Origin of the sequence: Shewanella sp. S23-S33 (assembly GCF_043359565.1) — a bacterium.
GTDB lineage: Bacteria > Pseudomonadota > Gammaproteobacteria > Enterobacterales > Shewanellaceae > Shewanella > Shewanella oncorhynchi.
In genome coordinates, this window is record NZ_JBHFFD010000019.1 from 57672 (window position 1) to 173014 (window position 115343).

Below are 115343 nucleotides of genomic sequence, written 5' to 3' on the forward strand. Positions count from 1 at the left end.
TAATTCAACATTGGCACCTACTATTTCTGCTGATTCAGCATTGGCACCTACTGTTTCTGATAATTCAACATTGGCACCTACTATTTCTGCTGATTTAGCATTGGCATCTACTGTTTCTACTGTTTCTACTGTTTCTACTGTTTTTGCTGAGATTGAACTGGCATCAGATATAGATGAAGCTGGTTTTTCTGCTGAATTACAAAAGTTAGTTTCTACTAGCCCAGATATGGCAGCAATTTCATTCGCAGATGACGTGAAACCATCTTCTTTGACTGATAAGTCACTCGTACATATTCTTCCCATAGACCCAAATATACTTGAAGCGTCAGCGGATAGTGATGCTGTGATTGATCCAAATTTGACCGATGACGCTTCAGAATTACCTTTAGAAGACACTGAGCTTGTCTCTGCCACTGAAGTCGGGGTGAGTATAGATGAGTCTTTAGTTGAGAATGAGGTCACACTTAATGCTGTGATTAATCAAGCGGGCTTAGCGAACAGTGCAACGATAAAGTCGGCAACCAACACTGCGGCAAAAGCAACGACTAGCAGCTCGACAGTGAATAGTCCCAATACGGGTAATATCGCTACCTCGGGAAATACTTTCGACCTGAATACCTTAGGCTCTTCAATTTCATCTGAACCATTAGGTACAACATCTGTAACAGAAAGTGATCTTGATGGGAGTCCCAATTCCGATTTGGCTGCTAACCTATTACTGAAAGATGCTAAATTAACGGTTGCGATGGATATTCCCAGAGACGAAAGTTTTATGGATGATAGTAATACTTTCTCAGAACTTAAGTCGACATCATCCATACAGACACTCTCGATGTCACAATTAAATCGCCAAGAAACCATGCAAGTTCAGCTGTCATTGCGTCAAGGAGTAGAACAGCAAAACCAAATGCAGGAGATGATCCAACGATTTTCACCTGTGATGAAGCAGCAATTGATTACTATGGTGAGTCAAGGCATCCAACATGCGGAAATCCGGCTCGATCCACCTGAACTTGGGCATATGTTGGTAAAGATCCAAGTGCATGGCGACCAAACCCAAGTACAGTTTCATGTTACTCAGCCGCAAACGCGCGATCTGGTTGAACAAGCTATGCCAAGATTACGTGAGTTATTGCAAGAGCAAGGGATGCAGTTGGCTGACAGCCATGTTTCTCAAGGCGATCAAGGTGAGCGTCGGGAAGGTAGTTTCGGTGATGGCGGCAGTTCAAATGCGGCTGATATGGATGAAATCTCGGCAGAAGAGTTACATTTAGGTTTAAATCAAGCGATTAGTGTAACTTCAGGTATAGATTATTACGCTTAAGCAGGTAACCTATAGCGATGACTGACATAATTACGTTTCAAATAAAACTGTAATGAGTTTCCGCCTAAATTAAAGAGAATAGTGATGGCTAAGGAAGAATCGTTAGAACTTGAAAGTACTGAAGAGCCTAAGAGTAAGAAGAAACTATTTATTTTTGCTGGTCTAGGCGTTTTAGTCGCGCTGTTAATCGGTGGCGGCGTCTGGTTCTTTATAGGAAGCGGTACCGAAGAGGTTCCCGCCGTAGCTGCCGATGGTGCAGTTCAGGCTGAAGTTCCAGCATCAGGAGCAGTGGCTACCGCATCATACGTGCCTATGCCGCGTCCTTTCTTATTCAACTTACCTGGGCCTGATAGGGCTCGTTTAGTTGAGATTAAAGTGCAGCTTATGGTGCGTGGTACCGATGATGATGTGCTAACACAAAAACATATTCCGCTGATTGAAGATGCGCTTTTAACGACCTTTAGTGGTGCAGATGTGCAAAAGCTCAGCACGCAAGCGGGGAAGGATGAGTTACGGCAGTTAGCACTTCTGAGTGTGCAAAATACTCTACAGTCAGTAACTGGGCGTAAAGTTGTCGAGAAAGTACTATTTACCGGTTTTGTAATGCAATAATCCTTTAACTTCAGCACCAAAAGAGGCGAAGGCAATATAGTGAGTGATTTATTAAGCCAAGACGAAATTGATGCGCTATTGCACGGGGTTGATGACGTCGATGATGACGAAATTGACGCTGTTGGAGAAGATGCCCGTTCCTACGATTTCTCTTCCCAAGATCGAATAGTTCGTGGGCGTATGCCGACGCTGGAAATCGTGAATGAGCGTTTTGCGCGCCATTTACGCATTAGTATGTTTAATATGATGCGCCGAGCGGCCGAAGTGTCGATCAACGGTGTACAGATGCTCAAGTTTGGTGAGTACGTACATACGCTTTTTGTGCCAACTAGCTTGAATATGGTGCGTTTTAGCCCACTCAAAGGCACAGCATTGATCACCATGGAAGCGCGACTGGTATTTATCCTAGTGGATAACTTCTTTGGTGGCGATGGGCGTTTCCATGCCAAGATTGAAGGGCGAGAATTTACGCCGACAGAAAGACGAATCGTACAGTTACTGCTTAAGATTATATTTGAAGATTATAAAGATGCTTGGGCGCCCGTAATGGATGTTGAGTTTGATTATTTGGACTCTGAAGTCAACCCCGCCATGGCGAACATTGTTAGTCCTACCGAAGTTGTGGTGATTAATTCCTTCCATATTGAAGTCGATGGAGGCGGTGGTGATTTTCACATCACTATGCCTTACTCCATGATTGAACCTATCCGAGAGTTACTCGATGCGGGTGTGCAAAGTGACAAGCAAGATACTGATATGCGTTGGTCACAGGCATTGCACGATGAAATCATGGATGTGAAGGTTGGGTTCGATGCCAATATTGTTGAACATGAATTAACGCTCAAAGAGGTCATGAATTTTAAAGCGGGCGATATTATTCCGATTGAGTTACCCGAGTTTATCATGATGAAAATCGAGGATTTACCGACATATCGTTGTAAAATGGGCCGTTCTAGAGATAACCTAGCACTTAAAATATGTGAGAAAATCCCTCGGCCAGAGACAGTTAAATCTGAGCTGCAATTGGTGACGCGTAAGGGTAAATCTCGTGATATATCAGAATTATAAGGTGAAGTAAGATGAGCACAGACGATACGGATGATTGGGCTGCAGCAATGGCAGAACAAGCGTTAGAAGAAGCCAACGCAATTGAACTCGATGAGCTGGTTGATGATTCAAGACCTATTTCTAAGGCTGAAGCGGCTAAGTTAGATACAATTTTAGATATTCCTGTCACCATTTCGATGGAAGTGGGCCGTAGCTATATTAGTATTCGAAACTTATTACAACTTAACCAAGGTTCTGTGGTTGAGTTAGATAGAGTCGCAGGTGAACCGTTAGATGTGATGGTCAATGGCACGCTTATAGCTCACGGTGAAGTGGTGGTGGTAAACGATAAATTCGGTATTCGCTTAACGGATGTGATCAGTCAAACTGAGCGAATTAAAAAGCTTAAATAATACGAGATGTAAAAGTCGTTGGAACTTTAAATGAGCACATCGGTAATACAGAGTTTAGTGGTAGCGGTTCAAGCGAGCGCAGATAGCCTCGGTGGGGAAGGCGCAGCGAATATTGCTTCAATAGCGCCTGCTGCTACAAAAATGGCAGAACCTTCTCAAGTTGCGACCTTAGCAAGTATGTTAGGTGGCTTGATTCTGGTTTTATTATTAATTTTCGCGTTAGCTTATTTACTGAGAAGGTTTAATTTGGTCCCCACGACCAATGGCGTACTAAAGACCATTGCTGTGACTTCCCTCGGTCAAAAAGAGCGTTTAGTCTTGGTTCAGGTGGGCGAACAGCAATATTTGCTTGGGGTTAGCTCGCAGCAGGTGAGTTTGATTGATAAGTTAGCGGAACCTATCCATCTAGAAGCTGATTCGTTTGCGAGTCGATTACGTCAGGCGAAATTAAAACAATGACAACACGTATCCTCGCGTTAGTTGGGTTAGTTATGCTGTTATTGATGCCGTCAGCATGGGCCGCAGATGGTGTCTTACCTGCTGTAACAGTAACAACGGCGCCAGACGGCTCAACGGAATATTCGGTCACAATGCAGATTTTACTGCTGATGACATCGCTGAGTTTTTTACCTGCGATGCTCATCATGTTGACCTCTTTCACGCGGATTATCATTGTCCTGTCGATATTACGCCAAGCCATTGGATTACAACAGACTCCATCTAATCAAGTCTTAATTGGCATGAGTTTGTTCATGACTTTTTTTATCATGGCACCGGTATTCGACCGGATTTATGATGAAGGGGTGAAGCCTTATATCGATGAGCAATTAACCTTGCAGCAAGCGTTTGATAAAGGGAAAGAGCCGCTGAGAGGCTTTATGTTGGGCCAAGTAAGAACGACGGATTTAAAGACCTTTATTGAGATTTCTGGCTATAAGGATATTAAGTCTCCCGAAGAAGCACCTATGAGTGTGTTAGTGCCCGCTTTCATTACCAGTGAGTTAAAAACCGCATTTCAGATTGGCTTTATGCTATTTGTGCCTTTTTTAGTACTCGATTTAGTGGTGGCGAGTATCTTGATGGCTATGGGTATGATGATGTTATCTCCCATGATAGTGTCGCTGCCGTTTAAGATCATGTTGTTTGTGCTCGTAGATGGTTGGAGCTTAGTCCTCGGGACATTAGCGAATAGTTTCGGATAGCCAAGGGAGAGTAAACACATGAGTCCTGAGGCGCTAATTGATATTTTTCGTGAAGCTCTCGCTGTTATCGTCATGATGGTGTCTGCTATTGTGTTGCCAGGGCTGGGAATTGGGCTAATCGTTGCTGTGTTTCAAGCGGCGACTTCTATTAACGAGCAGACCTTAAGTTTCCTTCCGCGTTTGTTAGTGACACTTTTTGGCCTAATGTTTATGGGGCACTGGTTAGTTGAAACCCTGATGGACTTTTTCATCGAGATGGTGAATCGCATTCCTCAAGTGATAGGCTAACGCGATGGAGCTGCTGCTCGATACCTTAATGCAAACCATTGCCGCTTATATTTGGCCATTGTTCCGCGTCGCGAGCATGTTGATGGTCATGGTGGTATTTGGGGCGGCAACGACACCAACTCGAGTGCGTTTATTATTGGCGATGGCAATTACCTTTGCGATAGCACCCGTTCTTCCTCCAACTCAAAATGTGGATTTATTTTCGTTAAGCGCAGTATTCATCACGGCGCAGCAAATTATTATCGGTGTTGCCATGGGGTTTGTGACTCAAATGGTGATGCAAGTCTTTGTGCTCACTGGACAGATCATTGGTATGCAGACCAGTTTAGGCTTTGCCTCTATGGTTGATCCCGGTTCTGGCCAACAAACACCCGTTATTGGTAACTTTTTCCTTTTATTGGCGACATTGATTTTCTTAGCTGTGGATGGCCATCTTTTGATGATCCGTATGCTAGTGGCAAGCTTTGAAACTTTGCCGATTTCTAATCAAGGCTTAACACTGACAAGTTATCGATCGCTGGCTGATTGGGGGTCGTATATGTTTGGTGCGGCACTCACTATGTCGATATCTGCGATTATCGCCTTGTTATTAGTCAACTTGTCCTTCGGGGTCATGACCCGCGCCGCGCCACAATTGAATATTTTCTCTATTGGTTTTCCGATCACTATGATTGGTGGACTGTTTATTCTGTGGTTAACCCTAACACCGGTAATGGCACACTTCGATGAAGTATGGTCGACGGCTCAAGTGCTGCTTTGCGATATGTTAGCGCTCCAATGTAACGCTGATGGCTTGATATGATGGGATTAGGAGAAGCCCATGGCTGAAGAATCAAGTGATGAACGTACAGAGGAACCCACGGGGAGGCGTCTAGAACAGGCGCGAACAAAAGGACAGATTGCACGTTCGAAAGAACTTGGAACTGCAGCGGTATTAATTTCGGCAGCATGTGGGTTTTATATGCTAGGCCCAAGTTTGGCCATTAGCCTAACTCGGGTGTTTGAAATTGTATTTACCATGGATAGGGCGCAAATTTTTGATACGAATGAAATGTTCAAAGTGTGGGGCGTTGTTGCGAGTGAAATAGCCTGGCCCATGGCTAAAATTATGCTACTGATTGTGGTTGTTGCGTTTATCGGTAACGTCTCTCTTGGAGGGATCAATTTTTCGACCCAAGCTATGATGCCAAAAGCCAGTAAAATGAGTCCCCTTGCTGGTTTTAAACGCATGTTTGGTGTACAGGCTCTGGTTGAACTCACCAAAGGCATTGCAAAATTTTCGGTAGTAGCGTTTTCTGCTTATTTTTTATTAAGCTTCTATTTCAATGACATCATGTTGCTGTCTAGCGACCATCTTCCAGGTAATGTTTACCATGCATTAGATTTGTTGGTTTGGATGTTTATCCTGTTATGTTCCTCGATTTTGTTTATTGTCGTCATCGATGTGCCGTTCCAAATTTGGAATCACAACAAGCAACTTAAGATGACCAAACAAGAAGTAAAAGATGAATATAAAGATACTGAGGGTAAACCTGAGGTGAAAGGGCATATACGGCAGATGCAACGTGAACTAGCACAAAGGCGTATGATGGCTGAAGTGCCAAATGCCGATGTGATTGTCGTTAACCCTGAGCATTTTGCCGTTGCGATTAAATACGATGTGCAGCGCTCTGCGGCTCCCTTTGTGATAGCGAAAGGTGTTGATGATGTGGCCTTTAAAATACGTGAGATTGCCCGCGCGCACAATATTGCGATTGTCTCGGCCCCACCACTTGCAAGGGCGATTTACCATACGACTAAGTTAGACCAGCAGATCCCTGAAGGTTTGTTTACTGCTGTCGCACAGATTTTGGCTTATGTATTCCAGCTGCGCCAATATCAAAAAGGACGCGGTCGTAAACCTATTCCTATCCCACTTAATCAACCTATACCAGATGAATTGAAATATTGAACCACTAGTCTCAGATGGTAGTCATTGGTAAAGCTGATGATGTCGAGTTCATTTGTTTTTTATGGCTAATTTTATGTATATCAATCAGTCACAGTACATATCTTTCCTTCATTAATGGCTTTAATCTTGTTGGCGCGTTTTTTGCTTTATGCTATTACACGTCAAAGTTTAGGTTATAGCGAATGGATGTTAAAGCGACTCTTGGTCAAGTAAAACAAATTAGGCTCAGCACTTTTAAAGGCATTGGCACGCCGGTGGTTGTGCTTGCTGCATTGGCCATGATTGTTTTACCTATCCCTCCATTTCTATTAGACATACTCTTTTCATTCAACATTGCGTTAGCTCTCATTGTATTGCTGGTGGCTATTTATACCGATAGACCCTTAGATTTTGCTGCCTTCCCAACTGTGTTACTGGTGGCGACATTATTACGTCTTGCGCTCAACGTTGCCTCTACTCGTGTGGTTTTACTTGAGGGTCATAATGGCGGTGATGCCGCGGGTAAGGTGATTGAAGCCTTCGGTTCTGTGGTGATCGGTGGTAACTATGCCGTTGGTCTAGTGGTATTTATCATTTTGATTATCATCAACTTTGCGGTGGTGACTAAAGGTGCAGGTCGTATCGCAGAAGTCAGTGCCCGCTTTACCTTGGATGCTATGCCTGGTAAGCAAATGGCAATCGATGCTGACTTAAATGCTGGAACCTTAAATCAAGACCAAGCGAGAATACGCCGTGCCGAAGTGACCCGGGAAGCCGATTTCTATGGTGCGATGGACGGTGCGTCCAAATTCGTTAAAGGGGATGCGATTGCCGGTATCATGATCTTAGTGATCAACATCGTAGGTGGTTTCATCATAGGGATTGTGCAGCATGGCTTAAGTTTCTCTGAAGCGGTTGAAATTTATACCTTACTGACTATCGGTGATGGTTTAGTGGCGCAGATCCCTGGTCTATTATTGTCAATCGCCGCAGCCTTGATGGTGACTCGTCAAAACGAGTCAGGTGATATGGGCCAAATGATGATGAGTCAGATGTTTGACAGTCATAAGTCATTGGGTATCGCCGCCGGAGTCCTGTTTGTAATGGGTATTGTTCCTGGTATGCCGCACATGGCGTTTTTAAGCTTTGCCTTTATGACTGCTGGTGCAGCTTATTTTGTTTATAAACGAAATGAAAACAAACGTCTTAAAGCGCTAGAACAAGTGAAATCGGGTCCAATAGAAAGACAAGATAAAGAGCCTAAAGAGCTAGGTTGGGACGATGTACATCATGTTGATACTATTGGTCTTGAGGTTGGATATCGTTTGATCCCTCTGGTTGACAAGGGCCAAGGTGGCGAGTTACTAAGCCGCATTAAAGGCGTGCGTAAAAAGTTGTCTCAGGAACTAGGCTTCTTAGTGCCCGCGGTGCATATTCGCGATAACTTAGATTTATCGCCTAATGCGTATCGCATTTCATTAATGGGCGTCGTCGTCGGAGAGGCAGATATTCGTCATGATTGCGAATTGGCGATCAACCCTGGTCAAGTCTATGGCAAACTCGATGGTATCGAAACGCGCGATCCCGCTTTTGGCCTAGAAGCGGTATGGATCGCTCCTGAGTTACGTGAGCACGCACAAACATTAGGTTATACCGTCGTCGATGCCGCCACTGTTGTTGCAACTCATATTAGTCAATTACTCACAAATAATGCCGCTAAGTTGTTAGGCTACGAAGAAGTGCAACAACTGATGGATATGCTTGCGAAACACTCACCTAAGCTGGTTGATGGCTTTATTCCAGATATCATGCCACTAGGACATGTCGTAAAAGTGATGCAGAACCTATTAAATGAAGGGGTTTCAGTTAGAGACTTGCGTACTATAGTGCAAACTTTGTTAGAATATGGCACTAAGAGCAATGACACTGAAGTCTTGACTGCCGCTGTACGTATCGCTTTGAAACGTATGATAGTTCAGGAAATCTCAGGCCCAGAGCTCGAAATCCCCGTCATTACTTTGGCGCCAGAGTTGGAACAGATGTTGCATCAGTCAATGCAAGCAACCGGTGGTGATGGTCCTAATATTGAACCCGGTCTTGCAGAACGCATGCAGCAGTCCCTTGCCGATGCGGCTCAGAAGCAAGAAATGGTCGGACAACCCGCCATATTGTTGACGTCAGGTATGTTACGCGCGACGCTGTCACGCTTTGTTAAACATACTATTCCTAATCTCAGAGTCATTTCATATCAAGAAATACCTGATGAGAAGCAAATACGTATCGTATCTGCAGTCGGCCAGTAGAGGACGCATAAGTGAAGATTAAACGATTTTTTGCCAAAGACATGCGCGCCGCACTGGCCCAAGTGAAAGAAACACTCGGCTCAGATGCCGTCATTATGTCAAATAAAAAAGTGAACGGTGGCATCGAAATTGTCGCTGCCGTTGACTATGACGAACCTAAAGCGAAAACTGCAGCCACTGCGCCAGCACCGACCTTTATGGACGTGAGCGACGATCTCGTGTCCTTAGGTGCTAAGCAGCCAGTTCGTGTAGAAACTCGCGCTAAGCCAGCCGCACCAGCAGACTCATTACAAGCCTTACTTGAGAAGCAGCAAAGCCGTTTGAATCAACAAATGTCACATCAGCAAGTTGATGCCGAGTTACCAGCATGGGCTAAGAGCTTACAAGCCCCTACTGCTGTGAAACCAGAACGTCGTGAAGCGCCTTCCTCGTTTGATAAAAAGCCACAAACATCACAGAAACAAAGTGCTGATATTGAGGCTATGCGTGATGAATTAGCATCACTGCGTAATTTACTGACACATCAAGTATCCTCCTTGATGACGGAACATAAAAAACGCATCGATCCCGTCGGTGCTATGCTCGAAGCCAAATTGCTTGAGGCTGAATTCTCCCCTGCGGTTGCGAATAAATTAGCCGCGCTGAGCCAGCATTATACGCCGGCTGAATTAGTCAGAGCATTACCACAAAGTCTCGCTAATATGCTTGACAATCAGGGTGATGACATTGTGAAACAGGGCGGGGTGGTTGCATTAGTTGGTCCTACTGGCGTTGGTAAAACAACGTCATTAGCTAAACTTGCTGCCCGTTTTGCGGCACATCATGGTGCTGAACATGTTGCTTTAATTACCACAGATCATTATCGCATCGGAGCCTATGAGCAATTAGCAACTTATGGCAAAATAATGGGCTGCCCAGTAAAGCAAGCTCATGATCTAAATGAATTAGAGCAAATTCTCTATCAGTTTAGGAATCGCAAGCTAGTATTGATAGATACGGCTGGCATGGGACAGCGAGATATGCGCCTTTACCAGCAACTTGATAATTTAACTGCAAATAGCAGGATACCTATCCGCAGTTATCTGGTACTGTCTGCGACAGGGCAGCGCCGTGTGCTGCAAGATGCAGTCAATCATTTTAAACGCATTCCCCTATCTGGTGTCGTTCTCACAAAACTCGATGAATCTGTGTCGTTAGCAGGGGCATTAAGTGTGTTGATCCAAAACGGATTACCATTAAGTTATATTACTGATGGACAAAGAGTTCCTGAAGATATGAAAGTTGCGGATACCCTAGATTTAGCCCAGCAGGCACTCGCAGCGTTAGATAGTACAGAACAACAATCATTACAAGACACAGCGTGGTCAGATAATATGGCCTGTGCATTTGAGTAGATTTATGACCCTGGATCAAGCAAGTGGTTTACGTATGATGAATCAACCCTATAACGAAAAAGTGAAAGTAATCGCGGTCACTGGTGGTAAAGGAGGCGTGGGTAAAACCAGCGTTTCTATTAATACTGCTGTGGCATTAGCCGAAAAAGGCAAGCGTGTCTTGGTACTTGACGCTGACCTTGGCTTAGCAAACGTCGACGTCATGCTGGGTATTCGTGCCGAGCGTAACCTCTCTCATGTTCTCTCTGGTGATGCAGAGCTTGACGATATTATCGTGCGTGGTCCTAAGGGGATAGGCATAGTACCTGCCACCTCAGGAACACAGGGGATGGTGGAATTAAGCCCTGCGCAACATGCTGGATTAATCCGTGCATTTAGTGAGATGCGGACTCAGTTTGATATTCTAGTCGTAGATACTGCGGCTGGGATCTCAGATATGGTGCTCAGTTTCTCACGTGCTTCGCAGGATGTGTTAGTCGTTGTTTGTGATGAACCCACTTCGATTACCGATGCCTACGCCCTGATTAAAATTCTCAGCCGTGAGCATGGTGTGTTCCGTTTTAAAATAGTTGCCAATATGGTGCGTAGTTTACGCGAAGGTATGGAATTATTTGCTAAACTCAGTAAAGTGACCGACAGATTTTTAGATGTTGCACTTGAATTAGTCGCCACGATTCCATTTGACGAAAATTTACGTAAATCTGTTCGTAAACAAAAATTGGTGGTTGAAGCTTATCCTAAATCACCAGCGGCGATTGCGTATCAAGGATTGGCAAATAAAATTTTGAGCTGGCCTGTGCCGCAGCAACCTGGTGGGCATTTGGAGTTTTTCGTTGAGCGTTTAGTACAACGACCAGATTTTCAAGAGGAAAAAACGAGTGAATAAAGCCGCTGCGTATACTTGTTTAGACAATAAATCGTCGATCGTTGAACAGTATGCTCCGTTGGTTAAAAGAATTGCGCATCATTTACTCGCCAGACTACCTGCATCTGTGCAGTTAGATGATTTACTCCAAGCTGGGATGATGGGGTTACTAGAAGCATCATCCAAGTTTGATGGTGGCAAGGGTGCGAAATTTGAAACCTTCGCCGGCATACGCATACGTGGAGCCATGTTAGATGAAATTCGTCGTGGCGACTGGGTCCCTCGTTCCGTTCATCGTAACAATCGTAAGGTTGCACACGCTATTGATGAGTTAGAGCAAGAACTGGGCCGTGATGCACGCGACACAGAAATTGCAGAAAAACTTGATATGACGCTCGATGAGTACCATCATATTCTTAACGATGTTTCTGTCGGAAAAATCATAGGGATAGAAGATTTAGGCGTATCTCAGGATATACTTACAGTGAGTGATCGGTCCGATGATGATTCATTTGAAGCATTAGCTGAGAACCAATTTCATTCTGCTCTGGTTGAGGCAATTAAATTATTGCCTGAAAGAGATGCATTAGTGTTATCCCTGTACTACGATGAAGCATTGAATTTAAAAGAGATTGGCGCCATTCTTGAAGTCAGTGAATCGCGGGTTAGCCAGATATTAAGTCAGGCAATGTTGCGATTGAAAGCTAAACTCAAGCACTGGACATAAGTATAATTATTAATCGAGCACAGAATGTCAGCTCACCGGAGGAAACCTTGGACAAGAATATGAAGATTCTCATTGTTGACGATTTTTCGACAATGAGGCGTATCATCAAGAACTTGTTGCGAGACTTGGGGTTTAATAACACCCAAGAAGCAGACGATGGCTCAACAGCCCTGCCGATGTTGCAAAAGGGGGATTTTGATTTTGTTGTTACAGATTGGAATATGCCTGGTATGCAAGGAATCGATCTGTTAAAAGCAATTCGCGCTGATGATTCGCTGAAGCATTTACCCGTATTAATGGTGACTGCTGAAGCAAAACGTGAACAGATTATTGCTGCCGCTCAAGCGGGAGTGAATGGTTATGTGGTTAAGCCTTTTACCGCTGCAACGCTGAAAGAGAAGTTAGATAAAATATTCGAACGACTCGCTTGAGCAAGGATGAGCTATGAAGTCACAAACATCAGGGCTCATCACGCTCGAGCAAGCTCAGCACTTAGTTGAATTATTAAGTGCAGGTGAGCAAAGTCAGGCAGATGATTTATTTCGGGAGCTTGCTGCTCCACTGCAACGAGAATTATTCGAAGAAGTAGGTAAATTAACTCGGCAACTTCATAGTGCGCTGATGGATTTTCAAGTTGATAATCGTCTTGCTGAATTAGCCAATACAGAGATCCCCGATGCCAAGCAACGTTTAAATTACGTTATTGACATGACCGAACAAGCTGCAAATAAAACCATGGATGCGGTTGAAGAATGTTTACCTTTGGCTAATGCCGTGACCGTAAATATTCAAAATGTCATGCCATCTTGGGACAGATTAATGCGACGCGAGATAGCGCTGACTGAATTTAAGGGCCTTTGTCACGATGTACAAGACCTTATGTCTCGTAGTGCAAATGACTCGACTCGATTACGTGAATTGCTTAATCAAATTTTGATGGCGCAAGATTTTCAAGACTTAACAGGACAAATAATACGTCGTGTTATTGATCTAGTAATGGAAGTAGAAAGTAATCTGGTTTCTATGCTGACGGTATTTGGTGAGCAACCTATGATTGAAAGTCAGATTGCTCAGAAAAATAATATTGAAGCAGAAGGCCCGATAATGAATGCCGAGCTTCGTCAAGATGTGGTAACGGGTCAAGACGAAGTGGATGATCTTCTATCGAGTCTGGGTTTCTAACTGGGAGTCAATTTGATGGCCTTTGATGTAGATGAAGAGATACTCCAGGACTTTTTAATCGAAGCCGGTGAAATTTTAGAGCTTCTGCAAGAGCAACTCGTTGCGCTTGAAAATAATCCTGATGATACTAACTTGCTGAACGCCATTTTCCGAGGTTTTCATACCGTTAAAGGTGGTGCTGGCTTTCTTAGCTTAACTCCCATGGTTGATGTTTGTCATGAGGCTGAGAATACCTTCGATTTATTGCGGACAGGTAAGCGTAGCGTTAACGCAGAGTTGATGGATATTATTTTGCAGGCTGTTGATGCAATTAATACCATGTTTGCGCAAACCCAGCAGGGCGAACAACAAGATCCCGCCGATTCAGGTTTGTTAGCGAGACTTAAAATGCTCAGTTCAGGTGCGCCTTTGCCATCTGAAGTCGCTTCCGCCAAGGTTGCAGAGCCAGAATCTGTTGTTGAAGTCATTATTGATACTCCTACCCTTCAAGAAATCCCTGCAGATATAAGTGATAACTCATCTTCCATTGAAAATACATCTTCAAGTATCGATGATATCAATGATGCTGAATTTGAAGCTTTATTGGATGCGCTTCATGGTTCAGGAAAGGGACCTGCGGTCGCTGCTACCACATTTGTATCTGAGCCTGTTGCTGTCAAGCCTGCTGCACCAATTAAAACACCTTCAACATCAGGTGATGACATCACTGATGATGAGTTCGAAGCGTTACTGGATGAACTTCATGGCTCAGGTAAATTTAAAGCTGAGGCTGAAGTGCCTGTTAAGCCTAAGGTTGTGGCAACACCTGCGCCTCAACCGATTGTAGATGCTGATGAAATTACCGATGATGAGTTTGAGCGATTACTCGATGAACTCCATGGGAAAGGCGGAGCACCGGCTAAAGCTGAAGTAAAATCGCCTACGCCCCCTGTTTCGTCTGTAGCACCTACTGCTGCACCACATGTTCCTGCGCCAGTTAAAGCCGCAGTACCAGCTCCTGCTCCAGTCGTTGCTGCAAAACCTAAGGTGGAAATTGCGGTTGTCGATAAAGCACCTGCTAAGGCTAGCTCTGCGAATGTACCTCAGGGTGAAACAACAGTACGTGTAGATACCGCACGACTCGACCAGATCATGAATATGGTGGGTGAGTTAGTGTTAGTGCGAAATCGATTGGTGAGCTTAGGCATCAGCCGTGATGATGAGGAGATGTCGAAAGCTCTCGCGAACTTAGATCTCGTTACTGCCGATTTGCAAGGCGCTGTGATGAAAACCCGTATGCAACCGATCAAGAAAGTGTTTGGTCGTTTCCCTCGGGTGGTACGTGATCTTGCTCGTACACTAAACAAAGAAATTGATTTGATCATGGTCGGTGAAGAAACTGACTTAGATAAAAACCTCGTTGAAGCGCTTGCCGATCCACTCGTCCACTTAGTGCGTAACTCTGTTGACCATGGTATCGAGATGCCAAATGAGCGTGAAGCTAGTGGTAAGCCAAGAACGGGAACTATTACCTTATCAGCAAGTCAGGAAGGCGACCATATACTGCTGAAAATCGAAGACGATGGCGCAGGCATGGATCCTGAAAAACTCAAAAAAATCGCCATAAATCGTGGTGTGCTCGATGAAGATTCTGCTTCGCGGATGACAGACAGCGAAGCCTATAATTTGATTTTTGCACCAGGTTTTTCAACTAAAGTTGAGATTTCAGATATTTCAGGCCGTGGTGTTGGGATGGACGTGGTAAAAACTCGTATCACCCAGCTGAATGGCACTGTACATATTGATTCCATGAAAGGTAAGGGAACGATACTTGAGATTAAAGTACCGTTAACACTGGCGATTATGCCTACCTTAATGGTTGATGTCGCTAAACAAGTGTTTGCATTACCTCTATCTAGCGTGAATGAGATTTTCCATCTCGATCTCACAAAAACCAATATTGTTGATGGGCAACTGACTGTCATAGTGCGTAATAAGGCAGTACCTTTGTTCTATTTGGAACACTGGCTACATAGAAACAAAACGACCTTTAAACATGGCGATAAAAAGCATGGTCATGTAGTTATCGTGCAATTAGGCATGATGCAAATTGGTTTTGTAGTGGATGCCTTAATAGGACAAGAAGAGGTCGTTATTAAACCTCTTGGCGCTATGTTACATGGCACACCTGGGATGGCTGGTGCGACAATTACATCGGATGGTGGTATTGCACTGATCTTAGATGTTCCTGGATTGCTAAAGCATTATGCGAAAAGTAAGAATTAGTTTCCAAGCTAAGGAATGGAATGGCCATTAAAGTATTAGTCGTTGATGACTCAAGTTTTTTCAGACGACGTGTTAGTGAAATAGTCAATCAAGATCCTGAACTGGAAGTTATCGCGACGGCCTCAAATGGGGCCGAAGCGGTGAAGTTGGCTGCTGAGCTTAATCCCCAAGTTATCACTATGGATATTGAGATGCCTGTCATGGATGGTATTACTGCTGTTCGTGAGATCATGGCTAAGTGTCCGACTCCGATCTTGATGTTTTCTTCTTTAACCCATGATGGCGCTAAAGCAACGTTAGACGCTTTAGATGCTGGTGCATTAGATTTTCTGCCTAAACGTTTTGAAGATATTGCGACCAACAAAGATGATGCCATTTTATTGTTGCAACAAAGAGTTAAGGCATTGGGACGACGCAGAATGTTTCGTCCGATTGCACGTCCTGTGGTCGCGTCAACACCTAGTGTGCGTCCAACAGGTAGCGTTTTAGGTACAACAAGTATATCGGCTCATACGCCTGTCGCAGCTCCTGTTAGAACGTCAACGGCAACGACGATTCGTGCAAGTGGTAAGCAGTATAAATTATTGCTGATCGGTACATCTACTGGTGGTCCGGTTGCGCTGCAAAAAATACTCACGCAGTTTCCAGCAAACTATCCGCACCCAATTCTATTAATTCAGCATATGCCAGCAGCTTTTACCCCTGCATTTGCGAGTCGTTTAAATGGCTTATGTAAGATTGAAGTAAAAGAGGCCGCTAATGGCGATCTTCTTAAACCGGGTTGTGCATATTTAGCGCCGGGGGGGATGCAAATGATGGTTGAACGTACTGGAGCAAGTGGCCGATTAAAAGTTATCGCAGGCAGTGTTGATATGAATTATAAGCCCTGTGTGGATATCACTTTTGCTTCTGCTTCTAAAGCCTTTAGTGGTGATGTGCTTGCTGTTGTATTAACTGGCATGGGGGCGGATGGCAGAGAAGGCGCACGTATGTTGAAAGCTGTAGGCGCAACCATTTGGGCGCAAGATGAAGCCAGTTGTGTGGTTTATGGTATGCCACAAGCCGTTGCGAGTGCAGGGATTGCCACCCAGTCGATAGCCTTAGACAACATGGCCGAATGTATTTTAAAAGAGTCTGTTCGTGTCTAAAAATCAATATCCGATGAGCACAAATAGTGTGCTCATCATCTTGTTGATGGGCATAGCCATTTTGGTTCTTGGTGCCTTAAGCCTAGATTACAAGCGTAAGAATAGTTTACTGCAGGCGGATGTAAAACGTTTGGAATCGACTCAGGTGCTGTTAATGGTACCTGACGAACAGGCTGAAGCCATTGCAACTTGGTTAGCGTCTCATCCCGATCAGACTAAAGCAATGTTGCAATTAGCGGCTCCTGGTGAGCAGAAGGCTGTAGCGATTGGTCCTGAGCCGGTACAAAATAGCATTCCGCCTTTGCTGGGCGAACCAGATACTGAAATAGATACGGCGAAGGAAAAAACTAATCTGGAATCCTCTATTCCTAAACAGCTTCAAGCGCCAGAAAAAGAGGTTAAAGCTGTTTCTCAGACAATTGCCCCCCAAAATGCAGAGATGCTGCCCGTGGTGATATCTGAGAATGCCGATGGTGTCAAAGTGATTAGTTTGCCCAATGGCGGCATTCGAGTCACGACCAGAAAAGATCAGTAATTTTTAGAATTTGTGAACTCACAATTTTCTAGTTCATTAGCATATTAACCAGTATAGGTAGGGTCACTTCTTGAAAGTCTGGACCATAGCGAATCAAAAAGGTGGCGTAGGTAAAACCACGACGGTAGCGAGTTTAGCGGGAACATTAGCTAAGCGTGGCAAGCGTGTTCTTATGATAGATACCGATCCACATGCTTCGTTAGGTTATTACTTAGGTATTGATTCTGAAGAGGTTCCAGGCTCGTTGTTTGATGTTTTTCTTGCCCATAAAAACCTTTCTAAGGAACTCGTTTTATCCCATGTTGTGCCAACCTTAGTCGATGGTTTGGATTTATTGCCTGCAACTATGGCATTGGCTACCTTAGACAGAGCCTTAGGTCATCAAGAGGGAATGGGATTAGTACTACGTAATTTATTAGCACTGGTTGCTGATGATTATGATGTTGCTATCGTTGATTGCCCACCCGTACTAGGGGTATTAATGGTCAATGCGCTTGCGGCAAGTCAGCATATCATTATTCCTGTGCAGACGGAGTTTCTTGCCATTAAAGGGCTAGAGCGGATGATTAAAACAATGGAGTTAATGGGGCGATCTAAGAAGACGCGCTACAGTTACACTGTTGTGCCAACCATGTACGATAAACGCACCAAAGCATCACCTGCGGCTTTGCAAGTTCTTGGTGCCGAATACAGTGATACTTTGTGGAAAGACGTTATTCCAGTAGACACTAAGTTTAGAGATGCCAGTTTGGCACATTTACCAGCATCGCATTATGCGAGTGGTTGCCGCGGCGTTAAAGCCTATGAAAGATTATTAGATTTCTTATTAGTTGGGGAGTTTGGCCATGTCAAAATCGGTTGATGAAACTGTTTTTGATTTTTTCGCATTATTGCTACAGGAAGACGACAGTCCAAACCAGATTGTTTCCCCTCAAAGCATTGTAAAAGCAGACTCAAATCAAAATGTTGCCGTTAATCAAACGGAGGCAGCATTGCTCGATGCGGCTATTTTGGCTGAAAATGGTCGCACTGCCGCACCGCAGAATGTAGAGAAGGCCATAACGCCTACTGCGCAGTTGCAGCCAAAAGCGGCGCCAAGACAACATGAGTTTGTTGCTCCGGTAAGCCAGGTTGTAGCTCAAGTGAATAAGCAAGCGTTAGAGAAATTACTCGCGCCAGTACTAAAGACTGCAAGGTTAGAACCTATACCACCTTCAGTAGAGATAGCGCCACCTATTGATGTTCAACCTGTTGTGGTAGAAGTACCACAAGCTCAGCCTGTTGTTAATGAAACCGTTGTTGATGAAATCGTTGAGCCAGTGGTTGTGCCAGAAACACAAGTCGGCATTACGCCTCCTAGTGTGACAAAAGATTTGCAAGAAGTGCTCGATGATGAGTTTCAGGTACTATTCTTTAAAGTAGCAGGGCTGACATTGGCCGTGCCTTTGGTGAGTTTAGGCGGAATAGTAAAAGTTGAGCGGATAAACCACATCTTTGGTCGACCCGCATGGTTTCTTGGTGTACAAACGCATAGGGAGGAGCAATTGAACATTGTTGATACTTGTGCGTGGGTTATGCCAGAAAAATACACAGATAAACTGGCGCAATCGGTAAATTATCAATATCTTGTATTATTAGAAGGCAGTAACTGGGGATTGACTTGTGAGTCCTTGGTCAATGCGGTAAAAATTAATAAATCGCAAGTCAACTGGCGTAGTCAAGCGGGTAAACGTCCTTGGTTAGCAGGTGTAGTGAAAGAACAGATGTGTGGCATTTTGCACGTACAAGCCTTAGTTGAAATGCTTAATGCGGGTTTAGGTTGTCAGGACTCAATTGGTTGAGGTAAACATGAAAGATACAAGAAATGTAGCAGCAGTCGCTGCAAGTAAAGATGATGCAGTATTACAATGGGTTACCTTTAAGTTGGATCATGAAACTTACGGTATCAACGTAATGCAAGTGCAGGAAGTGCTGCGTTATACTGAAATAGCTCCTGTACCCGGTGCCCCCTATTATGTACTAGGCATCATTAACTTGCGTGGTAATGTTGTCACTGTAATTGATACCCGCTCACGTTTTGGATTGCAGTCTGCTGAAGTTGATGATTCAACCCGAATCGTTATCATCGAAGCTGAAAAGCAGGTCATTGGTATCTTAGTTGATAGTGTTGCAGAAGTGGTTTATTTACGCCGCTCTGAAATTGACAATGCGCCTAATGTTGGAACGGAAGAGAGTGCTAAGTTTATTCAAGGCGTGAGCAATCGCGACAATGAATTACTTATCTTAGTTGATCTCGACAAATTATTGTCCGACGAAGAATGGGCCGAGTTGACTCAGATCTAATCAATGGTGTGATAAGGCTGAATGATTAGAATTCATTCAGCCATTTTGTTTATTTGCGAATAAATCGATGATGTTGAGTATTTACGATTTATGGGTAGACGAAGTCTTTTTATCATAGCTTGAACAATGGCCAATTATATTGGTGACGTTAAGTGAGCACTTTGGAATAGATAACTCAATTGTAAGCCAGCTCCAAATCTATGGCTTTGAGTGAGTATAAGGATTTTTGATGGGCGATGAATTTTTGATCGCAGCGTTAGTCTATGTCATCGCATGCTTAGGGTTAGTACTCTTTTTACAAAAGCAATTGAGTAAATTAAGAAGCAAAGTTGAGGCATTGACTGTGTTAGTTAAAGAGGGCGATCGGCAGCGAGAGTCTTTTAAACGCGAATTGCAAGAATTACGCAGTGGCACAATCGGTGTAGGCCGTCGTGTTATTGAATTAGAGAAACGCATATTGCAACAGTCTGAACGGATTGAAGAGACGACTCAACAGGATCCACAGGCAAAACTTTATACTCGAGCCATGAAGATGGTCGCGCTTGGTGCTGGCGTCGACGAATTGATTAAGGAATGCGAATTACCTAAAGCTGAAGCCGAGCTGTTGATCCGTCTGCATCGTAAGTAATCAGTAGCCAATTGAACACTAAAAGCTAATTTTTCTGAATTAGCTTTTTTTATTTTATGCTTTCTCGACAATTTTTTTATGCATATTATTCCATTGCTCAGGAAATTTACCGTCGAGCATATACACAAATGCAATCAGTTCGGCGATAAGCAGGTAAAGCTCCTTGGGAATTTCCTCTCCTAACTCTAGCAATTGCAAAAAATGGCTCAGATGGGGATCTTGATGGATATAAACGCCGTTAGCCTTAGCTAAGGCAATAATTTCTTCTGCGATAAGCCCTTCACCAGTCGCGACTATTTTAGGAGCGTTACGGCCATCGTAGCTCAGTGCGACAGCTTGTTTCGGTTCACTCTCTTCATTCATATCGTTATTTCCAATGTTTTGTATAATGAACTCAATATTAGTGTTGGAACATTGTCACTCATTAAGCTTTTGTCTTTACGAGGAAATGATCTCCAGGTAATAAGGTTGCTGGTACTTGCGCTATTTGAGTTGATAGTTCTCCAGGCGTAAAACCCAGTTGTGATAGTTTTTGGCTTAAGGGCGTTAAAAAGTTATTAACCTTATTAAGTAGTATCTGACTATTGCCTTTAAACTGGATATCTAATTGTTGATTGTGGTTTTGGGCTGAAATCAGCAGAGGTCCTTGTGCTAGATTAAACTTCAGTTGTAAACGCCATCCCATTTTTTTATCTGGGTCATCAGGATCGGCTTCTTGCTCAAATTTCCCTTCCAGTTGCTCCTGTCGTTGGTTAATGCCATAGGGAAGGGCAAAGAACCACACCAAATTGCCAGCGCTCTCATTACTTGCCTGTTGGTATAAATGCAGGTTAGAGGCTAATAGTCCCATGCTATCAAGGCCTCCTGCTTTGCTCAGTTGCCCAAGTAGTTTAGTGGAGAAGCCCACTTTAGCTTGTAACTGCTCAAGGTAGTCGGCAAGCTTTTTGCTCATGGAATTCGAATTGTTATTGGCTTTAAAGCCAAGTAGCAGCTGAAAAAGTGAGGTAATTGCACTCCCATTCATGAGCATAGAGGCTTGATTTGATTGAGGCGTAGCAAGATTTAGACTCGCTAGACCGAGAATATTGGCTTTGAGCTCATCGATATCATTCAATTGGCTCAGTGGTGGTAGCCCTAAATGCGGTAGGTGTTTCAATAACTCAGATGCTAAATTCGAGCTGCTATTAGAACGAGATAACTCAATAGGAAGTGCCCCCGCTTTATTGAACGCTTTTTGTAAGACATCAGCCACTTTTACCGAAGTGTCAGTCTTAGCATCATTGTCTTGTTGTTCACTCTTTTGGCTGCTGGATCCTAAAATATTATTAAGTTTGTTTATGTCTGTAGGACTAACACTTAGGATTTCTTGTGACGTTTTTGAGCCTTGAGATAATCCGTTTTTGCTATTTACGTTTTCACCCATTTGTGATGTTGGTGATTGACCCACAAGCCGATTTTCAAGGGCTGAGTTTTGGGTGCTGATCTGACCTAGGTCCTTAGTTGTTGACGTTATGACTTGCGCGTTAGAGATATTCTGTGAGCCAGTCGCAGTAGGCGCTGATGGAACATCTACTTTACTTTGAAGCTGCATTATATCGACTTTGGCCGTGACAATTTGTTTTGTGGGCTCAGGTAGAAAGTTGATATTTTCGAGTTTTTTTAGAAAGGACGCAATGATCTGGGCTGGTTCAATTTTCGCGATCACAAGATCAGAAGATGGTTTATTTGTGGGAACCTGAGTTTCATTTACTGGCGTCCCAATTATGATTTCGAGTTTGCTCTGTATTGGGGTGAGTAATAAAATAGGGCGCCCTTGTTGAAAGGCTATTTTCGCGATGAATTCACCTTGATTCAGCTGGGGTCCAGGATCTTGTGCTACAACGGTACCATTAGCAAATTGAAACTCCTTGTTAACTATAGTGACGTTGGGTAATGGATAGCCCTGTGTGCGAGCCGCGAGCGTTGAAAGCTGCGTCTGAGAGATGCCATTTTGTTGCGCCAGATTGCTCACTGCCTCAGGAATTTTCAGTACGAGAGGTGTAGCTAATGCAAGCAGTTGGCTAGTTGAGTTTTGCACTATCGTAGTTGGAGTTGAGCTGTTCTGCGCATTGGGCGTGACTAAAAAGCTATTAGCAGTCAACAATATTTGCCGCTGTTGAGCATTAACTAGCTTTAAATTATATTCTGTACCGTTTAGAATAATACTATCTCCCTCAGGTGATGTTTGCACCTGAGCCGGAATAGGGCGTGGAGTAGCATTGAGGGCATCAGTGTGGGCCATCGCAGTGTGTAACTGCGAATTTTGACTGCTGACAAGTGGAATCGACTCCATTTAATGACCTTATATAGTTTATCCTGCGATACATTCGTTTAGTAAAATTAACAATTGACCAATTTTTTTTGCCAAGTATGCTTATGCGCCTTGTGACAAAGGAACTGTCATACTGGATAGTATGCCACTAAGACGAATTATCTTTATATCGTCATTTTTGTATTGTCACTTTAGCGAAAATTTGATGTCTAAACTGTACATTTATATTAAGAGAGCGATATGAAGTTAAAATGGATGGGATTATCTTTGGGGTTAATGCTGTTGCCTAAAGTGCAATCGGCTGAAGTATCCCTACCAGATACCATTCAGCAGGAAACACCTGCTAAGGTACAAATTACCTATGATGATCCCCGCGATCCGTTCGAAGGCTTTAACCGAGCTATGTGGGACTTCAACTATCTCTACCTAGATAGATATTTATATCGTCCTGTAGCCCATGGTTATAACGATTATATTCCTACGCCTGCTAAAACAGGTATCAATAACTTTGTGCAGAATTTAGAGGAACCTAGCAGCTTAGTAAACAACGTGCTGCAGGGTAAGTGGGGCTGGGCAGCTAATGCCGGTGGACGCTTTACAATCAATTCTACTGTCGGCTTATTAGGTGTCATTGATGTTGCTGACATGATGGGTATGAGCCGCAAGCAAGATGAGTTTAATGAAGTGCTGGGTTATTATGGGGTGCCTAATGGACCTTACTTCATGGCGCCATTTGCGGGGCCTTATGTTGTGCGAGAACTCGCGTCTGATTGGGTTGATGGTCTATACTTCCCATTGTCTGAGTTAACAATGTGGCAATCCATTGTTAAATGGGGACTTAAAAACCTTCATTCTAGAGCATCAGCAATCGATCAAGAGCGACTTGTTGATAATGCACTCGATCCTTATGCCTTTGTCAAAGATGCATATTTACAGCACATGGACTATAAAGTCTATGATGGTAATGTCCCTCAAAAGCAAGATGATGATGAGTTGCTCGATCAGTATATGCAGGAGCTTGAGTAACCCTATTGGCCGTACTTGACAGCATTTGTCTTTAGTCATCAAATGCTAGCCTTGTTAAATTTTGTTATTGGCATATTCACTTGAGTAATGGCTATGCGATGAACTTTATTCGGGAACCTTTATGGCGTTAAATGGTGTTGCGGTTCTTTTAGTTGAAGATGACCCCGTGTTTAGGCAGATTGTTGCAAGCTTTCTCGATAGCAGAGGTGCGCAAGTTACACAAGCCTGTGATGGTGAACAAGGATTGTCAGTTTTTAAATCGCAGCGCTTCGATATTGTTCTTGCAGACTTGAGTATGCCTAAGCTCGGAGGGCTCGATATGCTTAAGGAAATGACAAGGTTAGCGCCTTTAGTGCCTTCTATCGTGATCTCGGGGAATAATGTCATGGCTGACGTCGTAGAAGCATTACGCATTGGCGCAAGTGATTATCTCGTTAAGCCAGTATCTGATTTATTTATTATTGAACAAGCCATTAAACAAAGCCTTCATAGTTCCTACATTGATGATACTCAAGCCGCAGATTTTGACGCGCTATCCCACCAAGAATTAAGTGATAATCTAGCATTGCTTGAGCAAAGTGTTGCTGCGGCAAAACAAGTTCAGCAACAACTCTTTCCCGCTTCAAATATTAGTTATCCGGCAGCCAAGGTTGACTATAGCCTTTATAAAAATAGCGATATAAGCAGTTATTTCATTGATTCAACTATGGTTGGCAGTGATCACCTGATTATGTACATGGCCCATTTGTATCCTGAGGATAATCGAGCCGCGTTTGCCTGCGTTCTGCTGAGAAGTTTTGTTAATCAGAAGCTCAAAGATTTTAGAAATGGTCAGAGTCAGAGCATTATTGAGCCCTTTAACATGATGAGCTATTTGAACGAGCGTTTAGTGAAATCTGGTCTCGATATTAAAGCCGATATGATTTACGTTGCTATTGAGCTAACTAAGTACCGTGCTGCTATTGCACAGGCGGGTAAGGGGCTGCGTTGTTATCTGCGTAATGACGAGGGATTAAGCCCGTTAGCACTGTCTGAGAGCCTGCAGCTTGGCGTGTTAGATTGGGGTAAACCGAGCATTCAGTTCCGCAGTATTTTACCGCAAGAACAGTTATGTATTGCGACAAGTGAGCCTGAGCATAAACAAGCTTTACTTGATAACAAGTTTAAGGGCTTAGTCTATGATGCAACGCTACCCGCAGGTGGTTTTCTACAGTTAAGCCTTTAGTTTTTTTGACGCTTTGGCGAAATTGAGTATATAACCGAATAGCTGACTTAACAAAAACGCCTTACTCTTGCGAGTAAGGCGTTTTGTTTTAACAGTCAAAAACAGTTGAACAGGATAATTAACGTTTTATCGCTTCATGTTCAGCCGTCACTGCAATTTCGCTTTCTAAGGCTTCAGCTTCAGTATGATGCTTGGTTTCTGCGCCATGCATCCAATCGACTAATTTGTCAGCCATAAAATACAGGATCACGCCAGACAGAGCCGCTGTAATCGCGATACCAGCAAAAATTGACATAGCATTAGCAAGTTGTTCCTCTTTGCCACCACCGTGACCAATCAAAGAGCCTACGACCCCTGCAACCTTGTTCGCCATCGCAATAAACAGGAACCAAGCGCCCATCATCAAAGAGGCAATACGCAGTGGAGCAAGCTTAGTCACCATAGACAAGCCAATAGGTGACAAACATAATTCACCCATAGTATGGAAGAAATAAGCACCCACTAACCACCACATGCTTGATTTAGCTGTAGGATCGCTACCCATCTCAACCACAGCGCCAATCATGAACAAGAAGCCAATCGCCAATAAGAACAAACCTAAGGCAAATTTCACTGGCGAGTTAGGTTCATTTTTACCTAAACGGATCCAGATAGAAGCAATTACAGGGGCAAATAACACAATAAAAATAGCGTTTAGCGATTGGAAATAAGTCGTGGGCACTTCCCAAGTACCTATGTAACGGTCAGTAAACTCATTGGTAAATAAGTTCATTAACCCGCCCGCTTGTTCAAAGCCCGCCCAGAAAATAATCGTGAACAAACCCAGCACCATAATCACCTTGAGACGATCACGCTCAATTTTAGTAAGTGGTTCTTTACGGGTATTGCCTAGCTTAGCCTGGCGTTCACGTTCCAGCTTGGCCGCTGGCACGGTACCAATGTTACCTAACAGTTTTTGAGCAAATAAAAATTGAATCACCAGCGATAGCAGCATACCAATACCAGCACAGAAGAAACCTGCCTGCCAGTTATTAACAAAAACCTCTTGGCCATTAACCATTTCAGTGTGGCCAAAGCTAGTATAAGCCCAAGCAACAATAAAGCCGGATAATGCCGCACCTAAATTGATTCCCATATAGAAAATAGTAAATGCACCATCGCGACGGTGATCACCTTCCTCGTAGAGATCGCCCACCATAGTGGAAATGTTCGGCTTAAACAAACCATTACCCAGAATGAGGGTACCTAAACCGATATAAAAAATTGTCGTTTCAATACCTGAAAACCAAGCATGAGGCGCAGCTAGCATAAATTGGCCAGCCGCCATTAACGCACCACCAAAATAAATGGCTTTGCGCTGTCCCAGAAAATTATCAGCTAACCAACCACCAATCAGCGGCGTTAAATACACTAACGCAGTAAAAGTACCATATAAGGATAAAGCGTCAGCTTGGCTAAATCCTAAGCCGCCACCGCCTTGTTTACCCACCTGATCAACTAAATACAGCACCAAAATGGCACGCATTGCATAATAACTAAATCGTTCCCAAAGTTCTGTTGTAAACAGCAGGAACAATCCCTTGGGATGCCCAAGCATCGTTCCTTGTGGTTTTGCTACGCTCATGAAGTCTTCCACCTTAAGCTCGTGATTGCCTGTGGGCCCCTGAAACAGGATGATGTCACCACAGAAAAATGGTTGTTGCTCGTCCCAATATCGCCTGCAGGTTTAATCAACCATTAATTCGCGCTATAGCATTCATTAATTGTTGAATAACCGCTAGTTACGTATGGGTTATTGTTACGTTCTTATAATAAAAGTAATGTATTTAGCAGTAAAATGAGTATTTTCGCTAAAATCCCACCTTATATACCCCTTAAAAGCAACCAAAGTCAATTTTGGTAAGCTAAGTGGTGACATTATCAGCAGTATAGTGTTGTGATTTTAATTATGAATTAGTTAATGTGAGCGTCATTGTATGCATACCGAGCGAGAGACTGGAATAGTCGAAAAATTACTTCCACCGACTTGAGCATCTTTGCTATGATTGCGACCCGTGAATGGACATCACTTATTTATAGGGTAGTGAGATTAGCTTATGAAGGCATGGTACCTTTTGTATTGTAAACCTCGTAGTGAAGCGAGAGCACAACAAAACTTAGCACTTCAAAATTTAGAGACGTATTTGCCTATGGTCTCTGAAGAGAAATCTCAGCGCGGGCGCAAACAAGTTTGTCGTGTACCACTATTTCCAAATTATTTATTCATCAATTTTGACCCAAGCCAGACAAGTGTCAGGCAGGTCCATTCTACTCGTGGTGTGAATCGAATCGTTAATTGTCAAGAGAAAATGACGCCCATTTACGACAGAATTATCCATGCCATTCGCATGAAAGAACTAACGCCTTCCCAAACAGTATTAGCCGAAGAATTAGAGCTAAAAACGGGGGAAAAAATTCGTTTTACAGATGGACCCTTTGTTGATCTCGAAGGCATTTTTCAAGAAAAATGCCCAAATAAACGTTGCCATGTTCTTTTTAACATTATGGGGCAGATAAAGACGGTTACTGTACCTGAGCAAACGGTTGAAAGAGTTTGTAGTTAACTAATTGACACAAGTTTCATTGTAAGAATTAAGATGAAATATTTGTAGGAAATTGACTATTCTTATTATTAAGGTTTTTTGCCAGAGATGGATAGCGTTTTGTTAAGTTATTAAATAATAAGGTTTTTATGGATTTTTACAAAATTCAAATCATTAAGATTTTAATTTATCTCTAAAATTTGAAACATAGACTTGCAATTGCTTGTTAATTAACAAGTCAAGCTTTCGGGTTTGAAGTAAACTTATGTAACCAGACTTTAAGATTGTCGTTTATTCTTCTTAACGTCATTGGTATGTTGTTAAAAATGAATCTTTAGTTGATGCGCAAACTTAGCTGCTTAAGGCCTGCATTAACGTTTAGGTGACTATTGGGTTTAGGCTGCGATAGTCTTGTTCTAATTAATAATTTGGCGTGTTTTTCCCACAAGAGTGGTGATATCACTCGCTAGAAATTCAAATGGATTGGAGCCTTGTAATTCTTTTTATAAAGAATGATGAGGTTTTATTACATGAAAAATATGAGTTTTCGCGTCGCGAAGGGCAATATAGAAGCCGCAATCTATGGGCGGTAGCGTGTCTGAAAGGCATCGAATGAAAAGTTCCATTCGTTAAGCGGACGCCGAAGGCCTCGGGCCGCCACGCGGATCGGTAGCGTGTCTGAAAGGTGAGAAACCGCAGGTTGATCTCTCGAACGAGAGGTACGGATACCGAACTGGCAGGTATATATGGGTATATTTATCGAAAAACAGTTTCTTCATTAACTTCATTAAATGGTCATGCAGGGAGCCTCAATAGCCATTAATATGTCCAATTTTACCTTTATTCAGCCATGATACGATTAGCCGTAGCTGCTTGATAATGTAAACAATCCAACATTTACCCCAAAGAATCGTTAGTTTTTTGTACACTCTAAATGGCGTTTGATTGCCGAGTGTTTGAATGTAAAACTCAGGTTTTACCTCTAAAAATCCAATAATAAGCTTTGACTCATTTTTATAAACGGAGATATCTGGTGCTACGACAAGTCAAAAAATTCATCATACTAGGCATAAGTGCCGCGATTTTGATGGGCGCGCAGGCTAATGCCATTACGCCATCTCCACAGATGATCGAGCAGTTCAAAGCTTTACCTAAGTCAGAACAAGAAAGGCTAGCACGTCAATATGGCGTTGACCCTTCGATGATCACTGGTGGTTCAGCTGCTCAAACAGTAGTTGAAAATCCAACTGTGGTGACTCCACGTGCTGCCAATAATGATGTAGTTGACCAGTCTGATAATGACCAGCTAAATCAGGCCACTAAATCGGTGGACAAGATTGAAGCTATTGAAGACAAAAAAGAAAATCAATTAAAGCGTTTTGGTTACGATCTCTTTGCGGGTTCGCCAAGCACTTTTGCACCAGTTAGCGATGTGCCAGTGCCTGCTGAGTATATGATTGGTCCCGGTGATAGCTTAAATGTTCAGTTGTTTGGTAAAGAGAATAACCAGTACACGCTAACCGTTGGTCGTGATGGAGCAATTCAATTTCCGGGTTTAGGGCCAATATCGCTTGTTGGTTTGAGTTTTTCAGAAGTACGCGAATTGTTACAGCAAAAAATTAGCCAAAGTATGATTGGCATCGAGTCAAATATCACAATGGGCGAATTACGGTCAATTCGTATCTTTGTTGCTGGTGATGCTTTTCAACCAGGTTCCTACACTGTTTCTAGTTTATCGACGATCACTCAAGCATTATTTATTTCTGGTGGTGTGAATCAAATTGGTAGCTTGCGTGACATACAAATTAAACGAGCAGGTAAAACCGTAGGTCGCCTAGATCTCTATGATTTACTTCTGCGTGGTGATGCATCAGGTGATATTCGCTTACAATCAGGTGATGTGGTTTTTATTCCATCATCAGGTGGTTCAGTTAGCGTGATTGGTGAAGTTCGTCGTCCTGCTATATATGAACTTAAAAATAATGAAACCATGGCTGATGTTATTCGCATGGCTAGTGGTCTAAATCCGGGCGCATATCCAAAAGCAAGTACAGTTGAACGTTACAGTAATGAATCAGTTAAAACTGTAGTGAGTGTTGATTTAACAGAAAATTTAGGACTAAATACTTTAGTCAAAAATGGCGACCTCTTAAATGTAAGATCTGCCTCTAGCCGTATTGATAATGCGATTACTCTGGCTGGTGCTGTTGTTCGTCCTGGCAAATATCAATGGACTAAAGGTTTAACTGTTGCCGATTTACTCCCTTCAGTTTGGGGGGATCTAACCATATCCGCTGATTTGGATTATTCTTTACTTGTCCGTGAAATAAATCAACGCGGTGATATTCAAGTGGAGCGTATTGCGCTTGGACGAGCGATAGCAGAACCTAAATCACATTATAATCCTAAGCTAAATCCGCGTGATTCAATCATTGTTTTTGATTACGCAGACCGTGAAGAGTTATTAAAACCTATAGTTAAAAAACTGAGAGAGCAGAGTCGTTTCGGCGATGCCGCTAAGTTAGTCAGCATCAATGGAAATGTGCGTTTTCCTGGGCAATACCCCATTACTATTAATGGCGATGTTAAAGAATTACTCATCGCGGCTGGTGGTTTAGAAGAAGGTGCCTACACACTTTCGGCTGAATTGACTCGTCAAAATGTTTCTGAGCAAAACGGTGTATCGGTTGAACATATGCAGTTGAGCTTAGATCAGGTCATGCAAAATGTACCAACTGCAAACGTTATACTTCAAAGCCGTGACATCTTAACCGTTCGCACGCTTCCTGATTGGCAGGAGACTCGCTGGGTGACTATCAAGGGTGAAGTTAAGTTTCCCGGTACTTACAGTATTCAGCGTAGCGAAAGCTTGAAAGATGTAATATCTCGCGCAGGTGGTTTGACGAGCGATGCAGCTCCTCGCAGTGCTGTATTTTTACGAAAGTCAGTAAAAGATAAAGAGCAGCTTGAGTTATCAAAACTTGCTGATGAATTACGCCGTGAAATTGCTGCTAAAGCGTTGACAAAAGATACACCAACTATTGGCTATAACGATGCGCAGCTGATGTTAAATCAGCTTGAAAATGTTAAAACTGTCGGTCGATTAGTTGTTGATATCAATGCAATTCAACTGGGTATTGATAGTGCTAACCTTATGCTTGAAGATGAGGATGCGTTGTATATTCCTGCGACTAATCAAACCGTGTCAGTCATGGGCCAAGTACAGCACCCAAGCACACATAGATATAAACAAGGTTTAACATTCGACCAATATTTAGCATTATCTGGTGGCGCACGTAAACGTGCCGATGAATCACGCTCATATATTTTAAGGGCTGATGGCTCAGTTCAAATGCCCGAATCTTCGATGTGGTTTAGTGGTGGTAGTGCCATGGAACCAGGCGATACCATAGTTGTACCATTAGATACTGAATATAAAGACAACTTAACGCTTTGGAGTCAAGTCACTGGCATTATCTACAATACTGCTGTTGCAGTGTCTGTAATCTCAGGACTTTAGAAGCAAAGTTCGAGGGTGTTGCTCCGCAACTGCTAGGACACAAGCACGCACTTGGCCCTAGCACCTTTTATTTTCTCGAACCTTCTTTAAATATCTTTAAGCTTTCCTAGGGCCTAGCATCTAGGATCTAGGACCTAGAACCTCAAAAAATGAACACACAAATTACTCAAAATCCAAACACATACCAATCCGACGCAAGATTTCCTCAAGTGCAAGATGACGAAATTGATCTTCGTGAACTTTTTTCGGTTATTTGGCAAGGTAAATGGTTAATCATTGTTATTACGGCAGTATTCGCCATTGGTTCTGTGGTGTTTGCGATAATGCAACCGAATATCTATAAGTCTGAGGCATTACTGGCCCCTGCAGCAGAAGAGCAAGGTGGTGGGTTAAGTGCCTTAGCCTCTCAATTTGGTGGCTTAGCTAGTCTTGCTGGTGTTAATTTAGGTGCTAAGGGTGGCACAGATAAAACCCAGCTTGCCATTGAGGTATTAAAATCTCGCCAATTTACTAGTGATTTTGTTCAAAAGCATAATATTCTCTCCGACTTAATGGCTGCCAAAAAATGGAATAGGGAAGCTGATAAACTTATCTACGATGAAGACGATTACATAGAAGCAACCAATACTTGGGTACGTGATGTCGAACTACCAATTAAGCCTGAACCTTCAATGCAAGAAGCTTATAAAGTGTTCAGTAAGATATTATCTATTAATACGGATAAAGAAACTGGAATGGTCACTCTAGCGGTTGAGCATGTATCTCCAAGCGTTGCAAAACAATGGGTTACTTGGTTAATTGAAGATATTAATAAAGTCATGAAAGTGCGTGATGTTGCCGAGGCTAATCGTAGCAGTGAATTTTTAAATAGACAAATTACCCTAACTAATGTCGCCGATATTAAAGCGATTCTCTATAAGTTGGTGGAAGAACAAGCTAAGACCATTATGTTCGCTGAAGTAAGAGATGAATATGTGTTTAAAACCATAGATCCAGCACTAGTACCTGAAGAAAAGGCAAAACCTAAACGCGCATTGATTTGCATATTAGGCACTATGTTGGGTGGGATGCTCGGTATAATGTTTGTGTTAATTAGGCATTTCATGAGAAAAGAGCAGAGCCTAGAGCCTAGAGCCTAGAGCCTGCTTTTACCTTTTTTGAATGCCTATTGGGACTGTTTAAGCAAAAAGCCTCAAATCAAAAAATTACAATGAGATAACCCTTTCTTTAATGAGATCGGCTGTCTAGAAATGGATAAATACGTCTCAGATGGCTGTGAATGACTGAGATGAAAAGCAAAAAAATTTGCGTTTTTCCCTTTCATTGACCGTTAAAATGGTTACGTTTACCAATTTTTTGGTAATAATTAATGAATAATGTTATTTAAAAATTAGTAACATTGACCTATGAGAATTGAGGGTAATGAAGAATAAGAAGATTGTAAAAAATACCATCGCATTATACATTCGGCAGTTGTTAATACTTTTTGTTAGTTTATATACGGTTAGAGTTGTTTTAAATGTTTTAGGGGTTGATGATTACGGTGTTTATAACGTAGTCGCTGGTTTGGTTGCATTATGTTCATTTTTACCCAGCGCACTTGCATCCGCTACACAACGGTTTTTTTCTTTCGCATTGGGGCAGGCAGATAATAAAAAGTTGTTTCAAACCTTTAGCGTCAATTTGGTATTGTATGGATTAATTGCATTAATCGCGCTTATCTTATTAGAAAGCGCGGGTGCTTGGTTTGTTAAAGATTATCTTAATTTGCCGTCCTCTCGAGTTGACGTTGCATATACTATTTATCAATATGCAGTGTTCACATTCATTGCTGGTATTTATACTTCACCTTTCATTGCAATTATTATCGCACATGAAGACATGCACATATATGCTTATGCCTCGATTGTGGAAGTGTTGTTAAAGTTAGCTATAACAGTGATTTTGATATATTTGCCTTGGGATAAACTAGAGTTATATGGTTTATTGATGCTCTTGGTTTCTCTGGTTAATATGGGTGTTTATGTTTCTATCTGTTTCAATAAATACCCTGAGTGCCAGATAAGAAAAATACATTGGGATGGTAAACTGCTTAGAGAAATTTACGGTTTTACTGGTTGGTCATTGTTCGGTCAACTTACTACAGTGGCGCGAAATCAGGCAGTAACTATATTACTGAACCAATATTTTAATCCTGCAGTTGTAGCAGCAAGGGCGATTGCTAATACGGTTGCTTCGCAAGTGAATATGTTTTCCAATGCCTTTAATACTGGGCTTTACCCTCCAATAATCAAAGCCTATGCGGCGAATGAAAAAGATGAAATGTATGATCTGATTTTCAATGGGTCCAAGCTAACATTTTTTTTAATGTGGATATTCACATTGCCGATGTTTATTGAAATGGAGGCAGTGCTGACTCTTTGGTTATCAACGCCACCAGAAAACGCAGTTTTATTTACTCAACTTGCTTTGGTTGAGGCTTTGATTATTTCGATTAGTCTTCCTATTATCAGTGCTGCTAGGGCCCCTGGTAATATGAAAATGTATGAGTTAACCTTGGGTACTATCCAAGTTGGTATCTTTATTGTTTCATGGATATTTCTTGTTAATGGTTATCCTGCTAGCAGTGTCTTCATAACTGCTATAGTTGCTAATATATTAATGTTTGCTGTGCGTTTATTTATCGTAAGCTGGCTTGTCGGATTGTCTATCTATAAGTTTCTACGTGTGGTGGTTATGCCTGTTCTGGCAGTAATCTGTATATCGCTTGCTGTAAGTTTGTCAATAAAAAATAGCCTGCCTAGCGGTTATTTATTTTCAATTGTCACCATGCTGTTTTCCGTAATTAGCTCATCTATTGCTATGTACTATTTAGGCTTAAACCGAGCTTGGCGAGAAAAAGTAAAAAATATGATTGTAAGCAAACTAAAAAGATAATGAGAAATTGATGAAGATTCTTTTACTCGGCGGAACTGGTGCTATGGGGTTGCACTTGATTAAAATATTAAGTGAGGATAAAAATAATCAAATAGTGGTGACTTCACGTGGCGAACGGCGAAATAACAAAAATATTACATTTCTTAAAGGTGACGCGCAGGACTTGGAATTTATTAAACCAGTGCTAGCGCAATCGTGGGATGTGATTGTTGATTTTATGGTTTATAACACAACTGCACTTAAACAACGTCTAGATTTGCTACTTTCGGCAACAAAACAATATGTTTTTTTAAGTTCCGCACGTGTTTACTCTTCGTCACTCGTATCAATTAAAGAATCACAACCAAGGTTATTAGATTTAACAACTGATCATGAGTATCTAGCTACTGATGAATACGCTTTAACTAAAGCAAGGCAAGAAGATGCTTTGCTAGGTTCAAAATATAAAAATTGGACGGTTATTCGTCCCTACATCACGTTTAGTGATGAACGCCTACAGCTAGGTGTGCTTGAAAAAGAGGACTGGTTATATCGTGCAATCCAAGGGAGGCCAATTGTCTTTGCTAAAGAAATGATGGATAAGTTAACGACACTAACCTACGGATTTGATGTTGCAACAGGGATCTGTGCTGTAATAGGTAAAAAACAAGCCTTAACAGAGGCATTCCATATTACTTCGAATCAATCATTACTTTGGTCTGATATATTAAATATATATCTCGATGTGTTAGAAAAACATCTTGGTCGTCGGCCGGAAGTTGTGCTGCAAGATATGAGTGAATTTTATAAATGTCACTCCGCGACATATCAAATAAAATATGACCGTCTTTTTGATAGAAAGTTTGATAACACAAAAATAAATGAATTTGTTAACGTAATGGATTTCGCTGATGTCACAATTAGTTTACGACAATGTTTAAATGATTTTTTATTTGAACCCAAATTCAAATGTATTAACTGGCATGCTGAAGCACAGAAAGATAAAGCTTGCGGTATAGTTACCTCATTAAATGAAATTACTACCTTTAAGCAGAAGATAAGATATCTTTTGAGCCGATATCTATCTATATAGTCAGAATAAGGTCTTACAATGAAATGTTTATACACAACTGAAAAAAATGTTCTTATATTGATAGCTCTCCTAAAGGCAAATAACATTAAAAAGGTTATAGCCTCACCCGGAACTACAAACTGCGCTTTTATAGGTAGCATTCAAAATGATTCTTTTTTTACTATTTATTCTTCAGTTGATGAGCGCTCTGCTGCGTATATGGCTTGTGGTATTGCCGCTGAAACTGGTGAACCAGTGGTAATCAGCTGTACTGGCGCTACGGCATCGCGTAATTATCTACCTGGTTTAACAGAGGCGTTTTATCGTAAATTGCCTATTTTAGCTATTACATCAATGCAGACTTTTTCTAAAGTAGGGCATCATGTTGCGCAAGTGATCGATCGAAGTGTCATTCAAAAAGATGTAGCTAAACACAGTGTAGCCTTACCTGTCGTGAAGGATGATGATGATTATTGGGACTGTGAAGTAAAAGTAAACACTGCTATATTAGAGCTGGTCCGCCATGGCGGTGGCCCTGTGCATATTAATTTACCAACAACTTATACGCTTCCTTTTACCACACAAGAATTACCTAACCCGAGATTGATGCGCCGATATACAAGCCATGTTGAGTTACCAGCGTTACAAGGTAAGGTTGCCGTTTTAGTTGGCTCACATAAAACTTGGCAGACACATGAAATTGAAGCGCTAGAGACATTTTGTACTACTTATAATGCTGTAGTTTTTTGTGACCACACTAGTGGTTATCATGGCAAATTCCGTGTACAGTTTTCGTTAGTTGCGGCTCAAGAATTGCTACTGCTCAATGCTTTTAGACCGGATATATTAGTGCATATTGGCGAAATAACAGGCGATTATCCGCTTTTGTCTTTGGTAGGGAAGCAAGTTTGGCGTGTGAGTGAAGATGGTGAAATTCGTGATACTTTCCGTCGGCTTACAAATGTTTTTGAAATGCCTGAACATGTCTTTTTTAGCCATTATGCACAAAAAAACTCTGCCACACCCGTTACCAACAATTATCTAGCCGATTGCCAAAAGATATTGGGTCAAGTGCGCAGTAAAGTTCCTGATTTACCATTTTCTAACATCTGGTTGGCGTTTCAAATTGCGCATAAACTGCCAGATAATTCCGTCATTCATTTTGGTATTCTGAATAGTTTACGTACTTGGAACTTTTTTGATCTACCTCCGAGTGTGACATCCGCATCTAATGTTGGCGGTTTTGGTATCGATGGTATTCTTTCGACCATTATAGGTGCTTCGTTAGTTAACCCTGAACGCCTATATTTTACCATTTTGGGTGATTTAGCCTTTTTCTATGATATGAATGTTATTGGTAATCGCCATGTAGGTAACAATCTGCGTATCTTGATGGTGAATAATGGCAAAGGAACTGAGTTTAGGCAATATAACCATCATGCATCATATTTTGGTGATGCGGCTGATGAGTTTGTCGCAGCAGCAGGGCATTATGGCAATCAATCACCTACGTTAGTTAAAAATTATGCTGAAAATCTTGGTTTTGAGTATATAAGCGCTAAAAACAAAGATGAGTTTGAGAAGGTATATCAGCAATTTGTTAGTGCACAACCCACTAATAAACCAATAGTGTTCGAGGTATTCACTAACAGTCAAGATGAAAGTGATGCATTGGCCATGATGCATAGCATCGAGCAAAGCAAATCCAGCAAAGCTAAACAAATTACTAAGCAAGTGCTTGGCCAACGTGGTATTCGACTTTTGAAAAAATTACTAAAGAGTTAAAGAGTTAAAGCAGAGCTGCACTATTAATAGTATGTTGCGTGCGGTAATTTATTAATTTTTATAGAAAGTACTTAAACGGCAAATATTTAATGAAAATCGCTATTCTTACTCAGCCACTTCACAATAACTACGGCGGTTTGCTACAAGCATTTGCGCTGCAACATTACTTAAAAAATCAAGGTCACGATGTACTAACTGTAGATTTTGTATGGAACCACAAGCAACGCTATTTTGGTATTAAATCCATTATAGGTAATGCAATTCGTAAATATGTGCTATGTAGGCCTCTAAAAAGCATTTTCTCCATAACAGATGAACAAAAACGTGTCATTGGTCAACACACGAACCGCTTTACTGCTGAACATGTTCGCACAACACAAGGAATTTACTCTGTCGCTGAATTTACTTATATCAGCCAATATGGATTTGACGCTTATATAGTCGGAAGTGATCAGGTATGGCGGCCTGCTTATTCTCCTGGTATGTCGGCCTTCTTTTTATCATTTCTGAGCAATGAGGATAAAGCAAAACGCGTCGCTTATGCTGCATCGTTCGGAGTCGATAATTGTAATGAGTTTAGTGCTGAACAGTTGGCCGAATATGCGCCATTATTGCAGCGTTTTGATGCCATTGGTGTGCGTGAAGATAGTGCTGTTGATTTGTGTAAGCTGCATTTTGGCGCCATTGCAGAGCATGTAATTGACCCTACCCTGCTATTAAATAAAGAAATCTATTGCGATTTGGTGGTACAAGATAATATCCCAACAAATAATGGCAATATGATGGTATATGTGCTCGATAGCGCACGAGAAAAGCAACAGATTATTCAGCTTGTAGCGAGCGAGTGTGGATTAAAGCCTTTTACCGTGATGCCTGAGCAAAATGGAATTTATCCGCCAGTGACACAGTGGCTGCGTGGCTTTATGGATGCAGAATATGTGGTCACCGACTCTTTTCACGGTGTAGTTTTTTCTATTATTTTCAATAAGCCTTTTATTGCTATCGGTAATTATGATCGAGGTTTAGCACGTTTTACTTCTGTGTTAAAAATGTTTGGCCTAGAGCAAAGATTGATTTTTAGTCCTGAAGAGTTAAGCGCCGAGCTTATTAACCAACCGATTGATTTTGCAAAAGTGAACCAGCTAAAAGCTGAAAAACAGCAATATGCTAGGACGTTTTTAAACCAAGCATTAAAAGCTAAATAATAAGATGAATGACAACATGCCACTTAATCCCGCTCCAAAAGTTTCCGTAATTGTACCGGTATATAACACTGAGCTATATGTCGAACGGGCAATCGTTAGCTTGATGGAACAAACTCTAGATGATGTGCAATTTATTATCATCGACGATGGCTCTAAGGATAATTCTTTTAATCTCATTAAAAAGGTGATCGCACGCTACCCTGAGCGTGAGTCGCAGGTAATCCTAATGAGCCGTCAAAACAGAGGTGTAGCCGCCACTCGTGCGCAGGGCTTGGAACTCGCTACTGGTGAGTATGTTATTCATCTAGACAGTGACGATTGGGCTGAACTCAATTGGCTACAAGTGATGTACACTAAGGCAATGGAAGAAAATGCCGATGTGGTGGTATGTGATTATTTTGAAGAGTTCGATAATAAACAATTATTAGTTAATCAAGCAGACATAAAAAGTGGCTTAGATGGAGTAAAAAAATTATTCTGTGGAGGTATATCTAACTCTAACTGGAATAAAATGGTTTCTCAAAAACTTATGAAAGATAATAATATATGTTTCCAAGCTGGATTAGATATGGGGGAGGATTTCATTGTAAGTTTTATGGTTTTTTTCTATTCAAAAAAAGTAAAGTCAATTTGTAGTCCTCTTTATCACTATAACAGGTCTAATGTAAATGCTTTAACACAGAATTACTCATCAAAAGCCTTGGCTGACTTAGTTAAAACTGTGGATTTTGTAGAGTTATTTTTGATGCGCAATTATGCATGTGAAGAACTGCATGAAGAAATTTTAAATTTAAAAATGAATACCAAGTCTTTACACATAATTTCATCTCATATAGAGAAATTTCTAGTAATTAAAGCATTCGAAATTTATCCTGAAACTCATCCGTATATTTTAAAATCAAAGCTTACAACTTTAAAAATTTGTTACTTATTATACACTTTAAGATTATTGCCTTTATGTAGGCTAGTTTTATTATCTAGAACGTTAATTAAATTGGTAAGGTAATGATTGTAGAAGTGTAATGCTTCTTAGCTGAAAGCTTAATTTTATGTATAGCAAATGTCTTTAAATAATAGGTATGAGAATTAAATGTTAAAAAAAAACAATTGGTTGTCGCATAAAATTTTGTTGTATTATACAGTTTTTATATTTTTTTTTCTTATAGCAAATAAATTAAAAATAGATGTTGGATTTTCTTTAACTCCTGCAATTGCTCTACTGCCAATTACAATATTTATTTTATTTTTGAAAAAGGTTAGGTTTTCATTTGATAGATTAGATGCAGCTTTATTTATATTTTATTTTTTTTGCATTTCATCCTTTGTTTATTCAATAAATCTAGAACTCACATTTAGGTTTGCGCTTGGTGTTTTTGTGTTTTTTTTATTATTGATTACATCAAGAAAATTACTTGTTTTTAATGATATTTTCTTTGTGTTGGATAGGGTTGCGTCTCTTTTTATTATATTTTGTTTGTTTTTTTACTTAATAGGAATTACAAGGTTACCTTCTCTGGTTGAACACCAAACATATTATGGGGTTTTTATTGAAAAGGGTATACCCAGGTTAACGGGTGTAACCATGGACCCTAATTTCGCAGCCTTATGCTTATCATTTTTTTCTATATATTTAATAAGTAGGTTTAAATATAAATTGGCAGGAATTGCTTTTGTCTTATCAGTTCTTACATTATCAAGAAGTGGTCTTTTTAGTTTAATGTGTGGCTTAATTTTTTATTTTTTTTACTCTAGAGTAAGTATTTCAAAAAAACTATTGTATTTTTTCTCCTTCTTTACTCTTGCTTTGGTTTTATACTATCTTCTAAATAGCAATTATTTGAACTTAATTCTTGAAAAACGAATGGCTGGCATAGAAAATGGTGCAGGGCGCTTTGATTTATGGTCTGCTGCATTAAATTTTTTTTATGAAAGGCCTTTCCTTGGTTCTGGTGCATTTACCTTTCGTGAACGTTATGAACGTTTTAGTGGTGAGGCTAAATTTGCTCATAATACGTTAGTTGAGATAGCTGTTGAATTTGGGTTGTTTGGTTTTATTTTATTTGTGATTATTCTGTTTTTTTTATTTTTAAAAATAAAAAAATCCATTAAATTAATGCCTGAAATATTCTTTTTGATGCCGGCTTTTATTTTGTTTTTTATTATGCTAAATACGTTGTCTATGTATATAAATTCAGTTTTTATATTTTTCATATTGGTTTTTACTGCTAAATATCAAAGACAAGCAAACTGCTTACACTTAAATGGATAGACTATGTTACAGTTGACTATTGCAATCTCCACAATATCAAATCGTATAGAAAGTTTGAATTTATTACCAATTGAAAAAATTCAGTATGTAATAGTTCATCAGGAACCAGATCATGCATCAGATGAATTTGTTAAATCACTAGTTACACGTCCTGATGTTATTTATGTACCATTAGTAGAAAAAGGATTATCTGTAAGCAGAAATGCAGCAATTGCCAACTCAACAGGTGATTATGTGTTGATAATGGATGATGATGTAGAATTTTCAATTGAAGCAATATATGAATTGGTAGAAAAGATTAAACAAGATGCTGACATAGATATCATTACTTATTATCATAAATATACCAATGGTAAAACCACCTTAAAAAATAAAACTGCTTATATACATAATCTATTTAATATTGCAAACCCATCATCCATAGATCTTTGTTTTAAAAGACACTCAATATTGAATTTTAAAATTAAATTCGATGAGGATTTCGGCTTAGGTGCTATCTATCCTTCGGGTGAGGAAATGATTTTTCTTGCTGATTGTTTAAAGTCTGGTTTAAAAGCAAAACGTTATCCTATAGAAATTTGTACTCACCCTCCTATTACATCAGGTGATGATTTTTTTACAACAAAGCAAAAAACAATGGCTAAAGCAGCTATGTTTAATCGGGTTTATAATGAGATTGGGCCTTTCCTCTATATTTTGTTTGTAATCAAAAAGTGGCCGATAGCTTGGCGTGCAGGTTATGGTAAAGATTTTATATATAATGCACTTAGTAGCTTGATAGAAGACAAACCTAGAACATCTTAAACAAAATTTTTATCTATATAGTAAGCTTTCATTTAATTCTACTTTCACTAATATTTTTATTATTAAACTCGCAAAAACACGTGGGAATAATTTAATTTTTCTTATAGTCAATAAAGCTGATTATGTTAGTATTTAACTATTGCTGGTTAAAAATAAACTGAGCATTAAGTTTGAAATTTGCTTGGGTGCTTTATCATATTAAGTTGCGAGTTAATGCTCGATGGTACAATATTTATTAGTTTACTGCATTGAATTTCCAGTTTATATAAGTAACACATAAATATATTCACTCAACAATTTATCCTTTTTACCGTAGTGTTTCTGACGCACTACGCAAGCCTACTTTGGTTGTTTGCTTGGGTCTTGATGTTTGGAAAGTGCTGAGAGAAAGCACTGATTGTCATGAAGTTATTGCACTCAAAAAAGTGCATAAGTTCATAGTATGAGGTGCCTATAAAATCATATGTATGTGTTAAAAATATGCCCACGATCTCGCCCAGTTTATTATAGTGTTATCGATATTAATTCTTAATTATTTTTGTTTAAGGTAAAATGTAATAATGGTGAAGAATGAACCTTTAGTTAGCGTAATTATGCCAGCTTATAACGTAAGAAAAACTATAGTTAGATCTATACAAAGTGTAATAAGCCAAACTTACTCCAGTTGGGAGTTAATTGTAGTTGATGACTGTTCTACTGATGATACTATCGAACTTGTAAGGAAAATTGATGATCCTCGAATTCGAGTGATTGTACTTCCAGAAAATTCTGGTTCACCAGCTTTACCAAGAAATGTAGGTATTGATAATTCAATGGGGCAGTATATTGCTTTTCTAGATTCAGACGATTGTTGGCGAGTAAATAAGTTAAACGTTCAAGTCAATTTAATGTTGGAATCAAAATCTTATTTTTCTTGCACTGGTTATAGCATTTTAAGTGAAGGTAAAGTTATTAAATACTTGATGCCTCCGTTAAATGTTGATTATAGAATGTTATTAACAAATAACACTATAGGTTGCCTTACTGCGATTTTGCACAAAGACATCCTAGGAGAACTTAGATTCCCGAAATGCGGCCATGAGGATTATGCATTATGGCTAAAAATACTCAAGAAAAATAATTCAGTTTTAGGTGTTCAATCTGATTTGGCTGAATATAATTTGCTACCCGAGTCAGTGAGTTCATCCAAATTTAGGATGATTCCTTTTTTTTGGAACATTTATCGAAATCAGGAAGGCTTTACATGTACGCGCAGCGTTGTTTTTTGTTTCAAATATTTTTTTAATGTTGTTTTTTTTAAATATAAAAAAAGTCAGGTTTAATCGTGTCAAAAATACTTGTTACAGGTGTTACAGGGTTTGTTGGTCATAACTTAGTTGAACGCTTTTCAAAAGATTTATTCAGATGTGTTGTTAGGGATAATATGATATCTGAAGCAAGTGATTTTTTCAGCGTTGATAGTATTGATAATGATACAGACTGGAGTGGGGCTTTCGATAATATCAATTGCGTAATTCACATAGCAGGATTATCTCATAAAAGAGAAAAAAAACTCGAGGATTTTAGATGTGTTAATGTCAGTGGTACAATGAGGCTAGCATCCAAGGCTGCTTATCATGGGGTGAAACGTTTTGTTTTTGTAAGCTCGATTGGCGTTAACGGGCCATCAACTGATCTGGAGGTATTTACTCCTTCCGCTAAAGTTCTACCGCATAATGCTTATGCTCAGTCAAAATGTGAGGCGGAATCTTGTTTGAATAAATTAGCATATGAAACTGGTCTTGAAGTTGTAATTATTCGTCCCACTTTAGTCTATGGGCCAGATGCACCTGGTAATTTCGGTATACTCACAAAGTTAGTAAAAAAATTTCCGATACTACCTTTCGGTCTGGCTACCAATAAACGTGACTTTATTTCGGTACAGAATTTAGCTGATTTGCTGATGATTTGTGCTACTCACCCAAATGCTGCTGGACATATTTTTTTGGCCTCCGATGGTGAAACTGTTTCTATCAAACATTTTACAAACGCCATTGCCGAAGGGTTAGGTAAGAAGGTGTTTCAATTGCCAATACCAGTCAGCTTGATTAGATTGGTGGGTAAGTTAATCGGTAAATCTGCCGTTGTAGAGCAGTTATTTGGTAATTTACAAGTTGACTCTTCCAATATAAAGGAAGTACTGGATTGGACACCGCCATTAACAATGAAGCAAGCCATGGCTACACTACGTGATTCAGGTAAATAAAGCTTATGATTCGTTTAATTGATTTTTTAGCTGCATTTTTTGGTTTGTTATTTCTATGGCCAATATTATTAATCGTAACCATTATTGGTTTGTTTGATACGGGCTCACCGATATTTATCCAAACTCGTATCGGTAAACATAAAAAACCGTTCAATTTGATTAAGTTCCGTACTATGTCTTTGGAGACGAAATCCGTAGCTAGTCATTTGGCCAGTAATGCATCTATTACAAAACTGGGTAGCTTTTTACGAAAGACTAAAATTGACGAATTACCGCAACTCATAAATGTACTTAAAGGAGAAATGAGTTTAGTTGGTCCCCGTCCTAACCTTTTTAATCAAGAAGAGTTGATTGCTGAACGTGATGCTCTCGGTGTTTATGACGTACTACCAGGAGTGACGGGATTGGCTCAGGTTCAAAATATTGATATGTCAACACCACAGCTGTTAGCCGAGACTGATAAACAGATGATAAATACTTTGAATATCAAAAGCTATTTTAAGTATATCTTAATGACTGTGACAGGTAGTGGTTCAGGTGACGCCGTTAAATAGGCCTAATCTGATAACAGGTCAAAATTGTCCTACTTATTGTAATTGGGGGCTGATGTCAAATTGGTCCGTTTTAATAATGATTGTTAATTGGATAAATTGACTTTGTACGGTTTGTAGTTCACTACGTTTAATGTTGTTTGAGTTATATTAATGGTACACATTCAGCATAAGCTCACACCGTCGAGATAAGCTTTGATTGATTCTGCTTGTTACCAATGACTCAGGCTTCTCCACTCACAGCTCAATACCGGTGCCACTCAAGCCCCATGGTGCTATAATTCCTATCCTCGCATGTTAGAGTTTTAGCGGCTTATAGCTAAACTTTTTGGCTAAATTATGAATGTTATTTATTTGGAGCGAAAAATGGAGTTTTTGCAAGGTTTATTCCGTTTAAAGCGTGCTCACAAGCGTATGGTGAGCGTTGTTATTGATTCTGTTTTCCTTTGTTTTGCATTCTGGGCAGCATTATTGGTGCGTCTTGACGATGTCAGCGTGCTTGTTAATGGGGCCTATTGGGCATTACTCATGGTTGTTGTTCCCTTGAGTATTGTTGGTTTTGCAAAGTTAGGTTTGTATCGAGCCGTATTACGTTACATGGGACTACAAGCACTTACTGCAATATTGTTTGGTGTTATTGCTTCAACAATATGTCTGGTTATAGTGGCCTATTATTCTGAGGCGCAGTTACCTCGTACTGTGCCTATCATTTACGCTGCTTTTGCCTTAGTTTTTGTTGGCGGGACGCGTGCGATGGTGCGCTCGCTTGTTGGATCAGGTATGAAGCGGGTTGGTGAACCTGTGGTGATCTATGGTGCCGGTGTGAGTGGTAGGCAAACTGCAATTGCACTTGCGCAAAGTCATGAGTACCATCCCTTTGCTTTTGTTGATGATGATGAAACTTTGCAAGGTACTGTTATTCAAGGTCTGCATGTACATAATCCTAAAGAGCTGCGTAAATTGCTCAAACAAAAAGCTACTGCGCGCGTACTGTTAGCAATTCCGAGTGCTTCGCGTTCACGTAGGCAAGAAATTATCCATCAACTCGAACCTTTGGCAGTAAAAGTCATGACTTTGCCTGCTATGGCAGATTTAGTGAGTGGTGAAAAATTATTTAGTGATGTTAAAGAGGTTGAGATTGAAGATTTACTCGGCCGTGATTCTGTTGCTCCACGAGAGAATCTGTTGACTGCGAATATTAAAAATAAAGTCGTGATGGTGACGGGGGCCGGTGGTTCTATCGGTTCTGAGTTATGCCGACAAATTTTAAAACAGGCGCCTAAAAAATTAGTACTGTTTGAGTTATCTGAATTTGCACTGTACTCCATTGAACGGGAACTTTCTGCAACCGCTCATGATCTGGGAATTGATATTGAAATTTTACCCATGATGGGTTCTGTGCAGCGCGAAAATCGTGTCCAGGCCGTAATGCAGGCTTTTAAAGTGCAAACAGTTTACCATGCAGCAGCTTACAAACACGTGCCGTTAGTTGAGCACAATGTGGTAGAAGGGGTGCGTAATAACGTATTTGGCACTTTGTATACTGCCAGAGCGGCAATAGCAGCAAAAGTAGAAACTTTTGTTTTAGTTTCTACCGATAAAGCAGTAAGGCCCACCAATATCATGGGCACAACTAAGCGTATGGCTGAATTGGCATTACAGGCGTTATCGAAAGAGTCGCACCAAACGCGCTTTTGTATGGTGCGTTTTGGTAATGTGCTTGGTTCTTCAGGATCGGTAGTGCCATTGTTCCGCAAACAAATCGCTAATGGTGGTCCGATCACGGTAACCCATCCAAAAATTACTCGTTTCTTTATGACTATCCCTGAAGCTTCACAGCTGGTCATTCAAGCTGGCGCTATGGGTAAGGGTGGAGATGTATTCGTGCTTGATATGGGAAAGTCAGTAAAAATTGTTGATTTAGCTACGAAAATGATTCGTTTGAGCGGTTTTGAGGTAAAAGATGAAGCTAATCCTGATGGCGATATTGCCATTGAGTTTAGTGGTTTGCGTCCGGGTGAAAAACTTTTTGAAGAGTTGCTGATCGGTGATGATGTGACTGGAACCGACCACGAGCGGATTATGACTGCGAACGAAACATATTTACCTTGGTCTGAGTTAGAGCAAATTCTTAATCGTTTAGACAAAGCTTGCCATGAATTTAACCATGAGGCAATTCGAGAGATTTTACTCGCTGCGCCAACAGGTTTTGCACCAACTGATGGAATTTGTGATCTAGTATGGCAAGAAAAGAAATCATCCAATCCTAGCGCTGTTAAAGCTAAAGTGGTTACTCTGGTTTCTTAGTTTCTTACTAGTTATTTTAAAAAGCCAAATCAGGTTTGATTTGGCTTTTTTCGTTTATAACTGTTTTTAAGGATTTTGTATGTCTAGGAAGTATTTTGGAACTGATGGTGTGCGTGGCAAAGTTGGCTCTTTCCCTATTACGCCTGATTTTGCGATGAAGTTAGGTTGGGCGGCTGGCACTGTGCTGGCGTCCACTGGCACTAAAGAAGTACTGATTGGTAAAGATACTCGTAGCAGTGGTTATATGCTTGAGTCGGCTATGGAAGCGGGGTTTTCTGCTGCGGGGGTAAATGTGGCTTTGATTGGCCCTATGCCGACACCCGCGGTGGCGTATTTGGCGTCGACGTTTCGCGCTGACGCAGGGGTGGTGATCAGCGCTTCACACAATCCATTTTATGATAATGGCATTAAGTTTTTTTCTAATTCCGGCACTAAGTTAAATGATGCCCAAGAACTTGAAATCGAAGCCTTGTTAGAAATGGCGCTTAACCAGAATGCAATGCAGTGTGTTGCCTCTGAAAAACTGGGTAAAGTACGCCGTATTGATGATGCTGCCGGTCGTTATATTGAGTTTTGCAAAGGCACTTTTCCAAATCATTTATCTCTAGCGGGATTGAAGATTGTTGTCGATAGCGCCCATGGTGCTGCATACCATATTGCGCCTAATGTTTACCGTGAACTTGGTGCTGAAGTGATTAGCATCAATGATAAACCTAACGGTGTGAATATAAATGATCACTGTGGTGCGACGCATTTAGACAGTTTGCAAACTGCGGTTATGGTGCATGAAGCTGATTTAGGTATTGCGCTCGATGGTGATGCTGACCGTGTTATGTTTGTCGATCACAATGGCCATGTGGTTGATGGTGATGAGATTTTATTCATCCTTGCCCAAGCTGCCCACCGCAAAGGTGAAATGTCTGGTGGAGTGGTTGGTACCTTAATGTCAAATCTTGGCTTAGAGTTAGCCTTAAGAAAGATGGAGATACCTTTTATACGCGCTAATGTGGGCGATCGCTATGTGGTTGAACAGCTTAAAGCGACTGGCTGGCAACTTGGCGGTGAAGGTTCAGGACATATATTGAGCTTGCAATATGCTTCAACGGGTGATGGAATTGTTGCATCCTTACAGGTACTTAAAGCTGTATTAGAGTCCCAGAAGAGTTTGTCTGAGATTAAAGCTGGCATGACTAAACTTCCTCAAGTGTTAATTAATGTGCGTTTGACCACGGCTGATGCTGACAGCATTTTAGCGACAAACAGCGTACAGCAAGCTGTGATTAAAGCCGAAGGGATCTTAGGTGACCAAGGGCGTGTGTTGCTGCGTAAATCGGGTACAGAGCCGCTTATTCGGGTAATGGTCGAATCTACCGATAATCTTATGACGCAGACTCAAGCTGAATATATCGCAGATGCGGTACGAGCAGCCTAAACCTGAAGTTTGTGATGCTTAACTGTTTTAAGCGTTCATTCTTTTTTAAATGCCAATTCATTTGAATTGGCATTTTTTGTTTTAGGTTGTTTGATAGATATTTTGTAGGAGTTTTTGGTTATATGACAAGGTGGGTTTAATTGATTAAGGCAAGTTCTTTTAACCTTTTACTTTTTGGGTTAGCGATATGTGAATACGCATTACCAGTGGAGCCTGCATTATCGGTTCTGCCTTGGTCCTTATGCTGATTGGTCAAACGACGTTACAGACCTGGGCATGATGTGCGTTATGCCATTGATGCGAGCAAGATCCAGAGAGAACTTGGTTGGCAACCATTAGAGTCCTTCGATTCTGGGCTCAGAAAAACTGTCGAGTGGATAGTGGCTCGGTATTTTAACGCGCCAAATTGAGTAATATTGGAGCTTAACCTGTAAATACTGTTATAGGGGACAGGCAGTAATAGACACTTTAAGTAGTCTACTTGGTCTTGTTGTTTTTAACGTTATACCATCCCCTTGTTGGAAAACGAGAATATCATAGGGCATGATCTTGATAACCTGGCCATTGTGCTCCCATGTCACGATATCTAAGCAGCAAAGTATTTGGATGATAGGGACGTAAGCTTCAGTTTTTTGCAGTTCATTTGGATAGTTGTTTGAGGTTGCAATCTGTTCTTCGATAAATGTGTCATCAAAGCTAAGTTTTTGCGTATGCGCTTTAAATGCGCCGCGTTTGGTCATGACATTGAAATCAATAACATCACTGCCTAATAATTGACTTGTTATTGAGGTTTCACCAGTAAAGCAGAATGGGCTATCTGTGGGTGTGAGTCGTTTATACTCAGTTGTATCTGTATTTCCTGATATCTTTTCTCCAGCTCCAAGGCCATTTATCTGTTTTGTCCTTTCATGACTATTGATGCTGAGTTCAACACCATCACCTTTCAGAATGACCAGTTGCCTGTCTATGCCAATAAATGATGAAAAAGGTCCGTTGCTGCTAATACTTGCAATGCTGATCCGATAATCAAATTCAGTAAATTCGGCATTGATGGGGGAAATGAGTAGCTGTTTTGTGCTTCCACCACCATTTTTCCATGGCGTTGATGGGCAATCTTGATAGCGGATCAGTTGTATGCTGTTATTCAAAATCACCTCTTTATTGGTTAAGAAGGTTTGATTCGCCTTTCTTAGCTTCACAACTTCTAAAGCATGGCTTTGCGATTGCAGAACATTTCTGTGTGACTTATGGATAACGGTACGGAGGCTTTGCTCTTACGGTCAGTGCAGCGTTCCGTTATCCATAATCTAATACCGCAGCTGAGTGCTAGCTGCCAGCTCTGCTTTTATAGACCTTTCTTTTTCAACACATAATTTGCAGCAAGTTCACCGGTGATCCGTTTGCCTTCAGTGTCTAACATGATCAACTGATTTTCACCGACCAAATATTGTGTACCATCTTCTAGAGTGATTTTCTGGCCCAGTTCGTCCCATGTCACTTTACCCATCAGTTTTAAAATCTTTTCATCTTTACCTAAATAAACTGTTTCTTGAACAAAGCTATTATCAGCTTGCAAAGTGATTAGGGTTTGCATTCCTTCACAACTGGCGCAAGGCAATACGCCTTCATAACTACCAGCCCAATCGAGCGAGTTTTGGCTGGTATCACCTACTGGGATGGATTTTGCCGCTTCTGTTTGAGCTTGGGCTGTATTGACTGCCGTTTCTTCTTTTGGGGCTTCTGAGCAAGCCGTGGTGAATAAAGCCAGCAGTGCGATGTAACATAGTGATTTTTTCATAGTAGCTCCAATAGAAATTTTGGGAATTATGCATCAAGTGCACTCATCATACCCGCCAAGGCTAGGATAGGCTAACTTTTGCTATTTCTATTTTTATAACAATAGCTTAAGTTGTTTTTGTGTGGGTTTTAAGTGGCCACTATGTTAGTTGTTAGTCCTAAGCGGTAATTAATGGGATGATAATTTATCCTTTGAAACTAGTCACTTTCAAGATTGAATCTATACTAAAACGTAACTATTCATCGTAAACGGTGGTTTTGTGGCGTTATTTAAGAAAAGTGCTGATGTTATCGAAGATACATCCCATAAGCCTAAACAAGGCATTTGGAAGGTGGCCATTATTGATGATGAACCTGGGATCCATGATGTCACTCGATTTGCGTTAAAAAATCTGACCTTAGATAATCGAGTCTTGCAGTTCTACTCCTGTTACAGCGCTGCTGAAGGTTTAACATTATTTCAAACTGAATCAGATATCGCCTTGGCCTTTATTGATGTCGTCATGGAAACCGATCATGCAGGCTTAGAGCTAGTCCAAAAAATTCGCACTGAATTAAATAACCACAGTACCCGCATTATTTTGCGTACGGGTCAGCCGGGGCAAGCACCTGAAGAGCAAGTTATTCGAGATTTTGACATTAACGATTATAAAGCTAAAACAGAGCTCACCGCGGCTCGGCTTAAGTCTTGTGTGTACACGTCATTGCGCTCCTATCGCGATATAAAAATTATCGAGCAAAGCCAAAAGGGGATGGAAAAAGTGATTGCAGCTTCCACCTCTGTACTTAAGAGCCATACATTGCATAACTTTGGTAGTGCAGTGCTCGAACAGACCTTGCAGCTGCTCAATCTTGAAAGCTCGGCTCTTTATCTCACGAGTTATCATCAAGACCTTTACCTCGATACTCAAATGAATCTGCTGGCCGCCACGGGAGATATGATCAGTTACTTTGAAGGTGGAAGCGTTGAGACTCTGCCAGGGGATGTGCGTGAACATATTATTGAAGCGATAGCGCTAAAAACGTCGCTGATCCGTGACAATATTTATGTTGGATTTTATGAGCTTAGTGGTCATGTTACCAGTATTCTCTATTTACAACACAACACTAAGTTAACGGATTTTCAAGTCAGCATTCTTGAGCTATTTGCGGCAAATGTGAGCTTAACCTTTGAGAACTTATCGGGCCGCGAAAATGTGCAGCAGACGCAAAGGGAGCTAATTTTAATCATTGGAGATGCTATTGAGCAGCGTAGTAAGGAGACTGGAGCCCATGTGCGCCGCGTAGCGCGCATGACAGAAATGCTCGCGATTGCCATTGGTATGAAGGCAGACTTTATCGAAACCATTCGTTATGCGGCGCCTCTTCATGATGTAGGCAAAATCGGTATCCCTGAGAGTATTTTACATAAACCCGGTAAACTCGACGCCGAGGAATGGGCGATTATGCAAACCCACGCAGAGAAGGGCTATAACCTGTTGGTTGGCTCAAATCGTATCATTGCCAAAATGGGCGCTAGAATTGCTTATACTCATCATGAACGTTGGGATGGGCAAGGCTATCCCCGTGGGCTATCGCAGGAAGACATTCCTATTGAAGGCCGCCTGATGGCGATTGTTGATGTCATTGATGCTTTGCTTTCCAAGCGAAGTTACAAAGAGGCTTGGTCTGTTGAGGCGGTGCGCGAGTACATCTTAGCGCAATCTGGTAAACAGTTTGATCCTGTGTTATGTGAAGCCAGCCTTGATTTGTTAGATGTGTTTGCCTCCCTACATATTCACATTCCGGATGAGCCGCTATGACCCGAATGCTTGATCGAATTTTATTTGATGTCAGTAAGTCTCAGGTTATTGATGAGGGGGATCTCATTCAAGCATCACAACTTATCGTGAGCTCAATTTGTAAGGGATTACAGATCTCTCGGGCGGGCATTTGGTTGTTGAGTCCGGATAATCAGAGCATCACTTGTTATTATTCACTCGACAATCAGCAGCCACAAGAAGCGTTAGTGCTCACTCGCGCGCAGTTTCCCCATTACTTTAGCCTGCTCGACAATGAGCGCACAATTGTCGCCAATAAGGCGCAAACGGATCCCGCCACTAAAGAATTTGTCGAAACCTATCTGAAACCGAATCAGATCAGCTCTTTGTTGGATAGTCCTATTCGTCACCACGGAAAAATGGTGGGGATTATTTGTTCTGAGCATCAAGGTGAGGCGAGGGAATGGACTCGGGATGAGAAGGCCTTTGCCTCGGCACTCGCCGACCTTTTTGGTCGAGCCATGAGTGCTAAAGAGATAATTGAATATCAGCAACAGCTCAAGCTCATTAATACCGATCTTGAGCAGAAAGTTGAGCTGCGCACCGCAGAGCTTGAAACGGCATTATCGACTTTAAAATCAACCCAAAAGCACTTAATTGAAAATGAAAAAATGGCGGCCTTAGGCAGCTTAGTCGCCGGTGTTGCCCATGAAGTGAACACCCCCCTTGGCATAGCTGTCACATCCGTGACCCATTGTTTGGATGAGTTATCCCTATTGAAAGGACTCTTTGAGAAAAACGAGCTCGATGAGGATAAATTTGTCAGCTTTATCAATACAATGCAGGATGGTTTATGCTTAATTGAACGTAATCTTTCCCGAGCAGCAGAACTGGTGCATAACTTTAAGCGTACTGCTGCAGATCAATCGATACTGGAACGCGAGCGCTTTAATCTGAAGAATTATATTTTTCAAATATTTAGTTCATTAAAACCCTTGATGCGTAAGAAAAATATCACTTTAAAAGTCGAACTTGACGATAATATTTTTATTGATTCTTACCCCGGTGCGATTGCACAAATTTTCACGAACTTAGTCGCGAACAGTTTTCGCCATGCTTTTCCCGATGATTTTGTCGGTGATAAGCAAATTGTGATAGTGGTTGAAAAAATGGCTTCGCAGATCAAGATGATTTATGAAGATAATGGCGTAGGCATGTCCGATGAAGTGAAAGCCAAAGCATTTGAGCCTTTTTTCACCACCGCAAGGCAGAGTGGCGGAACAGGTCTGGGGATGTCGATTATTTATAATCTGATCACACAAAAACTGAATGGTAATGTGTCACTCTTCTCTGAGCCTAATCAGGGGTTACGAATTGAGATGCTGATCCCTGAAAGTAGTAAAGGTTGAGATAGGTTAGCGTCTTCTTATATGTTTATTAAGTAAAAGACGAATTGAAATCTTACTGAGCCAAGATGGTATTTAGCTTTAGCGGTTTAATATTCTGTTGTTTTTCCTGCATTAACAGCCAACAGCCCTGTTATCCGTTCTTCCTGCTCGCGACATTTTGTATGCTACAATCTTGGCACTTCAACATGGCTTATCAATTCTAAATATTTCAATGAGAAAAGGCATTTTACTGGCGGGCGGTACTGGCTCGCGTCTTTATCCTATGACGCAGGTTGTCTGTAAGCAATTACTGCCCATTTATGATAAACCAATGATTTATTATTCTTTGGTCACTCTTATGCAAGCTGAGATTCGGGATATATTGATCCTTTTTATACCCTACTATTTCGCTGTTTCGCGAATGACTCTATAAGCAGGTATTGGATGAAATATAGCGAAACTGAATTAGCCGAAGTGCTGGTGTTTGAACCCCAAGTGTTCGGAGATGTGCGTGGTTTTTTTAAGGAAACGTTCAGGCAATCCTATTTTGATGCTTGTTTCACTGCAAGAGGACTTGAGCCTCCCGTATTTGTGCAGGAAAACCAGAGTCGTTCGCAATACAATGTCCTGCGTGGATTGCATTTTCAACAGCGTAAGCCACAAGGTAAATTGTTGCGAGTCTGTGCGGGGAGCATTTTTGATGTTGCCGTCGATATTCGGGCTGACTCGGCCACCTATGGAAAATGGGTTGGGCGAGTGCTATCGGCAGAGAATCATCTGCAAATGTGGATCCCACCGGGCTTTGCGCACGGTTTTTATGTTCTTAGTGATTATGCTGATGTTATTTATCAATGTACCCAATATTATGATCCTGAAGATGAAAGCGTTTTAGCTTGGAACTGTGCAGAGTTTGCCATTGATTGGCCATTAATTGCCGCACCGATTTTATCCACCAGAGATAGCATCGCCAGTACACCCTCGTAAAGCCAATCACTGCTTGTATTAAAAGGAATGACAATGAGTTTATTATTTTCGCCTTTAACCTTAGGTCAACTCGAGTTAGCTAACCGCATTATCATCGCGCCTATGTGTCAGTATTCGGCAGAAAACGGCCAAGCAACCGATTGGCATACGATTCATTTAGGGAGCATGGCGTTATCGGGTGCGGGAATGCTCATTTTAGAGGCTACCGCTGTTCTGCCCAATGGCCGAATTTCCTATGCAGATTTAGGCCTATGGGATGACAAAACGGAGGCTGCTTTAGATAAAACCCTCAAATCTATTCGCAAGTATTCAAGTATGCCAATGGCGATACAACTCGCCCATGCGGGGCGTAAAGCATCAACTCGAACACCTTGGGAAGGTGGCGGCACTATTGCACCCGATGAACATAATGGTTGGCAGACGATAGCGCCTTCCGCGCAGGCTTTTAACGAAGGCACAGCATTACCGAGTGCGATGACATTGGATGAAATTGATGAGCTTATATTGGCATTTGTCAGTTCGGCGCAACGTGCCGAACGATTAGGGCTTGATGCGATTGAACTCCATGCTGCCCACGGTTATTTACTTCATCAATTTTTATCCCCATTATCGAATCAACGTATTGACCAATATGGTGGCAGTTTAGAAAATCGTTTGAGCTTATTGTTGGCCGTGTTCGATGCAATTAAAGCAGTGATATCGCCTAAGATGGCACTCGGTGTGCGGATATCAGCGACTGATTGGGTTGATGGCGGTTGGGATTTAACCCAAAGCCTAGTATTGGCAAAAGCATTAGAGGCCCGAGGCTGTGATTTTATCCATGTCAGTACTGGTGGGTTAAGTCCATTACAACAAATTCCTGTTGCAGAACACTTTCAAGTGCCTTTTGCCGAAGCCATTAAAGCTGAGGTAAACACACCTGTGATTGCCGTGGGATTAATTACGGATGCCAATAAAGCAGAAACGATTCTGGCACACGGGCAGGCTGATGCTATTGCACTTGCTCGCACTATGCTCTATGACCCACATTGGCCTTGGCATGCGGCAGCAATATTAGGTGCAACTGTGAAAGCGCCGCCACAGTACTTACGTTCATCGCCACATGGGATTAAATCGCCAATAAAGTAGTGAGCTAATTTGGTAGTGCAGATTTTATTATTGTAAGTTAGTCCTAATAGCAGAAAACAAAACGGGCAAGAATTATCTTGCCCGTTTTGAGGTTACTGCGTACTAATTATTTAATGGGGTCAACACTGGGTCTGGTATACCAAGGCGCACGTGCATCAGTTACATCAAACAAGTTGTACTTACGGCCAAGCATTTGACCGCCGTCGCGGGTCAACGGCATCCATGATAGGAAAGCACGACTATGGGTAGACTTAACCGTCATTAGATCGAATGGGATTGAAATATAGAATCCCTTGGTAAAGCTTCCCTCACCGTATTCATCTGCCGATAGATTAGTTTTAGTCGCAAATGCGCCGACGATAACACCACTATCAAACTGTTTAGAGAAATCAACCGTCACGCCTTTATCTTCGGTGAGATATTGTCCAGCACTGACTCTGAGTAAGGTGTTAGGAAACCACTCCGGTTGGTAATAAGCCGTTGCATGTCCAGTCACTACGCCAGTCTGAACTCGATAGGCACGATTGGTGAGAGGGTCAAATTGATTTTCATCCTTAAAGAACCCAAACATGCTATCGGGATCTCGTTGCTTAGCATAGTTAACATCGAACCCAAAGGCCCATTGACTATTAAGTGGGCGATATAGAAACTCAGTACCAATACCGCCATACATCATCTCTAAATAGCCACCATAGGCTTGATAGGAAATATTATCGCTAAGATTGTCCATCCAAGTGAGTTGCAGGTTATTAACTCTCACTGGGTTATCGTGAACATATTGACGGATTAAGGTTCTTACGCGTTTTAACTCGGTGCCGTCTGGTGGCACGTCATATAAAAACTTATCGTAGTTATCGTATAAATTAAGGTAGAGAGAACCGCCAAATTCGAAGTTATCGGTAAATCGATAGTTGGCACTACCTGTAACACCGATATTAAACATGTAGAAGCTTTCTGAACCACCGAAGGATTGCACCATAGTCGGTGAAATATCAAAGCCAAGCTTGTCTAACCAATTTTTGTCTGAGTGTGTGACTAGTTGGCCTTGAGGTAATGAAGGGACACTGACTTGACTTGCGTCTGTAATCTTCGCATTCAGATAGCCAAAACTTGCTACTTGCGCAAATTTTTCCGCATCAATACGAGTTTCGGTAATTGGCTGGCTATAGTGAGTTTCAATCAAGCGATACTCTTTGATTCGAGTTAGATCGCTACTGTTGGCGAGTATGGTTGCCGCCCTTTGATGGGCTTCATTTCTATCTCGAAACTTAGTTTGCTCACCAATGACAGTGATGCTGTCAGAGTCGAGGTAAATTTTAGGATTGTTATAGCCCGCAATGGATTGTAGATCCTGTGCTACTTTCGACCAGTTAATTGCTGTTTCTAACATGCCCTCTTGTGGCTGTATTAAATGAACGTCAGCGATTTCTGTTGTGGTATCTAAGGTGGCGCTGGCTATTGCAGGCGTTTGTTCAGAAGAATTAACACTCTTTAATGGCGTATTGGTTGTTTGCACATGTGTTAACGGTGCCGCAGGAATTGGCTTATATTTCGCTGCAGCAGGATCGCGTTTAATCTGTGTTAACTCATTAAAATTCGTTTGTAGGCTAAAACCAAGCGTCCAAGTGTTTCCGCGCTCATAGCTTAAGTGCAGATCTCCCCAGTCTCCGAACCGATATAATAGGCCATAGTTAAATTTGCTGTCCTGTGGCATAGCAATACCGCCGCGAACAACTGGAAAGTCGGATTGGTAGTCGTTACCATCGTATTCGACTTTGACGCGTAGTGGGTCCCAAGGCGTTTGATATTCGACACCGCCGAAGAGGGCCGCACAACCTTTAAACCAACGTTGATAATCAACTGTGCCACCTTTACCACCATAGGACGTATCTCGATCGCAGTTATAGTTGAGATCTTTTTTATCCGATGTCAGGTTGCCGCTATTACCGATATATCCCCAGCCAATACCTAAGGTGAAATCTAACGGCCCAACTCGTTTAGTCGCCGCAATAAACTCAGCATCGAATAATCCGGTGCCACCAAAGTCGCGGACACCAATCGAGGTTTCTGGTAGCCAGTTGCTTTCTTCAAGTAGACGGACTTTAAAGTCTATGCCCTTATCCGTGTATTTTGTGTTTCCACTAAAACTGGGGTCGCTACTATAGAGTAAGTCTTGTACTTGGGTATAACGAACTGTGGTTTCAAACCAAGGGAAAAGTTGTACAGAGGCCGTAAAGTGTTGGTATTCGTCGTTATAGCTAGTGGCAAAATTAAACTCGCCTTCAGGTGCCATACGCCCCGTTGGCATCTGCATTAAACCAACACCGCCAAAATCTGATTGCGAGGCTAAGAGTGTGGGATAGCTAAATTCATCGGCAGTCGCATGTAATAGTGGCAAAAGTGCCAAAGATAGTGCGGATAGACGACCTAAAGAATGGAGAGAGTTTTTCATTACAGAGCCCGATTCCTGAGTAATTCAATCATGTTTTCATTCAAACTCGTGTCGTCACCAAAGCCGCTTGAAAACTCAACGTAAAGTGTTGCCCCAGGTGCAATATCCTGAGTCTGATGGTTCCAATAGGCGATAGGTTGTTTTATTGCCTGTCCATCGGGTTGAATTATCCATATAAAACTAGTTTCAGCATTATCGAGTATGCCTGCTTGCTTGAGGTAATCTTTGCTACTTAGTTGATTCTGCCATGTAAAACTCCCCGTTTGAGCCACTGCACCAAGTACAGTGACGGTTGTTGGACGAGGCGGTAAAACTAATAGAAAACGACCATTAATCAGCACATTATACGAATCATTAATTCGAATAACATCAACATCCAGTGGTTGTATTACACGTTGTCCAAGTTTTAAGTTGCGAATGAATTGTGCAAGTTTAGCTAGCTTGGCGATGTAAGCACTGTCGTCTTTAGCTTCGCCCATTTTGGATAGCAGGGTTAAGACTTGCTGGCGTTTAGTCTCTAATACGGCGGTATTCTCAATATCGAGTAATGCTGCACCTAACCAATAAATAGGCACGACTTCATTTTGATTGGTTTTATTATATTTTGGAAGTTGGACTAATCCATCTTGCACTATTTGCTCAATACGCACTGCTGCAGGATAGTTCAGTTGAACCTGAGCATCTTGATTTGTTGATGTGCTGATGAATAGCTGAGTTTCAGCCTGAACAGTTGTCGTTAATACCGAACTAAGTACAAGGGCCAATGGCGCTATGTAATATCTCATAATGGTTCCACTAGGATGCAAATGGCTTAAGTAAAGTGATATCAATAAATGGTAGATTTGGTGCTATCTTCTGGCGACTTTTAATGACGTGTCCATTATCTGGCTTTAACCAAAATTCATTTTGATACTGGATATTCAGGCCTTCTACTGATACTCGCTCACTGTAATGCAGTGCTTGGGTTGGCGTATCGTTGATTAGTATCTCTTCCTCGGCAATAAAAGCAAACTGCGAGTTAATTTTATATCCATAATGGTATCCTGGCTGCCAATCAATAGTTCGAGTCCAAGTTTTAGGGGTACTGCTTAAATGCAAACCTAAGAGAATAGGATCGGGTTCAGAGCTTTCTATTGCGGCTAAATTGCCAGTAAGTAGACTTTGAGTTTTTACTAAACGTCCGTTCACTGTCACTAACATAGCGTTATCCGCGGAGAGCCATTTTAGCTCAATTACTTCCGGTACAGGTCTGACTGGGGTGAGAGTTTGTCTCGGTTCCGCAAAGGCTAAAACAACAAATGCTTGGGGGGTGTCATCAATCTTGACATAAATGCTGGCATAGGGATTAGCTTTCACTTGCTCGGTTGTGAGCTTAACATCGCTATCTCCAACGAAAGCCAATTTCATCGTATCGTTGAGGGCGCTAATTCGTTGACTACAGCCAGAAATTCCCATTAATGCAATGGAGGCTGTGAGTAGTGATAGTAGTTTTTTATTTATACGCATCCGAGTTGCTTATTCTCAATAGTCATAAATATCAAATGTAGAGAGAGGTGAGTCTTATTTCAAGAAATGGAGCAATTCCTACTCTCTAGAGAAACAAAAAAAACAACCGCCAGTAGGCGGTTGTTTGATAGCTATATCAGACTGATTAGTTGCCAGTACCAGTGGTAGTGTTAGTACCTGTACTCGTGATTGGGTTGCCATCAGAGCTGTTAGAGATTGCAACAGCACCGGCAATCGCAGCACCAGCAGCAACAGAACCAGCAACGATTAAACCAGTGCTGTTAGCTGCAGCGTTAGTGCCTGCTGCTTTGCCTTCAACTGCATTTGCAGCCATAGAGCTGAATGCTGTCATTGCAACGATAAGTGCTAGTGAAGTTTTTTTCATCGTGATTCCCTTTTTGAAAAAATATGCATGATTTTTTGATAATCTAGTACAGCATAGTAAGCGATGCAAACAAAATTATCAATGTTAAATCCATCTTCTTGCTCATGCGAAAGTTTGAATTTCGGCACTAATATTCAAGCTATATCTATCCATTTGGCATGATTTTTAGTGAAGAAACTGAATAAGTCGTTAGCTTATTTTAAGCAAAAGAAATCTTTAAGTTCATCGATTTTTTCCATGGCATCTTTATAGCCTAAGTCGATTAAAGCGCTGGTATAAGTTTTTTCGAAGAGTAGGTAGGACACAATACTTGAGTCTGATTGCCGGTCTATACCAATGAAGCCGAGTAAGGTTTTAACGGCCCATGGCATGTCATCATAGAAGCGGGCAGCAATTTTGCTGAGATCTTCGCTAGGTTTGATGACTAGGGCTTTAATCGGATGCAAGGCGAGTTTGTTACGGCTTGACTCAGGAATCAGGCTTAAGGTGTTATTGATCCTTTCAAGTCTCTCAAGGTCGCTGTTTAAGGTATCTGAAAAGATGGTATCGAGCAGATGACCCGCTATTGTCGCTGTTTTGGGGTGATATTCTAGTTCCATAGGAAAGTGCTTGTGCGGGCTCTCTAAGTTAATGACTAAGAGTTTTTCGGCGCCTAAATGAATAGGGCTTGAGAGCGGTGCTAGCTGATGGACTGAACCATCACCATAATAGGCTTGGTTGAGTTTAATGGATGGAAATACCATAGGGATTGCTGAACTGGCGAGTAGGTGCTCGGTATTGAGCATGATACGTTCGCCACTGCGACGGGCACGGGTCCAGTTTTCGATTTCTTTCGCGGCTTGGAAAAAGGTCACTGAGCGAGAGTTATTATAACAAGAGGCATCCACACTCAGTGCCGTCAGTGAGCCATTACGGATATTACGGTCGATACGTTTAAAGTCGATGAGCTCATTGAGTAAGCCTCTTAGCGGATCATTATCGAGCAGACTGCCTGCATCGGTATTGACCTTATCATCTTGCATGCCTTTGAGGGCCATTTTCGTTAGATGGCTGAGAACGCCTGTGATCGAAGCTCGGTAGACTTTTCGGGTTTCAAAATGGCGCCAAACCCATTCGAGTTTTCTGACGCCTAGGTGAAAGCAAGAGGCATGGGTCGCGATAGCGGTGCCATTGATGGCACCCGCAGAGGTTCCGCAAATAATTTTAAAGGGAATACCATGATTGCGTGGATAAAGCTGGACCAGTGCTTTTAGCACGCCGACTTGGTAGGCGGCCCTAGCGCCGCCACCGCCTAAGACTAATGCAGTTGATGTAGGCAATCTTCAGACTCAATTTATTGTTTTAATAGTTTTATTAAAGCAACGCCCCCCTATAAAAAGCAAGTCGGTAGACTCAATTAGTTGCAAATTTCGATTTATCGTTTATTCGATTGCTGGAACATTTCGCTTTAGACAATTAATCCGCTGTAACTTTGGTCGTTTTGCTGAGGCCAAAGCAATGCTCCGATGTTGGAAACTCACCCGTTCTCACTTCTTGGGCATATTGGGCGCAGGCCTTAGTGATCAATGGTCCTAAGTCGATATAGCGTTTAGCAAATTTAGGCGTGTAGTCAGAAAATAAGCCTAAGATATCCTCAGTCACGAGCACTTGACCATCGCAGGCGGGTGAGGCGCCAATGCCTATGACTGGGATTGAGACTCCTGCCGTCACTGTGCGCGCCGCGAGCTCGGATGTGCCTTCAATCAGTATGCTAAAAGCGCCTGCTTGCTCAAAGTCTTTCGCTAAACTAACGAGGGCTTCGATGGCGGCAGCATCCCTTGCTTGGGTTTTAAATCCACCCAATTGATTGACGTGTTGTGGCATCAATCCTATGTGTGGCATCACAGGGATCCCTCGCTGGGTTAAAAAGCGAGTGGTGTCGAGCATCTCTGCGCCACCCTCAAGTTTTACCGCCTGCGCGCCTGTGTGTATCAATACTTGGCTGGCATGTCTAAAGGCTTGCTGAGGTGATTCTTGATAACTTCCAAAGGGCATATCGATAATCACGCAGGCATGTGCTGCGCCGCGAGTGACAGCAAGGCCATGGTTAATCATCATTTCTAAGGTAACCCCGAGAGTAGAGTCTTGCCCATAAACCACCATACCGACGGAGTCGCCGACGATAATCATATCCACATGGGGATCGATAATTTCTGCCATCGGCTTTTCATAGGCGGTGAGAGCAACTATGGGGGTTTTACCTTTCATTTTTTGTAATGTAACGGGCGTTACGCGATTTTTATCCATGTGGATACTCATGTCATCTCCAATTTATTCAGTCTGATATGACATGTTAGCGTTTGCAGCTTTGGCTTTAGCTCGATAGATTGACTTAATGTCTAGATATAAAGACACTTCTTTGCATAAAGGTACTTCTAAACAAAGAGGCGCTTCTATACGGAAGAGGCTCGATAATACGAAAAGAAGCTTCGATATAAAAATCACCTTGGGCGATAACACCTTGAATCAAGTCACTGACACGCATTTATCCCAGCAGCATATTACTCAGCACACGCAGGTCGCACCTTCACGTTTAGCCGCCGCAGGGCTAAGTGCCTCCATCATGTTGCTTAAACGAACACTCAAGCCGTTTGAACATGTGCAGCGCCATAGTCATTCCTGGGGACAGGTCATTTATGCCAGTCAAGGTGTGTTGAGTGTGATCACGCCTGCTGGGCGTTACATTGTGCCGCCTGAGCAAGCGGTGTGGGTGCCTCCCTTTGTCGATCATGAGGTTATCGCGCTAGGTCAGGTGCAATTGAGTAGTCTGTATTTGGATGAAACCCGGATAGGCGGGTTTCCACCCGACTGTACTTGTTTGAGTGTGAAGCCTGTTTTGCAGTTATTACTGCAAGAGGCTAATGCCTTAGTGAAGAGTGAGGCCGGGCTAATTGATCCCGATTTTAAGGATAGCGTCATGCGGCTCTTGCTGGTGATCCGTGACTTTATGGTACTCGCCCCTAAGGTCGCCTTGGATTTACCTTATCCTAGGGATAAAAAATTACTGCGCATTACCGAGGCTTTGCTTGCCGATCCAAGTGAGCAACGTACTTTGGTGGATTGGCAGCGGGAGGTCGGTGCCTCGGCCCGCACGTTAGCGAGATTATTTAAACAGCAAACAGGGCTGAGTTATAGCCAATGGTTGCAAAGGCTTAGATTGCAGGTGGCGATTCAAATGCTCAGCCGAGGTGAATCTGTGCTCACTACAGCGTTATCCTTAGGTTATGCCTCGGGTTCAGCCTTTGGTTATATGTTTAGGCAGTTGATGGGCGTCGCTCCGAGTCAGTACCTGTTAGCGCAAAATACCTTGCCAAAAATACAGTGCCCAAAATACAGCGGTAAACAGCCGCATATAAAAAGTCATGTTGCGAGCCAATGTGAACGATGAAGGTCAATAAAAAGTCCAATAAAAAACGCACTTAAGCTGGGCTCAAGTGCGTTTCGTTTTTGATCTTCAGCTTGTCTACATTTCGCGTTGAGGCTTAGCCTTTGACTGCGTTTTTCAGGAAGTCGAGCAGTTGATCGAATGGAATATCTTGTTTTTCACCTGTGCGGCGGTTTTTGTATTCAAATACGCCAGCATCGATATTGCGATCGCCAATCACCACTGTATGTGGGATACCAATCAGTTCCATATCGGCGAACATCACGCCTGGACGCTCTTTACGATCATCCAATAACACTTCGATACCCGCTTCGTTTAAGTCTTTGTATAACTGCTCGGCGATATCGGTGACGCGGTGCGACTTGTGCATGTTCATTGGCAGAATGCCCACGCTAAATGGCGCAATCGCTTCTGGCCAAATGATGCCACGGTCATCGAAGTTTTGTTCGATGGCTGCTGCCACAATACGGCTCACGCCGACACCGTAACAACCCATTAGTAGCACCTGTGACTTGCCATTTTCGTCAAGTACAGTCGCGTTCATCGATTTAGAATAGTTAGTACCCAGTTGGAAAATATGGCCCACTTCGATACCGCGTGCCATAGCATAAGTGCCTGAACCATCAGGTGTTGGTTCGCCTTCGACTACGTTACGGATATCGGCAACTTGTGCCGTTGGCAGATCGCGTTCCCAGTTGATACCAAAATAGTGTTGGTCATCAACGTTAGCACCGGCGGCAAAATCGCTCATTACGCTAACGCTGTGATCGATAACGATAGGGATGTTAAGACCGATAGGGCCAAGTGAGCCTGGACCTGCGCCAATGGCGTCACGGATCAGCGCTTCTGGCGCCATTTCCAATGGTGATGCGACTAAGTCTAACTTATCGGCTTTGACTTCGTTGAGTTCATGGTCGCCACGAACGATTAACGCCACTAGCGGAGCGGCTTCGGTTGCACCGACTACGATCAAGGTTTTGACCGTTTTAGTGATATCCAAACCAAACTGCTCAACTAATTCCGCAATGGTCTTCGCATTTGGGGTATCGACTAAACGCAATGCTTCAGTGGCTGCGCCGCGTGGCTCAGTTGGCATAGGTGATTCGGCTTTCTCAATGTTAGCCGCGTAATCGCTGCCCGTTGAGTAAGCAATTAAATCTTCACCGCTTTGTGCCAGAACATGGAACTCGTGTGACATGCTGCCACCGATTGAACCCGTATCAGCTAAAACTGGGCGGAAAGCTAAGCCCATGCGCAATAGAATGTTGCTATAGGCTGTGTACATAGCCTCATAGGTTTCATTCATGGTATCGACGTCAAGGTGGAAAGAGTAGGCGTCTTTCATCAAGAATTCGCGTGAGCGCATCATGCCAAAACGTGGACGAACTTCGTCACGGAATTTGGTTTGAATTTGGTAAAGATTCAGTGGTAATTGCTTGTATGAGCTGACTTCTTTACGAATCAGATCGGTGATCACTTCTTCATGGGTTGGCCCCAGTACGAAGTCGCGATTGTGACGATCTTTAAAGCGCAGCAGCTCGGGACCAAACTTTTCCCAACGACCTGTTTCTACCCACAAGTCTGCCGGTTGCACCATAGGCATTAGAATTTCAATTGCACCGGCTTTGTTCATTTCTTCACGAACAATGGCTTCGACTTTACGCAATACGCGTAAGCCCGTGGGGAGGTAGCTGTAAAGGCCCGACGCATTACGACGGATCATGCCCGCACGTAACATTAATTGATGACTAATGACTTCTGCGTTGGCAGGAGTTTCTTTCTGTGTTGATAGCAGGTACTTGCTGACGCGCATTACCGATGTCCAAATTTGAGTTGAATGGTCGCCATTTTATCACCTGCTTTGGTGATGTCACCTAGGGATTTAGGTTAAATTCAACTAGCTGGGAGATAAATAGCATTTTTTGATGCTGGATAACGGATAACGGATAACGGATAACGGATAACGGATAACGGATAACGGATAACGCAAGGAAGAGCGCTGCGCTGTTAGAGAGTGACTTCGTCACTGCTAGTATCAAGATAATCCTTATTGCTTACTTATCTCGTCTATCACCAATCACTTTGGCGGGGTTGCCAGCCACTATCGCCCAGTCGGGTACATCTTTCGTCACTATGCTGCCCATGCCGACCACGGCGTGATCGCCAATGGTCACACCATCGACTATGCCTGCTTGAGCACCAATCCACACATCTTGGCCAATAACAATGCCTTTGGAGTTGGCGGCTTGTTGATAGATGGGCGTATCGGGCTCCATGCCATGGTTAAAGGCGTAAAGGGTGACATTATTGGCGATGCGGGTTTGATTGCCTATCTGAATCCCGACCCTGCCGCCATCGAAGGAGCAACCATGATTAATCGCCACTTCGTCCCCTAGCGTGATAGGCCCATGCAAAAAACACTCGGCGGCGATCATGCAGCGATTACCCATGCGGATATCACGATTGGGTTCGGCAAATAACTGCGCCTCGGGGGCGATAAAGCATTGCTCGCCGATAGTTACCGTTTCGAGGGCGCAAAGTCTTGCTTGAATATCATCTTGCCAAGGTTTAGCCCAGATTAAATGTTTCTCTTTTAAAGAAAAATACAGCCACGGCATCCAAGAGAGCCGCTTTTTATGCTGGCTTTGATAATCAGGTTTTGATGTAGGCGTTGGCGCGGACATTTAGCCACATTTCCCCGGTTTGAGTTCTAGTACCAAGATGTATTCTTGGTCATTGTCATCGACCGCCATGTGCCAGAACACATCTAAATCATAGAGGGCGACTTGATATAACTTAGGATCGTCCTTGGCTTTTTTGTAGGCGGGGCGCGGATCTTGCCCCAGCACACCGCGGATAAGCAGAGCTAAATCTGTGTAGGTTTCCTGCTCGGCGTAACGCTCAATCTGTGTCTTGGCATGGTCAGAATACACCACTGAAATCAGTTTAGGCGCGTCTTGGGCAATGCCGCCTACAGCATCGGTAATAGAATCTGAGAAAGGAATGTATGGCTTAATATCAATTATCGGTGTGCCATCGAGCAGATCCATACCGGAAATTTCGAGGCATACTTTGCCCTTGCGCTGCACTACGCCGTGCAATTTCACTACAGACTGACCTATACCATTGGGGCGAAAAGTGGAGCGAGTGGCGAACACGCCGAGTTTTTCATTGCCGCCTAAACGCGGCGGGCGCACTGTGGTTTTCCAACCTTGGGCAAGATTCTCATGGAAGCAAAACAGTAACCAGAGATGTGAATATTGCTCTATGCCACGCACCGCATCGATATGATTCACATGGGGCTCGAGCTCGACATAACCACGCGCTTCAACAAGTCCGGGTTGTCTTGGAATGCCAAATTTTTGTTTATAGGGCGTGCGGCATGTTGCCACTGCGATAATTTGGTTGGTAAATGTCATGCAAAAAATTACCTAAAAAGATAAATATAACAACCGCCTAAGCTCATCATTCTAAGCTAATCATTAAGGCCCATCTTTGTGCGCTAATAATGCAGCGTTGGTCACGAAGCGTTAGCCATTAAGCGGTTGATAGGGGCAATCTTAGAACACTATAGGATCACGCCGCGAGCAGTATGCTTAATATGCGTGAGGCTTACTCTGTTGTAGCCGTTTTTACTGCTTGACCAACGCATAATGCGCGGCTGATACAACCTTGGGCAGCTTCTTCAAATATGACACATTGCTTGATGATAATGCCGTTAGCTCCTTTATCTGCGGCATTGCGACGGGCTTCGGTTCTGGCATCGGCAAGTGATGCGGGCGCACCGTTGGTATCGGCCTGACAGGACTCACCTTCGACCAATCCTTTTAATTCATAATGACCTTTCGGCAAGGTATCACCTTCATAGAGGATGACATCGGATGCCTTGAAATAGTCATTAATCGCCTCACTGTCCAAATTACTGTTAAAACTGTAGTCGCTTGCACAGGCACTGAGCAGGAGCACTAATGCACTTGAGAGGATAATTTTCATGGTTTGACCTGAGGTTGAGGAGAAAACTGCGCAGCCTTGGTAGGCTGCGCCGATGCGATATTATTATCTGAGTAAATTCTACCGCTTAAGGTACTTTTGATAAAGCTGCTGATGGCGATTATTCAGATCTATCTGCCGCCCTTCAATCCAGATAGCCTCAATTTTATTGGTCATAGGGTCGAGAATGTCCCCCTCTGACAGCACGACACTGCCTTGGTATCCCACCGCTATCGCACCTAAATCTTCCACACCTAACAGTTTTGCGGCATCTAAGGTGATGGATTTCAGTGCTTGTTCAGGCGTTAAACCATAGGCGGCGCTGTAACCTGCGGCGTAGGGGAGGTTACGGCTATTCCAGTCCGATGAGAACCCAAGGGCGAAGGGAATACCTGCATTGGCGAGTAAAGATGGGATCTTAAAGGGTAAATCGACTGGCTCATCTTTACGTTTAGGCAGACTCAAGGTATGAGGGTAAATGACCCCAGCTTTAACTTCCCTTAGGCTTGAGTCCAAACGCCATGCATCGTATCCGCCGACAATTACCAGTTTGAATTGGTATTTTTTCGTCAAGGCGATCACTTGCTCAATTTGGCCAACACTGTCGGCATGTGCAAACAGTGTCGCTTTGCCTTGGTATAGCGGCAACATGGCATGCCAGCGCAGGTTGTTGGTCGCGGACTGCGGATCTTCATCCTGGTTTTTGTCTTTACCGTTGGCCTTATCACTTAAGAAATAGCGATAGCCATCTTCAAAGGCGATATTGAGCTTGTCGATTGCCTGCTGATTTTTCTCGATGGCCTTGGCTTTCTCTTTTTCATCTTCTGGCATGCGTTTGATTTGCGGCCAATAGACATGGAACTGTCCAGCACTTGGCGTCAGCGCATCTTCAATCGTCCATGCATCGAGATCCACCAGTACTGATTGTCCAGCTAACCCATCACCGCTCGGGACGATTTGTGCGTGGGTAATGCCGTTGTAACGTATGGTCGGGATGAGCTCCGAATCCGGATTATAGGCTGTGGCCGTGCTGATCTGTGGGTTGATGTAGCCCACCTCGGTGTTATCGACCGTTGGGCGGCTCATTTCAATTTCGACTAAGCCTAAGCTGGTGTCTAGGGCGATTAAGCCCGGATACAAGTGTTTACCGCTGGCATCGATGATTTGAGTGTCACTGGTTTCTGCGGTTGCATTGTTGATTTGGCTGGTCAGTTGAGGCCCAACTGCCGTGATCTTGCCATTTTCAATCAAGACGTCTGTGTTGCTGAGCACGCCTTGAGTGACTGTGTGCACAGTGGCGTTTTTTATCAGTACGCTGCTGCTTTGTTTAGGCGTAGGTACGATATCATTGGCCATAACTGGGGCCTGCGTGATGCAAATTGCGCCGAATAGCGCCACAAACAAAACGGTTTTAGATAAATGTTGCATTATTTGGCTCCCTCATGAGCGTGGCCCCATGCCTGATAGTGGGTGTCGCAGTGCCACTGTGGCTCGTTGAGTGGCGTGACTTTTTCACCCGCTTTAGTTTGGTCATCACTGCTGAGAATTTTTTGGATAAGTGCGGCTCGCTCGTTCACCACAGCTTGCTGGGCAACTTGGTCTTGGTCGCGGTCAAAATAGCGTTTTCCTTCAACCCATACCTGCGTCACTTTGGCGTAAATAGACAGAGGCTCTGCGTTCCAGAGTACGATATCGGCCATTTTGCCTGGGGTGAGTGAACCAACAAATTCATCGACTCTTAATTGTTTGGCTGGATTGATAGTGACCATGTTCCAAGCGTCTTCCTTCGACATATTGCAATACATCATAGACTTAGCCGCTTCTTGGTTGAGTCTGCGCTGCATTTCATAATCGTCTGAGTTAATGCTGGTGGTCACCCCTTTGTTTTGCATCAGGCACGCGTTTTGCGGAATCGCATCATACACCTCAAACTTATAGGCCCACCAATCGGCAAAGGTCGAGGCGCCAGCACCATGGGTAGCCAGTTCACTCGCCACTTTGTAACCTTCGAGCACATGGGTAAAGGTTTGTACTTTAAAGTGATAGGCCTCGGCTAAGCGGATAAACATCAGGATTTCTGACTGCACATAGGAATGAATGTGCACATCACGCTGCTGATTTAATACTTCGGCCACTGCTTGCAGACGGTAACTTGGGCGCGGAGCGACGGTTTTCTTTTTATCGCTGGAGCGCAGATTATCATAGGTTTTTAACGCCTTTTCATAGGCGATAGCAGCGTCGAAGGTTTCTTCAAATAACGCTTTTACTCCCATGCGAGTCTGGGGGAAGCGCTGAACAAATTTCTCACCCCAGTTACTCTGTTTGACGTTTTCACCTAAAGCAAATTTGATACTGGCGGGCGCGTTAGTAAATTTGAGTTGTTCGGCCGACTCGCCCCATTTCATTTTGATCAGTTGTGATTGGCCACCGATAGGGTTGGCGCTACCGTGGAGTAATTGCGCGCTGGTGACGCCGCCCGCTAAGGCACGATAGATTGAAATATCGTCGGGATTAATAATATCGCCAATGCGTACTTCAGAGGTTACTGCGTCTGTTCCTTCGTTAGTACCGCCATTAATGGCGATATGCGAGTGTTCATCGACTATGCCGGCGGTGAGGTGTTTACCCGTTGCATCGAGGACTTGATAACCTGATGGCGTACTTAATTGTTGGCCAATTTTTTCGATGCGGCCATTGGCCATCAAGAGATCAGCATGTTCGAGAATGCCTTGCTTATCCGATGTCCACAGGGTGGCATTTTTGATGTGTAGCTTCTCAACATTAGGGGCTTTGCTCAGTCCGTAAGCGACGTTAGGGAAGGTGAGGTGACTCAGTAGGCTCGTGTTGGCTTCATTCTTGGGAGCATGATTGCTTGTTTGGTCTGCTTTTTTGAGCTTTGCAGTTTGAGTTAAAGCGACACCTGCAACATTTGTAGTGCGACTTTTTGCATCGACCATACGACCTTGAATGCCGTCATCGGCCATCCACAGCGTAAAGCGGCTAAGGCCGTTAATGCCTGCGGCGCTCAAATTGGCAGTAAAGCTCAATCTCCCGTTATCATCTAACTTAAGTTGAGTGAGTGAGATACTTTGTTCGCCACTGCTTAAATTGCCTTGGATGTTGGGTTTATCACTTTTACTTTCATCATGTAGCGATAAATCTAGTGTGAGGTTATTGAGGCTTAATTGGTAACCTCCCAGTAATCGTGCTTGGGGAAGTGAGCGCAGACTTTGCTCCTGACCTTGCAACCAAACACTGTAGATCTGGCCATCTTTAAAGATATTGCCTTTAGTGATAACAAAGTCAGCCATATAACCGGGCGCGAGTTTACCGGTAAAGTCGGCGGTGCCTGTCATCTCTGCGGCTTGGGTGGTGAGTGCCGCGAGAGCGTTTTCTTCACTTAAACCTTGGGCGATGGCTTGGCGTAGGCGCGGCCAGAAGGCATCGGTCTTAATCCCAAACTGCGTTAACGCAAAGGGGATACCCGCGTTAGCTACCGCTGCAGGGTTGGTTGGTGCACGTTCCCACTGTCTTAAATCCGCCAGTGATACTTCACGATCAGCATCATCTGTGCCGACATCGGGTGCCTGCGGATAGTTTAAAGGCAAGATCAACGGATAGTTCAGCGCCTTTAACTCATTGATGCGTGAGTATTCTTGACCATTACCAAGTAGGTTGGCTGGCAGTTTATGTTCTTTGAGTAAATGGGCTGCACGTAATTGGTCGTTGAGATTTTTGGTTTCAAAGATAATTTGCTTATCAGCTAAATTATCTAAACGCTCAAAGGCGATATTAAATTCGACTTGATTGTTTATTGCGCCATTGGCAGGTTTGTTTTTATTTTGGTTATACCAATTTGCATCGGCAAAGGTTTGCCTAATAAGTGCAATGCTGCCCATTAATGATGAAGGATAATCTTGTTCAGACGAACCTTTATCAAATGCCATAAAAGGTTGACTGCGGGCGCGATAAATCACTTCATTAGCCGTTTTGTCTGCTAATGAAAGGCTGACACCCGTCCCACGGAAGATACCGTCGAGTTTACTACTTTGCACACTGGTGAAACCATTATTAATCCACTCTTTTGCGCGTTCTTTATTGGGGTAAACGTAATTAAACCATTCTTTTTCAGAATGAATTGCACCATTTTCCGCATTACCACCGATACGCTTTATATCATAGACGGGGCGAGTGATCTTAAGTTTGGGATATTCGAACTCAATCCCATAATCGGTAAAAGGATCGATAAATCCGGGATAAATTGTATAACCACTCAAATCGATTCTAAATGCGCCAGCGGGAATGTCGTTGTGCTCAATAATGGCTTTAATTCGATTATTTTCAATTAATAAAGTGGCATCGCTTAAACGCTTTCCCGGTGCAATAATTAATTCAGCATGGGTAAATGCAGTGAGTTTACTGGATGTTGTTCCAGTATTGAGTTGGGCAAATGTTGTTTGTGATACTAAGCTAGCGATTATGCTGCAGCTTATCATTATCTTATTGTTTATCTGCATTATTTTATTCAATCGAGTGAGGGTGAACAAAGAGTAACTGAAAGCAGATGTAAATACTAAGGCTGAATTGTAACGTAATTTGAGCGGGAGTGAGGTACAGAATTAACGGCTGTTGTTTAAGTTTGAAACGATTGATGGATATAAAAAAGCTCGCAACTAATGCGAGCTTTTATGCAAACTGGTGTTGGCAATTAGCGCCATCACACTTGGTTGGATTAGATTAAGAAATCTTCCATAGAACGACCTTTGTTGATCTCGTTCTTAAATACGGTAGGCATACGGCCTTGGCCAGTCCATTGAACCATTTCACCGTCAACTTCAATTTGGTATTTGGCTGGACGAGGAGCGCGTTTCTTCGCAGCAGCTTTAACAGCTACGCCACCTAAGTCATCAATTGATAAACCAACGGCTTCCATTTGTTGACGGATTTCTTCAATCTTAGCATTACGAGCTGCCATGGCTTGTTCTTCTTCCTCAGCCATAGACTCGCGTTCTACTAAAATTTTATCTAATTTGTCGGCTAAATCACGTAACTCTTCAACGCTAAGTTCTTTTACTGCAGCTTTAAAACGACGGCCGTGAGTTAATATCTCTAAAAATTCGCTCATATCTATTTTCGTCCCACTCTATTTTTAATACAGGATAATGGTGAACAACACCTAAATGATAGAAACTAATATAGCTCGAATCAAATAAAATTATGCGTTTTAAGGAAATTAAATATTATTTATTTTTTGAACTTTTCTTATTCCCTCAAATAAGTGTCCAAAAAAGTGGCCGTTGCAGCGGATTAAAAAATACAAACAGGCGTTTGACTTTGGTTGACGTTAACGTTAACAGGACGTAAAGTTGCTCTATCCTGCATTGGTATTAACCAATGTTTTGTCCATGTACATGAAAGTGTAGGAAGGAAACCCTATGAAAGTATTGGTGCCCGTTAAGCGCGTTGTTGATGCCAATGTGAAGGTCAGGGTCAAAGCTGACAATACAAGTGTTGACACTGCAAACCTAAAAATGGCGTTGAACCCTTTTTGTGAAATCGCAGTAGAAGAAGCGGTTCGTTTAAAAGAAGCGGGTAGCGCTACTGAAGTGGTTGTTGTCAGTATTGGTAATAAAGCCGTGCAAGAACAACTGCGTACCGCGCTTGCATTAGGCGCAGATCGTGCGATTCATATCGATACTGAAGAAGAGCTCGTGCCAGTGTCTATCGCCAAATTGCTCAAAGCGGTACAAGACAAAGAACAAGCAGAGCTGGTGATTTTTGGTAAGCAATCCATCGATGGTGATAATAACCAAACTGGCCAAATGTTTGCCGCGTTAATGGATATGCCACAGGCAACCTTTGCTTCAGAAATCAAATTAGAAGCGAATACATTACAAGTCACCCGTGAAATTGACGGCGGCATGCAAACTCTTAAACTGCCTTTACCTGCTGTTGTGACCGCCGATTTACGTTTGAACGAACCCCGTTACGCTTCATTGCCTAACATAATGAAAGCTAAGCGTAAGCCATTAGAAGTATTTACTGTGGCAGACTTAGGCGTGACGTTAAAGAGTCACCAAACGATTGTGAAGGTCACTCCGCCAGCTGAACGTAAAGCGGGCATCATGGTAGCGTCGGTAGCTGAGCTAGTTGAAAAGTTAAAAAATGAAGCGAAGGTGATCTAAATGGCCATTTTAGTATTAGCTGAACATGATAATGCAGCACTGAAACTCGATACGGCAAAAATTGTTACCGCTGCCCGTGCCATAGACGATGAAGTACATGTCTTAGTTGCGGGTCACCAATGTGGCGCGGTTGTCCAAGCGGCACAGGCACTACAAGGCGTTAGCCAAGTACTCGTTGCCGATGCCAGCGTGTATGAAGCGCATTTAGCGGAAAATTTTGCCAAATTGCTGGTAGACTTAGCGCCAAACTATGGTCACATTCTGGCCTCGGCTTCAAGTTTAGGTAAGGATACGCTTCCGCGCGTGGCGGCTTTATTAGATGTCGCGCAAATCTCAGAAGTTATTACCGTCGTCAATGCGGACACCTTTGTGCGCCCTGTGTATGCGGGTAATGCCTTAGCGACAGTGCAAAGCCATGATGCCATTAAAGTGATGACAGTGCGCGCCAGTGCGTTTGACGCTGCGCCAGAAGGTAACAGTGCGGCTGTGACGACACTCGATAAAGTGTTTGAAGCGAGAACTCAGTTTGTTTCTCAATCGCTGACAGTTTCTGCCCGTCCAGAGTTAGGCAATGCTGGCATTATCGTATCTGGTGGCCGAGGCATGGGCAGTGGTGAAAACTTCGGCATGTTGGAGCAACTTGCTGATAAGCTCGGCGCAGCAGTTGGCGCATCACGCGCTGCAGTTGACGCAGGTTTTGTGCCTAACGATTTACAAGTGGGTCAAACCGGTAAAATCGTTGCGCCAAACTTGTATATTGCCGTCGGTATTTCTGGCGCGATTCAACATTTAGCCGGCATGAAAGACGCTAAAGTCATCGTTGCAATCAACAAAGATCCTGAAGCGCCGATTTTTCAAGTTGCCGATTATGGACTCGTTGCAGATCTGTTTGAGGCGGTTCCTGAGCTGATTACAAGTCTCAGTTGATTTTATCTGTGATCTAGGTCACATTAAGTGGCTTTGTGGTAGCATCTGCTAAGCCGCTTATGTTTTTATGTGCCTCACGCCCGTGCAAGGGCGTTCTTAGAAGTAGAGGCGCGCCAAATATTAGTAGTGATCAGTAGGGTGATTCCGTTGATCGATTGCGAAAGGATTTGGTGCCGAAGTGGTTCGATTTATCACGATCAACTGCTGGGGTTGTACCTAATAGGTGCAGCACTGCCATAGTATTTTCCGATATGGATATTGGGAATAGTTACTATGGAGCGCTACTGATAGGACAGGTGACCTTGGGTATCTATTGCCTTTTCCCACCAGTTCAGTCGCCCTCCATTCGTATTTAACGAAGATAATAATCAATGACTGTTATGAATTATGCCGATTCGGCACTTTCCTTGTTGCCGCCTGCGGTGGCTATCGTGTTGGCGATCTTGACTCGCCGTGTACTGCTTTCTTTGGGGTTAGGTATTTTAATTGGTGCTTTATTGCTCAATCAATTTTCACCTTTAGCAACGGGTGAGTTTGTATTTAATGGCGTTAAAGGGCTTTTTTGGACTGATAAAGGTCTAAATTCGTGGAACTTATATATTCTCGGTTTCTTAATTGTACTGGGAATGATTACAGCGTTAATTACCGTAAGTGGCAGCGCGCGGGCTTTTGCCGATTGGGCTCGTTTACATATACGTAATAAACGTGATGCTAAACTATTGACCATGTTTTTAGGTTGCGTAGTTTTTATTGATGATTATTTCAATAGTTTAGTTGTTGGTTCGGTCGCTCGACCTGTTACCGATCGTTATTATGTTTCCCGTGCTAAGTTAGCTTATTTATTAGATTCTACTGCCGCGCCTGTGTGCGTTATTTCTCCAGTTTCGAGCTGGGGCGCTTATATTATCGCACTCATTGGCGGGATATTAACTGCCCATGGTTTTGCTGATACGGGTCATTTGAGTATTTTTATTCAAATGATCCCAATGAACTTTTACGCAATCTTCTCCTTGTTATTATTACTTTTTGTTGTCTTTATGGGATTAGATGTTGGGCCAATGCGTGAGCATGAGCTCAATGCCCAACGTGGTAATTTATACGATGAGTCTAAAGGATTACCGCCTGGGGCTAACGCGGATTTACCTGAAGCCGAAACCGGTAAGATTTTAGGTCTATTTCTGCCGATTACCGTGTTGGTATTTGCAACCCTCTATTTTATGATTAACAGTGGCGCTCAAGTACTCGCGGCGGAAGGGATTGAATTTAATATTATTTCTGCTTTTGAGAAAACCGATGTCAGTTCATCACTTTTCTTTGGTGCATTAATTGGTCTAGCGGTTTCGCTGATATTGAATTTAGTGCAAGGCGTTGAGAAATTGATGATAGTCAAAGGTATAGTGCAGGGCGCTCGCTCTATGCTGCCGGCGATTTACATCCTGTTATTTGCTTGGACAATCGCAGGTGTGATTGGTCAACTCGAAACCGGTAAGTTTATGGCGAGTTTAGCAACAGGAAATATTCCGTTCGCGTTTTTACCCGCCTTAATGTTTGTGCTAGCAGGTATTACCGCGTTCTCAACTGGTACTAGCTGGGGTACGTTCGGGATCATGTTGCCGATTGCTGCTGATATGGCGATGGGAAGTCACACTGGCATGATGTTGCCTATGCTTGCCTCTGTGCTGGCGGGTGCTGTATTTGGCGATCATTGCTCGCCGATTTCCGACACGACTATCTTGTCGTCTACGGGCGCCAGTTGCCACCACATCGACCATGTGGTGACTCAGCTACCTTATGCACTCATTGCGGCGTTTATTAGCTTAGTGGGTTATGTGGCACTTGGATTTACCGAGTCTGTTGTCGCTGGTTTAGTGGCTTGTAGTGTGGCATTTGTGATCAGTATTATCGTACTTAAAATCAAATCTAAAGGCGCAATTAGCTAGACGTTAATTGAAACCTTTCACTGCAAACGTTCACGACAAATAAGTCAAAATAAATCAGCCAGCATTATGCTGGCTGATTTTTTTGGTTAAGGCTGAGTTTGTCTTTATCTATAGCCTATCGCATTAAGGCTATCAACTCTTAGCTTAGCGTGCTTGATCTAGACCGCGGCGTTTAAGTAAGCCTTCTGTGGTGGGTTCTTGTCCGCGGAAGTTTTTGTAGGCGTCCATTGGCGCTATGCTATTACCCACTTCACGGATCGTTTTGCGGTACTTCATGCCGATTTCACGATTGAGCCCGCCTTGGGTTTGTACATAGGCAAACGCATCCGCCGCTAAAATCTCACTCCACATATAAGCGTAATAACTTGCCGAGTAACCGCCGGGGAAGGCGTGGGCAAAATAGGTCGACTTATAACGCGGAGGTACGGCACTAATGTTTAAGCCGTGCTTTTTCAAAGCATTGGCTTCAAAGGTTGGTACATCTTGCAGCGGCGTATCTGGGCTTAATGAATGCCATTCCATGTCTACTAATGCGGCGGCCATGTATTCCAGTGTGTCAAAGCCTTGGTTGAAGCTGCCAGATTTCAGCAGTTTTTGCAGCAGTTCATCGGGAATGGGTTTGCCCGTTTCGTAGTGTTTCGCGTAGTTCGCTAACACTTTTGGATGGGCGGCCCAATCTTCTTCAAACGTCGATGGGAATTCGACAAAGTCGCGTGAAACCGAGGTGCCCGCCAGACTTGGATAAGTCACTTTAGAGAACATTCCGTGGGTGCCGTGACCCATTTCATGGAACATAGTGGTGACTTCGTTATAGCTGACGAATGTGGGTTGACCTTCGGGCGCTTTCTTTATGTTCATCACGTTGACGACCACAGGTTTAGTGCCTTCGAGGAAGGATTGACCGACGAACGAACTCATCCAAGCGCCACCACGTTTACCTTCACGGGCAAAATAGTCGGCGTAGAAAATGGCCATGCTTGAGCCATCGGCATCAAACATTTCGTAGGCTTTCACATCGGGATGGTAAACCGGTAAATCTGGGCGTGGTTTTAAGGTGACGCCATAGAGTTCTTTGAGTGTGTAGAATACGCCGTCTTCGAGCACACGGTTAAATTCGAAGTATGGGCGGATGCTATTGGCATCGAGGGCGTATTTTTCTTGGCGGACTTTTTCTGCGTAAAACTCCCAGTCCCACGGTGCCAGTTCAAATTTCACACCGGTTTTAGTGATCATCGCTTGAATGTCGGCCGCTTCTTTCTCTGTGTTAGCAACTACCGCAGGCACCATTGAACCAAACATGCTGTAAACCGCTTCGGGTGTTTTGGCCATTTGCGGTGCTAATCGATAACTTGCCCAGTTTTCATAGCCTAATAGTGTTGCGCGCTCGGCTCTGAGTTTCGCTAAACGAGATACGAGTGACGCAGTTTCGTTTTCACCAGTTAAGCCACGGTTCGCTGAGGCTTCCCAAATACGCTGGCGTAGCTCACGGTTTTCCAGTGATGCCAACACAGGTTGGCGAGTGGTGTTGGTGATGTTAATCAGATACTTGCCATCGTGACCTGCCGCTTTGGCATCGTTCGCGGCTGAAGTGATTTCACCGTCGGTTAATCCAGCAAGTTCACTTTTTGAATCCACCACAACGGCGATTTCTTTGGTTAAGCGTAATAAACGCTGAGAGAACTCATTCGTTAGTGTTGATTGTTCTTCATTTAACGCGCGGATTTTAACTTTTTGTTCATCGGTAAGTTTAGCCCCAGCCATGATAAAGCGTTGGTGATATACCTCAACCAAACGTACGGCTTCTGGGGTTAACCCTAAGTTAGTGCGGTCGTTATAGATGGCTTCGATACGGGCAAATAGCGCTGGGTTTAAGTTGATATTATCTGAGTGGGCCGCCATTTTGGGCGCCATTTCGCCTTGGATTTTACGCAGTTCTGGATTGCTATTCGACCCTGCTAAATTATAAAACACGCTTGATGCACGGTTGAGTAGGGCGCCGCTTTTCTCCATAGCCACTATCGTATTATCGAAGGTTGCTGCTGCCGGATTATTGGCTATTGCGAGAATTTCTTGGTACTGCTCTGCCATGCCTTGCTCTAGGGCTGGCGCGAAGTGCTCATTCTTAATGAGGCTAAAATCAGGGGCTTGATATTGCAGGTTACTGGCTTGGAACAGCGGGTTTTGGGTTTGTACCGAGATAACGTTAGGTGCTTTAGTTTCTGTGCTGCTGCAACCTGCCATGAATCCGGCGGTGAGAGTGGCGCCGATGGCGATGGCAATAAAACTTTTACGCATAATTGAGTGACTTCCTTTGAATTGTTGTTTTTTTAGGACTGTAACGTTAGTAACTTAAATAGGGCTGAAAATGGCTTGTTATCGGGAATGTCTAAGTAAAAAAGGAGCCTCGCATTAGCGAGACTCCTTTGGCTATTTCCTTGCAGGGAAAATAGGTACCGCTTTTTACTTACTTCTTAATCACGCGATGATGAGATGATTAATTAGCGAGTAAACTTGTGGTATTTATCAATACCAGAACTTCTACCTGTGTCATGACATACTGCACAGGATTCAGAGGTCGGTTGTTTAAACCAATCAGCCACACTTGGTACGCTGATTTCACCACCGTTGCTTGCCATATGCGCCTTAGCAGAATCGCTAGTGTGGCAGGCATAACAGTTAGCGGTGACAGGACTGGTCATTTTGTTACCTGGCTCAAGAATGTATTGATTGGGCACTTTGCCTAAATCAATCGCTTTTTCGTGACAGGCAACACAGCTAGTTGAGGCTTCAATTGCGCCTGCACCGTTTGCGGTTTGCGCTTGAGTTCCATCAGCTTTAACTTCACCGACTTTAGCGCCATTACCCCAGTGCCAGCTGTGTACCATAGGACCAAAACCAGCGCCTAAGGCTGCTGATGTACGTGCCATGCCGTTGTCATGGCAGGCGATACAAGCATTACCACCTTCATCGAAGGCACCATTTTTGTGGAACGCAGTGGCATCGTTGTGACAAGTAGTACAGCTGTTAGTACTTGCTATCTCACGACGTTCGAAGCCAGAGACCTTTTGAGTGGTGACAGGGTTAACGATATCTGAGTAAGCCGTAAAGGATATGCCCATAGAACCATCATAACCTGTCGCTCTTAGGCTGCCATTACTTTGGTAGCGTTGCTTGCCATCATATTCCATCCAACCAGCGGTACTGAATGTCACGCGGGCAGAATAAACATAGTTAGCATTCACTGCGCTGATATCTGTCAGTAAATGACAGATATTTTTAGTGCCGTCAGTGTTGTAACCATAGTAGTAGTTAGTACGGTTACCTGGGCGACCCACTAAGCTGCCATTTTCATAGGAATGTAAATAAGCGCCCGCATAAACTACGGGTTTCTTAGCGTCATATACTAGCGGGCTAGAATAGTTAAAGTTGTCTTTAATGCTAAAGACGTTACCATCGGTGTCTTTCACTGTCAGCGTTGTACACCAGCCTGGGGCGGTTACTGCTGCCGCAGTACCTGTCGGCGCATAGTGGTCTGTCTTGGTAGAAATATCATCTACTTTAACAGGTGTTGATAGACTCAATTTATACTTAGCGCGAATCGCTTGGCGTTCGGTTATACCCGCTTTGCTTTCGTGCATAATGCGCAGATCCGCACCATTACTTGGGATAATAGCCCCTGGTACGCCACCACTGTCATGGCAATCAATACAACCGGGTCCAGCTACGTTGATGTTTTTAGGTGCTTCAACGTGACAAGATGTACAGTTTTGTACTGAAAAGTCTTTAGTAAAATCTTGGTGATTGATATGACCAATTTTAGATAGGGTGTTTGTCGCATAGCCACCCGTAGAGAAACCTTCAGCATTGACAACTGCGCGGCTGACTGAACCGTGACACACTAAACAGCCCTCCACGAAGGTGACTTCGCTGTCCATGCCAGTAGCGACATAGCTTGCATGACGACGAGGACTTGTTGAGTAGTCGATATGGCAAGAGTAACAACTATCAGTTGTGGTTGAATGAGTGCCTTCAGGTTTGTTAACGACCAGAGGTTTAGAGGTCGCAATACCATTATTACCACCGACACGTAACCAAACGATACCTTCAGTGCTTGGATTAACCCCTTTCATTGGTACTTTAAATTGGTAATGACCATCAGCTAAAGCGGTCAATTCAGCGCCGACGGTTGCTTGAGTTGCTTCACCGCCAATATGGACGTTATCTGCAACACCATTTTTATCAGCTTCGGTGCGGTTAGTGATGAAGCCTTTATCTGTTAGTGCCGCCACTTTGGCTTGAGCATTTAACAGTCCGTTGATTAGGTTATTGTTTTCATCTGTAATTTCAAATTCGTAAGTGATACTGCCTTCGCCAAAGCTATAGTTGATCACTTTGACGTTAGTCATAGTAGAACTGGTGACAGGGGGCGGTGTTCCAGGCTCACCGGGTGTTCCAGGTTCACCGGGTGTTCCAGGGATACCGGGCGTTCCTGGTGCTCCATCCACACCATCTTTACCATCATCGCCACAGCCAACAAGGGCGCCAGTTAGTGCTAAGGCAACTAAATATGCCAGTTTTCTAGAGGTGAAAATTCTCATCATAATCTCCATTTGATCCAATATGCGAATAAAGGACGGAGTGGAGCACTAAAGTTTGCAGGGTAGATTAGTGCTTTGACCGTTGGTCTCAATTTGCAAGCTATCGAATACTTTTCTTTTTTTAATTGAGCACGTTTTGTCTCGAATGAAATATTACTGTTAAATTTGTGTTTGTTTTTTGAGCGCAAGCCCATTTATACCTATTACTTTGGAGGTAGATCGCACTTTTTAAATTTAACTTTTACTAATTTTTCCTTATGAAACAACATTTAAGTTTCAGTTAAGCTTTCATTAACAATTGAACGGCATCGGGACGTTTTTTATGTTTTTTGCAGGGAAGAGTATTAAATGAAGTGGACTAGAAATATTTCAGGAGGCGATTGGGGATTAAAATGATTGATAAGTTGGTGTCATTGCAGAATTTCATGATAAAAGCTTAGCGGCTGCTAGTGTTCTGATGTGAAGCGCAATGTTAGACTAGCGCTCAATTTGGCTCTGGTAGCAGACGCGTAAGCGATAACGTTTTTAAAGGGTATAAGTCTTGGCTCAATTGTATTTTTATTATTCGGCAATGAACGCGGGTAAATCCACTTCCCTATTACAGTCATCCTATAACTACCGTGAACGCGGTATGAATACTTTGGTCATGACAGCCTCCATAGATGACAGATATGGCAAAGGTAAAGTGGCCTCACGTATTGGCATTGAAACCGAAGCACAGGTATTTAGTAGCCAAGATGATTTGACTCAAATGATTAGCGATGTGCATCAAGCTACGCCATTAAGTTGTGTGCTGGTGGATGAGTGTCAGTTTTTGAGTAAAGAACAGGTTAAGCAGCTGACGCATGTGGTCGATAATATTGATATTCCTGTACTCTGCTATGGCCTAAGAACGGACTTTCAAGGCGAACTTTTTAGCGGCAGTCATTATTTATTAGCTTGGGCCGATAAATTAGTTGAGTTGAAGACTATTTGCCATTGTGGACGTAAGGCTAACATGGTGGTGCGTCTTGATGGTGAAGGCAAGGTGATGCGCGAGGGTGAGCAAGTGGCGATTGGTGGTAATGAAAGTTACGAGTCTGTCTGTCGCAAACATTTTCGTGAATTTATCTGGGATGCGCATGAATATGTGGGATGAGGCTTCGTTAATAGCGTGTAATTATTGAGCGACTCATTCTTTTTATGCGACTTAAATTAGCTCGTTTTGTTTTTAAGTCATACTGTCTATTGCCTTAATCGCTGAAAATACCTTGATATCAACAAATTAATATTTGGCAAAATGTACTATCAGCTTAACATTAGTATTGATTAGTGGCGGTTGTGGGTCACAGGCACCCTTCTTTACAGTGAAGTTAGGTTTGATAAAGTGTGGAACATAATGGGTACTAAGACTAATTAATAGAGCCGGATAATGGCTAGATGAGTTTGATATCTTGCTTTACTGAGTGGCAACGGATTTGCTGAGTTGCATGAAAGATGAATATTTTAGTGTTTTTTTGGAGCTGTTTTGCCTAATTCCACATCAGAGATGAAGTTCGAAAATTATCGTCCTCGTCCACCACAACCTGAGCCTAAAGCTAAGGTTAAGCCGCCGCGTAAAGCCAGATCAAAGGGCAGGGTCTGGTTCTTATTTTTCATTCTGATTTGCTGCGCTGCATTGCTGATTGGACTTGAGGTTAAAACTTCGTTTTACCAAGCAAAATTCATCAATCAATATGCTAAGACGCTCACCTATGAATTAGAAAGCTCACCGAGCCAAGCGGTTATTTATCCTAGTTATGGTCCTTTTGATGAGCGCCATGGCTACAGTAAGTTACCTCAATATATTGATAGGTTATTGCAACGGAATTTTCAGGTAACGCAACAAGTGGCGTTTTCGCCAGCGTTGCAGGAATACGCTCAACTTGGATTTTTTCCGCCTTACCATGAAAAGGCCCAATCTGGATTGACGTTGCTCGATTGCCGCAATACCGATTTATACGAATTTGCCTATCCTAAACGGGTTTATCAGGACGACGATAAGATCCCCAATGAAATCGTTAATACTTTACTGTTTATTGAAAACCGCGAGTTATGGACGACGGAAGAGAAACTCAATCCTGTGATCGACTGGCCACGTTTTGTGGTGGCAGGCATGAGCCAAATTGCTGAAATGGTTGGTATGAATGTCTCTACCGCGGGTGGCAGTACACTTGCGACTCAGATTGAGAAATTCCGCCATTCTTCCCAAGGTTTAACCTTGAGTATTAAAGATAAGTTACTGCAAATTGGCTCGGCCAGTGTGCGCGTGTACCAACAAGGTGAAAACACTGAACCTGCTCGTAAGCGCATCGTTCAAGATTATCTGAATACCGTGCCATTATCTTCGGCGCCAAATCATGGCGAAGTTCATGGTATTGGTGATGGATTGTGGGCGTGGTTTGGTACCGATTTCGATACTGCAAACAAGCTGTTAGCATCGCCGCAGATCAAAGGTAATGCCACCAAGCGCGGACAAGTATTCCGACAAGTGGTTGCCTTGATGATCGCCCAACGTCGTCCGTCCTACTATCTATTACAAGGTCATGAAGATCTTGAAAACTTAGTCGATAGCCATATCCGTTTACTCGGCCAGTATTATTTGATTGATCGTGGTCTACGTGATGCTGCACTCGCGCAGAAATTGCAGTTTAAGGTCGCCAAGCCGCAACGTAATACCCAATCTGGCGCAGATAAGGGCGTGAACACAGTTCGCATTCGCACCGCTGGCATGTTAAATGTGGGGCTGTATGATTTAGACAGGCTCGATTTGACGGTCAACAGTAGCTTACACAGTGACTTACAGCAGAAAGTCAGTCACTACTTACGCAGTCTGGCGCAAGTGCCTACCGCGGAGAAAGTGGGTCTGTTGGGCGAACGGTTACTCGACCCAAGCCAACTGCAAAACGTACTGTATAGCTTTACGCTTTATGAGCGCACTGAGACCGCCAACCGAGTTAGAGTGCAGACGGATAGTACTGATCAGCCTTTTGATATTAACGAGGGCAGCAAGTTGGAATTGGGCTCAACCGCTAAATTGCGGGTGATGGCGACCTACTTAGAAATCATTGCCGAGATCCACGACAAGTATTCCAAGAAACATGGGATTGAATTGGAATCCATCATTATCGAACCTAGGGATCATTTAACCCGTTGGGCGATTGATTACTTGATTTTAAATCCCGACAGACGTTTAGACCGCATGTTAGATGCGGCGTTACAGCGAGAATATTCGGCCTCAACCAGTGAACAGTTTTTTACCGGTGGTGGGTTGCATGTGTTTAATAACTTTAAAAAAACAGAAGATTTAAAAACGCCAACACTTTACCAAGCCCTGCAGGATTCGGTTAACTTGCCGTTTGTGCGCCTCATGCGCGATATCGTGAATTACAGCAGTAGTATGCAAAACGAGGGCAATATGGCCCAGTTGCTGCGTAATGATAAAGATCCGCGCCGTGACGAATATCTGCGGGTATTTGCTGATAGAGAAGGTAATACCTTCGTTACTAAGTTTTATCGCAAGTACAAAAAAGTGGCTGCGAATGAGCGTTTCGACATGTTTTTTGACGGTTTGTCCCAGTCGGAGCAGCAGTTGACGGCGGCGTATCGCTATTTACTGCCCGATGAATCTATGGCGGCATTTAAGGCTTTCTTGAAGCAAAGATTGCCGCAGGTGAGCTATACCGATGGTCGTATTAAGAGCTTATACAACAAGTACGGTCCGGATAAATATAATTTGCCAGATCAAGGCTATATCGCACGGGTGCATCCCTTGGAATTGTGGGTGCTGGATTACCTTAATCATAATCCTGATGCCAACTTGAACGATGTTAAGCAGGCGAGTGAAGCACAACGTCAAGAGGTTTACCGTTGGTTGTTTAGGACGCGGCATAAAAACGCCCGTGACGTACGAGTGCAAGTAATGCTTGAAGTTGAAGCCTTCCTTGACATACATCAACGCTGGGCTCGTTTAGGTTATCCCTTTGATTCTATGGTGCCATCCTTAGGCTCAGCACTGGGTAGCTCGGGTGACCGACCCGCAGCCTTAGCCGAGCTGATGGGCATTATTCAAAATGACGGCTATCGTTTGCCCACAGTGCGTATCAATCAGCTGCATTTCGCCGCAGATACGCCCTATGAAGTGAGATTGCAGAATCAGAACACCCAAGGTGAGCGGGTAATGCGCCATGAAGTAGCACAAGCCTTAAAAGCAGCGCTGGCGAACGTAGTGCAAAACGGCACTGCACGTCGTTTAAAGGGCATTTTTACCGATGAAAAAGGTGGCATGTTAGCCATAGGCGGGAAAACCGGCACCGGTGATAACCGTATTGTGACTCAGATGCAGCAAGGTAAAAAAGTGGCGACTACGGCGATGAACCGCACCGCGACCTTCGTGTTTTATCTAGGTGACAAATACTTCGGTACTTTGACCGCCTTCGTGCCAGGCAGTAAATCCGATGATTTTAGTTTTACCTCGGCGCTGCCATTGCAGGTGATGAAGGGCATGATGCCTATTTTAGCTCCCTATGTACAAACCGAGCAGGGCATGTGTGTGGTGAACGAATAAAGGCATGAATTAAGTGCCACGCCAACGACAAAGAGTGTTCCTAATGAACACTCTTTGTCGTTTTAATGCTTAAATTCTCTATCGATTGAGTTTATTGCTGTGGTTAACATGGTTTAGTTAAAGCACTGTGATAAAAGTGCAGCGATTAAGATTACTGCGGCGATAACTGGTAAATTTTTGATTTAGCTTCATCGGTTACGAGATAAATCAGTCCATCTGGCCCTTGCACGACTGAGCGCAATCTTTGCCCCAATTCATTTTTCAGCAGCCGCTCTTCTTTAATAATCTTGTCGCCATCAAGCACTAAACGCACCAGTGTTTTTCCCTTTAGGCTGGCGAGTAACAGATTATTTCGCCACTGTGGAAATTTATCACCTGTGTAAAACATAAAGCCCGCCGTGGCAATCGAGGGAACCCATTTGTAGACGGGTTGCTCCATTCCCACCTTATGGGTGCCTTCGCCGATTTTGCCGCCACCATAATTCTCACCATAGGTAATCACTGGCCAGCCATAGTTTTTAGCCGCTTGGTCGATATTGAGTTCATCGCCGCCCTGGGGGCCATGTTCGCCCGTCCACAATACTTTGCTGATGGGATTGATCGCCGCGCCCTGCATATTGCGGTGACCAATAGACCAGATCTCGGGTAAGGCGCCAGCCGTATTGACGAAGGGGTTATCCTTAGGCACTGAGCCATCGGCATGAATACGCACCACTTTGCCTAAATGATTGTCCAATGTTTGTGCGCTATCTTTTTCACTATAGCGATCGCCGAGTGTGATAAACAGTGTGCCGTCAGGCGCCCAAACTAAACGAGATCCAAAATGGTGGCCGCTGTTGACTTTAGGTTGTTGACTAAAAACGCGGGTGAGATTTTCAAGCTTGTTACCATTGAGCGTGGCAAAACTGACCGCTGTGCTATTGAACTCACTTGCATCACCTTCAGCGGGTTCTGAATAACTGAAATAGATTTTTTTGCTGCTGGTAAAATCTGGCGCAAGCACGACATCAAGTAAACCACCTTGACCTTTGGCATACATAGGCGGTAAACCCGTTAAGGGTTCACCCACTTTGCCTGCAGTGCTGACAATGCGCATTCTGCCGGCGCGTTCAGTCACGAGCATACTGCCGTCGGGTAAGAATGCCATACCCCAGACATTCTCTAACCCTTGGGCTATGGTTTTTACCTGAATATTACCCGTTTCCGTTTTGACGCTAATGGTCGCTGCGCTAGCGGTTTCGGTGTAAATAGCCGGTGAGCATGCAATAAGACACAGGGCAAGATTTAAGGTGCTTAGCTTCAAGGTCTTTGGCATTAATTTACTCAGTCTCAAGGTCCTCAGCTTCAAGGTCATCAGTTTCATCGCTATCCTTAATCACACTGTTCTCCTATAGGATGGATCAGAGTAACAAGTCAGTCACATAAGGGCAATTTATCGGTGAGACCTTGTATCGAAAACTCGCCTGTCCAGCTTTTATGAGTTTAAGCTTCACAAATCAAAAGCCTAACGTATGAAAACTAACGTATGAAAACTAACGCATGAAAAACTAGCGCATGAAAAAGCCTAAGGCCATCGCTAAACCGACGATCACAATAAAGCCGCGTAGCAAGGGCTGTGAAATACGGTAGGCCAGCGCCGCCCCCACATAACCACCGACAATCGCCATAACGGCAAGCAGTAACAGATATTGCCCATCGATAACATTGCCCGCGGCATAAACCACAACGGCGATGGCGGTGAGCAGGGCTGAAATCAGATTTTTAAGTCCGTTCATCCCATGTAGATTGGTTTGCCCCATCAGGCCAAAACTTGCGAGTAGTATGATGCCTAAGCCACCATTAAAATAACCGCCATAGATACACACAGCCGACAGCATTATCAGTGCCGTTATCGGACTTAACATTGGCGTCGAGGTGTTTTCGCCTTGCTCAGCGATTCTTCGTTTGAGCAACCAAGGGCCAACAATAAAGGCCGCGGTGGCCAGTAGAATCAGCCAAGGGATCAGCTTTGCGAAGACTTGCTCGCTGGTGGTCAGCAAAATACCCGCGCCAATACTGCCGCCAATTAAAGCAATTAAGATCAGATTTTTAAGGCTGAGACTCGCCGGATATTCGATATCCTTTCTAAAACGCCATGCGCTGGCGATATAACCGGGCAGTAGCGCGGCTGTCCCCGTGGCATTCGCCGCAATCGGTGGAACCCCGACAAACACTAACGCTAATAGGGTAATAAAACTGCCACCACCGGCAACCGCATTGAGCATGCCGCCTAAAAAGCCAGCGAGTGCAATAATAAGCCAGTCCATAGATACCGCTCCTTTGGGCAATAAGAGAGTTAAACAGAGCGCTAAAAATGTGTCTGTTATTATGAGTCAATCTAAGCACTCACCCTAACAGGATGATTTCGATATTGAAAGTCGCGTAATGATTCGTTACATATCGCCATTCGTGAAGGTGAAAATATAGGATGAGTGAGCAGGCTTTTACTTGCTTAGTGCTAGGGGACTTGATCCCAAATGCCAGACATAAAAATAACCGCTGCTATGGCTGCACTTTGCTCGGTAAAAACATCTTCTCCCCAACAGTTTTGTCCACGTTCTTGGTAATAAACATGAAAGGTACTGAGCATAGGTGTTCGAATGCAATACCAACCATCGAAGGTATTCTTAGCAAAATTAACCCAATACTGCGCATCAGCAGCTTGGATTTGCTGAATGAGTAATTCATTTTGCGATAGCAAGGCCACAAGCTCATTCTGGGTGGTTATTTGATGCTCGGCTTTTATAGCCTCGAGAAGATTTTTAAGTTTTATCATGGGATCTTTTTCATTCATCGAGAGTATCTACATCACTTTTAACGAATGGCCGCGGAGATGGAGGATTGGATTAATGCTTCAAAAATATCTGTTTGCCCGGCAGGAATAAGCTGCCTGTGAATTTCGCGGCGTTTCGCACTGTCGAATAAACGCTCCGCAACCCAACCGGTTAAATAGAGTGAGGAAAGGCAGCCACCCGCAGTGGCAATATTGCCATTAATCACGAGGGCGCAGTCTTCTACATCGACGCCCATGGCAACTAGGGCAGGTTTTGCATCGGGGTGAGTCGTTGCTGAAAGATTGTCGAGTAGCCCTAATTTGGCAAAGAAGAATGACCCAGCGCAGATACTGCCAAGCAATTGTCGTGTGGGATCTAATTTAAGGGCGGACATAAACTCAGTATCAGCAAGTGCCGCAGGTACGCCTTTGTAACCACTGCTGAATAATACCACGTCGGCATCAGCGACTTCGGCCACATGACCATCGGTTGCAACCGTCATCCCCAAGCTTGATATGTGGCTAGGTTTGGTCCCGAGTACTTTTACTGTCCAATCGGTTTTTGTACGGCCGAGAATATCGCGCATTAAGAAGAAATCGATATCGGTAAATTCATCAAATATCACAATCGCAATCTGGTACATAAGCTTTCCTCTGGCTTTGTGCGGATAGTTTTTAGGTGTTATTTTGGAATTGTTTAATATATACAATTAGTTAGTGTTTTATAGGACTTAAGGTATTCGTTCCGCATCCTTATCACGAACTGCAATGAGCTATAGCCTACAATTTGGTGCGTATTATCGCTTTTTCAAGAGGTCATTTGCTCAAATCTAATGAGTTAATCAGGTAATTCATACTAATGAATGAGTTGTGCAATTGACTAGGATTAGCTCTCAAGTCGCAGCGCTAACTAATTGCTAGATAAACAAAAAGCCCAGAATTATCTTCTGAGCTTTTATATATAAAACTTGAGCAGTGATGGTAAGAAGCAAAGCTAAACTGAATGCTTAAAACACCATTTCTGGTACATGCTTAGGTACGATTAATTTGCCAGCAGTTTTGCTGACGATTTCTTCTACGCTCACGCCTGGGGCGCGCTCTAACAAATGAAATGCGCCATCTTTGATTTCGATAAAGGCTAAATCTGTGACGACGCGTTTAATGCAGCCGTAACCGGTTAGTGGCAATTCGCACACGGGTAGCAGCTTAGAATTGCCGTATTTATCGGCGTGCATCATAGTCACGATAATGTTTTCGGCGCCCGCGACTAAATCCATCGCGCCGCCCATGCCTTTGATGAGTTTGCCGGGGATCATCCATGAGGCGATAGAGCCGTTCACATCGACTTCAAAGGCGCCGAGCACGGTTAAGTCCACATGGCCGCCACGGATCATGGCAAAGCTTTCCGCCGATGAAAAAAATGAAGCGCCTTTGACTGCGGTAACTGTTTGTTTGCCCGCGTTGATTAAATCGGGATCTATGGCGTCTTCGGTAGGGAATTCGCCCATGCCGAGTAGACCATTTTCCGATTGTAACATGACTTCCATGCCTTCGGGAATGTAGTTGGCCACCAGTGTTGGAATGCCAATGCCGAGGTTAACGTAGTAGCCATCTTTTAATTCTTTGGCGACGCGCTGAGCCAGTTGTTCTCTTGATAATGCCATGATATCTATCCTTTCTATTTGGCTTTGACGCTTTGGTCTTTATTCTTAGGTTTTTACCCTTAGTTTTTACTTTAGGGAGCTAAGTGCCAATTGCGTTAACTGTGTTTCAAGGTTTTGCCAGCGCCTTTTATTTCGCGGCTTTTACCGTGCGCTGCTCGATACGTTTCTCGAACGTGCCTTGAATAACGCGGTCAACATAGATGCCCGGCGTGTGGATATGATCTGGGTCTAGCTCGCCCGGCTCAACAATAAACTCGGCTTCAACCACAGTGATTTTGCCCGCGGTCGCCATCATAGGGTTAAAGTTGGCGGCGGTTTTACGGAATACCAAATTACCCATGGTATCGGCTTTCCATGCACGCACTAAGGCAAAATCTGCGGTCAGCGATTCTTCTAACACGTAATGGCGACCTTTGATTTCTCGGGTTTCTTTGCCATCAGCCACCGGCGTGCCGTAGCCCGTTGCAGTGAAAAATGCCGGAATACCTGCGCCGCCTGCGCGGATCTTTTCCGCCAGCGTGCCTTGGGGCGTTAAAATCACATTGAGTTCGCCAGAGAGCATTTGCTGTTCAAAGGTGGCATTTTCGCCCACGTAAGAGGCGATCATAGTGGCGATTTGGCGATGTTTTAACAGTAAGCCAAGGCCGAAATCGTCAACGCCAGCGTTGTTTGATATCGCCGTTAAGCCGTTAACGCCCATCTTAACCATTTGATTGATTAAGCCTTCTGGAATGCCGCATAGGCCAAAGCCGCCGACCATGATGGTCATGTCGTCCGATAAGCCTGCTAACGCTTCTACATAGCTGCTGACGACTTTATTGAGTCCTGCCATTGTGATGTCCTTTTATGCTTTATAAAACGCGCGGGAAATAACGCGCGTTTTTAATAACGGTTGTTGGTGTCGTTAATTATTTTTGTTCTATTTTGCTAACAGGGCGGTGGCCACTTTTGAACCGTTGTTGCGATTCAACTGCGTGCTGATAGCTTGCCCTGCTAACGCGAGTTTTTGTAAATTGATACCCGTTTCGAATCCCATGCCGTGCAGCATATACACTAAGTCTTCGGTGGCAAGATTGCCCGATGCGCCTTTGGCATAGGGGCAACCGCCAAGACCCGCAACCGAGGAGTCAAACACCCGCACACCTAAGTCTAAACAGGCCAAAATGTTGGCTAATGCTTGGCCATAGGTGTCGTGAAAGTGTAGCGCCAGTTTTTCGACTGGGACGCGCTCAGCCACTGTTTGCAGCATTCTACGGGCTTTTTGCGGCGTGCCTACACCGATAGTGTCGCCGAGCGATATTTCGTAACAGCCCATTTTGTAAAGGATTTCAGACACACGGGCCACTTCACTGACCGCTATCTCACCTTCGTAGGGGCAGCCGAGCACGCAAGACACATAACCGCGCACCGGAATATTGTGTTTTTTTGCTAATTCCATCAAAGGGATAAAGCGTTCAATCGACTCTTCTATCGAGCAGTTGATATTGCGCTGACTAAAGCTTTGTGAGGCGGCGCCAAATATTGCCACCTCACTCGCTTTTGCATCTAGTGCTAGTTCAAAGCCTTTAACGTTGGGTGTGAGAGCGCTATACACCACGCCGCTTTGACGCTGTATTTGCTTGAGCACATCGGCAGAATCGGCCATTTGTGGCACCCATTTAGGTGACACAAAGCTGCCTGCTTCGATACGCTTAAGCCCCGCACCTGCCAGCGATTCAATCAAGGCGATTTTAGCTGCCGTCGGCACTGCGACTTCGTTTTGCAGGCCGTCGCGTGCGCCCATCTCGAAAATGCTGACCCTGTCTTTGGCGTTCGCTGCTTGGTTTAGATTGGCTAACGACATCTTAGGCTTCCTTGATCGCGGTTGGCTCGTCTGTCTCTAGCGGCTCAACGTTAAGCAAGGTTGCACCATCGGTGACCAGCTCGCCCGCCTTAAAGTAGAATTCACTGACGATACCATCAAAGGGTGCTTCTATGGTGTATTCCATCTTCATGGCTTCCATCACGAGCAAACCTTGGCCCGCTTTCACTTGTGTGCCGACATCGACTAAATGGGTCACTACCGTACCGTTCATCGGTGCTTTTAACTTGTCAGCATTGCTGGCTTGTTCTTCGACCACGAGTGTTTGCACTGCTTTAAAGTGGTAACTGCCAGAGGATAAAAACAGCGTAAAGTCATCACCTTGGGCACTAACGGGCACTTTACTCTTATGGCCGTTGATTTCGGCGAGCAGTAAATCTTGTTTCAGCTCGCCATTTAGTAACCAATCTTGACCGTGCAGCGGTAGCTGATACATGCCGCCTAAATCGAGCATCACTAACTGCTGCAATTCATGGGCATCATCGAGCAGGGCAATATTGTGCTGACTGCAACTGTTGAGTCTAAATCCGCTGACTTGACCCCAAGGCGAGTAAGGATCGGCGCTGTTGACAGCTTGCGCTTTGGCGGCTTCTTTACGGGCAAGCACTTGATACAGCGCGGCAAAGGCAAGGGCAGTGTCAGCTTCGCTTGAAGCTGTGCCAATTAAGGTGTCGCCATAACGGCCAATAAAGTCAGTGCTAAAGTCGGCATTGGCAAACGCTGGGTGTTCGGCAATGTTCGCTAAAAACTCAATGTTGTGCTTAAGACCGCTGATTTGATACGACTCTAAGGCATGCACTAAACGTTGCAGGGCGCGCGGGCGCGATTCATCCCAGACGATAAGCTTGGCAATCATAGGATCGTAGAAGTTACTGATCACATCGTTTTCACGAATGCCCGAATCGATACGCACGTATTTGCTTTGCTCGGGTTCGCGCAAAAAGTTGAGCTTACCGCTGGCGGGTAAAAACTCATTCTGTGGATCTTCGGCATAAATACGCACTTCAAAGGAGTGGCCGTGAATACGTACTTCATCTTGCTTAAGGGGCAGTGGCTGACCACTGGCGACCATCAATTGCCATTTCACTAAATCTTGGCCTGTGACCATCTCAGTCACTGGATGCTCAACCTGCAGACGGGTGTTCATCTCCATAAAATAGAAGCTATTGTCTGTGTCGAGCAGAAACTCTACAGTCCCCGCGCCAACATAATCGATAGCTTTGGCTGCCGCGACGGCCGCTTCACCCATTTGGGCACGCAGTGCATCGCTTAACCCCGGTGCTGGCGCCTCTTCGACCACTTTTTGGTGGCGACGCTGGATCGAGCAATCGCGATCCGATAAATAAATCGCGTTGCCAAAGGTGTCGGCAAACACTTGCACTTCGACGTGGCGCGGTTGGCGTAAATAACGCTCCATCAATAACTTATCGTTACCAAAAGAAGAGGCCGCTTCACGGCGTGCCGAGTTTACGGCTTCCATGATTTCCCCTTCATTCTCGACGATACGCATGCCTTTACCGCCGCCGCCATAAGCCGCTTTAATCAGCATAGGGAAGCCGATTTTCAGTGCCTCCGCTTTTAAGGTCGCATCGGTTTGGTCATCGCCGTGATAACCCGGCACTAACGGCACATTTGCCGCCGTCATAATAGATTTAGCGGCGCTTTTGCTGCCCATGGCATCGATAGCATCACTGCCTGGGCCAACAAAGGCGATGCCAGCGGCTTCACATTTACGGGCAAAGTCGGCATTTTCAGACAAGAAACCATAACCTGGGTGAATCGCTTGTGCACCGGATTTTTTAGCGATGTCGATAATCAAATCGCCCTTTAAATAGGAGTCTGCCGGCGCACTGCCGCCTAAGTAGAAGGATTCGTCGGCCATGGCGACATGGCGTGCTTCTTTATCGGCATCGGAATATAGGGCAACTGTGCGAACGCCCATGGCATGGGCAGTTTTGATGATGCGACAGGCGATTTCACCGCGGTTAGCAATCAATAGTTTGGTAAACATGTGCTTGGTCAACATCAAAGGGCTCCTTGGGTATCACTTGGCTTTTGCATGGGCTTGGAGGGCGTTGAGTGCGCTTGTTGCCAGTTAGGCTGACGTTTCTCAAAAAAGGCGTTTAAGCCCTCTTGGCCCTCGGTTGATACCCGAATGCGGGCGATACGCTCGCTAGTGTAATCAATGGTGTTTTGGTCTATCACGCCGTCTTCAAGATGCGACAGCAGTGTTTTTACCCATGCCATGCCTTGTGGACTATTGGCCAGCAGCGCGTCAATCATAGGCGTTGCGGCGGCGTCTAAGTCATCGCTGATCTCATGAATGACATTTAGCTTAAGGGCGGTTTCTGCACTAAAACGCTCGGCGGTCAGCATGTAGCGGCGCGATGCACGATTACCCATAGCGCGGGCAACGTAAGGGCTAATTACCGCTGGAATTAATCCGAGTTTCACTTCGCTCAAGCAAAAACTGGCGCGTGTTGTGGCGATAGCGATATCGCAGGTGCAGATTAACCCCAGTGCGCCGCCAAAGGCTGCGCCTTGCACTAATGCAATGGTGGGTTTTGGAAAAGTATCTAAATCTTGCATCAGTTTTGCTAAGGCTTTGGCATCATTTAGATTTTGCTCAAAGTCCATTTTGGCTTGTTTGCGCATCCAATTGAGATCGGCGCCGGCGCTGAAGTTTTTGCCGTTCGCTTTAAGCACCAGCAGTTGGCAATCCTTGTGCTCAGCAAAATAGCCAAGGACGCTAATCATCTCGCTAATCATCACTTCATCGAAGGCGTTGTGCACATCGCTGCGATCTAAAATAAGCTCGGCAACGCCGTGATTGAGTGAGTAACTCACGTGCTGCAAGTTGCTTAAATCCTTTTTGCCGCTAGCGCTGTTTAATGTGTCTGTCATTATTCTTTTCCTATCTTCTTGTGTGACATATGTTTTTCACATGTGCCTTTTACATACGGAACACACCAAAGCGGGTATCTTCGATAGGAGCATTTAATGCCGCCGATAGGGCAAGGCCGACCACATCACGGGTTTGCGCTGGGTCGATAATGCCGTCATCCCATAAACGGGCACTGGCATGATACGGATGACCTTCTTTATCGTACTGGGCGACAATTGGCGCTTTAAAGGCTTTTTCATCCTCAAGTGACCATTCTTCACCTTTACGGGCTAAACCGTCGCGGCGCACTGTGGCAAGAACGCCTGCGGCTTGCTCTCCGCCCATCACAGAAATACGGGCGTTTGGCCACATCCACATCATGGTCGGTTCGAACGCGCGGCCACACATGCCGTAGTTACCCGCGCCGTAGCTGCCGCCGATAATCACAGTGAATTTAGGCACATTGGCGCAAGAAACCGCGGTCACCATCTTGGCGCCGTGTTTAGCGATGCCTTCGTGTTCGTACTTTTTACCCACCATAAAGCCGGTGATGTTTTGTAGGAACAGCAGCGGAATTTTGCGCTGGCAGCACAGTTCAATAAAGTGCGCGCCTTTTTGCGCCGACTCAGAGAACAGAATGCCGTTGTTGGCGACAATGCCGACTGGGTAGCCGTGAATACGGGCAAAACCGCACACTAAGGTCGCACCATAGTTGGCTTTAAACTCATCAAAATCAGAATCATCGACGATACGGGCGATCACTTCCTTGACATCAAAGGGCTTTTTCAAATCAGTGCCGACAATGCCATACAGTTCGCTAATGTCGAACTTTGGCGGTTTGACAGGACTTAAGAGTGATTTGATTTCTTTTTGATGATTCAGGCGTGATACCGCGCGGCGGGCAAGCTCTAACGCGTGCTCATCGTTTTGGGCTAAATGATCCGCTACGCCGGAAATTTTAGTGTGTACTTCGGCGCCGCCGAGTTCTTCGGCGCTGACTTCTTCACCAGTGGCCGCTTTGACTAATGGCGGGCCTGCTAAGAAGATAGTGCCTTGATCTTTTACGATAATCGATTCATCCGCCATGGCCGGCACATAGGCGCCGCCTGCGGTACATAAGCCCATCACCACTGCAATTTGCGGTATGCCTTTAGCGGACATTTGCGCTTGATTGTAAAAGATGCGGCCGAAATGGTCGCGGTCGGGGAAAACTTCATCTTGGCGGGGCAGGTTAGCGCCGCCCGAGTCGACTAAATAGATACAAGGCAAGTGACAACGGCTCGCAATATCTTGTGCGCGTAGGTGTTTTTTAACGGTAATCGGGTAGTAAGTGCCGCCTTTAACTGTAGCGTCGTTGGCGATGATCATGCATTCGACACCACTCACACGGCCGATACCAGCGATAATGCCCGCTGCGGGCACTTCTTCGTCATAAACTTCAAACGCCGCAAATTGCGACAGTTCTAAAAAGGGTGAGCCTGCATCAAGCAGCTTTTCAACCCGTTGACGTGGCAGTAATTTACCGCGGGATAAATGGCGCTCTAGCGCCACAGGGCCGCCGCCGAGTTCGATTTTATTGAGTTTAGTTTTGAGATCGGCCACTAGGGCGGCCATATCGTCGGATTTTGCTTTAAATTCATCGCTACGGGCGTTGATACGACTGCTTAATTGCGTCACTTTGATTGTCCTTATAAAGCGGAAACTCGGTATCACCTTGCTCGAATGGGTGGCGCAAACTGTAAGTTACAGTGAGGTGCTACCCATTCACTTGTGAGAGATTATTTGAACGCGCGTTATTTCGACTCATTGAACAGTTCGCGGCCAATCAGCATGCGGCGAATTTCTGAGGTGCCGGCGCCGATTTCATACAGCTTGGCATCACGCAGTAAGCGGCCCGCGGCATATTCGTTGACATAGCCATTGCCGCCTAGCAGTTGAATTGCATCCAGTGCCATTTTGGTGGCGAGTTCTGCGCTATAAAGAATTGCACCAGCGGCATCTTTACGGGTGGTTTCACCGCGATCGCAGGATTTTGCCACGTTATAGACATAGGATTTGGCGGCATTCATGCCTGTGTACATGTCGGCTAACTTGCCTTGCACTAGTTGGAATTCACCGATGGATTTGCCAAATTGCTCACGCTCGTGGATGTAAGGCACAACGATGTCCATACAGGCATTCATGATCCCCAGCGGACCGCCAGACAGTACGACACGCTCGTAATCTAGGCCGCTCATCAGCACTTTTACGCCGTTATTGAGGCCGCCTAAAATGTTTTCTTCTGGTACTTCTACATCTTCAAACACCAGTTCGCAGGTGTTAGAGCCGCGCATGCCGAGTTTGTCGAGCTTTTGCGCTTGGCTAAAACCTTTCGAATCACGTTCAACGATAAAGGCGGTAATACCGTGTGCGCCTTTGGTTAAGTCGGTTTTCGCGTAAATGACATAGGTGTGTGCATCTGGACCGTTAGTGATCCACATTTTGTTGCCGTTTAAGATGAATCGGTCGCCTTCTTTACGGGCATGCAGCTTCATCGAAACCACGTCAGAACCCGCGTTTGGCTCACTCATAGCCAGCGCGCCAATATGCTCACCGCTCACCAGTTTTGGCAGGTACTTGGCTTTTTGCGCTGCATTACCGTTACGGTTGATTTGATTGACACACAGGTTTGAGTGGGCGCCATAACTTAGGCCGATAGAAGCGGATGCACGGGAGATTTCTTCCATTGCGACGACGTGGGCTAGGTAGCCCATGTTTGCGCCGCCGAACTCTTCGGGTACCGTTACTCCGAGCAGTCCCATTCCTCCAAGCACAGGCCAAAGTTCATTGGGAAAGGCATTGTCGTGATCCACTTTCGCGGCAATTGGGGCGATTTCATTCGCGGCAAAATCCTGCACTGCATCGCGCAGCATATCGACGTCTTCGCCTAGGCCAAAATTTAGACTTGTGTAGAGAGAGTTCATTGCTTGTGTCCTTTCAGATGTTCTAATTTCAGATTGTTATAGTTTTTATGATTTTTAGGTGCTTGAGTCTTTTAAATCTTGTACTTAAATCTTGTACTTAAATCTTGTACTTAAATCCGTAGTCGTTATCGCCATCAAATTGATTTGATTTTGTGTCAACGGGGATTTAGGCTTTTGCCGTTTTGTTATCTTCTAAGGCTAAACGGCACTGCTGCTCGGCGGAATTGAGTTCCATCAATACGACTTTGATGTCGTCCATTTGCTGTTGTAGTGCGGACTTCTTTTCTTCCACTAGCGCCAGCATGGTATTGAGTTGTGAAGTGCTGCTCTTGTCGGCATCGTATAATTCGAACAAACGACGGGTTTCTGCCAAAGAAAAGCCCAAGCGTTTACCGCGAAGAATGAGCTTGAGACGCACCTTGTCTTTGAGGCTATAAATACGGGTTTGGCCGCGGCGTTTTGGCTTAAGTAAACCTTGGTCTTCGTAAAAACGAATACTACGAGTAGTGATATCAAACTCTTTTGAGAGATCACTGATCGAGTAAGTCGTTTGTGGTGTGTTCGTTGCGCTCATTCATGCACCCTAAATAATCATTTTTAAGCAAGATATATGAAGTTTACGTAAAGGTAAAGATTTTGGCTTTTATTCTGTTGGCAAAAAAGTGTCAATCCCAATTGCCATAAGCCTGTGCAGCGAGATTAAAACGTGTGCTTTAAATTAGTGTTCTCACATAAAACCACAAATATCTTCTGGTTATAGGCTAACGTCTAATAGTGGGCTTTAGACCTCCTTGCTAATAATAGAAGCAGGAAGGGGTAGTTATTGCGGCTGACGATGTGAGTCGCAGTCCTGATTGGAGGACATATGTTGACCGAACAGCAAAATGCATCTGTAGCGCAAGCCACAAATCAAAAACAGAACCAACAAAAACATCAAGCGTTGCACCAAGCATCCTTGCTTAATAAAGCCGAATTCTGGGGAGAAGCGGCGAAGACGCTCGATTGGATTAAGCCAGCGCAAACTGTGCTCGATGAATCACAGGCGCCGTTTTATCATTGGTTCGCCGATGGTGAGATGAACACTTGTTATAACGCCGTTGACCGCCATGTGTTGGCTGGACGCGGTGACCAAGTGGCTATCCAGTATGTGAGTCCTGTTACGGATACTGAATACGGCATTAGCTACGGGGAGTTACAGGCTCAAGTGAGCCGACTCGCGGGCTTTATGCAATCTATTGGTATAGTGAAGGGCGACCGTGTGGTGATTTATATGCCTATGGTGCCGGAAACTGCCTTCGCTATGCTGGCCTGTGCCCGCATCGGTGCGATTCATTCTGTGGTTTTTGGTGGCTTTGCCGCCAATGAACTCGCGACTCGGATTAACGATGCCAAGCCTAAATTGGTCTTGTCGGCATCTTGCGGCATTGAGCCTTCGGGCGTCATTCCTTATAAGCCTTTACTAGACAAAGCATTGGAACATGCTGTTCATCAGGTGGAGCATTGCCTGATTTTAAATCGCAGCCAGTATCAAGCCGATTTGCAGGAGGGCCGTGACTTAGATTGGCAAGCCGCATTAGCGACTGCACCTAAGGCCGATTGTGTTGCGCTTAAGGCTACCGATCCCTTGTATGTGCTTTATACCTCAGGCACCACGGGTCAGCCTAAAGGTGTGGTACGCGATAATGGTGGCCATGCCGTGGCTCTGGCTTGGTCGATGCAGCATATTTACGATATTCAAGCGGGTGATGTGTTTTGGGCTGCGTCCGATGTGGGTTGGGTTGTGGGTCATTCTTACATTGTGTATGGGCCACTGCTGGTGGGCGCCACCACCTTAATGTATGAAGGCAAACCTGTGGGAACGCCAGATCCCGGCGCATTTTGGCGCACGATTGCCAAATATAAGGTCAAAAGCTTCTTCACCGCGCCGACGGCCATTCGCGCAATCAAGCGTGAAGATCCTGACGGTGAATATCTACAAGGTGTTGATTTAAATTGTCTTAAAAATGTTTTTTTGGCGGGGGAACGTTGCGATCCCGATACCTTAGTTTGGGCACACACAAAACTTGCTAAACCTGTTATTGATCACTGGTGGCAAACCGAAACGGGCTGGCCTGTCGCGGCAAACTTGATGGGTACAGCACCGGTTACCATTAAACCGGGTTCGCCAGCTTTACCTGTGCCGGGTTATGCGGTTGAAGTGCTAGACGAATTGGGTGAGCAAGTTGCGCCCAATACTTCGGGAAATGTGGTGATTAAATTGCCTCTACCGCCGGGAACCTTAACGACACTGTGGCAAAATGATCAACGCTATCAAGATAGTTACTTGTCTATGTATCCAGGTTATTACTTAACTGGCGATGCGGGTTATACCGATGAAGACGGCTATCTCTACATTATGAGTCGTATCGATGACATCATAAATGTAGCGGGACACAGGCTATCGACGGGGCGCTTCGAAGAAGTGTTATGTCAACACCCTGATGTGGCCGAAGCCGCGGTAATTGGGGTAGATGATGCGCTTAAGGGCCAAGTTCCCCTCGGATTAGTGGTACTCAAGAAAGGCGTGACGATCAGTGATGAAGAGCTGCATAAACAGTTAATAACCCTGGTACGCCAAGAAATTGGTCCCGTCGCCTCCTTTAGGTTAGTGAGTGCGATTCAAAAATTACCTAAAACGCGCTCGGGTAAAATTTTACGCGGTACTATGCGAAAAATTGCCGATAATCAGCAATATACCGCGCCAGCGACCATAGAAGATCCACAGACCTTAGAGTTAGTGCGTACCGCGCTCACTCGCATGGGTTATGCCGATGCTTTAGTGTAAGAAATAGAGCGTAAAGGCTTTTATAGGAAGAGTGTAAAGGTCTTATAGAGAGTTGAAATATTAAGGCGATAGTAAACTGACCAAGCTTGCTATCGCCTTTTTGCGCATGGCATTTCTTATTTCGGCAAAATCAAAGATTGAAATTTTCACCTCAAATTTGCTAGTCTTGCATTCTCATCACGTACAGTTATCACAGCACAGCTGTCACGTACTGTTATCACGTACAGCTATATCACCTACAGTTTTACTGTAATCAAATGGCTTAGGGACGACCCTAAATACGCCTAATCTAACATGGGGACGACCCCTTTATGGGAGTTCACTATGAGTTGGTTCTTATTAGTTCTTGCGGGTTTATTTGAAATTGGTTGGGCAATCGGACTGAAATATACCGACGGTTTTACGCGTTTGTGGCCAAGTATCTTTACAGTGGCGTCGATGGCAGTGAGTGTGTTGCTACTCGGACTCGCGGTTAAGCAGCTACCTATAGGTACGGCTTACGGCGTGTGGGTCGGTATTGGCGCTATGGGCACCGCAATTGCGGGAATTATCCTCTTGGGAGAAGGCGTTAGCTTACTTAAAATTGCCAGTTTGATATTGATATTACTGGGTGTTTTAGGGCTTAAACTTGCCCATTAATTGACGGTTCTATTGGATAAAATGAGACCTAAACGATTGGTACTTTCGGCACAATCGAAATTGCCAATCGTATGTCTCTGGTAATTAAGTTACAAAGATCGGTATAATTACGCCTCAAAATTGGTTAGCTCTAACCTCTGTGACCCGTGGGAATTATATAATGCAAAACCACAGCAATCTTAATGATATCGGCGTAATTGGCCTTGGCGTTATGGGTAAAAACCTCGCGCTAAACATCGCGGATAACCAATATCACGTCAGCGCATTTGACCTCGATCCTGTTAAAGTTAATGGTGTTATACAGCAAGAAAAACAGGAACGCGCTGGACTCGAACCTCGCATCCTTGGCTGTGCTAATCTTACCGAAATGTTAGCCAGTCTCACAAAACCCCGCATTCTTGTGCTTTCTGTTCCCGCTGGTGCACCCGTCGATGGTGTCTGTAGTGCCTTGATTTCTGCCGGAATTGAGTCCGATGATATCGTTATCGATACTGGTAACAGCCTATGGACCGACACTGTTGAGCGTGAAGCGCGCTACAAAGGGCAATTTGTATTTTTCAGTTCTGCAGTTTCGGGCGGCGAAGTCGGTGCGCGTTTTGGACCCTCTCTTATGCCTAGCGGTGATATCGATGCATGGCATCATGTTGCACCGATTTGGAAAGCGATTGCCGCTAAGGTTGATGCCAAAACTGGGCTACCTATCGAACGCTTCGAGCCGGGTAATCCCGTGACAGAAGGCGAGCCATGCACGACTTATATTGGCCCCGCGGGTGCTGGTCATTATGTGAAGATGGTGCATAACGGTATTGAATACGCTGATATGCAGTTGATTTGCGAAGCGTATCAAATGCTGCATGACGGTTTAGGCATGAGTGCTGCAGAAGTGGGCGATGTGTTTGAACGTTGGAACAAAGGCAGCTTGAATAGCTACTTGATGGAGATCAGCAGCGAAGTATTAAAACAGGCCGACCCCTTAACGGGTAAACCGTTGGTGGAAATGATCTTAGATAAAGCGGGCCAAAAAGGCACAGGTTTGTGGACGGCCGTGAGCAGTTTACAAATTGGTTGCCCTGCACCGACGATTGCTGAAGCTGTGTATGCGCGCGCCATAAGTACCCAAAAATCCTTACGTCTACAACTCAGCCAGAAATTGGCTGGGCCAAATGCACCTGTTATCGATGACGCACAAAAAGCACTGTTGATTGAAGCCCTTGAAAGTGCGTTATATTGCGCGAAAGTGTGTTGTTACGCCCAAGGCTTCCAGTTGATGGCTATGACGGCTCATGAACAAAAATGGCAGTTAGACTTTGCTGAAATTGCAAAAATTTGGCGTGCGGGTTGTATTATTCGCGCAACTTTCTTGCAATCAATCACTCAAGCCTATGAAGACAAATCTGATCTTAGCAATCTGTTGATGGCGGACAGTTTTGCGTCTGCCTTGTCTGAAAAGCAAGGCCTATGGCGCACTGCGGTTGCGACTGCGGTAATGCAAGGTATTCCTGCACCATGTATTAGTTCGGCACTGGCATATTACGACAGTTACCGCTGCGAAACATTACCGGCGAACTTACTCCAAGGTCAGCGTGACTTTTTCGGCTCTCATACCTTTGAGCGTATCGATACCCCAGCAGGCGAGAAATATCACTTAGATTGGAGCGCTAAAGAGCGCACCTTAGCTAAGGTTTAGTGCCCGCTAACAAAATGAAAAACGCCCCTTATCAAGGGGCGTTTTTTTATAGTCGATGATTTTATAACGGCTTATGACTTTTTGACTTCAATTCATTTTAAGTCACTAAGCTAAATCTTAAGCTTAAAGTCCTAAGCATTCAGCTCAGATGAAAAGGCGATCAGCTTTTGCCAGAGTGCTTGGGCGACGGGGCCTAAAGGTGAGTGGGGTTTTCGCATCACATAGTAATCGAGTTGAATGTTGTTTTGCCTTTCACGCAGATCCAGTGCAATCAATGCGCCCTGTTTGAGTGAATCTTCAATCATATAGTGCGGCAGTTTGCCCCAGCCCATACCACTTTGAATAAGCATTTTTTTGGTGTAAAAATCATTAACATACCATCGTCGTTGCCCCGCCTGTACCCCAAACTCAATATTCGCAGTGCCTGAGCCTGTATCTTGGATCACGATTTGGTATTCATTAACGAGCTCTCGTGCGTAGGTCAGTGTCGGATGACGTTCAAGCATGCGCGGTGCTGCAACATCGAGAAGGCTACCGGAAAAAAGATAGGCTAATTCTAAATGGCTCGAACGTATGGGTTCAATTCCGCCTGCGGAGATGATGATTTCAGCTTTATCTTGATTCAGCGCTTCGAGTGCACCAGTTAAAAACTCTTGTTTGAGAATAATTTGGGTATAGGGAAACTCATTTTGAGTCAGCTCTAAAATCGGCAAAATTCGAGCGAGATTAAAGGAGGCTTCAAAAGCTAAGGTGATGCTTGCTTCGTTACCTTTGGCTAAATGCTTCGCTACTTGCTTCATTTCTTGCGCTTCATTCAGTACCCGCAGGGTATGTTGCAGCAGTTTTCGACCTTGCTCAGTGATGGCGAGTCGATAACCTTCGCGATTAAACAGGATAAGATCGAGTTGAGATTCTAACTGTTTGATACTTTGACTAATGGCGGGTTGGGTTTTATGCAGCTTGTCACTGGCAGCTTTGAGTGAGCCCGCCTCAGCTACGGTTTTAAACATCAGCAGTTGGTCTAAGGTCACAAGGATTGCTCACAAGTCATAAATTATTAGTTTATGAGATATTAGATTTTATTCCATATTTATTTATCTTTTATCGGCTCATAATCGATTCCATTCTCGCTCGTCGTCTGCGAATTTATGCCCAAGACTGACGGCAATATTAAGATCAATGGGGGTGTGTGCGATGCGATTTTCAAACTTATGTGATACCAAGGGGTCAAGTATCAATGGCTTAGTTGCAGAGGTTGATACACAGAAGTTATTCCTTTGTGCCAATATACTCAATCGCGCCGCTGCAACCGTCACATTGGCGATGAGCATAGTGTTTTTCATCTCGGGATTTGCCAAGTTATTTGGCGTGTCTATGTTCCATGTTCCGTTCACATTAATTAATCTTCCCACTGGTTTTGGTTATTTTATTGGTTTGATGGAAGTGATTGGTGCCCTTGGGTTGTGTCTACGTGACTACCGAGTGCTATCGGCGAGCGGTTTACTGGCGATTATGTTGGGGGCTATTTATTTCCACTTTAACTATGAAGCGCCGATTAATGCACTGCCGGCATTGAGCTTATCGGCTGGACTTTTTCTGGTTATTAAACTCGATGAAATTGTTGAGCGTTTAGTGCGATTTCAGCGGCAGTTGGTGCATAGTCGTTCCGCATTTTAAGCGTGCATTGAAGTGTTATGTAGAACCGTGAGTTAAGCGAGAAATGCTGAGTTTAAAGCCAGTAGTACAGATATAAGTTAATCAACACGAGAGGATTATGATGCAAGTTAACGCGAGTCGTATGCCTGTGCTATTTGTGCCCCACGGTGGTGGCCCAATGCCTTTGCTCAATGATGTTAATCATAGGGAATTGCGTACATTTTTAACTTCAGTAACAGCGCCAATGCCAACTCCAAAGGCGATTGTGTTGATCACTGCCCATTGGGAAGAATCTGTGGTGACTTTGTCGAGTAGCCCAAAGCCAAGTATTTTGTATGATTACTATGGATTTCCACCTGAGGCTTATCAGCTGACATATCCTGCACCCGGTGAGCCAGAATTAGCCGCACAGATTGCGAATATGCTAGCGGATAAGGGCATCGCCGCCCGCTTAGATAGTGAACGCGCATTTGATCACGGTACCTTTGTACCACTTAAGTTGATGTATCCTGAGGCGAATATTCCCGTGGTGCAGATGTCGTTAGTCCACAGCCTCGATCCTAAAATCCATATAGCGATTGGGGAGGCTTTAGCGCCGCTGCGGGACCAAGGGGTGTTGATCGTGGGGTCTGGCATGTCGTTTCACAATATGCGGGCATTTTTCTCAAGCGATCTCACAGTGCAAAGCCGCAGTGCAGAATTTGATCATTGGTTGACGCAAACTTTAACGGCAAGTGTTAGTTCTGCCGAGGTAAAAACAGCGTTAACTCATTGGCAATCAGCCCCTGAAGCGCGTTTTAGTCATCCGCGGGAAGAACATTTATTACCGCTACATGTGTGTTTTGGTGCAGGCCATAATGGTTCATCCCATGCCGAACGCAACTTTAATGGTATTTTGTTAAACACGCTGATCTCTGGTTATATCTGGCAATAAATGGAGGGTAGGATTTCCCTCGTCGATAATAAGCCAAATTGAAGTTGTGTTGCGGCCAATAAAAAGGTTCGTATCTATCGAAGATATGAACCTTTTTATATTCAGCATTGAGCTGTGGTGTAGCATTAGCTTAGCGGATTTACTCTTATGCGGTAAACACTAAACCCACGCTAAACAAGGTACTGAAAATCATGGTTAACTTAGCTGTGCGGCCGAGTAACGGATTTAAGGCTTCACCAGAAACTGCATAAAAATCGCTACTGAGTTTGCGGGCAATAAGCAGAGATAATCCCGCAAGTAGTACTGGTAAGCCGGGTAAAATACCGAATAAAAAGCCAGCGATGACTAGGCCAAAGGGCAAATAGATTAAGGCTTGATAAAGCACTTTTGCCTGAGCTTCGCCGATACGTACCGCTAGAGTATGCTTGCCCGCTTGGGTGTCGGTGCGGATATCGCGAGTGTTATTCACCAACATAATCGCAGCGTTAAATAAGCCAATCGCACAACCTAATAACCACGCATTAATAGTCGTATCGCCTGCCTGCAGATAATAACTGCCCACCACTGCAACTAAGCCAAAAAAGACAAATGCTGCTACTTCACCGAGCCCATGGGAGGCGAGGGGATAGGGGCCACCACTGTAGCCAAGAGCACCTAAAATAGCGGCTGCGGCGAGAATGGCGATGGGCCAGCCTCCGTGCCAAATCAGATATGATCCCACGGCAAGCGCCATTAAGAGACAAAATATCATGGCATTGCGAACGCTTGTTGGTGAAATTAAACCACTTTGAGTCACGCGAACGGGCCCTAAGCGCTCGTCTGTATCTATGCCGTTTTTAAAATCAAAATAGTCGTTAGCGAGGTTGACGGCGATTTGTAATAAGACAGCACACAACATTGAAGTGGCAGCGATTAACCAGCTGTAACTCTCAAGATGCAGGGCGAGAATGTTGCCTATCAGTAGGGGACCTATGGCCGCGGGTAGCGTACGGGGTCTTATTGCTAAAATCCAAGGATTCATGGCGTCCAGTCATTATTGGTAAATGGGAATGGTACCGAGCAAGGGCTCAATTAGCGCATAGCATAACAAGATTTAACACGAAAGTGAGCACTATCTAATAAACGCATTTAACAGAGTTTGAATTGGCGCACATATGTTCACTGATGCAGGATGAGATTTGTCGTTAAGTTCAAAGAAAATCAAAAAAGTCTGTGTTTCCATAGTTAATGTTAATGGAGGCTTTGTGCTGTCCATGACATAGGCGTAACGCTAAATACTCTATTTAGTAGATAGCATAGGCGGTTGCTACCCTATGCTCGTTATTTTTTGCCGCTACAACAATGCCGATAAGGACATATTTGGATGCGTTTTGACAATAAGGTGGCATTAGTCACTGGGGCTGCGGCTGGGTTAGGTCGAGCGTATGCCATCATGTTGGCTGAACGGGGGGCAAAAGTGATACTCGTCGACCAGCCGTTATCGTCCTATGAGTCAATTTCCACCGACGGCGCTCAGACGAGCCAAGCTAACTTAGAATTAATGCAGACCTATTGCAGCATTATTAAACTTGGTGGAGATTGCATTTATTTTGTGCTTGATGTGAGTCAGCGAAATGAAGTGAATAGCATGATTGAAGAGGTGATCCTACGCTGGCATCGCATTGATATCTTGATTAATAACGCGGGCGTTTATGGTGCTTGTCCCTTTGAACACATTAAACTTGAGCAGTGGCAACGGCAATTGGATGTCGATCTCAATGGCAGCTTTTATCTCACTCAAGCTGTTTGGCCTTATATGCAACAACAGCATTTTGGCCGGATAATGATGACAACGGGAGCCTCGGCCTTGTTCGGTGACTTGCATCAAGTTGGTTTTAGTGCGAGCAAGATGGCGCTGGTCGGCATGGTGAATAGCTTATCATTAGAAGGTGAAATTCATAATATTCGAGTCAATAGTTTATGCCCTCAGGCCGTAACCGCGATGACGGCCAAACATTTAGCGAGTGCGATTCAGCCGCTATTTTCCTTTGAATCATTAACGGCTACTACGGCTTTCTTGGTGAGTGAACAGGCGCCAAATGGTCAACATCTACTCGCCGGAGCGGGCAGTGTTAGCCACGGCATGTTTGTCGAGTTTCAGCCTATGTATTTTAATGAAGGTCTTTTTACGCCAGATAACCTCGCGCAGCAGTGGCCACAGTTACACCAATCCTTCCCCGTGAGCTTGCACTCCTGTGGAGAGGATAAGGTTTTGTCTTGGTCTAAGTTAAGTGCGCTAGAACATCACATTAAAATCGATTGATTCATCATGCTTGTATTTGAACTAAGCCTGCATCTATAGCGATTTAAATCCAGTAAGTGGCTCAATAAAGCCGTAAATGCTAACCACAATAAATAACATAGACACTCCAGCGTGCCTCGTTTAATTCCTCACCGTTGGAGTGATGATTTGATTGTGAATAATCGATAGAAGACTGGTCAGCTTAATGCTAACTGAGTTACCCTTTAAGATTAATTGCTAATTACGCAGTAGGATCCCATGAGTCAGGTATTAGACGATCTTTTATCATTACTTTCCCTTGAGCAAATTGAAATTGGCCTCTTTCGTGGTCAAAGCCAAGATCTGGGTTTTGGGCATGTGTTTGGTGGTCAGGTGATGGGTCAAGCACTGAGCGCCGCAAAACAGACTGTAGCTGCTGAGCGTAAGATCCATTCATTACACTCCTACTTTTTACGTGCAGGTGACGAGAAGTTGCCGATTGTTTATGAAGTAGAAAATATGCGTGATGGCGGTAGTTTTAGCGCTCGTCGGGTTAGTGCTATTCAAAAAGGTCGCCCCATTTTTCATATGACCTGCTCCTTCCAAGAACCTGAGGAAGGCTTTAGTCATCAAGCCGCTATGCCGCAAGTGCCCGGACCTGAAGGTTTGTTGAATCAGCAGGAATTGGCGCTGACGATGCGGGATAAAGTACCGCCGAGCATACTTGAAAAGTTTATGGCCGATGCGCCAATTGAGATGCGATTGGTCAATCCACTGCACCCTTTTGCGCCTAAAGAAACTGAGCCGTACCGTTATGTTTGGATGAGGGCTAATGGCCCTATGCCAAATGATGCCCATATCCATGAATATTTACTCGCCTATGCCTCAGACTTTAACTTTTTAGTCACGGCAGCTCAGCCCCACGGTGTATCCTTCTTAAGTCCAGGGGTACGAATGGCGACGATCGATCACGCGATGTGGTTCCATCGCCCGATTAATATGGGAGAGTGGTTGCTTTACAGTATCGATAGTCCTAATGCTAGCGGTGGCAGAGGTTACGTCAGAGGGCAGTTTTTCAATCAACAAGGCGAGTTAGTGGCTTCTTCTACCCAAGAAGGCCTGATACGCATGGTAAAAGGACGTTAGTATGTATCTGAAAATAAAATCGTTTATATTGTTCTCTCTCATGGCTGTCTTGCTCAATGGCTGCGTGACTGTAACACCTGAACAACCGATTATCATCAATGGCGCAGCTGGCTATCTAGAGAAGATCCCATTACCTCAAGGCTGCCAAATCATTATTGCCATTATTGATTTGAATACTCCAGGTGTCGTCGTCGCACAAAAAACCTTCAATATCGCCAGAGCACCTGTGCCATTTAAATTTACACTGCCCGCTAAATCGATCGATAAAAGTATCCAATATGGCGTAGTGGCGATGATCAAGTTTCAAGACCAAGTGATTTTCCAAACCTATGACAGGTTCCCAGTTATCAATAATGATAAGTTCACGACAGAAGTGTTAATGAAGGCGGTGATGGCGAATTAACCACTGGCCACAACTGCAATAATATTGTTTTTATATTGATGAAGATTTAGCCCTTTCAATTCTATATTGAAAGGGCTTTTTTGTGATCATTAATCCGCTTGCTATGCTGTAAATGTGAGATTAAGTATTAATTTGCTCTATAGAGGATTAAGAATATTAATGCATAAGTTAGTTGATTTTTTATAAGGGATATCATTTTGTAAAATATTATGCAAAACAAAATGTATGTATTTTGTTAATTAAAAGTTATTGCCTTTGTTCTTTATTGTTTAGTAAAAGATGTTTTGAGTTTATTTTGTAACTAATGATATTTATAAAAAAGAATATTTATTTACGGGGATTTATTCTGTTTAACCTAAGGCTATTTTTGAGCTGACACTTAAAGGTTAAGTTTAACTATATGATTTAATGTTTATTATTTGTTTTTATCGATTTTTATACTACGACTTATCGTTGGGACATAAAACAGTCTGATAAAGGTTCTATGGATTTATTTTAACAAGGTATGAGGTTGTTCATCATTTACTGAATTACGTTCTGTTAACTTGCTGTTTTAATTTGTATCATCACGTGTTACAAGTTATCGCGATAAAACTCAGTGATCATCATCACAGTAAATTGAATGGTTATTCATAAAAAATGTCAGTTACGGGTGATGTTTTTGGTTGCCGCAGCGTTTTCATGCCACCCAAACCTGAGTTTTATAAATCATACAACTTATAAGAATTAGGGAAGTCACAATGAAAACTAAAATAGCATTAGCAGTGTCTATGGCACTGTTATCGTCGGCGGCAAATGCACAAACCGTATTATCACCTACGGGTGAAACCTTGCAGTTAGATATTCCAAGTGAATTACAAGTCACTTCATTACGCGGTAACGCTGCCGGAGCTGAGGTTAAGTTTGTACCTGAAGCAGATTTAGGTGAGGGTGAATATACTTATATCGTCCGTTTACGCGATAGTTCGGTTGCTAATTACCAAGGAACTATTCCAGGATTAAAAGCGACTAGTTCACAAAGAGTGCAGGTAAACGGTACTTCAAAAGTTGCTGTGAACGGTAAACTTGATGCTTCTAAAGCTGAAGTCAAAAGTTATGTTAGTTATTTGAAAGTAAAACAGAACCGATTTTTAGCTAACGCGAGTGCGGCTATTGGCACCAATCTGCAACCATTAACGACATATCAGTATGCGTTAAACGGTATGGCGGTTCGCATGACTCAAGCTCAAGCGAAGAAAATGGCTGAGTTACCTGAGGTTGCGTTTGTTGAGCGCGAGCGCATGGAGCAAATGGAAACCGACGTCAGTCAAGCGCTTATCGGTTCTCCTAATGTATGGGATGGCAGCGCGACGGGCACGAAAGCCATGGGTGAAGGCGTGATCGTCGGTATTATCGACTCAGGTATTAACTCAGATCATGCTTCATTCGCTGATGTTGGCCAAGATGGCTATGACCACACAAACCCATTAGGTCAAGGCATCTATATTGGTGATTGTAAAACTGATTTCGCGAGCATATGTAATGACAAGTTGATTGGAGTTCGCAGTTACTCTGAGATAACAAATAACTACGATGATGCAAAAGTGTTTGGTGACACCCCTCCAGCTAAAAATGGTGAGGATTATGGTGGGCATGGTACTCACGTTGCGAGTACCGCAGCAGGTAACATCCTAGTGAATGTGCCTTATGTGCAAGGTGAAACAGGTAAGTTAGAAAGCGATGGCATTGCGACAGGCCTTGAATTTAAACAAATCTCAGGTGTTGCACCACATGCAAACATTATAGCTTATCAAATTTGTAATCCGGGTAATGCGGGCGACACTTATTCTGGCTGCCCGACCGCACCGATTTTAAAAGCCTTAGATGATGCGATTAAAGATGGCGTCGATGTGCTTAACTTTTCTATCAGTGGTGGTGGAAACCCGTGGAATAGTGCGACGGAACAAGGTTTTTTAGCCGCGCGTAATGCGGGGATTTTTGCTGCAGTGGCTGCGGGTAACACACGCGCTGCGACAAGCACGAGCCCTGCGATTAATCAAACACCTTACTCTACGCCTAAAAATGCACCTTGGTATACTTCGGTCGCTAACTCGACTCATAACCGTGACATAGTACGCGCCGTGGAATTTAATGGTAAAAACTATCATTACACTGCTGGTTCTGGTCCAGTTCAAACTGAAGTGCTCAAAGGTGTTCCCCTTTATGCTGGCGCAATTGATGCGACCAATTTTGAAGCCTGTAAACCGTTCACAGCCGATGCCTTTAAAGACAAGATCGCCGTTTTAAGACGCGGTGTTTGCTCATTCGATATCAAAGTGGCCGCCGCAATGGCCGCTGGCGCTAAGGGTGTGATTGTTTTCAATAGAGATGGTGAAAATAATGAGCGTCTGACTATGTCGGGGCTGGATAAATTGAATATTCCAGCGGTATTTATTGGTGATATTGATGGCTTAGAATTGATTGCTGCTATGGCGGCAAATCCTGCTCTTGAAATCACGCTGTCTCCAACCCCTAAAGTTGCCAGTAAAGAAGCGGATGTTTTATCTGCCAGTTCATTGATTGGACCTAATCTGACTAACGATGTACTCGTACCCTATGTTGCTGCACCGGGCAGTGACATCTACGCTGCTTATTCCGACCAACAGTTTGGCCATGATGAAACAGGTACAGATCCTGCCGATTTCACTTTGATGTCAGGTACTTCAATGGCGAGTCCTCACGTTGCCGGTGCTGGTGCGTTACTTAAATCGCTACATAAGGATTGGACGCCAGACAACATTCGTTCTGCGCTAATGATGACGTCAACGACAGCCCAAGCCATGAAAAAAGCCGATGGTAAAACCGTTGCTGATCCGTTTGACGTAGGAGCCGGTCGTATTCGTGTTGATTTAGCGGCAAAAACGGGCTTAGTGATGGATGAAAGTGCCTTAAACTACGAGATTGCTAATCCTTCGACAGGTGGTGATCCACGTAAGCTAAACATTCCAAGCATGGCTGATTCACGTTGTATCGATACTTGTACTTGGACACGTACTGTTACTGCAACGGCTGATGGTAGCTGGACTGCAAAAGGCGTTTCCGCAACGGATAAATTCGCGTTAACTGTGACGCCAGAAAGCTTTAATCTCAAAAAAGGTGAAAGCCAAACGATTACAGTGACTGCGGATGTGACTGACGTCGGTGCAAGTTGGGGCTTTGGTAACTTAGTATTAACGTCCGATACTTTCCCAACGGCTAATATGCCGATCGTAGCTAAGATAGCTAAACGCGATTTACCTGCTTTGGTTAATGTTTCAGCCTCACGTGATGCAGATGAACGTAATTTGGCGCACTTGAAAGCGATTGATCTACCCGGTGTTGCGGCGACAGTGACTGCACTTAAATTAAGCGCTACTTATGAATCAAGTGTGAAACAGGATTCAAATACCGATAGTGCATTTGATGATTTGGCCGATGGCGTAAAAGTATTTAGCTTTAATGTTGAAGATAAAGCTTTATATTTCAATGCATCAATCGGTAATACAACCTCTCCTGACTTAGACATGTTTGTGATACTCGATAAGAAAGACGGTAGCAAGCTTTCTATCGCGGCATCTTCTGCGTTTGGCGGTTCAAAGGAAAGTGTATCCATTAAGAACCCAGTGAAGGGTGAGTATATTGTCGTTGTACAAAACTATCAGGCATCTGCAGCCGATGCGGATGATGCCTTTAGTTTGAAACAAGTAACCTTATATGATGAAGCGGGTGATAACTTAACTGCAAATCTTACGGGTGATCATAAAGATTTCAATGTCAACTTAGCATGGAAACAAGCGATGCTAGTGGGAGATGCTGGCATAGCTATGCTGACGCTGACCACCACTGATGACAAAGTCGCACCTGTTAAAATTCCGGTCGTATTTGAGCGCGTTAGTGATGACGTATTACCTCCTCTAGGCAGTACTGTTTCTGGTGAATTAACACCTGGCACCGCTAAAGTGATGAAGACACGTATTGAAGCGAACAAAACGCAAGAAACCCGTGTTTACACCCTAGAGGCGTTATTACCTGAAGGTCATGAAGTGGCTAATATTAGCCATCAAGGCGCACAAGTGGGCAATAAGATCACTTGGACTATCGAAATGGCCTCTGCTGCTGCGGCATTAGATGTCACCTTTGACTTAGTGCCACGTAAGGCGAGTCAAGGCAACATAGTGGCATTGACCAACAAAGTGAATAACGACTCGGCTGAAATCTTGAAGCAGGAGTATCAATTTGATGTTCCAGAAGTGGCGCCAGTCGCTGTGATTGAAGCTCCTGCCACTGTCCAAGAAGGTAAACCTTTGTTCATCGATGCGAGCAAGTCGTCGGATGCCAACAATGATCCTTTGACCTACAAATGGACTCAGTTAGGGGGCACCAGCTTTAACTTTGACGCTAATGCGGCCAAGCTTAATCTCGTTGCACCAAACGTGAGTGGCTCTGCTCAGACTGTTTCATTCCAACTGACAGTATCTGATAACCACGGCAATAAAGATTCAAGTGTTGTGTCTGTATCTGTGACTGAAACACCAGCCAAGAAAGATGATGGTGGTGCCTTAGGTTGGTTAAGCTTATTGTTGCTACCTTTTGCGTTTGGTCGTCGTAAACAAGGCTAAACCCTCAGAGTAAAATCGGATGGTTTAATGGTAAGAGAGAAGGGCTGATATTGATATCAGCCCTTTTTGTATTTGCTGGTTTGGGTTAGCGATTTGACATTAAAAAATCGACAAAGGCGCGGTCTGCTTGGCTGACGGGGCGCTGCTTTTTCCATGCAATATGGAGGTTTAAAAATACCGGTGGATCGAAGGGTTTGGCTAAAATGTCATCTTTTGAGCTTATCGCCATCTCAAGCACACTGGTGATCCCAAATCCTTGGGAAACAATCTGTTTAATCAGATTAATCAAATTGGTCTCGAAGGCAATATTGGGCTTTTTGCCTAATTCTTTGGCTTGAGAGAGTATCCACTCACGGTGGAAATAACCTGTTTTGAACATCACTAATTCATGGTCGAAAAAGTCATGTAGACTCACAGCGCTATGTTCCGCTAAAGGGTGTTCGGCACCCATGGCGATCACCATTTGCTCACGGATCAACAGCTGACTATCAAATTCGGGCTGTAGGTCTTGGGCGGTAATGATCGCAATATCCACTTCTTCCTGTTGCAACATGCGCAGTGCATCCCGTGTCCCGCCTTCAAACAGTGATAGTTTCAATTCGGGGTATTTATGCCGAAAAGCCATTAAGCGCGAGGGGAGATAGAAAGAACCCAGCATGCCCGGCACGGCAATGCGGACCTCTCCCGAGGTGAGATTGGCCATGGCACGGATTTGCGCTTCGGCCTGTTTAACCTGTTTCAGGATCAAAGTGGCATGTTGATGCAGGACTAAACCTTCGGCCGTGAGTGTGAGCAGCTTATCATTCTTGTTGCTCGTACGATTGACTAAGGTGACGCCGAGTGCGACCTCTAAGCGCTTGATACTTTGGCTTAACGCGGGCTGAGCCATATTCAGTTTCTTGGCTGCGGCGGTAAAGCTGCCGGTATTGGCAAGGGCATCTAAATGTTTGAGTTGGCGAATATCCATTAATCGGGCTCGTACTATTTTATCAGTGGCAAGAAGTGTACTTTTGGTGCGCTATTTCTATAACAAAAATCAATGATTACGATAGATATTATCTATTATTGTTATGTTATGCCCAGTGATAATCTTTGTCTATCCTATGAGTGATACTTGGTTGAGGCTCCCGTGCAAGCCGTATTAGATACTATGATTGACAATAAACAGCGTGACACCCGATTGATGTGGGCGCTCTGCGTCGCTTCAGTGGTGGTCTATATCAACTTGTATTTAATGCAAGGCATGTTGCCGCTGATTGCGGAACATTTTGCGGTATCAGGCTCTAAAGCAACCTTGATCCTGTCTGTGACCAGTTTTTCCTTAGCCTTTTCATTGCTCTTGTATGCGGTACTGTCAGATCGTATCGGTCGACACACTCCAATCATTGTCAGCTTGTGGTTATTGGCATTGTCTAATTTACTATTAATTTGGGCGCCGGATTTTAATGGGTTAGTGCTAGTGCGATTGCTACAAGGTGCATTACTCGCTGCCGTACCTGCGATTGCCATGGCGTACTTTAAGGAGCAATTATCACCAAGCACTATGCTGAAAGCCGCAGGCATTTATATCATGGCGAACAGTATTGGCGGGATTGTTGGACGTCTGCTCGGTGGTTTAATGTCGCAGTTTTTATCTTGGCAAGAATCTATGTGGTTGCTGTTTCTAGTGACGTTAGCGGGGGTGGCTTTAGTGAACTATTTGCTGCCTTCACTTGCCGATGCGCAGTCGATGTCCCCCAGTAACACTGAGCCTTCCTTATCAAAACGCGTCCGTTTAGCGCAAGATCTTCATGGCTTTAGTCATCATCTCACCGATGCGCAAATGCGTTTGGTCTACGCGATTGGTGGCTTGACCTTTATGATGATGGTGAATCAATTTAGCTTTATTCAACTGCATTTGATGGCTCCACCCTATGAATGGAGTCGTTTCCAAGCCACCTTGATTTTTCTGTGTTATTCCAGCGGGACTGTCGCTTCGTATTTTACTGCAAAGTGGCTCGCCAAATTTGGTCAACATAAGTTGTATCAATGGTCTTGGTGCGTGATGTTACTCGGCAGTTTACTGACCCTGTTTGATACGACCTTAACCATTAGCTTAGGTTTTTTAATGACCGCCTGTGGGTTCTTCCTTACCCACAGTTGCTGTAATTCCTTTGTTGCAATGCGGGCCAGTCGTGATCGAGCTAAGGCGACGTCACTCTATTTATGTTGTTATTACTTAGGTGCTGCGATTGGCGGCCCTTATTTGATGATGTTTTGGCATGAGGCGCAGTGGCGAGGTGTGGTGATGGGGTCGTTAACCTTATTAGCCTTGATCGCCTTAGCTATCACCCGTTTGCATTACCATCAAACTCATGTCAAACGGGCGTTGGTCTAAAGCTTAAATATGCCTTTTAGTCATCGGAATTAATGTACTGTTTGCGGTCTAAATCGTATTTACGCATTTTGTCGTAGAGGGTTTTTCGGGG

General features: G+C 43.8%; 96 protein-coding genes, 2 pseudogenes and 1 riboswitch (2 of these 99 cut by a window edge). Of the genes and pseudogenes, 61 read left to right on the forward strand and 37 right to left on the reverse strand.

From position 1 onward, the window contains the following. From ACHA99_RS05270 to ACHA99_RS05375, 22 genes are all read left to right on the forward strand, one after another. Nucleotides 1-1324, forward strand: partial view of a flagellar hook-length control protein FliK gene (locus tag ACHA99_RS05270; RefSeq protein ID WP_393941505.1) — the 3' portion only. The gene continues 533 nt to the left of window position 1, outside the view; 1324 of the gene's 1857 nt are visible here — the last part of the coding sequence; its start codon lies off the left edge, out of view; the stop codon is at nucleotides 1322-1324. Between the two features lie 84 nt (nucleotides 1325-1408). Next, a complete protein-coding gene (gene fliL / locus ACHA99_RS05275) occupies nucleotides 1409-1936 on the forward strand; it encodes a flagellar basal body-associated protein FliL (RefSeq protein ID WP_393941507.1) in 528 nt (175 codons plus the stop codon). Between the two features lie 39 nt (nucleotides 1937-1975). Then, nucleotides 1976-3004, forward strand: coding sequence for a flagellar motor switch protein FliM (gene fliM / locus ACHA99_RS05280; RefSeq protein WP_105251943.1), 1029 nt, complete (start codon nucleotides 1976-1978; stop codon nucleotides 3002-3004). Between the two features lie 11 nt (nucleotides 3005-3015). Continuing rightward, nucleotides 3016-3396, forward strand: coding sequence for a flagellar motor switch protein FliN (fliN, locus tag ACHA99_RS05285; protein WP_028761182.1), 381 nt, complete (start codon nucleotides 3016-3018; stop codon nucleotides 3394-3396). Nucleotides 3397-3426: 30 nt separating this feature from the next. Beyond that, nucleotides 3427-3855 carry a flagellar biosynthetic protein FliO gene (gene fliO / locus ACHA99_RS05290; protein WP_105251944.1) on the forward strand — a complete coding sequence of 143 codons (429 nt, stop codon included), beginning with the start codon at nucleotides 3427-3429 and terminating at the stop codon, nucleotides 3853-3855. Beyond that, nucleotides 3852-4598 carry a flagellar type III secretion system pore protein FliP gene (gene fliP, locus ACHA99_RS05295; protein ID WP_028761180.1) on the forward strand — a complete coding sequence of 249 codons (747 nt, stop codon included), beginning with the start codon at nucleotides 3852-3854 and terminating at the stop codon, nucleotides 4596-4598. The genes fliO and fliP overlap by 4 nt, the downstream gene beginning before the upstream one ends. 18 nt (nucleotides 4599-4616) lie before the next feature. Then, nucleotides 4617-4886, forward strand: coding sequence for a flagellar biosynthesis protein FliQ (gene fliQ / locus ACHA99_RS05300; RefSeq protein ID WP_012587225.1), 270 nt, complete (start codon nucleotides 4617-4619; stop codon nucleotides 4884-4886). 4 nt (nucleotides 4887-4890) lie between these two features. After that, nucleotides 4891-5688 carry a flagellar biosynthetic protein FliR gene (gene fliR / locus ACHA99_RS05305; RefSeq protein ID WP_028761179.1) on the forward strand — a complete coding sequence of 266 codons (798 nt, stop codon included), beginning with the start codon at nucleotides 4891-4893 and terminating at the stop codon, nucleotides 5686-5688. Nucleotides 5689-5706: 18 nt separating this feature from the next. Continuing rightward, nucleotides 5707-6837, forward strand: a complete 1131-nt coding sequence (flhB, locus tag ACHA99_RS05310) for a flagellar biosynthesis protein FlhB (RefSeq protein ID WP_393941510.1) — start codon at nucleotides 5707-5709, stop codon at nucleotides 6835-6837. A gap of 182 nt (nucleotides 6838-7019) precedes the next feature. After that, nucleotides 7020-9119 carry a flagellar biosynthesis protein FlhA gene (gene flhA, locus ACHA99_RS05315; RefSeq protein WP_028761177.1) on the forward strand — a complete coding sequence of 700 codons (2100 nt, stop codon included), beginning with the start codon at nucleotides 7020-7022 and terminating at the stop codon, nucleotides 9117-9119. 11 nt (nucleotides 9120-9130) lie between these two features. Continuing rightward, the gene (gene flhF, locus ACHA99_RS05320) at nucleotides 9131-10513 is read left to right on the forward strand and encodes a flagellar biosynthesis protein FlhF (protein WP_393941512.1); all 1383 of its coding nucleotides are present in this window, start codon (nucleotides 9131-9133) and stop codon (nucleotides 10511-10513) included. Between the two features lie 4 nt (nucleotides 10514-10517). Then, nucleotides 10518-11399, forward strand: coding sequence for a MinD/ParA family protein (locus ACHA99_RS05325; RefSeq protein ID WP_006082389.1), 882 nt, complete (start codon nucleotides 10518-10520; stop codon nucleotides 11397-11399). After that, entirely contained in the window at nucleotides 11392-12105 is a 714-nt protein-coding gene (locus ACHA99_RS05330) for an RNA polymerase sigma factor FliA (RefSeq protein ID WP_028761175.1), read from the forward strand. Before ACHA99_RS05325 ends, ACHA99_RS05330 begins: the two co-directional genes overlap by 8 nt. 47 nt (nucleotides 12106-12152) lie before the next feature. Next, the gene (gene cheY / locus ACHA99_RS05335; RefSeq protein WP_007649667.1) at nucleotides 12153-12536 is read left to right on the forward strand and encodes a chemotaxis response regulator CheY; all 384 of its coding nucleotides are present in this window, start codon (nucleotides 12153-12155) and stop codon (nucleotides 12534-12536) included. Between the two features lie 13 nt (nucleotides 12537-12549). Then, nucleotides 12550-13287, forward strand: a complete 738-nt coding sequence (locus ACHA99_RS05340) for a protein phosphatase CheZ (protein ID WP_028761174.1) — start codon at nucleotides 12550-12552, stop codon at nucleotides 13285-13287. Between the two features lie 15 nt (nucleotides 13288-13302). Continuing rightward, complete coding sequence (locus ACHA99_RS05345; protein ID WP_393941517.1) at nucleotides 13303-15552, forward strand: chemotaxis protein CheA; 2250 nt, start codon at nucleotides 13303-13305, stop codon at nucleotides 15550-15552. Nucleotides 15553-15572: 20 nt separating this feature from the next. Further along, the gene (locus ACHA99_RS05350) at nucleotides 15573-16700 is read left to right on the forward strand and encodes a chemotaxis response regulator protein-glutamate methylesterase (RefSeq protein ID WP_393941519.1); all 1128 of its coding nucleotides are present in this window, start codon (nucleotides 15573-15575) and stop codon (nucleotides 16698-16700) included. A gap of 13 nt (nucleotides 16701-16713) precedes the next feature. Continuing rightward, nucleotides 16714-17235 carry a membrane anchored protein in chemotaxis locus gene (locus ACHA99_RS05355; RefSeq protein ID WP_263255139.1) on the forward strand — a complete coding sequence of 174 codons (522 nt, stop codon included), beginning with the start codon at nucleotides 16714-16716 and terminating at the stop codon, nucleotides 17233-17235. A 70-nt stretch (nucleotides 17236-17305) separates the two neighbouring features. Continuing rightward, nucleotides 17306-18097, forward strand: a complete 792-nt coding sequence (locus ACHA99_RS05360; protein WP_028761170.1) for a ParA family protein — start codon at nucleotides 17306-17308, stop codon at nucleotides 18095-18097. Beyond that, nucleotides 18081-19076, forward strand: coding sequence for a chemotaxis protein CheW (locus tag ACHA99_RS05365; RefSeq protein ID WP_168824448.1), 996 nt, complete (start codon nucleotides 18081-18083; stop codon nucleotides 19074-19076). The genes ACHA99_RS05360 and ACHA99_RS05365 overlap by 17 nt, the downstream gene beginning before the upstream one ends. 7 nt (nucleotides 19077-19083) lie before the next feature. Beyond that, nucleotides 19084-19578: a chemotaxis protein CheW gene (locus tag ACHA99_RS05370; RefSeq protein WP_006082380.1), complete on the forward strand. Its 495-nt coding sequence runs from the start codon at nucleotides 19084-19086 to the stop codon at nucleotides 19576-19578. A gap of 229 nt (nucleotides 19579-19807) precedes the next feature. After that, on the forward strand, nucleotides 19808-20206 hold the full coding sequence (locus tag ACHA99_RS05375) for a DUF2802 domain-containing protein (RefSeq protein WP_028761168.1): 399 nt from the start codon (nucleotides 19808-19810) through the stop codon (nucleotides 20204-20206). 54 nt (nucleotides 20207-20260) lie between these two features. On the opposite strand, the gene ACHA99_RS05380 is transcribed toward ACHA99_RS05375, so the two are convergent. Next, the gene (locus tag ACHA99_RS05380) at nucleotides 20261-20569 is read right to left on the reverse strand and encodes an EscU/YscU/HrcU family type III secretion system export apparatus switch protein (RefSeq protein ID WP_105251949.1); all 309 of its coding nucleotides are present in this window, start codon (nucleotides 20567-20569) and stop codon (nucleotides 20261-20263) included. Nucleotides 20570-20630: 61 nt separating this feature from the next. Further along, nucleotides 20631-22538, reverse strand: a complete 1908-nt coding sequence (locus ACHA99_RS05385) for a hypothetical protein (RefSeq protein WP_393941525.1) — start codon at nucleotides 22536-22538, stop codon at nucleotides 20631-20633. Nucleotides 22539-22757: 219 nt separating this feature from the next. On the opposite strand from ACHA99_RS05385, the gene ACHA99_RS05390 reads away from it, so the two are divergent. Continuing rightward, nucleotides 22758-23543: a VacJ family lipoprotein gene (locus ACHA99_RS05390; protein WP_219233968.1), complete on the forward strand. Its 786-nt coding sequence runs from the start codon at nucleotides 22758-22760 to the stop codon at nucleotides 23541-23543. A 121-nt stretch (nucleotides 23544-23664) separates the two neighbouring features. Next, nucleotides 23665-24768: a response regulator gene (locus ACHA99_RS05395; RefSeq protein WP_219253393.1), complete on the forward strand. Its 1104-nt coding sequence runs from the start codon at nucleotides 23665-23667 to the stop codon at nucleotides 24766-24768. A 118-nt stretch (nucleotides 24769-24886) separates the two neighbouring features. On the opposite strand, the gene ACHA99_RS05400 is transcribed toward ACHA99_RS05395, so the two are convergent. Beyond that, a complete protein-coding gene (locus ACHA99_RS05400) occupies nucleotides 24887-26392 on the reverse strand; it encodes a peptide MFS transporter (RefSeq protein WP_263255105.1) in 1506 nt (501 codons plus the stop codon). A 472-nt stretch (nucleotides 26393-26864) separates the two neighbouring features. On the opposite strand from ACHA99_RS05400, the gene rfaH reads away from it, so the two are divergent. The 16 genes and pseudogenes from rfaH to ACHA99_RS05480 all read left to right on the forward strand — a co-directional run. Then, nucleotides 26865-27371 carry a transcription/translation regulatory transformer protein RfaH gene (gene rfaH / locus ACHA99_RS05405; protein ID WP_393941528.1) on the forward strand — a complete coding sequence of 169 codons (507 nt, stop codon included), beginning with the start codon at nucleotides 26865-26867 and terminating at the stop codon, nucleotides 27369-27371. 1012 nt (nucleotides 27372-28383) lie between these two features. Next, complete coding sequence (locus ACHA99_RS05410) at nucleotides 28384-30870, forward strand: SLBB domain-containing protein (RefSeq protein WP_393941530.1); 2487 nt, start codon at nucleotides 28384-28386, stop codon at nucleotides 30868-30870. 149 nt (nucleotides 30871-31019) lie between these two features. Then, nucleotides 31020-32009, forward strand: a complete 990-nt coding sequence (locus tag ACHA99_RS05415) for a Wzz/FepE/Etk N-terminal domain-containing protein (protein WP_393941532.1) — start codon at nucleotides 31020-31022, stop codon at nucleotides 32007-32009. A gap of 283 nt (nucleotides 32010-32292) precedes the next feature. After that, a complete protein-coding gene (locus tag ACHA99_RS05420) occupies nucleotides 32293-33807 on the forward strand; it encodes a lipopolysaccharide biosynthesis protein (protein ID WP_393941534.1) in 1515 nt (504 codons plus the stop codon). 10 nt (nucleotides 33808-33817) lie between these two features. Then, complete coding sequence (locus tag ACHA99_RS05425) at nucleotides 33818-34879, forward strand: NAD-dependent epimerase/dehydratase family protein (protein ID WP_393941536.1); 1062 nt, start codon at nucleotides 33818-33820, stop codon at nucleotides 34877-34879. Nucleotides 34880-34897: 18 nt separating this feature from the next. Then, nucleotides 34898-36643, forward strand: coding sequence for a thiamine pyrophosphate-binding protein (locus ACHA99_RS05430; RefSeq protein WP_393941538.1), 1746 nt, complete (start codon nucleotides 34898-34900; stop codon nucleotides 36641-36643). Between the two features lie 89 nt (nucleotides 36644-36732). Further along, nucleotides 36733-37848 (forward strand): polysaccharide pyruvyl transferase family protein, encoded by a 1116-nt coding sequence (locus ACHA99_RS05435; RefSeq protein WP_393941540.1) that lies wholly within the window; start codon nucleotides 36733-36735, stop codon nucleotides 37846-37848. Between the two features lie 16 nt (nucleotides 37849-37864). Further along, on the forward strand, nucleotides 37865-38854 hold the full coding sequence (locus ACHA99_RS05440; protein WP_393941542.1) for a glycosyltransferase family 2 protein: 990 nt from the start codon (nucleotides 37865-37867) through the stop codon (nucleotides 38852-38854). 84 nt (nucleotides 38855-38938) lie between these two features. Further along, nucleotides 38939-40117, forward strand: a complete 1179-nt coding sequence (locus ACHA99_RS05445; RefSeq protein ID WP_393941544.1) for an O-antigen ligase family protein — start codon at nucleotides 38939-38941, stop codon at nucleotides 40115-40117. Nucleotides 40118-40120: 3 nt separating this feature from the next. Beyond that, nucleotides 40121-40921, forward strand: coding sequence for a glycosyltransferase family 2 protein (locus tag ACHA99_RS05450; RefSeq protein ID WP_393941546.1), 801 nt, complete (start codon nucleotides 40121-40123; stop codon nucleotides 40919-40921). 560 nt (nucleotides 40922-41481) lie between these two features. Continuing rightward, nucleotides 41482-42243: a glycosyltransferase family 2 protein gene (locus ACHA99_RS05455; RefSeq protein WP_393941548.1), complete on the forward strand. Its 762-nt coding sequence runs from the start codon at nucleotides 41482-41484 to the stop codon at nucleotides 42241-42243. A gap of 2 nt (nucleotides 42244-42245) precedes the next feature. Next, entirely contained in the window at nucleotides 42246-43166 is a 921-nt protein-coding gene (locus ACHA99_RS05460; protein ID WP_393941550.1) for an NAD-dependent epimerase/dehydratase family protein, read from the forward strand. 5 nt (nucleotides 43167-43171) lie between these two features. After that, complete coding sequence (locus ACHA99_RS05465; RefSeq protein ID WP_393941552.1) at nucleotides 43172-43720, forward strand: sugar transferase; 549 nt, start codon at nucleotides 43172-43174, stop codon at nucleotides 43718-43720. A gap of 363 nt (nucleotides 43721-44083) precedes the next feature. Next, the gene (locus tag ACHA99_RS05470; RefSeq protein ID WP_393941554.1) at nucleotides 44084-46024 is read left to right on the forward strand and encodes a polysaccharide biosynthesis protein; all 1941 of its coding nucleotides are present in this window, start codon (nucleotides 44084-44086) and stop codon (nucleotides 46022-46024) included. Between the two features lie 79 nt (nucleotides 46025-46103). Further along, nucleotides 46104-47456 carry a phosphoglucosamine mutase gene (glmM, locus tag ACHA99_RS05475; RefSeq protein WP_393941556.1) on the forward strand — a complete coding sequence of 451 codons (1353 nt, stop codon included), beginning with the start codon at nucleotides 46104-46106 and terminating at the stop codon, nucleotides 47454-47456. Nucleotides 47457-47722: 266 nt separating this feature from the next. Then, a pseudogene (locus tag ACHA99_RS05480) lies at nucleotides 47723-47866 on the forward strand (GDP-mannose 4,6-dehydratase); the annotation flags it as partial. A 30-nt stretch (nucleotides 47867-47896) separates the two neighbouring features. On the opposite strand, the gene ACHA99_RS05485 reads toward ACHA99_RS05480, so the two are convergent. Beyond that, nucleotides 47897-48604, reverse strand: a complete 708-nt coding sequence (locus tag ACHA99_RS05485) for a HutD family protein (protein WP_393941558.1) — start codon at nucleotides 48602-48604, stop codon at nucleotides 47897-47899. Between the two features lie 197 nt (nucleotides 48605-48801). After that, the gene (locus ACHA99_RS05490) at nucleotides 48802-49254 is read right to left on the reverse strand and encodes a copper resistance protein NlpE (protein ID WP_131523116.1); all 453 of its coding nucleotides are present in this window, start codon (nucleotides 49252-49254) and stop codon (nucleotides 48802-48804) included. Between the two features lie 259 nt (nucleotides 49255-49513). Between ACHA99_RS05490 and ACHA99_RS05495 the strand changes: the two genes are divergently transcribed. From ACHA99_RS05495 to ACHA99_RS05515, 5 genes and pseudogenes are all read left to right on the forward strand, one after another. After that, nucleotides 49514-51055: a DUF3369 domain-containing protein gene (locus ACHA99_RS05495; RefSeq protein WP_263139279.1), complete on the forward strand. Its 1542-nt coding sequence runs from the start codon at nucleotides 49514-49516 to the stop codon at nucleotides 51053-51055. Then, nucleotides 51052-52422: an ATP-binding protein gene (locus tag ACHA99_RS05500; protein ID WP_393941561.1), complete on the forward strand. Its 1371-nt coding sequence runs from the start codon at nucleotides 51052-51054 to the stop codon at nucleotides 52420-52422. Before ACHA99_RS05495 ends, ACHA99_RS05500 begins: the two co-directional genes overlap by 4 nt. 211 nt (nucleotides 52423-52633) lie before the next feature. Continuing rightward, nucleotides 52634-52801, forward strand: a pseudogene (locus ACHA99_RS05505) (sugar phosphate nucleotidyltransferase); the annotation flags it as partial. Between the two features lie 44 nt (nucleotides 52802-52845). Continuing rightward, nucleotides 52846-53385, forward strand: a complete 540-nt coding sequence (rfbC, locus tag ACHA99_RS05510; protein ID WP_393941563.1) for a dTDP-4-dehydrorhamnose 3,5-epimerase — start codon at nucleotides 52846-52848, stop codon at nucleotides 53383-53385. Between the two features lie 33 nt (nucleotides 53386-53418). After that, the gene (locus ACHA99_RS05515; RefSeq protein ID WP_393941565.1) at nucleotides 53419-54513 is read left to right on the forward strand and encodes an NADH:flavin oxidoreductase/NADH oxidase; all 1095 of its coding nucleotides are present in this window, start codon (nucleotides 53419-53421) and stop codon (nucleotides 54511-54513) included. A gap of 106 nt (nucleotides 54514-54619) precedes the next feature. On the opposite strand, the gene ACHA99_RS05520 is transcribed toward ACHA99_RS05515, so the two are convergent. The 6 genes from ACHA99_RS05520 to panB all read right to left on the reverse strand — a co-directional run bounded on the left by ACHA99_RS05520 (nucleotide 54620) and on the right by panB (nucleotide 61154). Continuing rightward, nucleotides 54620-56965, reverse strand: a complete 2346-nt coding sequence (locus ACHA99_RS05520) for a YjbH domain-containing protein (protein WP_393941567.1) — start codon at nucleotides 56963-56965, stop codon at nucleotides 54620-54622. Continuing rightward, nucleotides 56965-57750, reverse strand: a complete 786-nt coding sequence (locus tag ACHA99_RS05525; protein ID WP_393941569.1) for a capsule biosynthesis GfcC family protein — start codon at nucleotides 57748-57750, stop codon at nucleotides 56965-56967. Before ACHA99_RS05525 ends, ACHA99_RS05520 begins: the two co-directional genes overlap by 1 nt. A gap of 10 nt (nucleotides 57751-57760) precedes the next feature. Then, a complete protein-coding gene (locus ACHA99_RS05530) occupies nucleotides 57761-58471 on the reverse strand; it encodes a YjbF family lipoprotein (protein ID WP_393941571.1) in 711 nt (236 codons plus the stop codon). Between the two features lie 145 nt (nucleotides 58472-58616). Next, nucleotides 58617-58856, reverse strand: coding sequence for a hypothetical protein (locus ACHA99_RS05535; RefSeq protein WP_393941573.1), 240 nt, complete (start codon nucleotides 58854-58856; stop codon nucleotides 58617-58619). A 194-nt stretch (nucleotides 58857-59050) separates the two neighbouring features. Then, nucleotides 59051-60175: a patatin-like phospholipase family protein gene (locus ACHA99_RS05540; RefSeq protein ID WP_028761134.1), complete on the reverse strand. Its 1125-nt coding sequence runs from the start codon at nucleotides 60173-60175 to the stop codon at nucleotides 59051-59053. A gap of 136 nt (nucleotides 60176-60311) precedes the next feature. Further along, nucleotides 60312-61154: a 3-methyl-2-oxobutanoate hydroxymethyltransferase gene (gene panB, locus ACHA99_RS05545; RefSeq protein ID WP_393941575.1), complete on the reverse strand. Its 843-nt coding sequence runs from the start codon at nucleotides 61152-61154 to the stop codon at nucleotides 60312-60314. Nucleotides 61155-61341: 187 nt separating this feature from the next. Here panB and ACHA99_RS05550 point away from each other — a divergent pair, with 187 nt between their 5' ends. After that, complete coding sequence (locus tag ACHA99_RS05550) at nucleotides 61342-62283, forward strand: AraC family transcriptional regulator (RefSeq protein WP_393941634.1); 942 nt, start codon at nucleotides 61342-61344, stop codon at nucleotides 62281-62283. Between the two features lie 94 nt (nucleotides 62284-62377). Here the strand turns inward: ACHA99_RS05550 and ACHA99_RS05555 are convergent, their stop codons facing one another. The 8 genes from ACHA99_RS05555 to ACHA99_RS05590 form a co-directional block, all read right to left on the reverse strand. Further along, nucleotides 62378-64093, reverse strand: coding sequence for a proline--tRNA ligase (locus ACHA99_RS05555; RefSeq protein WP_393941577.1), 1716 nt, complete (start codon nucleotides 64091-64093; stop codon nucleotides 62378-62380). A 61-nt stretch (nucleotides 64094-64154) separates the two neighbouring features. After that, entirely contained in the window at nucleotides 64155-64307 is a 153-nt protein-coding gene (locus ACHA99_RS05560) for a hypothetical protein (protein ID WP_393941579.1), read from the reverse strand. A 27-nt stretch (nucleotides 64308-64334) separates the two neighbouring features. Beyond that, entirely contained in the window at nucleotides 64335-64964 is a 630-nt protein-coding gene (locus tag ACHA99_RS05565; protein ID WP_393941581.1) for an acyltransferase, read from the reverse strand. After that, a complete protein-coding gene (gene tsaA / locus ACHA99_RS05570; protein WP_393941583.1) occupies nucleotides 64965-65699 on the reverse strand; it encodes a tRNA (N6-threonylcarbamoyladenosine(37)-N6)-methyltransferase TrmO in 735 nt (244 codons plus the stop codon). Nucleotides 65700-65892: 193 nt separating this feature from the next. Next, the gene (gene rcsF, locus ACHA99_RS05575; RefSeq protein WP_105252035.1) at nucleotides 65893-66273 is read right to left on the reverse strand and encodes an Rcs stress response system protein RcsF; all 381 of its coding nucleotides are present in this window, start codon (nucleotides 66271-66273) and stop codon (nucleotides 65893-65895) included. A gap of 78 nt (nucleotides 66274-66351) precedes the next feature. Next, nucleotides 66352-67698, reverse strand: a complete 1347-nt coding sequence (locus ACHA99_RS05580; RefSeq protein ID WP_393941586.1) for an amidohydrolase family protein — start codon at nucleotides 67696-67698, stop codon at nucleotides 66352-66354. Then, nucleotides 67698-70787, reverse strand: coding sequence for an amidohydrolase family protein (locus tag ACHA99_RS05585; protein ID WP_393941588.1), 3090 nt, complete (start codon nucleotides 70785-70787; stop codon nucleotides 67698-67700). Before ACHA99_RS05585 ends, ACHA99_RS05580 begins: the two co-directional genes overlap by 1 nt. Nucleotides 70788-71002: 215 nt before the next feature. Then, the gene (locus ACHA99_RS05590; RefSeq protein WP_028761125.1) at nucleotides 71003-71395 is read right to left on the reverse strand and encodes an H-NS family nucleoid-associated regulatory protein; all 393 of its coding nucleotides are present in this window, start codon (nucleotides 71393-71395) and stop codon (nucleotides 71003-71005) included. A 310-nt stretch (nucleotides 71396-71705) separates the two neighbouring features. Between ACHA99_RS05590 and ACHA99_RS05595 the strand changes: the two genes are divergently transcribed. The 3 genes from ACHA99_RS05595 to ACHA99_RS05605 all read left to right on the forward strand — a co-directional run bounded on the left by ACHA99_RS05595 (nucleotide 71706) and on the right by ACHA99_RS05605 (nucleotide 75322). Further along, entirely contained in the window at nucleotides 71706-72455 is a 750-nt protein-coding gene (locus tag ACHA99_RS05595) for an electron transfer flavoprotein subunit beta/FixA family protein (protein ID WP_028761124.1), read from the forward strand. Continuing rightward, nucleotides 72456-73382, forward strand: coding sequence for an electron transfer flavoprotein subunit alpha/FixB family protein (locus tag ACHA99_RS05600; protein ID WP_393941591.1), 927 nt, complete (start codon nucleotides 72456-72458; stop codon nucleotides 73380-73382). A gap of 95 nt (nucleotides 73383-73477) precedes the next feature. Further along, a riboswitch (Lysine riboswitch) is annotated at nucleotides 73478-73674 on the forward strand. 79 nt (nucleotides 73675-73753) lie between these two features. Beyond that, entirely contained in the window at nucleotides 73754-75322 is a 1569-nt protein-coding gene (locus ACHA99_RS05605; RefSeq protein ID WP_028761122.1) for a Na+/H+ antiporter NhaC family protein, read from the forward strand. Between the two features lie 144 nt (nucleotides 75323-75466). Here the strand turns inward: ACHA99_RS05605 and ACHA99_RS05610 are convergent, their stop codons facing one another. Together ACHA99_RS05610 and ACHA99_RS05615 are read right to left on the reverse strand one after the other, a co-directional pair. Continuing rightward, nucleotides 75467-77617, reverse strand: a complete 2151-nt coding sequence (locus ACHA99_RS05610) for a M3 family metallopeptidase (protein ID WP_393941593.1) — start codon at nucleotides 77615-77617, stop codon at nucleotides 75467-75469. 203 nt (nucleotides 77618-77820) lie between these two features. Continuing rightward, nucleotides 77821-79920: a cytochrome C gene (locus tag ACHA99_RS05615; RefSeq protein ID WP_393941595.1), complete on the reverse strand. Its 2100-nt coding sequence runs from the start codon at nucleotides 79918-79920 to the stop codon at nucleotides 77821-77823. A gap of 541 nt (nucleotides 79921-80461) precedes the next feature. Here ACHA99_RS05615 and ACHA99_RS05620 point away from each other — a divergent pair. Both ACHA99_RS05620 and ACHA99_RS05625 read left to right on the forward strand, forming a co-directional pair. Then, complete coding sequence (locus ACHA99_RS05620; protein ID WP_028761119.1) at nucleotides 80462-81058, forward strand: thymidine kinase; 597 nt, start codon at nucleotides 80462-80464, stop codon at nucleotides 81056-81058. Nucleotides 81059-81427: 369 nt separating this feature from the next. Further along, nucleotides 81428-84505, forward strand: coding sequence for a transglycosylase domain-containing protein (locus tag ACHA99_RS05625; protein WP_263173660.1), 3078 nt, complete (start codon nucleotides 81428-81430; stop codon nucleotides 84503-84505). 151 nt (nucleotides 84506-84656) lie between these two features. Here ACHA99_RS05625 and ACHA99_RS05630 read toward each other — a convergent pair whose 3' ends face one another. From ACHA99_RS05630 to ACHA99_RS05685, 12 genes are all read right to left on the reverse strand, one after another. Beyond that, a complete protein-coding gene (locus ACHA99_RS05630) occupies nucleotides 84657-85868 on the reverse strand; it encodes a PQQ-dependent sugar dehydrogenase (RefSeq protein WP_393941598.1) in 1212 nt (403 codons plus the stop codon). Nucleotides 85869-86052: 184 nt separating this feature from the next. Beyond that, nucleotides 86053-86811 (reverse strand): sulfite exporter TauE/SafE family protein, encoded by a 759-nt coding sequence (locus tag ACHA99_RS05635; RefSeq protein WP_105252043.1) that lies wholly within the window; start codon nucleotides 86809-86811, stop codon nucleotides 86053-86055. A gap of 191 nt (nucleotides 86812-87002) precedes the next feature. Further along, on the reverse strand, nucleotides 87003-87320 hold the full coding sequence (locus ACHA99_RS05640) for a cytoplasmic protein (RefSeq protein WP_263166626.1): 318 nt from the start codon (nucleotides 87318-87320) through the stop codon (nucleotides 87003-87005). A gap of 38 nt (nucleotides 87321-87358) precedes the next feature. Continuing rightward, on the reverse strand, nucleotides 87359-87961 hold the full coding sequence (locus ACHA99_RS05645) for a DJ-1/PfpI family protein (RefSeq protein ID WP_113940987.1): 603 nt from the start codon (nucleotides 87959-87961) through the stop codon (nucleotides 87359-87361). A gap of 363 nt (nucleotides 87962-88324) precedes the next feature. Further along, nucleotides 88325-88981: a 3-oxoacid CoA-transferase subunit B gene (locus ACHA99_RS05650; RefSeq protein WP_393941601.1), complete on the reverse strand. Its 657-nt coding sequence runs from the start codon at nucleotides 88979-88981 to the stop codon at nucleotides 88325-88327. 127 nt (nucleotides 88982-89108) lie between these two features. Further along, the gene (locus ACHA99_RS05655) at nucleotides 89109-89813 is read right to left on the reverse strand and encodes a CoA transferase subunit A (protein WP_393941603.1); all 705 of its coding nucleotides are present in this window, start codon (nucleotides 89811-89813) and stop codon (nucleotides 89109-89111) included. Between the two features lie 87 nt (nucleotides 89814-89900). After that, on the reverse strand, nucleotides 89901-90824 hold the full coding sequence (locus ACHA99_RS05660) for a hydroxymethylglutaryl-CoA lyase (protein ID WP_393941605.1): 924 nt from the start codon (nucleotides 90822-90824) through the stop codon (nucleotides 89901-89903). 1 nt (nucleotide 90825) lies between these two features. Beyond that, a complete protein-coding gene (locus ACHA99_RS05665) occupies nucleotides 90826-92868 on the reverse strand; it encodes an acetyl/propionyl/methylcrotonyl-CoA carboxylase subunit alpha (protein ID WP_393941607.1) in 2043 nt (680 codons plus the stop codon). After that, the gene (locus ACHA99_RS05670; protein ID WP_393941609.1) at nucleotides 92868-93746 is read right to left on the reverse strand and encodes an enoyl-CoA hydratase-related protein; all 879 of its coding nucleotides are present in this window, start codon (nucleotides 93744-93746) and stop codon (nucleotides 92868-92870) included. The genes ACHA99_RS05665 and ACHA99_RS05670 overlap by 1 nt, the downstream gene beginning before the upstream one ends. Before the next feature lie 49 nt (nucleotides 93747-93795). Beyond that, nucleotides 93796-95403 carry a carboxyl transferase domain-containing protein gene (locus ACHA99_RS05675; protein ID WP_105252050.1) on the reverse strand — a complete coding sequence of 536 codons (1608 nt, stop codon included), beginning with the start codon at nucleotides 95401-95403 and terminating at the stop codon, nucleotides 93796-93798. A gap of 116 nt (nucleotides 95404-95519) precedes the next feature. Continuing rightward, nucleotides 95520-96689 carry an isovaleryl-CoA dehydrogenase gene (locus ACHA99_RS05680; protein WP_263197906.1) on the reverse strand — a complete coding sequence of 390 codons (1170 nt, stop codon included), beginning with the start codon at nucleotides 96687-96689 and terminating at the stop codon, nucleotides 95520-95522. A gap of 166 nt (nucleotides 96690-96855) precedes the next feature. Then, nucleotides 96856-97263, reverse strand: a complete 408-nt coding sequence (locus tag ACHA99_RS05685) for a MerR family DNA-binding transcriptional regulator (RefSeq protein ID WP_393941612.1) — start codon at nucleotides 97261-97263, stop codon at nucleotides 96856-96858. Nucleotides 97264-97554: 291 nt separating this feature from the next. Here ACHA99_RS05685 and ACHA99_RS05690 point away from each other — a divergent pair, with 291 nt between their 5' ends. The 3 genes from ACHA99_RS05690 (at nucleotide 97555) to gndA (ending at nucleotide 101839) form a co-directional block, all read left to right on the forward strand. Continuing rightward, a complete protein-coding gene (locus ACHA99_RS05690; protein ID WP_393941614.1) occupies nucleotides 97555-99513 on the forward strand; it encodes a propionyl-CoA synthetase in 1959 nt (652 codons plus the stop codon). 324 nt (nucleotides 99514-99837) lie between these two features. Then, nucleotides 99838-100152 carry a quaternary ammonium compound efflux SMR transporter SugE gene (gene sugE, locus ACHA99_RS05695; RefSeq protein WP_028761104.1) on the forward strand — a complete coding sequence of 105 codons (315 nt, stop codon included), beginning with the start codon at nucleotides 99838-99840 and terminating at the stop codon, nucleotides 100150-100152. A 160-nt stretch (nucleotides 100153-100312) separates the two neighbouring features. Next, nucleotides 100313-101839 (forward strand): NADP-dependent phosphogluconate dehydrogenase, encoded by a 1527-nt coding sequence (gene gndA, locus ACHA99_RS05700; protein ID WP_393941616.1) that lies wholly within the window; start codon nucleotides 100313-100315, stop codon nucleotides 101837-101839. A gap of 131 nt (nucleotides 101840-101970) precedes the next feature. Here the strand turns inward: gndA and ACHA99_RS05705 are convergent, their stop codons facing one another. Beyond that, nucleotides 101971-102870: a LysR family transcriptional regulator gene (locus ACHA99_RS05705; RefSeq protein ID WP_338258741.1), complete on the reverse strand. Its 900-nt coding sequence runs from the start codon at nucleotides 102868-102870 to the stop codon at nucleotides 101971-101973. 163 nt (nucleotides 102871-103033) lie between these two features. Between ACHA99_RS05705 and ACHA99_RS05710 the strand changes: the two genes are divergently transcribed. Both ACHA99_RS05710 and ACHA99_RS05715 read left to right on the forward strand, forming a co-directional pair. Further along, nucleotides 103034-103516 (forward strand): DoxX family protein, encoded by a 483-nt coding sequence (locus ACHA99_RS05710; protein ID WP_393941618.1) that lies wholly within the window; start codon nucleotides 103034-103036, stop codon nucleotides 103514-103516. A gap of 97 nt (nucleotides 103517-103613) precedes the next feature. Next, a complete protein-coding gene (locus ACHA99_RS05715; protein WP_393941620.1) occupies nucleotides 103614-104429 on the forward strand; it encodes a DODA-type extradiol aromatic ring-opening family dioxygenase in 816 nt (271 codons plus the stop codon). Nucleotides 104430-104574: 145 nt separating this feature from the next. Here the strand turns inward: ACHA99_RS05715 and ACHA99_RS05720 are convergent, their stop codons facing one another. Then, a complete protein-coding gene (locus ACHA99_RS05720) occupies nucleotides 104575-105450 on the reverse strand; it encodes a 1,4-dihydroxy-2-naphthoate polyprenyltransferase (protein ID WP_028761099.1) in 876 nt (291 codons plus the stop codon). A 342-nt stretch (nucleotides 105451-105792) separates the two neighbouring features. Between ACHA99_RS05720 and ACHA99_RS05725 the strand changes: the two genes are divergently transcribed. The 4 genes from ACHA99_RS05725 (at nucleotide 105793) to ACHA99_RS05740 (ending at nucleotide 112875) form a co-directional block, all read left to right on the forward strand. After that, nucleotides 105793-106731 carry an SDR family NAD(P)-dependent oxidoreductase gene (locus ACHA99_RS05725; RefSeq protein WP_393941623.1) on the forward strand — a complete coding sequence of 313 codons (939 nt, stop codon included), beginning with the start codon at nucleotides 105793-105795 and terminating at the stop codon, nucleotides 106729-106731. 237 nt (nucleotides 106732-106968) lie between these two features. Further along, nucleotides 106969-107835: an acyl-CoA thioesterase II gene (gene tesB, locus ACHA99_RS05730; RefSeq protein WP_028761097.1), complete on the forward strand. Its 867-nt coding sequence runs from the start codon at nucleotides 106969-106971 to the stop codon at nucleotides 107833-107835. Between the two features lies 1 nt (nucleotide 107836). Continuing rightward, a complete protein-coding gene (locus tag ACHA99_RS05735) occupies nucleotides 107837-108238 on the forward strand; it encodes a YbaY family lipoprotein (RefSeq protein ID WP_168824317.1) in 402 nt (133 codons plus the stop codon). Nucleotides 108239-108978: 740 nt separating this feature from the next. Then, a complete protein-coding gene (locus ACHA99_RS05740; protein ID WP_393941625.1) occupies nucleotides 108979-112875 on the forward strand; it encodes a S8 family serine peptidase in 3897 nt (1298 codons plus the stop codon). 85 nt (nucleotides 112876-112960) lie between these two features. Here ACHA99_RS05740 and ACHA99_RS05745 read toward each other — a convergent pair whose 3' ends face one another. After that, nucleotides 112961-113842 (reverse strand): LysR family transcriptional regulator, encoded by an 882-nt coding sequence (locus ACHA99_RS05745; RefSeq protein ID WP_263176939.1) that lies wholly within the window; start codon nucleotides 113840-113842, stop codon nucleotides 112961-112963. Between the two features lie 162 nt (nucleotides 113843-114004). On the opposite strand from ACHA99_RS05745, the gene ACHA99_RS05750 reads away from it, so the two are divergent. Continuing rightward, nucleotides 114005-115252 carry an MFS transporter gene (locus tag ACHA99_RS05750; RefSeq protein ID WP_263148775.1) on the forward strand — a complete coding sequence of 416 codons (1248 nt, stop codon included), beginning with the start codon at nucleotides 114005-114007 and terminating at the stop codon, nucleotides 115250-115252. A 16-nt stretch (nucleotides 115253-115268) separates the two neighbouring features. On the opposite strand, the gene ACHA99_RS05755 is transcribed toward ACHA99_RS05750, so the two are convergent. Continuing rightward, on the reverse strand, nucleotides 115269-115343 hold the end of the coding sequence (locus tag ACHA99_RS05755; protein WP_173497699.1) for a sigma-54 dependent transcriptional regulator. Its footprint extends 1305 nt past the window's final position; 75 of the gene's 1380 nt are visible here — the last part of the coding sequence; its start codon lies beyond the right edge, outside the window; its stop codon occupies nucleotides 115269-115271.

Bases quoted from the DNA above. Each gene is read 5' to 3' on its own strand.
- ACHA99_RS05640 (WP_263166626.1), bottom strand. From the start codon at position 87,320: ATGATAAAACTTAAAAATCTTCTCGAGGCTATAAAAGCCGAGCATCAA.
- ACHA99_RS05520 (WP_393941567.1), bottom strand. From the start codon at position 56,965: ATGAAAAACTCTCTCCATTCTTTAGGTCGTCTATCCGCACTATCTTTG.
- ACHA99_RS05710 (WP_393941618.1), top strand. From the start codon at position 103,034: ATGCGATTTTCAAACTTATGTGATACCAAGGGGTCAAGTATCAATGGC.
- ACHA99_RS05715 (WP_393941620.1), top strand. From the start codon at position 103,614: ATGATGCAAGTTAACGCGAGTCGTATGCCTGTGCTATTTGTGCCCCAC.
- ACHA99_RS05735 (WP_168824317.1), top strand. From the start codon at position 107,837: ATGTATCTGAAAATAAAATCGTTTATATTGTTCTCTCTCATGGCTGTC.
- ACHA99_RS05415 (WP_393941532.1), top strand. From the start codon at position 31,020: ATGAACACACAAATTACTCAAAATCCAAACACATACCAATCCGACGCA.
- ACHA99_RS05600 (WP_393941591.1), top strand. From the start codon at position 72,456: ATGGCCATTTTAGTATTAGCTGAACATGATAATGCAGCACTGAAACTC.
- ACHA99_RS05585 (WP_393941588.1), bottom strand. From the start codon at position 70,787: ATGCAGATAAACAATAAGATAATGATAAGCTGCAGCATAATCGCTAGC.
- ACHA99_RS05665 (WP_393941607.1), bottom strand. From the start codon at position 92,868: ATGTTGACCAAGCACATGTTTACCAAACTATTGATTGCTAACCGCGGT.
- ACHA99_RS05645 (WP_113940987.1), bottom strand. From the start codon at position 87,961: ATGTACCAGATTGCGATTGTGATATTTGATGAATTTACCGATATCGAT.
- fliL (WP_393941507.1), top strand. From the start codon at position 1,409: ATGGCTAAGGAAGAATCGTTAGAACTTGAAAGTACTGAAGAGCCTAAG.
- ACHA99_RS05465 (WP_393941552.1), top strand. From the start codon at position 43,172: ATGATTCGTTTAATTGATTTTTTAGCTGCATTTTTTGGTTTGTTATTT.
- ACHA99_RS05490 (WP_131523116.1), bottom strand. From the start codon at position 49,254: ATGAAAAAATCACTATGTTACATCGCACTGCTGGCTTTATTCACCACG.
- ACHA99_RS05325 (WP_006082389.1), top strand. From the start codon at position 10,518: ATGACCCTGGATCAAGCAAGTGGTTTACGTATGATGAATCAACCCTAT.
- ACHA99_RS05380 (WP_105251949.1), bottom strand. From the start codon at position 20,569: ATGAATGAAGAGAGTGAACCGAAACAAGCTGTCGCACTGAGCTACGAT.
- ACHA99_RS05515 (WP_393941565.1), top strand. From the start codon at position 53,419: ATGAGTTTATTATTTTCGCCTTTAACCTTAGGTCAACTCGAGTTAGCT.
- ACHA99_RS05605 (WP_028761122.1), top strand. From the start codon at position 73,754: ATGACTGTTATGAATTATGCCGATTCGGCACTTTCCTTGTTGCCGCCT.
- ACHA99_RS05655 (WP_393941603.1), bottom strand. From the start codon at position 89,813: ATGGCAGGACTCAATAAAGTCGTCAGCAGCTATGTAGAAGCGTTAGCA.
- fliO (WP_105251944.1), top strand. From the start codon at position 3,427: ATGAGCACATCGGTAATACAGAGTTTAGTGGTAGCGGTTCAAGCGAGC.
- ACHA99_RS05535 (WP_393941573.1), bottom strand. From the start codon at position 58,856: ATGAAAAAAACTTCACTAGCACTTATCGTTGCAATGACAGCATTCAGC.
- fliQ (WP_012587225.1), top strand. From the start codon at position 4,617: ATGAGTCCTGAGGCGCTAATTGATATTTTTCGTGAAGCTCTCGCTGTT.
- ACHA99_RS05420 (WP_393941534.1), top strand. From the start codon at position 32,293: ATGAAGAATAAGAAGATTGTAAAAAATACCATCGCATTATACATTCGG.
- ACHA99_RS05720 (WP_028761099.1), bottom strand. From the start codon at position 105,450: ATGAATCCTTGGATTTTAGCAATAAGACCCCGTACGCTACCCGCGGCC.
- ACHA99_RS05470 (WP_393941554.1), top strand. From the start codon at position 44,084: ATGGAGTTTTTGCAAGGTTTATTCCGTTTAAAGCGTGCTCACAAGCGT.
- ACHA99_RS05450 (WP_393941546.1), top strand. From the start codon at position 40,121: ATGTTACAGTTGACTATTGCAATCTCCACAATATCAAATCGTATAGAA.
- ACHA99_RS05745 (WP_263176939.1), bottom strand. From the start codon at position 113,842: ATGGATATTCGCCAACTCAAACATTTAGATGCCCTTGCCAATACCGGC.
- fliP (WP_028761180.1), top strand. From the start codon at position 3,852: ATGACAACACGTATCCTCGCGTTAGTTGGGTTAGTTATGCTGTTATTG.
- gndA (WP_393941616.1), top strand. From the start codon at position 100,313: ATGCAAAACCACAGCAATCTTAATGATATCGGCGTAATTGGCCTTGGC.
- rcsF (WP_105252035.1), bottom strand. From the start codon at position 66,273: ATGAAAATTATCCTCTCAAGTGCATTAGTGCTCCTGCTCAGTGCCTGT.
- ACHA99_RS05435 (WP_393941540.1), top strand. From the start codon at position 36,733: ATGAAAATCGCTATTCTTACTCAGCCACTTCACAATAACTACGGCGGT.
- ACHA99_RS05365 (WP_168824448.1), top strand. From the start codon at position 18,081: ATGTCAAAATCGGTTGATGAAACTGTTTTTGATTTTTTCGCATTATTG.
- rfaH (WP_393941528.1), top strand. From the start codon at position 26,865: ATGAAGGCATGGTACCTTTTGTATTGTAAACCTCGTAGTGAAGCGAGA.
- ACHA99_RS05440 (WP_393941542.1), top strand. From the start codon at position 37,865: ATGCCACTTAATCCCGCTCCAAAAGTTTCCGTAATTGTACCGGTATAT.
- ACHA99_RS05430 (WP_393941538.1), top strand. From the start codon at position 34,898: ATGAAATGTTTATACACAACTGAAAAAAATGTTCTTATATTGATAGCT.
- ACHA99_RS05595 (WP_028761124.1), top strand. From the start codon at position 71,706: ATGAAAGTATTGGTGCCCGTTAAGCGCGTTGTTGATGCCAATGTGAAG.
- ACHA99_RS05500 (WP_393941561.1), top strand. From the start codon at position 51,052: ATGACCCGAATGCTTGATCGAATTTTATTTGATGTCAGTAAGTCTCAG.
- rfbC (WP_393941563.1), top strand. From the start codon at position 52,846: ATGAAATATAGCGAAACTGAATTAGCCGAAGTGCTGGTGTTTGAACCC.
- ACHA99_RS05395 (WP_219253393.1), top strand. From the start codon at position 23,665: ATGGCGTTAAATGGTGTTGCGGTTCTTTTAGTTGAAGATGACCCCGTG.
- ACHA99_RS05565 (WP_393941581.1), bottom strand. From the start codon at position 64,964: ATGTCCGCGCCAACGCCTACATCAAAACCTGATTATCAAAGCCAGCAT.
- tsaA (WP_393941583.1), bottom strand. From the start codon at position 65,699: ATGACATTTACCAACCAAATTATCGCAGTGGCAACATGCCGCACGCCC.
- ACHA99_RS05630 (WP_393941598.1), bottom strand. From the start codon at position 85,868: ATGAAACTGATGACCTTGAAGCTGAGGACCTTGAGACTGAGTAAATTA.
- sugE (WP_028761104.1), top strand. From the start codon at position 99,838: ATGAGTTGGTTCTTATTAGTTCTTGCGGGTTTATTTGAAATTGGTTGG.
- ACHA99_RS05670 (WP_393941609.1), bottom strand. From the start codon at position 93,746: ATGACAGACACATTAAACAGCGCTAGCGGCAAAAAGGATTTAAGCAAC.
- ACHA99_RS05345 (WP_393941517.1), top strand. From the start codon at position 13,303: ATGGCCTTTGATGTAGATGAAGAGATACTCCAGGACTTTTTAATCGAA.
- ACHA99_RS05685 (WP_393941612.1), bottom strand. From the start codon at position 97,263: ATGAGCGCAACGAACACACCACAAACGACTTACTCGATCAGTGATCTC.
- ACHA99_RS05580 (WP_393941586.1), bottom strand. From the start codon at position 67,698: ATGCAACATTTATCTAAAACCGTTTTGTTTGTGGCGCTATTCGGCGCA.
- ACHA99_RS05660 (WP_393941605.1), bottom strand. From the start codon at position 90,824: ATGTCGTTAGCCAATCTAAACCAAGCAGCGAACGCCAAAGACAGGGTC.
- ACHA99_RS05445 (WP_393941544.1), top strand. From the start codon at position 38,939: ATGTTAAAAAAAAACAATTGGTTGTCGCATAAAATTTTGTTGTATTAT.
- flhA (WP_028761177.1), top strand. From the start codon at position 7,020: ATGGATGTTAAAGCGACTCTTGGTCAAGTAAAACAAATTAGGCTCAGC.
- ACHA99_RS05375 (WP_028761168.1), top strand. From the start codon at position 19,808: ATGGGCGATGAATTTTTGATCGCAGCGTTAGTCTATGTCATCGCATGC.
- tesB (WP_028761097.1), top strand. From the start codon at position 106,969: ATGAGTCAGGTATTAGACGATCTTTTATCATTACTTTCCCTTGAGCAA.
- ACHA99_RS05530 (WP_393941571.1), bottom strand. From the start codon at position 58,471: ATGCGTATAAATAAAAAACTACTATCACTACTCACAGCCTCCATTGCA.
- ACHA99_RS05725 (WP_393941623.1), top strand. From the start codon at position 105,793: ATGCGTTTTGACAATAAGGTGGCATTAGTCACTGGGGCTGCGGCTGGG.
- ACHA99_RS05525 (WP_393941569.1), bottom strand. From the start codon at position 57,750: ATGAGATATTACATAGCGCCATTGGCCCTTGTACTTAGTTCGGTATTA.
- ACHA99_RS05370 (WP_006082380.1), top strand. From the start codon at position 19,084: ATGAAAGATACAAGAAATGTAGCAGCAGTCGCTGCAAGTAAAGATGAT.
- ACHA99_RS05590 (WP_028761125.1), bottom strand. From the start codon at position 71,395: ATGAGCGAATTTTTAGAGATATTAACTCACGGCCGTCGTTTTAAAGCT.
- ACHA99_RS05390 (WP_219233968.1), top strand. From the start codon at position 22,758: ATGAAGTTAAAATGGATGGGATTATCTTTGGGGTTAATGCTGTTGCCT.
- ACHA99_RS05615 (WP_393941595.1), bottom strand. From the start codon at position 79,920: ATGAGAATTTTCACCTCTAGAAAACTGGCATATTTAGTTGCCTTAGCA.
- fliN (WP_028761182.1), top strand. From the start codon at position 3,016: ATGAGCACAGACGATACGGATGATTGGGCTGCAGCAATGGCAGAACAA.
- ACHA99_RS05425 (WP_393941536.1), top strand. From the start codon at position 33,818: ATGAAGATTCTTTTACTCGGCGGAACTGGTGCTATGGGGTTGCACTTG.
- fliR (WP_028761179.1), top strand. From the start codon at position 4,891: ATGGAGCTGCTGCTCGATACCTTAATGCAAACCATTGCCGCTTATATT.
- glmM (WP_393941556.1), top strand. From the start codon at position 46,104: ATGTCTAGGAAGTATTTTGGAACTGATGGTGTGCGTGGCAAAGTTGGC.
- ACHA99_RS05610 (WP_393941593.1), bottom strand. From the start codon at position 77,617: ATGCGTAAAAGTTTTATTGCCATCGCCATCGGCGCCACTCTCACCGCC.
- ACHA99_RS05355 (WP_263255139.1), top strand. From the start codon at position 16,714: ATGAGCACAAATAGTGTGCTCATCATCTTGTTGATGGGCATAGCCATT.
- ACHA99_RS05455 (WP_393941548.1), top strand. From the start codon at position 41,482: ATGGTGAAGAATGAACCTTTAGTTAGCGTAATTATGCCAGCTTATAAC.
- ACHA99_RS05350 (WP_393941519.1), top strand. From the start codon at position 15,573: ATGGCCATTAAAGTATTAGTCGTTGATGACTCAAGTTTTTTCAGACGA.
- ACHA99_RS05340 (WP_028761174.1), top strand. From the start codon at position 12,550: ATGAAGTCACAAACATCAGGGCTCATCACGCTCGAGCAAGCTCAGCAC.
- ACHA99_RS05635 (WP_105252043.1), bottom strand. From the start codon at position 86,811: ATGGACTGGCTTATTATTGCACTCGCTGGCTTTTTAGGCGGCATGCTC.
- flhB (WP_393941510.1), top strand. From the start codon at position 5,707: ATGGCTGAAGAATCAAGTGATGAACGTACAGAGGAACCCACGGGGAGG.
- ACHA99_RS05690 (WP_393941614.1), top strand. From the start codon at position 97,555: ATGTTGACCGAACAGCAAAATGCATCTGTAGCGCAAGCCACAAATCAA.
- ACHA99_RS05555 (WP_393941577.1), bottom strand. From the start codon at position 64,093: ATGCGCGTCAGCAAGTACCTGCTATCAACACAGAAAGAAACTCCTGCC.
- ACHA99_RS05400 (WP_263255105.1), bottom strand. From the start codon at position 26,392: ATGAGCGTAGCAAAACCACAAGGAACGATGCTTGGGCATCCCAAGGGA.
- ACHA99_RS05740 (WP_393941625.1), top strand. From the start codon at position 108,979: ATGAAAACTAAAATAGCATTAGCAGTGTCTATGGCACTGTTATCGTCG.
- panB (WP_393941575.1), bottom strand. From the start codon at position 61,154: ATGAGTATCCACATGGATAAAAATCGCGTAACGCCCGTTACATTACAA.
- ACHA99_RS05385 (WP_393941525.1), bottom strand. From the start codon at position 22,538: ATGGAGTCGATTCCACTTGTCAGCAGTCAAAATTCGCAGTTACACACT.
- ACHA99_RS05650 (WP_393941601.1), bottom strand. From the start codon at position 88,981: ATGGCATTATCAAGAGAACAACTGGCTCAGCGCGTCGCCAAAGAATTA.
- ACHA99_RS05680 (WP_263197906.1), bottom strand. From the start codon at position 96,689: ATGAACTCTCTCTACACAAGTCTAAATTTTGGCCTAGGCGAAGACGTC.